This is a genomic window from Aquibium pacificum, from assembly GCF_040839445.1.
Classification (GTDB): domain Bacteria; phylum Pseudomonadota; class Alphaproteobacteria; order Rhizobiales; family Rhizobiaceae; genus Aquibium; species Aquibium pacificus.
Window position 1 is genome coordinate 393,334 of sequence record NZ_JBDPGJ010000002.1, and the last position, 111,694, is coordinate 505,027.

114 protein-coding genes and 1 pseudogene (2 of these 115 running past the window's edge) are annotated in these 111,694 nt (G+C 65.0%); 70 read left to right on the forward strand and 45 right to left on the reverse strand.

Annotation, left to right across the window (positions count from 1 at the left end; genetic code table 11):
• Both mutM and ABGN05_RS08190 read right to left on the reverse strand, forming a co-directional pair.
• On the reverse strand, window positions 1-116 hold the 5' end (the start) of the coding sequence (mutM, locus tag ABGN05_RS08185) for a bifunctional DNA-formamidopyrimidine glycosylase/DNA-(apurinic or apyrimidinic site) lyase (protein ID WP_367953519.1). The gene continues 778 nt to the left of window position 1, outside the view; the window shows 116 of its 894 coding nt (coding positions 1-116); it begins with the start codon at window positions 114-116; the stop codon falls past the left edge of the window.
• Window positions 109-1,347 carry a phosphopentomutase gene (locus ABGN05_RS08190; RefSeq protein WP_367953520.1) on the reverse strand — a complete coding sequence of 413 codons (1,239 nt, stop codon included), beginning with the start codon at window positions 1,345-1,347 and terminating at the stop codon, window positions 109-111. Before ABGN05_RS08190 ends, mutM begins: the two co-directional genes overlap by 8 nt.
• Before the next feature lie 132 nt (window positions 1,348-1,479).
• Here ABGN05_RS08190 and ABGN05_RS08195 point away from each other — a divergent pair, with 132 nt between their 5' ends.
• Window positions 1,480-2,346 carry a phosphate/phosphite/phosphonate ABC transporter substrate-binding protein gene (locus tag ABGN05_RS08195; RefSeq protein ID WP_367953521.1) on the forward strand — a complete coding sequence of 289 codons (867 nt, stop codon included), beginning with the start codon at window positions 1,480-1,482 and terminating at the stop codon, window positions 2,344-2,346.
• Window positions 2,347-2,353: 7 nt separating this feature from the next.
• Here the strand turns inward: ABGN05_RS08195 and ABGN05_RS08200 are convergent, their stop codons facing one another.
• Window positions 2,354-3,886, reverse strand: coding sequence for a UxaA family hydrolase (locus ABGN05_RS08200; protein ID WP_367953522.1), 1,533 nt, complete (start codon window positions 3,884-3,886; stop codon window positions 2,354-2,356).
• A 193-nt stretch (window positions 3,887-4,079) separates the two neighbouring features.
• On the opposite strand from ABGN05_RS08200, the gene ABGN05_RS08205 reads away from it, so the two are divergent.
• From ABGN05_RS08205 to ABGN05_RS08220, 4 genes are read left to right on the forward strand one after another with little or no spacing between them, the layout of a single operon-like run.
• On the forward strand, window positions 4,080-5,333 hold the full coding sequence (locus ABGN05_RS08205) for a sarcosine oxidase subunit beta family protein (protein WP_367953523.1): 1,254 nt from the start codon (window positions 4,080-4,082) through the stop codon (window positions 5,331-5,333).
• A 10-nt stretch (window positions 5,334-5,343) separates the two neighbouring features.
• Window positions 5,344-5,607, forward strand: a complete 264-nt coding sequence (locus ABGN05_RS08210) for a sarcosine oxidase subunit delta (protein WP_367953524.1) — start codon at window positions 5,344-5,346, stop codon at window positions 5,605-5,607.
• Entirely contained in the window at window positions 5,604-8,447 is a 2,844-nt protein-coding gene (locus ABGN05_RS08215) for a sarcosine oxidase subunit alpha family protein (protein WP_367953525.1), read from the forward strand. The genes ABGN05_RS08210 and ABGN05_RS08215 overlap by 4 nt, the downstream gene beginning before the upstream one ends.
• Window positions 8,440-9,003 (forward strand): hypothetical protein, encoded by a 564-nt coding sequence (locus ABGN05_RS08220; RefSeq protein ID WP_367953526.1) that lies wholly within the window; start codon window positions 8,440-8,442, stop codon window positions 9,001-9,003. The genes ABGN05_RS08215 and ABGN05_RS08220 overlap by 8 nt, the downstream gene beginning before the upstream one ends.
• A 19-nt stretch (window positions 9,004-9,022) precedes the next feature.
• On the opposite strand, the gene ABGN05_RS08225 is transcribed toward ABGN05_RS08220, so the two are convergent.
• Genes ABGN05_RS08225 through ABGN05_RS08235 form a run of 3 tightly spaced genes read right to left on the reverse strand, consistent with a single transcriptional unit; the run spans window position 9,023 to window position 12,117 of the window.
• Window positions 9,023-9,745 (reverse strand): GntR family transcriptional regulator, encoded by a 723-nt coding sequence (locus ABGN05_RS08225; protein WP_367953527.1) that lies wholly within the window; start codon window positions 9,743-9,745, stop codon window positions 9,023-9,025.
• Between the two features lie 19 nt (window positions 9,746-9,764).
• Window positions 9,765-10,925, reverse strand: coding sequence for an acetylornithine deacetylase (gene argE / locus ABGN05_RS08230; RefSeq protein WP_367953528.1), 1,161 nt, complete (start codon window positions 10,923-10,925; stop codon window positions 9,765-9,767).
• 7 nt (window positions 10,926-10,932) lie between these two features.
• Window positions 10,933-12,117 carry a M24 family metallopeptidase gene (locus tag ABGN05_RS08235; RefSeq protein WP_367953529.1) on the reverse strand — a complete coding sequence of 395 codons (1,185 nt, stop codon included), beginning with the start codon at window positions 12,115-12,117 and terminating at the stop codon, window positions 10,933-10,935.
• A gap of 190 nt (window positions 12,118-12,307) precedes the next feature.
• On the opposite strand from ABGN05_RS08235, the gene ehuB reads away from it, so the two are divergent.
• From ehuB to ABGN05_RS08285, 10 genes are all read left to right on the forward strand, one after another.
• Window positions 12,308-13,153: an ectoine/hydroxyectoine ABC transporter substrate-binding protein EhuB gene (gene ehuB / locus ABGN05_RS08240; RefSeq protein ID WP_367953530.1), complete on the forward strand. Its 846-nt coding sequence runs from the start codon at window positions 12,308-12,310 to the stop codon at window positions 13,151-13,153.
• 106 nt (window positions 13,154-13,259) lie between these two features.
• A complete protein-coding gene (ehuC, locus tag ABGN05_RS08245) occupies window positions 13,260-13,925 on the forward strand; it encodes an ectoine/hydroxyectoine ABC transporter permease subunit EhuC (protein WP_367953531.1) in 666 nt (221 codons plus the stop codon).
• A 3-nt stretch (window positions 13,926-13,928) separates the two neighbouring features.
• On the forward strand, window positions 13,929-14,597 hold the full coding sequence (ehuD, locus tag ABGN05_RS08250) for an ectoine/hydroxyectoine ABC transporter permease subunit EhuD (protein WP_367953532.1): 669 nt from the start codon (window positions 13,929-13,931) through the stop codon (window positions 14,595-14,597).
• Window positions 14,597-15,418 (forward strand): ectoine/hydroxyectoine ABC transporter ATP-binding protein EhuA, encoded by an 822-nt coding sequence (gene ehuA / locus ABGN05_RS08255; protein ID WP_367953533.1) that lies wholly within the window; start codon window positions 14,597-14,599, stop codon window positions 15,416-15,418. The genes ehuD and ehuA overlap by 1 nt, the downstream gene beginning before the upstream one ends.
• Complete coding sequence (gene eutB / locus ABGN05_RS08260) at window positions 15,415-16,422, forward strand: hydroxyectoine utilization dehydratase EutB (protein ID WP_367953534.1); 1,008 nt, start codon at window positions 15,415-15,417, stop codon at window positions 16,420-16,422. The genes ehuA and eutB overlap by 4 nt, the downstream gene beginning before the upstream one ends.
• Window positions 16,412-17,404 carry a cyclodeaminase gene (locus tag ABGN05_RS08265; RefSeq protein WP_367953535.1) on the forward strand — a complete coding sequence of 331 codons (993 nt, stop codon included), beginning with the start codon at window positions 16,412-16,414 and terminating at the stop codon, window positions 17,402-17,404. Before eutB ends, ABGN05_RS08265 begins: the two co-directional genes overlap by 11 nt.
• Before the next feature lie 5 nt (window positions 17,405-17,409).
• On the forward strand, window positions 17,410-17,904 hold the full coding sequence (locus ABGN05_RS08270; RefSeq protein WP_367953536.1) for an Lrp/AsnC family transcriptional regulator: 495 nt from the start codon (window positions 17,410-17,412) through the stop codon (window positions 17,902-17,904).
• 121 nt (window positions 17,905-18,025) lie between these two features.
• Window positions 18,026-19,510 (forward strand): NAD-dependent succinate-semialdehyde dehydrogenase, encoded by a 1,485-nt coding sequence (locus ABGN05_RS08275; RefSeq protein WP_367953537.1) that lies wholly within the window; start codon window positions 18,026-18,028, stop codon window positions 19,508-19,510.
• A gap of 34 nt (window positions 19,511-19,544) precedes the next feature.
• Window positions 19,545-20,915, forward strand: a complete 1,371-nt coding sequence (locus ABGN05_RS08280; RefSeq protein ID WP_367953538.1) for an aspartate aminotransferase family protein — start codon at window positions 19,545-19,547, stop codon at window positions 20,913-20,915.
• A 320-nt stretch (window positions 20,916-21,235) separates the two neighbouring features.
• Window positions 21,236-22,177 (forward strand): acetamidase/formamidase family protein, encoded by a 942-nt coding sequence (locus tag ABGN05_RS08285; protein ID WP_367953539.1) that lies wholly within the window; start codon window positions 21,236-21,238, stop codon window positions 22,175-22,177.
• 20 nt (window positions 22,178-22,197) lie between these two features.
• Here ABGN05_RS08285 and ABGN05_RS08290 read toward each other — a convergent pair whose 3' ends face one another.
• The 4 genes from ABGN05_RS08290 to ABGN05_RS08305 form a co-directional block, all read right to left on the reverse strand.
• Complete coding sequence (locus tag ABGN05_RS08290) at window positions 22,198-23,160, reverse strand: NAD(P)-dependent oxidoreductase (RefSeq protein ID WP_367953540.1); 963 nt, start codon at window positions 23,158-23,160, stop codon at window positions 22,198-22,200.
• Window positions 23,161-23,199: 39 nt separating this feature from the next.
• Complete coding sequence (locus tag ABGN05_RS08295; RefSeq protein ID WP_367953541.1) at window positions 23,200-23,814, reverse strand: nucleoside/nucleotide kinase family protein; 615 nt, start codon at window positions 23,812-23,814, stop codon at window positions 23,200-23,202.
• A gap of 30 nt (window positions 23,815-23,844) precedes the next feature.
• The gene (locus ABGN05_RS08300) at window positions 23,845-24,531 is read right to left on the reverse strand and encodes a D-lyxose/D-mannose family sugar isomerase (RefSeq protein ID WP_367953542.1); all 687 of its coding nucleotides are present in this window, start codon (window positions 24,529-24,531) and stop codon (window positions 23,845-23,847) included.
• A 123-nt stretch (window positions 24,532-24,654) separates the two neighbouring features.
• The gene (locus ABGN05_RS08305) at window positions 24,655-25,686 is read right to left on the reverse strand and encodes a TRAP transporter substrate-binding protein (protein WP_367953543.1); all 1,032 of its coding nucleotides are present in this window, start codon (window positions 25,684-25,686) and stop codon (window positions 24,655-24,657) included.
• Window positions 25,687-25,882: 196 nt separating this feature from the next.
• Between ABGN05_RS08305 and ABGN05_RS08310 the strand changes: the two genes are divergently transcribed.
• Together ABGN05_RS08310 and ABGN05_RS08315 are read left to right on the forward strand one after the other, a co-directional pair.
• On the forward strand, window positions 25,883-27,016 hold the full coding sequence (locus ABGN05_RS08310) for a 5-methyltetrahydropteroyltriglutamate--homocysteine S-methyltransferase (RefSeq protein WP_367953544.1): 1,134 nt from the start codon (window positions 25,883-25,885) through the stop codon (window positions 27,014-27,016).
• A 297-nt stretch (window positions 27,017-27,313) separates the two neighbouring features.
• A complete protein-coding gene (locus ABGN05_RS08315) occupies window positions 27,314-27,892 on the forward strand; it encodes a sce7726 family protein (RefSeq protein ID WP_367953545.1) in 579 nt (192 codons plus the stop codon).
• Here ABGN05_RS08315 and ABGN05_RS08320 read toward each other — a convergent pair.
• The gene (locus ABGN05_RS08320; protein WP_367953546.1) at window positions 27,869-28,858 is read right to left on the reverse strand and encodes a beta family protein; all 990 of its coding nucleotides are present in this window, start codon (window positions 28,856-28,858) and stop codon (window positions 27,869-27,871) included. The genes ABGN05_RS08315 and ABGN05_RS08320 overlap by 24 nt on opposite strands.
• Before the next feature lie 152 nt (window positions 28,859-29,010).
• Between ABGN05_RS08320 and ABGN05_RS08325 the strand changes: the two genes are divergently transcribed.
• Together ABGN05_RS08325 and ABGN05_RS08330 are read left to right on the forward strand one after the other, a co-directional pair.
• Window positions 29,011-29,631 carry an alpha-ketoglutarate-dependent dioxygenase AlkB family protein gene (locus ABGN05_RS08325; RefSeq protein ID WP_367953547.1) on the forward strand — a complete coding sequence of 207 codons (621 nt, stop codon included), beginning with the start codon at window positions 29,011-29,013 and terminating at the stop codon, window positions 29,629-29,631.
• A gap of 142 nt (window positions 29,632-29,773) precedes the next feature.
• On the forward strand, window positions 29,774-30,166 hold the full coding sequence (locus ABGN05_RS08330; protein ID WP_367953548.1) for a hypothetical protein: 393 nt from the start codon (window positions 29,774-29,776) through the stop codon (window positions 30,164-30,166).
• A 219-nt stretch (window positions 30,167-30,385) separates the two neighbouring features.
• Here ABGN05_RS08330 and coaA read toward each other — a convergent pair whose 3' ends face one another.
• The 8 genes from coaA to hisB are packed head-to-tail and all read right to left on the reverse strand — an operon-like array spanning window position 30,386 to window position 35,597.
• Window positions 30,386-31,345 carry a type I pantothenate kinase gene (gene coaA / locus ABGN05_RS08335; protein ID WP_367954343.1) on the reverse strand — a complete coding sequence of 320 codons (960 nt, stop codon included), beginning with the start codon at window positions 31,343-31,345 and terminating at the stop codon, window positions 30,386-30,388.
• Between the two features lie 38 nt (window positions 31,346-31,383).
• On the reverse strand, window positions 31,384-31,713 hold the full coding sequence (locus ABGN05_RS08340) for a phosphoribosyl-ATP diphosphatase (RefSeq protein WP_367953549.1): 330 nt from the start codon (window positions 31,711-31,713) through the stop codon (window positions 31,384-31,386).
• Between the two features lie 9 nt (window positions 31,714-31,722).
• Entirely contained in the window at window positions 31,723-32,517 is a 795-nt protein-coding gene (gene hisF / locus ABGN05_RS08345) for an imidazole glycerol phosphate synthase subunit HisF (protein ID WP_367953550.1), read from the reverse strand.
• Window positions 32,518-32,524: 7 nt separating this feature from the next.
• Window positions 32,525-33,088, reverse strand: coding sequence for a Uma2 family endonuclease (locus tag ABGN05_RS08350; protein ID WP_367953551.1), 564 nt, complete (start codon window positions 33,086-33,088; stop codon window positions 32,525-32,527).
• A 4-nt stretch (window positions 33,089-33,092) separates the two neighbouring features.
• Window positions 33,093-33,848 carry a 1-(5-phosphoribosyl)-5-[(5-phosphoribosylamino)methylideneamino]imidazole-4-carboxamide isomerase gene (gene hisA / locus ABGN05_RS08355; RefSeq protein WP_367953552.1) on the reverse strand — a complete coding sequence of 252 codons (756 nt, stop codon included), beginning with the start codon at window positions 33,846-33,848 and terminating at the stop codon, window positions 33,093-33,095.
• Window positions 33,845-34,495 (reverse strand): imidazole glycerol phosphate synthase subunit HisH, encoded by a 651-nt coding sequence (gene hisH / locus ABGN05_RS08360; RefSeq protein WP_367953553.1) that lies wholly within the window; start codon window positions 34,493-34,495, stop codon window positions 33,845-33,847. Before hisH ends, hisA begins: the two co-directional genes overlap by 4 nt.
• A gap of 2 nt (window positions 34,496-34,497) precedes the next feature.
• Window positions 34,498-34,977 (reverse strand): DUF2628 domain-containing protein, encoded by a 480-nt coding sequence (locus ABGN05_RS08365; protein WP_367953554.1) that lies wholly within the window; start codon window positions 34,975-34,977, stop codon window positions 34,498-34,500.
• Window positions 34,978-34,985: 8 nt separating this feature from the next.
• Window positions 34,986-35,597, reverse strand: a complete 612-nt coding sequence (gene hisB / locus ABGN05_RS08370; protein ID WP_367953555.1) for an imidazoleglycerol-phosphate dehydratase HisB — start codon at window positions 35,595-35,597, stop codon at window positions 34,986-34,988.
• A 186-nt stretch (window positions 35,598-35,783) separates the two neighbouring features.
• On the opposite strand from hisB, the gene hslV reads away from it, so the two are divergent.
• The 5 genes from hslV to ABGN05_RS08395 all read left to right on the forward strand — a co-directional run bounded on the left by hslV (window position 35,784) and on the right by ABGN05_RS08395 (window position 40,546).
• Complete coding sequence (hslV, locus tag ABGN05_RS08375) at window positions 35,784-36,332, forward strand: ATP-dependent protease subunit HslV (RefSeq protein ID WP_367953556.1); 549 nt, start codon at window positions 35,784-35,786, stop codon at window positions 36,330-36,332.
• A gap of 6 nt (window positions 36,333-36,338) precedes the next feature.
• Entirely contained in the window at window positions 36,339-36,857 is a 519-nt protein-coding gene (locus tag ABGN05_RS08380) for a GNAT family N-acetyltransferase (RefSeq protein ID WP_367953557.1), read from the forward strand.
• Window positions 36,854-38,020 (forward strand): hypothetical protein, encoded by a 1,167-nt coding sequence (locus tag ABGN05_RS08385; protein ID WP_367953558.1) that lies wholly within the window; start codon window positions 36,854-36,856, stop codon window positions 38,018-38,020. The genes ABGN05_RS08380 and ABGN05_RS08385 overlap by 4 nt, the downstream gene beginning before the upstream one ends.
• On the forward strand, window positions 38,017-39,318 hold the full coding sequence (gene hslU, locus ABGN05_RS08390) for an ATP-dependent protease ATPase subunit HslU (RefSeq protein WP_367953559.1): 1,302 nt from the start codon (window positions 38,017-38,019) through the stop codon (window positions 39,316-39,318). Before ABGN05_RS08385 ends, hslU begins: the two co-directional genes overlap by 4 nt.
• Before the next feature lie 214 nt (window positions 39,319-39,532).
• Window positions 39,533-40,546 carry a DUF1402 family protein gene (locus ABGN05_RS08395; protein ID WP_367953560.1) on the forward strand — a complete coding sequence of 338 codons (1,014 nt, stop codon included), beginning with the start codon at window positions 39,533-39,535 and terminating at the stop codon, window positions 40,544-40,546.
• Here the strand turns inward: ABGN05_RS08395 and ABGN05_RS08400 are convergent.
• Genes ABGN05_RS08400 through ABGN05_RS08415 form a run of 4 tightly spaced genes read right to left on the reverse strand, consistent with a single transcriptional unit; the run spans window position 40,512 to window position 43,255 of the window.
• Window positions 40,512-40,874 (reverse strand): helix-turn-helix domain-containing protein, encoded by a 363-nt coding sequence (locus ABGN05_RS08400; protein WP_367953561.1) that lies wholly within the window; start codon window positions 40,872-40,874, stop codon window positions 40,512-40,514. The two genes, ABGN05_RS08395 and ABGN05_RS08400, sit on opposite strands and share 35 nt — an antisense overlap.
• Window positions 40,871-41,437: a Smr/MutS family protein gene (locus ABGN05_RS08405; RefSeq protein ID WP_367953562.1), complete on the reverse strand. Its 567-nt coding sequence runs from the start codon at window positions 41,435-41,437 to the stop codon at window positions 40,871-40,873. The genes ABGN05_RS08400 and ABGN05_RS08405 overlap by 4 nt, the downstream gene beginning before the upstream one ends.
• Window positions 41,434-42,534 carry a murein transglycosylase A gene (gene mltA / locus ABGN05_RS08410; RefSeq protein ID WP_367953563.1) on the reverse strand — a complete coding sequence of 367 codons (1,101 nt, stop codon included), beginning with the start codon at window positions 42,532-42,534 and terminating at the stop codon, window positions 41,434-41,436. The genes ABGN05_RS08405 and mltA overlap by 4 nt, the downstream gene beginning before the upstream one ends.
• Before the next feature lie 16 nt (window positions 42,535-42,550).
• Window positions 42,551-43,255 carry a Tim44/TimA family putative adaptor protein gene (locus ABGN05_RS08415; protein ID WP_367953564.1) on the reverse strand — a complete coding sequence of 235 codons (705 nt, stop codon included), beginning with the start codon at window positions 43,253-43,255 and terminating at the stop codon, window positions 42,551-42,553.
• A 186-nt stretch (window positions 43,256-43,441) separates the two neighbouring features.
• Between ABGN05_RS08415 and ABGN05_RS08420 the strand changes: the two genes are divergently transcribed.
• Window positions 43,442-43,921 (forward strand): FxsA family protein, encoded by a 480-nt coding sequence (locus ABGN05_RS08420; RefSeq protein ID WP_367953565.1) that lies wholly within the window; start codon window positions 43,442-43,444, stop codon window positions 43,919-43,921.
• Window positions 43,922-44,036: 115 nt separating this feature from the next.
• Window positions 44,037-44,540, forward strand: coding sequence for a protein-export chaperone SecB (secB, locus tag ABGN05_RS08425; protein ID WP_367953566.1), 504 nt, complete (start codon window positions 44,037-44,039; stop codon window positions 44,538-44,540).
• Window positions 44,541-44,555: 15 nt separating this feature from the next.
• Here secB and dnaQ read toward each other — a convergent pair whose 3' ends face one another.
• The 5 genes from dnaQ to ABGN05_RS08450 form a co-directional block, all read right to left on the reverse strand.
• A complete protein-coding gene (gene dnaQ / locus ABGN05_RS08430; protein WP_367953567.1) occupies window positions 44,556-45,302 on the reverse strand; it encodes a DNA polymerase III subunit epsilon in 747 nt (248 codons plus the stop codon).
• A gap of 62 nt (window positions 45,303-45,364) precedes the next feature.
• Entirely contained in the window at window positions 45,365-45,958 is a 594-nt protein-coding gene (coaE, locus tag ABGN05_RS08435; protein ID WP_367953568.1) for a dephospho-CoA kinase, read from the reverse strand.
• Window positions 45,955-46,797 (reverse strand): shikimate dehydrogenase, encoded by an 843-nt coding sequence (locus tag ABGN05_RS08440; RefSeq protein WP_367953569.1) that lies wholly within the window; start codon window positions 46,795-46,797, stop codon window positions 45,955-45,957. Before ABGN05_RS08440 ends, coaE begins: the two co-directional genes overlap by 4 nt.
• A complete protein-coding gene (locus tag ABGN05_RS08445; RefSeq protein WP_367953570.1) occupies window positions 46,790-47,389 on the reverse strand; it encodes a Maf-like protein in 600 nt (199 codons plus the stop codon). The genes ABGN05_RS08440 and ABGN05_RS08445 overlap by 8 nt, the downstream gene beginning before the upstream one ends.
• A gap of 26 nt (window positions 47,390-47,415) precedes the next feature.
• Window positions 47,416-48,237 carry a pyruvate, water dikinase regulatory protein gene (locus ABGN05_RS08450; protein WP_367953571.1) on the reverse strand — a complete coding sequence of 274 codons (822 nt, stop codon included), beginning with the start codon at window positions 48,235-48,237 and terminating at the stop codon, window positions 47,416-47,418.
• A 402-nt stretch (window positions 48,238-48,639) separates the two neighbouring features.
• Here ABGN05_RS08450 and hemE point away from each other — a divergent pair, with 402 nt between their 5' ends.
• The 8 genes from hemE (at window position 48,640) to ABGN05_RS08490 (ending at window position 57,359) form a co-directional block, all read left to right on the forward strand.
• Entirely contained in the window at window positions 48,640-49,665 is a 1,026-nt protein-coding gene (gene hemE / locus ABGN05_RS08455; RefSeq protein WP_367953572.1) for a uroporphyrinogen decarboxylase, read from the forward strand.
• 5 nt (window positions 49,666-49,670) lie between these two features.
• Window positions 49,671-50,201, forward strand: coding sequence for a protoporphyrinogen oxidase HemJ (gene hemJ, locus ABGN05_RS08460; RefSeq protein WP_367953573.1), 531 nt, complete (start codon window positions 49,671-49,673; stop codon window positions 50,199-50,201).
• Between the two features lie 146 nt (window positions 50,202-50,347).
• Complete coding sequence (rho, locus tag ABGN05_RS08465; RefSeq protein WP_367953574.1) at window positions 50,348-51,613, forward strand: transcription termination factor Rho; 1,266 nt, start codon at window positions 50,348-50,350, stop codon at window positions 51,611-51,613.
• A gap of 90 nt (window positions 51,614-51,703) precedes the next feature.
• On the forward strand, window positions 51,704-53,035 hold the full coding sequence (gene mnmE, locus ABGN05_RS08470) for a tRNA uridine-5-carboxymethylaminomethyl(34) synthesis GTPase MnmE (protein ID WP_367953575.1): 1,332 nt from the start codon (window positions 51,704-51,706) through the stop codon (window positions 53,033-53,035).
• Between the two features lie 70 nt (window positions 53,036-53,105).
• Window positions 53,106-54,995, forward strand: a complete 1,890-nt coding sequence (gene mnmG / locus ABGN05_RS08475; protein WP_367953576.1) for a tRNA uridine-5-carboxymethylaminomethyl(34) synthesis enzyme MnmG — start codon at window positions 53,106-53,108, stop codon at window positions 54,993-54,995.
• Window positions 54,992-55,633, forward strand: a complete 642-nt coding sequence (rsmG, locus tag ABGN05_RS08480; protein WP_367953577.1) for a 16S rRNA (guanine(527)-N(7))-methyltransferase RsmG — start codon at window positions 54,992-54,994, stop codon at window positions 55,631-55,633. Before mnmG ends, rsmG begins: the two co-directional genes overlap by 4 nt.
• Before the next feature lie 21 nt (window positions 55,634-55,654).
• Window positions 55,655-56,452 carry a ParA family protein gene (locus tag ABGN05_RS08485; RefSeq protein ID WP_367953578.1) on the forward strand — a complete coding sequence of 266 codons (798 nt, stop codon included), beginning with the start codon at window positions 55,655-55,657 and terminating at the stop codon, window positions 56,450-56,452.
• A gap of 31 nt (window positions 56,453-56,483) precedes the next feature.
• Window positions 56,484-57,359: a ParB/RepB/Spo0J family partition protein gene (locus tag ABGN05_RS08490; protein WP_367954344.1), complete on the forward strand. Its 876-nt coding sequence runs from the start codon at window positions 56,484-56,486 to the stop codon at window positions 57,357-57,359.
• 31 nt (window positions 57,360-57,390) lie between these two features.
• Here the strand turns inward: ABGN05_RS08490 and holA are convergent, their stop codons facing one another.
• Window positions 57,391-58,431 (reverse strand): DNA polymerase III subunit delta, encoded by a 1,041-nt coding sequence (gene holA, locus ABGN05_RS08495; RefSeq protein ID WP_367953579.1) that lies wholly within the window; start codon window positions 58,429-58,431, stop codon window positions 57,391-57,393.
• A gap of 128 nt (window positions 58,432-58,559) precedes the next feature.
• On the opposite strand from holA, the gene ABGN05_RS08500 reads away from it, so the two are divergent.
• The 9 genes from ABGN05_RS08500 to ABGN05_RS08540 all read left to right on the forward strand — a co-directional run bounded on the left by ABGN05_RS08500 (window position 58,560) and on the right by ABGN05_RS08540 (window position 65,792).
• The gene (locus ABGN05_RS08500; protein ID WP_367953580.1) at window positions 58,560-58,949 is read left to right on the forward strand and encodes a 5-carboxymethyl-2-hydroxymuconate Delta-isomerase; all 390 of its coding nucleotides are present in this window, start codon (window positions 58,560-58,562) and stop codon (window positions 58,947-58,949) included.
• Window positions 58,950-58,959: 10 nt separating this feature from the next.
• Window positions 58,960-60,486 (forward strand): 5-carboxymethyl-2-hydroxymuconate semialdehyde dehydrogenase, encoded by a 1,527-nt coding sequence (hpaE, locus tag ABGN05_RS08505; RefSeq protein ID WP_367953581.1) that lies wholly within the window; start codon window positions 58,960-58,962, stop codon window positions 60,484-60,486.
• 1 nt (window position 60,487) lies between these two features.
• The gene (hpaD, locus tag ABGN05_RS08510; RefSeq protein ID WP_367953582.1) at window positions 60,488-61,468 is read left to right on the forward strand and encodes a 3,4-dihydroxyphenylacetate 2,3-dioxygenase; all 981 of its coding nucleotides are present in this window, start codon (window positions 60,488-60,490) and stop codon (window positions 61,466-61,468) included.
• A 22-nt stretch (window positions 61,469-61,490) separates the two neighbouring features.
• A complete protein-coding gene (locus tag ABGN05_RS08515; protein ID WP_367953583.1) occupies window positions 61,491-62,372 on the forward strand; it encodes a fumarylacetoacetate hydrolase family protein in 882 nt (293 codons plus the stop codon).
• On the forward strand, window positions 62,365-63,168 hold the full coding sequence (hpaH, locus tag ABGN05_RS08520; RefSeq protein ID WP_367953584.1) for a 2-oxo-hept-4-ene-1,7-dioate hydratase: 804 nt from the start codon (window positions 62,365-62,367) through the stop codon (window positions 63,166-63,168). The genes ABGN05_RS08515 and hpaH overlap by 8 nt, the downstream gene beginning before the upstream one ends.
• 102 nt (window positions 63,169-63,270) lie before the next feature.
• Window positions 63,271-63,780: a prolyl-tRNA synthetase associated domain-containing protein gene (locus ABGN05_RS08525; RefSeq protein WP_367953585.1), complete on the forward strand. Its 510-nt coding sequence runs from the start codon at window positions 63,271-63,273 to the stop codon at window positions 63,778-63,780.
• Between the two features lie 34 nt (window positions 63,781-63,814).
• Window positions 63,815-64,795: a thioredoxin gene (gene trxA / locus ABGN05_RS08530; protein WP_367953586.1), complete on the forward strand. Its 981-nt coding sequence runs from the start codon at window positions 63,815-63,817 to the stop codon at window positions 64,793-64,795.
• Window positions 64,796-64,881: 86 nt separating this feature from the next.
• Window positions 64,882-65,553 (forward strand): LON peptidase substrate-binding domain-containing protein, encoded by a 672-nt coding sequence (locus ABGN05_RS08535; RefSeq protein WP_367953587.1) that lies wholly within the window; start codon window positions 64,882-64,884, stop codon window positions 65,551-65,553.
• A gap of 14 nt (window positions 65,554-65,567) precedes the next feature.
• On the forward strand, window positions 65,568-65,792 hold the full coding sequence (locus ABGN05_RS08540) for a Trm112 family protein (protein WP_367953588.1): 225 nt from the start codon (window positions 65,568-65,570) through the stop codon (window positions 65,790-65,792).
• Between the two features lie 49 nt (window positions 65,793-65,841).
• On the opposite strand, the gene ABGN05_RS08545 is transcribed toward ABGN05_RS08540, so the two are convergent.
• From ABGN05_RS08545 to ABGN05_RS08555, 3 genes are read right to left on the reverse strand one after another with little or no spacing between them, the layout of a single operon-like run.
• Complete coding sequence (locus tag ABGN05_RS08545; RefSeq protein ID WP_367953589.1) at window positions 65,842-69,210, reverse strand: error-prone DNA polymerase; 3,369 nt, start codon at window positions 69,208-69,210, stop codon at window positions 65,842-65,844.
• Window positions 69,207-70,661: a Y-family DNA polymerase gene (locus tag ABGN05_RS08550; RefSeq protein ID WP_367954345.1), complete on the reverse strand. Its 1,455-nt coding sequence runs from the start codon at window positions 70,659-70,661 to the stop codon at window positions 69,207-69,209. Before ABGN05_RS08550 ends, ABGN05_RS08545 begins: the two co-directional genes overlap by 4 nt.
• Window positions 70,603-71,601 (reverse strand): ImuA family protein, encoded by a 999-nt coding sequence (locus ABGN05_RS08555; RefSeq protein ID WP_367953590.1) that lies wholly within the window; start codon window positions 71,599-71,601, stop codon window positions 70,603-70,605. The genes ABGN05_RS08550 and ABGN05_RS08555 overlap by 59 nt, the downstream gene beginning before the upstream one ends.
• 179 nt (window positions 71,602-71,780) lie before the next feature.
• On the opposite strand from ABGN05_RS08555, the gene ABGN05_RS08560 reads away from it, so the two are divergent.
• On the forward strand, window positions 71,781-72,203 hold the full coding sequence (locus tag ABGN05_RS08560) for a metallopeptidase family protein (protein ID WP_367953591.1): 423 nt from the start codon (window positions 71,781-71,783) through the stop codon (window positions 72,201-72,203).
• 22 nt (window positions 72,204-72,225) lie between these two features.
• Here the strand turns inward: ABGN05_RS08560 and ABGN05_RS08565 are convergent, their stop codons facing one another.
• Entirely contained in the window at window positions 72,226-72,432 is a 207-nt protein-coding gene (locus ABGN05_RS08565; protein WP_367953592.1) for a DUF1737 domain-containing protein, read from the reverse strand.
• 1 nt (window position 72,433) lies between these two features.
• The gene (locus tag ABGN05_RS08570; RefSeq protein ID WP_367953593.1) at window positions 72,434-73,315 is read right to left on the reverse strand and encodes an HpcH/HpaI aldolase/citrate lyase family protein; all 882 of its coding nucleotides are present in this window, start codon (window positions 73,313-73,315) and stop codon (window positions 72,434-72,436) included.
• Between the two features lie 97 nt (window positions 73,316-73,412).
• Here ABGN05_RS08570 and ABGN05_RS08575 point away from each other — a divergent pair, with 97 nt between their 5' ends.
• The 9 genes from ABGN05_RS08575 (at window position 73,413) to leuB (ending at window position 80,363) form a co-directional block, all read left to right on the forward strand.
• A complete protein-coding gene (locus tag ABGN05_RS08575) occupies window positions 73,413-74,582 on the forward strand; it encodes an NAD(P)/FAD-dependent oxidoreductase (RefSeq protein ID WP_367953594.1) in 1,170 nt (389 codons plus the stop codon).
• 52 nt (window positions 74,583-74,634) lie between these two features.
• Window positions 74,635-74,961: a helix-turn-helix domain-containing protein gene (locus ABGN05_RS08580; RefSeq protein ID WP_367953595.1), complete on the forward strand. Its 327-nt coding sequence runs from the start codon at window positions 74,635-74,637 to the stop codon at window positions 74,959-74,961.
• Between the two features lie 54 nt (window positions 74,962-75,015).
• Window positions 75,016-75,294: a hypothetical protein gene (locus ABGN05_RS08585; RefSeq protein ID WP_367953596.1), complete on the forward strand. Its 279-nt coding sequence runs from the start codon at window positions 75,016-75,018 to the stop codon at window positions 75,292-75,294.
• Between the two features lie 208 nt (window positions 75,295-75,502).
• The gene (locus ABGN05_RS08590) at window positions 75,503-75,970 is read left to right on the forward strand and encodes a glyoxalase superfamily protein (protein WP_367953597.1); all 468 of its coding nucleotides are present in this window, start codon (window positions 75,503-75,505) and stop codon (window positions 75,968-75,970) included.
• A 113-nt stretch (window positions 75,971-76,083) separates the two neighbouring features.
• Window positions 76,084-76,689 (forward strand): 3-isopropylmalate dehydratase small subunit, encoded by a 606-nt coding sequence (gene leuD, locus ABGN05_RS08595; RefSeq protein WP_367953598.1) that lies wholly within the window; start codon window positions 76,084-76,086, stop codon window positions 76,687-76,689.
• A gap of 13 nt (window positions 76,690-76,702) precedes the next feature.
• Window positions 76,703-76,939 (forward strand): DUF2798 domain-containing protein, encoded by a 237-nt coding sequence (locus ABGN05_RS08600; RefSeq protein ID WP_367953599.1) that lies wholly within the window; start codon window positions 76,703-76,705, stop codon window positions 76,937-76,939.
• A gap of 69 nt (window positions 76,940-77,008) precedes the next feature.
• A complete protein-coding gene (locus ABGN05_RS08605) occupies window positions 77,009-77,827 on the forward strand; it encodes an Ivy family c-type lysozyme inhibitor (protein ID WP_367953600.1) in 819 nt (272 codons plus the stop codon).
• Between the two features lie 36 nt (window positions 77,828-77,863).
• Window positions 77,864-79,168, forward strand: a complete 1,305-nt coding sequence (locus ABGN05_RS08610) for an NAD(P)H-dependent oxidoreductase (protein ID WP_367953601.1) — start codon at window positions 77,864-77,866, stop codon at window positions 79,166-79,168.
• Between the two features lie 82 nt (window positions 79,169-79,250).
• Window positions 79,251-80,363 (forward strand): 3-isopropylmalate dehydrogenase, encoded by a 1,113-nt coding sequence (leuB, locus tag ABGN05_RS08615; RefSeq protein WP_367953602.1) that lies wholly within the window; start codon window positions 79,251-79,253, stop codon window positions 80,361-80,363.
• 13 nt (window positions 80,364-80,376) lie between these two features.
• Here the strand turns inward: leuB and ABGN05_RS08620 are convergent, their stop codons facing one another.
• From ABGN05_RS08620 to ABGN05_RS08630, 3 genes are all read right to left on the reverse strand, one after another.
• Window positions 80,377-81,069, reverse strand: a complete 693-nt coding sequence (locus tag ABGN05_RS08620) for a DUF805 domain-containing protein (protein WP_367953603.1) — start codon at window positions 81,067-81,069, stop codon at window positions 80,377-80,379.
• Between the two features lie 79 nt (window positions 81,070-81,148).
• A complete protein-coding gene (locus ABGN05_RS08625) occupies window positions 81,149-81,634 on the reverse strand; it encodes a hypothetical protein (RefSeq protein ID WP_367953604.1) in 486 nt (161 codons plus the stop codon).
• 5 nt (window positions 81,635-81,639) lie between these two features.
• Window positions 81,640-82,029 carry a DUF6152 family protein gene (locus ABGN05_RS08630; RefSeq protein ID WP_373695909.1) on the reverse strand — a complete coding sequence of 130 codons (390 nt, stop codon included), beginning with the start codon at window positions 82,027-82,029 and terminating at the stop codon, window positions 81,640-81,642.
• Window positions 82,030-82,214: 185 nt separating this feature from the next.
• Between ABGN05_RS08630 and ABGN05_RS08635 the strand changes: the two genes are divergently transcribed.
• From ABGN05_RS08635 to ABGN05_RS08650, 4 genes and pseudogenes are all read left to right on the forward strand, one after another.
• Window positions 82,215-82,463 (forward strand): hypothetical protein, encoded by a 249-nt coding sequence (locus ABGN05_RS08635; protein WP_367953605.1) that lies wholly within the window; start codon window positions 82,215-82,217, stop codon window positions 82,461-82,463.
• A gap of 1 nt (window position 82,464) precedes the next feature.
• Window positions 82,465-83,334, forward strand: a pseudogene (gene pdxY / locus ABGN05_RS08640) (pyridoxal kinase PdxY); the annotation flags it as partial.
• Between the two features lie 42 nt (window positions 83,335-83,376).
• Window positions 83,377-84,117, forward strand: coding sequence for a DUF429 domain-containing protein (locus ABGN05_RS08645; protein WP_367954347.1), 741 nt, complete (start codon window positions 83,377-83,379; stop codon window positions 84,115-84,117).
• Window positions 84,118-84,169: 52 nt separating this feature from the next.
• Window positions 84,170-84,814 carry a carbonic anhydrase gene (locus tag ABGN05_RS08650; protein WP_367953606.1) on the forward strand — a complete coding sequence of 215 codons (645 nt, stop codon included), beginning with the start codon at window positions 84,170-84,172 and terminating at the stop codon, window positions 84,812-84,814.
• Between the two features lie 11 nt (window positions 84,815-84,825).
• Here the strand turns inward: ABGN05_RS08650 and ABGN05_RS08655 are convergent, their stop codons facing one another.
• Window positions 84,826-86,058, reverse strand: a complete 1,233-nt coding sequence (locus ABGN05_RS08655; protein ID WP_367953607.1) for a multidrug effflux MFS transporter — start codon at window positions 86,056-86,058, stop codon at window positions 84,826-84,828.
• Window positions 86,055-86,531, reverse strand: coding sequence for a MarR family winged helix-turn-helix transcriptional regulator (locus ABGN05_RS08660; RefSeq protein ID WP_367953608.1), 477 nt, complete (start codon window positions 86,529-86,531; stop codon window positions 86,055-86,057). The genes ABGN05_RS08655 and ABGN05_RS08660 overlap by 4 nt, the downstream gene beginning before the upstream one ends.
• A 122-nt stretch (window positions 86,532-86,653) precedes the next feature.
• Between ABGN05_RS08660 and ABGN05_RS08665 the strand changes: the two genes are divergently transcribed.
• The 3 genes from ABGN05_RS08665 to ABGN05_RS08675 all read left to right on the forward strand — a co-directional run bounded on the left by ABGN05_RS08665 (window position 86,654) and on the right by ABGN05_RS08675 (window position 91,691).
• Window positions 86,654-88,705 carry a M3 family metallopeptidase gene (locus tag ABGN05_RS08665; RefSeq protein ID WP_367953609.1) on the forward strand — a complete coding sequence of 684 codons (2,052 nt, stop codon included), beginning with the start codon at window positions 86,654-86,656 and terminating at the stop codon, window positions 88,703-88,705.
• Window positions 88,706-88,828: 123 nt separating this feature from the next.
• Entirely contained in the window at window positions 88,829-90,394 is a 1,566-nt protein-coding gene (locus tag ABGN05_RS08670; RefSeq protein ID WP_367953610.1) for an alkaline phosphatase D family protein, read from the forward strand.
• 214 nt (window positions 90,395-90,608) lie between these two features.
• Complete coding sequence (locus ABGN05_RS08675) at window positions 90,609-91,691, forward strand: site-2 protease family protein (RefSeq protein WP_367953611.1); 1,083 nt, start codon at window positions 90,609-90,611, stop codon at window positions 91,689-91,691.
• Between the two features lie 7 nt (window positions 91,692-91,698).
• Here ABGN05_RS08675 and ABGN05_RS08680 read toward each other — a convergent pair whose 3' ends face one another.
• The gene (locus ABGN05_RS08680) at window positions 91,699-91,953 is read right to left on the reverse strand and encodes a hypothetical protein (RefSeq protein WP_367953612.1); all 255 of its coding nucleotides are present in this window, start codon (window positions 91,951-91,953) and stop codon (window positions 91,699-91,701) included.
• A 207-nt stretch (window positions 91,954-92,160) separates the two neighbouring features.
• Here ABGN05_RS08680 and typA point away from each other — a divergent pair, with 207 nt between their 5' ends.
• From typA to cysG, 9 genes are all read left to right on the forward strand, one after another.
• Window positions 92,161-93,996, forward strand: a complete 1,836-nt coding sequence (gene typA / locus ABGN05_RS08685) for a translational GTPase TypA (RefSeq protein WP_367953613.1) — start codon at window positions 92,161-92,163, stop codon at window positions 93,994-93,996.
• A 146-nt stretch (window positions 93,997-94,142) separates the two neighbouring features.
• Entirely contained in the window at window positions 94,143-94,745 is a 603-nt protein-coding gene (locus tag ABGN05_RS08690) for an ANTAR domain-containing response regulator (RefSeq protein ID WP_367953614.1), read from the forward strand.
• Between the two features lie 2 nt (window positions 94,746-94,747).
• On the forward strand, window positions 94,748-95,986 hold the full coding sequence (locus ABGN05_RS08695) for a CmpA/NrtA family ABC transporter substrate-binding protein (RefSeq protein WP_367953615.1): 1,239 nt from the start codon (window positions 94,748-94,750) through the stop codon (window positions 95,984-95,986).
• A gap of 414 nt (window positions 95,987-96,400) precedes the next feature.
• Window positions 96,401-98,851, forward strand: a complete 2,451-nt coding sequence (gene nirB, locus ABGN05_RS08700) for a nitrite reductase large subunit NirB (protein ID WP_367953616.1) — start codon at window positions 96,401-96,403, stop codon at window positions 98,849-98,851.
• The gene (gene nirD / locus ABGN05_RS08705; RefSeq protein ID WP_373695910.1) at window positions 98,848-99,189 is read left to right on the forward strand and encodes a nitrite reductase small subunit NirD; all 342 of its coding nucleotides are present in this window, start codon (window positions 98,848-98,850) and stop codon (window positions 99,187-99,189) included. Before nirB ends, nirD begins: the two co-directional genes overlap by 4 nt.
• Before the next feature lie 26 nt (window positions 99,190-99,215).
• Window positions 99,216-100,064: a formate/nitrite transporter family protein gene (locus tag ABGN05_RS08710; RefSeq protein ID WP_367953617.1), complete on the forward strand. Its 849-nt coding sequence runs from the start codon at window positions 99,216-99,218 to the stop codon at window positions 100,062-100,064.
• 54 nt (window positions 100,065-100,118) lie between these two features.
• Complete coding sequence (locus ABGN05_RS08715; RefSeq protein ID WP_367953618.1) at window positions 100,119-101,855, forward strand: bifunctional protein-serine/threonine kinase/phosphatase; 1,737 nt, start codon at window positions 100,119-100,121, stop codon at window positions 101,853-101,855.
• Window positions 101,856-101,880: 25 nt separating this feature from the next.
• A complete protein-coding gene (gene cynS / locus ABGN05_RS08720; RefSeq protein WP_444876171.1) occupies window positions 101,881-102,321 on the forward strand; it encodes a cyanase in 441 nt (146 codons plus the stop codon).
• A gap of 49 nt (window positions 102,322-102,370) precedes the next feature.
• Entirely contained in the window at window positions 102,371-103,837 is a 1,467-nt protein-coding gene (gene cysG, locus ABGN05_RS08725) for a siroheme synthase CysG (RefSeq protein ID WP_367954349.1), read from the forward strand.
• Between the two features lie 307 nt (window positions 103,838-104,144).
• Here cysG and ABGN05_RS08730 read toward each other — a convergent pair whose 3' ends face one another.
• From ABGN05_RS08730 to ABGN05_RS08750, 5 genes are all read right to left on the reverse strand, one after another.
• Window positions 104,145-105,401 carry a serine hydrolase domain-containing protein gene (locus ABGN05_RS08730; protein WP_367953620.1) on the reverse strand — a complete coding sequence of 419 codons (1,257 nt, stop codon included), beginning with the start codon at window positions 105,399-105,401 and terminating at the stop codon, window positions 104,145-104,147.
• Between the two features lie 84 nt (window positions 105,402-105,485).
• A complete protein-coding gene (locus ABGN05_RS08735) occupies window positions 105,486-107,492 on the reverse strand; it encodes a TRAP transporter permease (RefSeq protein ID WP_367953621.1) in 2,007 nt (668 codons plus the stop codon).
• A 45-nt stretch (window positions 107,493-107,537) separates the two neighbouring features.
• Complete coding sequence (locus ABGN05_RS08740; protein ID WP_367953622.1) at window positions 107,538-108,695, reverse strand: TAXI family TRAP transporter solute-binding subunit; 1,158 nt, start codon at window positions 108,693-108,695, stop codon at window positions 107,538-107,540.
• Window positions 108,696-109,004: 309 nt separating this feature from the next.
• Window positions 109,005-109,841, reverse strand: coding sequence for an IclR family transcriptional regulator (locus tag ABGN05_RS08745; protein ID WP_367953623.1), 837 nt, complete (start codon window positions 109,839-109,841; stop codon window positions 109,005-109,007).
• Window positions 109,838-111,049, reverse strand: a complete 1,212-nt coding sequence (locus ABGN05_RS08750; RefSeq protein ID WP_367953624.1) for a CaiB/BaiF CoA transferase family protein — start codon at window positions 111,047-111,049, stop codon at window positions 109,838-109,840. Before ABGN05_RS08750 ends, ABGN05_RS08745 begins: the two co-directional genes overlap by 4 nt.
• Before the next feature lie 228 nt (window positions 111,050-111,277).
• Between ABGN05_RS08750 and ABGN05_RS08755 the strand changes: the two genes are divergently transcribed.
• Window positions 111,278-111,694, forward strand: partial view of an oxepin-CoA hydrolase, alternative type gene (locus ABGN05_RS08755; protein WP_367953625.1) — the 5' portion only. Its footprint extends 399 nt past the window's final position; only the first 417 of its 816 coding nucleotides appear in the window; it begins with the start codon at window positions 111,278-111,280; its stop codon lies off the right edge, out of view.

Below are 111,694 nucleotides of genomic sequence, written 5' to 3' on the forward strand. Positions count from 1 at the left end.
GGCGGAAAGGGGAACCGCAGGTCCGGCCGGCGCTGCTCGACGGCCAGGATACGCGCGCCTTCCAGCGTCGGGGCAAGCCCGCGCCGGACGGTCTCGACCTCGGGAAGCTCAGGCATGCAGCAGGTTTTCGGGCAGGAACGACGTGCCGTGCCTGCCCGGCGCCAGCCCGAGGTGCTCGGCAACGGTTTCGCCGATGTCCGCGAAGGTCTGGCGCACGCCGATCGGACCGTCCGCGTAGCCCGGCCCGAAGCAGAGCACGGGCACGCGCTCGCGGGTGTGGTCGGTGCCCTTCCAGGTTGGATCGCAGCCGTGATCGGCCGTCAGCACGAGCAGGTCGCCGTCCTCCAACTTCGCCAGCGCCTCGGGAAGCCGCCGGTCGAAATCCTCCAGCGCCGCCGCGTAACCTGCGACGTCGCGCCGATGGCCGAAGAGGGAATCGAAATCGACGAAATTGGCGAAGACCAGGTCGCCGTCGCGCGCGTCGTCCATGGCGCCGAGCGCCTTGTCGAACAGCGCCATGTTGCCCGCGGCCTTGCGCACCTCCGAAATCCCCTGATGGGCGAAGATGTCGCCGATCTTGCCGACCGCGATCACCTTTTGCCCGGCACCGGTGACGCGGTCGAGCAGCGTCGGTTCGGCCGGCGGCACGGCATAGTCGCGCCGGTTGGCGGTGCGCTCGAAATCGGCCGCCGTCTCGCCGAGGAACGGTCGTGCGATCACGCGTCCGATGTTGAGCGGGTCGACGAGCTTTCGCACGATTTCACAGAGATCGTAGAGCCGTTCGAGCCCGAAATGGTCCTCGTGCGCGGCGATCTGGAACACTGAATCCGCCGAGGTGTAGCAGATCGGCTTTCCGGTACGGACGTGCTCCTCGCCGAGCCGGGCGATGATTTCCGTCCCCGAGGCATGGCAGTTGCCGAGAATGCCCGGGAGTTTCGCCTGCGCGATGATCGCGTCGGTCAGGGCCTTCGGAAAGGACGGCGTCTCGTTGGGGAAATAGCCCCAGTCGAAGGGCACGGGCACGCCGGCGATCTCCCAGTGCCCGGAGGGGGTGTCCTTGCCGCTGGAGACTTCCTCCGCCGCACCGAAAAACCCCTTCGGTTGTGTCGTGGCGAGGCCCTCCGGATAGGAGCCGGATGCCAGGGCGGCGGCTTCGCCCAGGCCCAGCGCCAGCATGTTCGGGACGTTCAGCGGCCCGCTGCGCAGGCCCGGCCGGTCCGCTTCGCCCCGCGCAGTAGCTCGTGCGATATGGCCGAGCGTGTCGGAACCGAGATCGCCGAATGCCTCCGCATCGGCGGCGCCGCCGATGCCGAAGGAATCGAGCACGAAGAGAAAGGCGCGGGCCATCAGGAAAAATCCGCCTCCGGAGGGAAAAACGACTGCACAGATAGGAATGAAGCCGGCAATTGGCAATTCGTAAACCAAACGGCAAGCCCGCGACGTCATAGTGCGACCAAACCAGACGAGTCGAGATCGACTATGATTCGCATGATGTTCACGGTCCTGGCTGGCGCGCTTGCTGTCGCGGTCGGCACGTGGCCGGAGGCTTCCGCGCAGGAAGTAGCCCGGGGGGATGGCTTACGGATCGGGATGCTCGGCTCCGGCTCGGCCGTCGATGGCGCGTCGGCGATCGAGCGGGCCTATTCGCAGGCGCTCGGCATGCCGGTCACCGTCTTCGCGGCCCCCGACTTCCCGACGCTGATCGAGGCGCAGGTCCGATCCGACATCGACTACGCGATCTATACCGCGGGCGCCTATGCGGTCGCGTGGAAGCTATGCGGATGCATCGATCCGCTGGTGGCGCCGTCGGCGCGCGACGGCGCGAACGGGGCGAAGGCGGTCCTGATCAGGCGGAAGGGCGCAACGGCGCCCGACGCGCCGGACATGGCGGCCGGGCCGCGCGGCGCGGTCGGCGTCCTTGCCATCGCGGACAAGAGGGGCGGCGCGAACAACAAGCCCCTGGAGACCGCAACCGCATCGGAAGCCGAGAGGTCATTCGTCGCGGGCGAAACACAGGAATTGCTAGGCTGGGTGCTTGACCGCCCGATTGGCGGCCCGGACCTATCCAGCGGGACGCTCGGCCGTCTAGCGGCGGCGGGAGTGGATGCCCAACAATTCGAAATCGTCTGGACGTCCGAGACCCTCCGCTTTGGCCCCCACGCGGTCCGCAACGACCTGCCGGACGACCTCAAGGCCAGGTTGCGCGACTTCCTGGTCAACCTCAAGCTCACGGAGCCCGATCTCTACGAGTACCTGGAAACGGAACGGCAAGGCGGTTTCGTGCGGGTGTCACCCGACGATTATGCCCCCGCCGTAGCGCTGGTCGAAGCTATCCTGAAACAATAGCCGGCGACTACATCACCGCGCCGATCTGCCAGGGCACGAACTCGGAATCGCCGTAGCCGAGGTCTTCGGACTTCGTCCGCTTGCCCGAAGCGACGGCGAGGATTTCGGCGAATATCGCCTCGCCCTTCTCTCGCACCGATACACCTTCGAGGATGTCGCCGCAGTTGATGTCCATGTCGTCGACCATGCGCTCGTACATCGGAGTGTTGGTGGCGAGCTTGATCGAGGGCACCGGCTTGCAGCCATAGGCGGAGCCGCGTCCCGTCGTGAAGCAGAGCACGTTCGCCCCACCCGCGACCTGGCCGGTCACCGAGACCGGATCGTAGCCGGGCGTGTCCATGAAGACGAAACCCTTCTCCGTCACGGGCTCGGCATATTCGTAGACGGCATTCAGCGTGGTCGAGCCGCCCTTGGCCGCCGCGCCGAGCGATTTTTCGAGGATGGTCGTCAGCCCGCCGGCCTTGTTGCCCGGAGACGGGTTGTTGTTCATCTCGCCGCCGTTGCGCGCGGTGTAGTCCTCCCACCACTTTATGCGCTCGACCAGCTTCTCCCCCACCTCTCGGTTTTTCGCGCGCCGGGTCAACAGGTGCTCGGCGCCGTAGATCTCCGGCGTCTCGGAGAGGATGGCCGTCCCTCCATTGTGCACCAGGATGTCGGCTGCGACTCCCAGCGCGGGGTTGGCCGTGATGCCGGAATAGCCGTCAGACCCGCCGCATTGCAGCGCCAGCGTCAGTTCCGATGCGGGAATCGTCTCCCGCGTCGCCGCGTTTGCGGCGGCGACCATTCCGCGGATGCGCTCCAGCCCCTGCTCGATGGTCTTCTTGGTCCCCCCGCTCTCCTGGATGGTCATGGTGCGGAAGGTTTCGCTCTCCTCGATGCCGTAAAGCTGCTTCATGCGGCCGATCTGGAACACCTCGCAGCCGAGCCCGACGAGCAGCACACCGCCGAAGTTCGGGTTTGCCGAATAGCCCCATTGCGTACGCTTGAGCAGTTCGAAGCCCTCGCCGGAGCCCGCCATGCCGCAGCCGGTGCCATGGGTGAAGGAGACGACGCCGTCGACGTTCTCGAATTCGTCCAGCATGCCCGACCGCGTCGCCGCCTCGGCCATGAAGCGGGCGACGGAGGCCGAGCAGTTCACGGACGTCAGGATGCCGACATAGTTGCGCGTCCCAGCCTTGCCGTTGGCGCGTCGAAAGCCTTCGAACGTCGCCTGTTCCTCGACCGGCAGGATGTTCTCCGGCCGCGCGGCATCGGCGAAGCGGTAGTCGCGGGCGAAATCGTGCATCTCGACATTGTGCTCGTGCACCCAGTCGCCCGGTTCGATCTGCTTGGAGGCGAAGCCGATGATCTGCCCGAACTTCATCACCGGTTCGCCGAGGGCGATCGGCCGCGCGGCGATCTTGTGGCCGAAGGGAATGCGCTGGCGCGTGACGATCCCCGGCGCGATGCCGGCGCCCGGCTCGATCCTACCGGCCGCGACGACGATGTTGTCGTCGTCGGCGAGACGCAAGGTGCGTGCGAGGGTGTGCGTGGCGTCCATCGGTTTCGTTCCTCCCTGACCGGCGACCTTGCGTCCGCCATCCGGTCCTGCGGCTGTTTCCTCCCGTCTACAGCTTTTGCCGCGCGCATGCCATGTCGTTCCAGCGGCAGGACGCGGCGCCGGCCTGCTTGCCCCGGTCCGCAGGCCGTGTAGACAGGAAGGACTGTTCGAAGTCGCCGACGGGAGACATTGCTTGACGCGCCGCTACTCGGCTTTCAGCCTGTTCCGGGAAGGACTGCGCGGCCACACGGGGTGGCAGCCGGCCTGGCGCTCGCCCGACCCGAAGCCGGCCTACGACGCCGTCATCATCGGCGGGGGCGGGCACGGACTGGCGACGGCTTATTACCTCGCGAAGAACCACGGCATGCGCAACGTCGCGGTCATCGAGAAGGGGTGGCTCGGCGGCGGCAACACCGGGCGCAACACGACCACGATCCGCTCGAACTACTTCTATCCCGAGAGCGTCGCGCTCTACGACTTCGCGCTGAAGCTCTACGAGGGGCTGGGGCGGGAGCTGAACTACAACATCATGTTCTCGCAGCGCGGCGTGGTCACCGTGGCGCATTCGGAAGCCGAGATGGAGATCGCCGCGCGCATCGTCAACGCCATGCAGATCAACGGCACGGACGCCGAACTGCTCGGCCCCGACGCCGTGTTCGACAAGGCGCCGCTGCTGAACCGCGGGCCGAAGGCGCGCTATCCCGTCTTCGGCGGGGTGTGGCAGGGGCGCGCCGGGGTCGCCCGCCACGACGCCGTCGCCTGGGGCTATGCGCGCGCCGCCGACGGTTTTGGCGTCGACATCATCCAGAACTGCGAGGTGACCGGCTTCATCGTCGAGAACGGCCGCTGCGCCGGCGTCGAGACGAGCCGGGGATCGATCCGCGCCGGCGCGGTCGGGCTGGCGGTCGCAGGCCATTCCGGCGTGCTGGCGGAAAAGGCCGGCTTCGCGCTGCCGATCCAGTCCTATTCGCTGCAGGCGATGGTGTCGGAACCGGTGAAGCCCTGCCTCGATACCGTGGTGCTCTACCTCGGCACCGGCACCTATCTCTTCCAGTCCGACAAGGGCGAGATCGTGGTCGGCGGCGGTCTCGACCGCGTGCCCTCCTACGCCCAGCGGGGCAATCCGCCGATGCAGCGCACCGTGCTGTCGGGCATGCTGGAGATGTTCCCCTCCTTCGGGCAATTGAAGATGCTCAGGCAATGGGCCGGAAACGTCGACGTAGTGCCGGACTCCTCGCCGATCATCGGGCCCTCCCCGCTGCCCGGGCTCTTTCTCAACTGCGGCTGGGGCACCGGCGGCTTCAAGTCCATCACCGCCGGCGGGTGGCTGATGGCTCACCTGATCGCCACCGGCTCGCATCACGAGATCAGCCGCCCCTTCGACCTCGACCGCTTCGCCACGGGGCGCCTGGTCGACGAGGCGGCCGGCTCCGGCATCGCGCACTGAGGGGCGGGTCATGCAACGTTTTCCCTGTCCTTTCTGCGGCCCGCGCGACGAGACGGAGTTCCACTTCGCCGCCGAGGCCGGCAAGACGCGGCCCGAGCCGGCGGGCGAGGTCGGCGCGGAACGCTGGGCCGAATATCTTCACCTGAAGAAGAACCCGAAGGGCCCAACGCGCGAAATCTGGGTGCACACGACCTGCGGCGAGTTCTTCCTCATGGAGCGGGACACGCTCACGCATCAGGTGGCCGGCTCGTCGGCGCTGGGGGTCCAATCGTGACCAGCCGCCGCATCGAGGGTCCCAGCACCTCGCCGCGCGAACTGCGGTTCAGTTTCGACGGCAAGGCCCTGACCGGCCGCGAGGGCGACACGGTCGCCTCGGCGCTGCTGGCCAACGGAGTGCGGATCGTCGGGCGAAGCTTCAAGTATCACCGCCCGCGCGGCATTTTTGGTGCCTGGACCGAGGAGCCCAATGCCGTCGTCGACGTCGCGCTGGACGGGGTGCATACGCCCAACGTGCGCGCCACGACGCAAAGCCTCGCCGAGGGAATGGAGGTCCGTTCCGTCAACACCGGAGCGGGTGCAGAGAAGGACCGCAACGCGCTGATCGACCGGTTCGGACAATTCCTGCCTGCCGGCTTCTACTACAAGACCTTCCTGTGGCCCGACTGGCACATGTTCGAGCCGCGCATCCGCGCGATGGCGGGGCTCGGCCGGCTCGATCCCGCGACGGAGCCGCCGGCCGACTGTCCCCTGATCAGCGCCCATTGCGATCTGCTAGTTGTTGGCGCCGGCCCGGCCGGCCTGGCGGCGGCGCGCTCGGGCGTTGCGGGCGGGAAGCGCGTGATGCTTGTGGACGACCAGGACCGGCCCGGCGGATCGCTGCTCCACCGCGAGGCGGCGATCGACGGACGGCACGGCACGGAATGGGCAGAGACGATGACCCGGGATCTGGCCAGTGCCGGCCACACCATCATCGCAAATACGACCGCGTTCGGCATCTACGACCACAATCTCGTCGCGCTGTGGCAGCGCCGGCCCGAAGCGCCCGACGCGCTGTGGCACGTTCGAGCGAAACAGGTCGTGCTCGCCACTGGCGCCATCGAGCGGCCGCTGGTGTTTCCCGACAACGACCGTCCCGGCGTCATGTCGGCGGAAGCCGCCCTGGTCTATCTGAGGCGCCACGGCATACTCGTCGGCGAGCGCATCGTGCTCGCGACGAACAACGACAAGGCACATGCGGTCGCCGTGGCCCTGCGCGAAGCCGGCGCATCGGTGGTCGTGGCCGACACCCGGCAGTCGGCGCAGACCGGAGCGGATGTCCGGTCGGGCGCGAGGATCGAATCGGTGCACGGGACCGGCGGCGTGAAAGCCGTGATCGTTGGCGGCGAGCGCATCGAGGCCGACTGCCTCCTCGTCTCGGGCGGCCTCACGCCCACCGTGCATCTCTTCTGCCAGGCCGGCGGGAAACTGCGGTTCGACGAGAGCATCGCCGCCTTCGTTCCCCGCGACCCGCTTCCCGGCATCGTGGTCGCCGGCGCCGCGAACGGCCGCTTCGCCCTGTCGGAGGTGCTCGCCGAAGGACACCGGGCGGGTGGCGGAGGCGGCGAAGTGCCGAAGGCTGATGCGCAGGACGAATCCTACGGGATCGAAGCCGCGTGGCCGGCGCCCGCCGGCAAGGCGCGGCAATGGGTCGACTTCCAGAACGACGTCACCGTCAAGGACATCGAACTCGCCGCGCGCGAGAATTTCCGCTCCGTCGAGCATCTGAAGCGCTACACGACGCTCGGCATGGCGACCGACCAGGGCAAGACGTCCAACATGAACGGGCTCGCCGCCATGGCCGCCATCACCGGCCGCACGATCGCCGAGACGGGAACCACGACCTATCGCCCGCCCTTCGTGCCGGTGCCCTTCACGGTGGTGGCCGGGCGCCGGCGCGGCGAGTTCTTTAATCCCGTGCGACGGCTGGCGCTGGAAAACGAGCATCGCGCGAGCGGCGCGGTGTTCCGCGAATATGGCGGCTGGCTGAGACCGGCATGGTACGGCAGCGGGCCCGGGGCCGATGAGGTCGCACGCGAAGCGCGGCAGGCGCGCGAGACGGCCGGCATCCTCGACGGCTCGCCGCTCGGAAAGATCGAGGTGATCGGGCCGGACGCCGGCGCGCTGGTCGACTACAATTCCTATCAGACGATCTCGACGCTGAAGCCCGGCCGCATCCGCTACGGCTTTATGCTGACCGAAAGTGGCGTGATCTACGACGACGGCGTGGTCTCCAAGGTCTCGGACGAGCACTACGTCGTCTCCTGCTCCTCGGGACACGTGCCGGGCGTAGTCGCGCGGCTCGAGGAATGGCGGCAGGACCGGTTCGACCGCAGCCGCGTCTTCATCCACAACTCCACCCCGCAATGGGCGACGCTCACGGCCACCGGCCCGCGCTCGCGCGACCTCGTCGCGGCGCTGTCGCTCGGCATCGATCTGTCGGACGAGGCACTCCCCCACATGGGTTTCGCCGATGGAAGCTTCGCCGGCGGTCCGGCGCGCGTGGCGCGCGTCTCCTTCACCGGCGACCGCTCCTACGAGGTCTCCGTGCCGTCGTCCCGCGCGAAGGCGCTCAACGATGCGATTCAGGAGGCGGGGCGGACGCTGGAGGCGGTCGCGCTCGGGTCGGAGGCGCTGCTCATGCTGCGCGCCGAAAAGGGTTACATCATCGCCGGCAAGGACACCGACGGCACGACCATGCCGCACGACCTCGGGATCACGGGTCCGCGCGACAAGCGCAAGGGAGAGTTCGTCGGCAAGCGCTCGCTGTTCACGGAGAATGCGGTGCGCGAGGACCGGCCGCAGGGCGTCGGGCTGACGGCGCCCGATGGCGCGCCGCCGCTGCCGACCGGCACCCATGCCATCGAGACCGCCGGCGGCCGGCGCCGCTCGATTGGCTTCGTCACCTCGAGCTACATCAGCCCTTCGCTCGGCCGGCCGATCGCGCTCGCACTCGTCGAACGGGGGTTGTCTCGCATGGGCGAGGAGATCGAGTTCTTCCATCTCGGCCGTACGATGAGAGCGACCATCGCGCCGGTCTGCGCCTTCGATCCCGAAGGAGCGCGCATCAATGGCTAGACGAGCGACGAGCGCGCCGGCTCCTCAGGGTTTCAGCGCCGGCTACGACGCAGCGGAAAAATGGACGCCCTATCCGGACTGGAGCAAGGCCGGCATCGCGAGGGAAGGGTGGTCGGCGCGGCCTGTACCGATGATTTCGCAGGTGCTGGTGAGCGGCGATCTTGCGGAAGCGCGCCGAATCCACGCCCCGCAAACGGCCAAAGCCGGCCTGTGGAGCATTGCGACGGGCGATCCGTATCTCGTCCGCCTCGCGCGCGACCGCGCCCTTTTGGTCTCCAGCGAGCCCCTCGCCATTCCCCTCGGCTGGAACGAGGGCTGGGCCGCCAGTGCTGCGGGCGACGCCTTTTTCGTGGTGGACATCGAAGGACCGTCGATGCGGGCGGTGGTCGCGGAGGCGACAGGCGCCGATCTCGTTGCCGGAAGCCCGTCGGCAGCCCTGCTCTTCGCCGGCATTAATGCGATCCTTTACCGCATGGCCGAGGATCGCGCCCGCATCCACGTCGAGGCCGGCTTCGGTCCCTATCTATGGCGGTGGCTGGAAGAGCGGCGCGACTGAGGCCGCACCCCTCACGGGACTATTCGTTAGCCGGCGCAACGCCGCTCGCATGCTTGCGCAGGCGCGCGAAACTCATGGCGATGTGAGAGCGCCGGATGTGGCCGACCACCTCCAGATCCCCGATCTCGATCGCGGCGACGATATCGGCGACCTCGCGCTGGAAAATGCGGATCTCGTCCTCGATCATTTCCGTGAACCGGCTGAACCTCGACGCGGTCTTCAGCCAGATGCGGCTGGTCTGGTAGTAGAGACGCTCGCTGATCTCCCGCAGCGGCTCGTTGGCAGTCAGTCCGTTGAGCAGGTGGAAGAAATCCATGTTGGTGCGGGCGAACTCGCGCGGATCGGGCTGGCGGACGAGGTCGTCGCAACGCGCGAGCAGGGCGCGGAAATCGGCCATCCGCGCCTCTCCGGGCATGATCGGAGAGAGCTTGCCGATCAGTTCCGCCAGTTCCACCCGGAGCTGGTAGACCTGCTCCAGGCTGTCGATCTCGATGTCCGTGACGATGGTGCCGACGCCGTGCACGGAGCGCAGCAGGCCTTCCGCCTCCAGCTTCACCAGGACGCGGCGGATCGGCGTGCGGCTGACGTTGAACTCGGCCGCCAGGTCCTCCTCGCGCAGCCGCTCCAGCGGCGGATGGTCGAGCATGCATATGCGCGTCCGGAGCGTCCGGTAGATCCGGTCGAAGCGTTCGCGCGCGCCCTTCTCCGATGTTTCACCGTCAAGGCGGTGGGCGATCTCCATCTGCTTCGACCTTTCCCCCTCAAGCCGCCATCTTGACGCACAGTCTATCCAGCATGTCGAGGCAGGCCGAAAGCTGGTCGAGCGCGATGTACTCGTCCGGCTTGTGCGCCTGCGCGATCGAGCCCGGACCGCAGACGACGACCGACATGCCGAGCGCCTGAAACAGCCCCGCCTCGGTGCCGAAGGCGACAACGTCCGCCTCGGTCGTGCCGGTGAGCTCGAAGACGATGTCGCGCGCTTCGGATACGTCGACCACCTCGAGGCCCGCCACCTCGCCGATCGTGCGGGTGACGATGTCTGCCTGCGGCCAGACCGAATGCATGGCGGGCTTCAGGACCGTGTCGACATAGTCCGCGATGTCGCGCTTGACGAAATCAGCGTCGCCGGCCTGGACCGGCCGCACCTCCCACTCCACGCTGCACTGTCCGGCGATGACGTTGTGCGCGACGCCGCCGGCGATGCGTCCGACCTGCAGGGTCGTCCATGGCGGGGTGAAGCGGCTTGCGGCCGGCGCGCGCGCCTTCAGCGCCTCGCGCAGGTCGAGCAGGCGGGTGATGTAGCGCGTCGCGTACTCCACGGCGTTCACACCGAGTTCCGGACGCGAGGCATGGCCTTCGAGCCCGGTGAACTCGGTGGTGTATTCGTAGCAGCCCTTGTGTCCCTCGATGACGCGCATGGAGGTCGGCTCACCGATGATGGCGACCGACGGCTTCACGCCCATGCGCTCGATCTCGCCCACCAGCGTGCGCGCACCCATGCAGCCCACCTCCTCGTCGTAGGTGAAGGCGAAATGCAGCGGGCGCTTCAGCTCCACCGCGGCGAACCGCGGTGCCATGGCGAGCGCGGCGGCGATGAAGCCCTTCATGTCACATGTGCCGCGGCCGAAGAGCAGGCCGTCGCGCTCGTCCATGACAAAGGGATCGCTCGTCCAGTCCTGGCCCGTCACCGGAACGACGTCGGTGTGGCCGGAGAGGATCACGCCGCCGTCGCCCGCGGGTCCGAGGGTGGCGAAGAGATTGGCCTTGGTGCCGCTTTCGTCGCGCGAGAGCGACAGCGTGGCGCCGGCGCTGCTCAACAGGTCGGCGGCATAGGTGATCAGTTCCAGGTTGCTGTCCGACGAGACGGTCGGAAAGGCGATGAGGTCGGAAAGGATAGCGCGGGTTTGCGCCAGCGTGGTCATGCCGGGTTCAATTCTTCACGAACAGCTTGCGGGGACGGTTGCACAGGCATTCTGCGGCGCCGGTGTCGCGGATCAGGATGCTTTCGGTGATCTCCAGCCCCCAGTCGCTCATCCAGAGGCCCGGCATGAAATGAAAGGTCATCCCCGGCTCCAGGATCGTGTCGTCCTCGGTGCGGAACGAGATCGTCCGTTCGCCCCAGTCCGGCGGGTAGGAGATGCCGATCGGATAGCCGCAGCGTCCTTCGCGCTTGATGCCGGCCTTCTCCAGCGATTTGTACAGCGCATCCGCGACCTGCCCGGCACGGTTGCCGGCGCGGGCGGCTTCGAGCCCAGCCTCCAGTCCCTCGGCAAGCGCCTTCTCGGCGTCGAGCAGATACTGCGGCGGCGTTCCGAGGAAGACCGTGCGGCAGAAGGGCACGTGATAGCGGCGGTAGCAGCCCGCGATCTCGAAGAAGGTCGCGGTGCCTTCGTCGAACCGCCTGCCATCCCACGTCAGGTGAGGTGCGGCTGCGTCGGAGCCGCTCGGGAGCAGCGGGACGATGGCGGGATACTCGCCCCAGTCGTCGTCCACGCCACGGATGGCGTCCCCATAAATTTCGGCGACGAGGTCGTTCTTCTTCATACCCGGCTCGACGCGCTCCATGATGCCGTCGACGATCTTTTCCGAGATGCGCGCGGCGCGGCGCATGAAGACGATCTCCTCGTCCGACTTCACCGTGCGCTGCCAGTTCACCAGCGCGGTCGCGTCGATGAGGGTCGCATCGGGCAATTCTTCCCGCAGCACGAGATAGGCCTTCGCCGAGAAATAGTAGTTCTCCAGTTCCAGGCCGATGCGCTTGCGACCGTAACCGCGCTCGCGCATCAGCGCGGCGAGCGTCTCCATGGGATGCAGCTTCGGCGACTGGATGTAGTTGTCCGCATAGCTCGCCACGCGCTCGTCGGCCATCCAGACGGTGCGGACGGCGCCGTTGGCGTCCTGCCCCCGGCCCCACCAGATCGGGTCCTCGTCGTGGAAGACGATCACCCCCTGGTGCACGTAGAAGGACCATCCGTCGTAGCCGGTCAGCCAGGCCATGTTGGACGGGTCCTCGACGAAGAGGACGTCGATCTCCTTCGCCGCCATGGCGGCGCGGACCTTGGCGAGCCGGCGCTCGTACTCGGCCGGGCTGAAGGGCAGTTGTATGGCGGGCATGCTTCCTCCTGGCGCCGCGCGGAGCTGGCTCCCGCAACGAGCATCATCTTGTGTACATCTACTTCACGGACCACACGGCACGAAAGAGGCTTCCGTAGGGCTCATACGGAAAAATCCGTTGACAGCATGGTCATGGGGAATGATGTTGTGCACAACAAGCCAATAATGACAACGGGAACAGGAGTGCGCGATGAACAATGCCTTGTTGAAGACCATTCTGGCAGGTGTCGCTGCCATCACCATGGGCGCTGCCGTGGCGAATGCGGGTCCGTTGATGGACCGGATCGAGGCCGGCGAGCCGATCCGCATCGGCTTCGCCAACGAGATTCCGTTCGCCTATCCGGGGGATGACGGCAGCCCCAAGGGCTTCGTCAACGCCCACGCGCTGGGCGTGCTCGCAAAGATGGGCTACGACAACATCGAACCCGTGCAGACGGAATGGGGCGGGCTCATTCCCGGCCTGAACGCCGGCCGCTTCGACATCGTCACCGGCGGGATGAACATCCTGGCGAGCCGCTGCGAGAACATTGCCTTCTCCGAGCCCATGGCCAAGGTCGGCGACGCGTTCATCGTTGCCCCCGGGAACCCGAAGAAGATCGGCAACTACGAGAGCCTCGCCGAGAACGATGCCATCATGGTGACCGGCGCCGGCTATTCGAACATCGAGGCGGCGAAGGCCGCTGGCGTTGCGGAAGACAAGATCATGCAGGTTCCCGGTCCGACCGAAATCCTCGCGGCGGTCAGGGCAGGGCGCGCGGATGCCGGCGCGGGTACCTATTTCACGGTCAAGCAACTGGCCGACAGCTCCGGTGGCGCCGTCGAAGTCACCGATCCGAGCGCGATGCCCGAGGACGCGGTCAATTGGGCCGGCATCGGCTTCCGCAAGGACGACCAGGATTTCCTCGCCAAATTCAACGCGGCACAGAAGGAATATCTCGGCTCCGAAGAAATGATGAAGGCGGTCGCCGAATACGGCTATGGCGAGGGATCGCTGCCGGGCGACAAGACCACCGAATGGGTCTGCGCCAACCGCTAGACTGACGACCGGCGGACCGGGCAAGCCGGTCCGCCGCCCTTTCGCAGGTGGCCGCCCGGTCGCCCGCATCCCGCCTTCCCGGCCTTGATGGAAAGGTCTGCGCGGCATGTCCTATTTCGAATTCCTCGGACAGTACGGCGACCGCATCCTGAGCGGGACGCTGATCACCATCGTGCTCACCGTCCTCGCCGCATGCCTGGCGGTAGCGATCGCGCTGGCCGCCGGGCTGATGCGGATGGCGCCGAACCCGCTCGTGCGCGGCACCGCGACCGTCTACATCGAGATCTTCCGCGGCACCTCACTGCTGGTCCAGCTCTACTGGATCTTCTTCGTGCTGCCGCTCTTCGGCATCACGCTGGAGAAGTTCACCGCCGGCTTCGTCGCGGTCGGCATGAACCTGGGAGCGTACGGTGCGGAACTCGTGCGCGGCGCGATCCTTTCGGTCCCGCGGGGCCAGTGGGAGGCCGCGCTGGCGCTCAACATGTCTCCGGCCAAGCGCATGTGGCGGGTGATCCTCCCGCAGGCGCTGGTGATCATGCTGCCGCCCTGGGGCAACCTCATGATCGAACTCTTGAAGGGCACGGCGCTCGTGGCCCTGATCGCCGTCGCCGATCTGATGTTCCAGGCCAAGCAGATCAACGGCACAACGTTCTTGTCGGCCCAGACCTTCGGCACCGCGCTGATCATCTACTACATCCTCGCCCGTTTCCTGGTCACGCCCTTCATGCGCTGGCTGGAACGCTTCATGCTGCGCAAGCTGGGGAGGGCCTGAGCCATGTTCGACTGGCGATGGGATTTCACCTGGGAGATCTTGCCGCGCCTCATCCTGGCGACCGGCAACACGCTGTTGGCGGCGGGGCTGGGTTACGCCATCGCGGTCGTGCTCGGTCTCATCTTCGCGCTCGCCCAGCGGACCCCGTCGAGAGTGCTGACCAGGATTGTGCGCGAGGCGGTCGAGTTCATCCGCTCGACGCCGCTGGTGCTGCAGATCTTCTTCATCTTCTACGTTGGGCCGCAGTTCGGCCTGCGCCTGTCGCCATGGACGGCGGGCATGATCGCGATCGGCCTGCACTACGCGTCCTATCTCTCGGAGGTCTATCGCGGCGGTCTGGAAAGCGTTCCAAAGGGCCAGTGGGAGGCAGCGACCTCGCTCAACCTCTCGATGGCTCGGACCTATTTCCGCATCATCATTCCGCAGGCGCTGCCGCCGTCGCTTGCCGGCATGGGCAACTACCTCGTCGGCATCTTCAAGGATACGCCGATGCTTTCGGTCATCGGCGTCGCCGAATTGATGCACACCGCCACCGCGATCGGTTCGGAGACCTATCGCTATCTCGAGCCCTACACGCTGGTCGGGATCATCTTCCTGATGATCTCGCTGCCCACCGCCGCAGGCATCCGCGTCTTCGAGACCTGGGTACGCCGGAAACTGGGATTGAACTGATGACCGACGAAGACCTCTCCGCCTTCCCGCTCGTCCTCGAAGGCGACGACGTGCCCATGGTGAGCTTCAGGAGGGTCACCAAGCGATACGGCGAACTCGTCGTGCTCGACGCGCTCGACCTCGACGTCGCGGAGGGCGAGATGGTCACCGTCATCGGGCCATCCGGTTCGGGCAAGACCACCGTGCTCAGGATGCTGATGACGCTGGAGACGATCAACGGCGGCGTCATCTACGTGGACGGCAAGCCTTTGACCCACATGCCGGAAAACGGCAGGCTGGTGCGCGCCAACAGCAGGCACCTGCGCCAGATGCGCTCCAACATCGGCATGTGCTTCCAGCACTTCAATCTCTTCCCGCACATGACGGCGCTGGAAAACTGCATGGAGGGACCGGTCCACGTGCTCGGCATCCCGAAGAAGGAAGCGCGCGAGCGCTCCGAGGAGCTGCTCGAGATGGTCGGCATGGCCGAAAAACGCGACCAGCATCCCTCGCGCCTGTCCGGCGGCCAGCAGCAGCGCGTGGCGATCGCACGCGCGCTGGCCATGCGGCCCAAGGTGATGCTGTTCGACGAGGTGACTTCGGCGCTCGATCCCGAAGTCATCGGCGAGGTCACCAACGTGATCCGCCGGCTCGTCGCCGAACACAATCTGACGATGCTCATGGTCACCCACCAGATGGGCTTCGCCAAGGACATCTCGGACCGGGTCTGCTTCTTCTTCGGCGGTCGCATCGAGGAGCAGGGCACCCCGGACGAGCTCTTCGGCAATCCGCAAAAGGAGCGCACGCAGCAATTCCTGAGCGCGGTGAAGGAGGCGGCTTGAGCCTCTCGCTTGCCGATATTCTGGCCGCCGCCCGTACCATCCGCGACGTCGCGGTGCGCGCGCCCCTGGTGCCGTCGCCCTATTTGTCTGCTTTCTGCGGCCAGGACTTCCTGCTGAAACTCGAAAACACCCAGCCGATTGGCGCCTTCAAGCTGCGCGGCGCCGCCAACGCGGTGATGAACCTTCCCACCGACGTGAAGGGCGTGACCTGTTGCTCGACGGGGAACCACGGCCGCGGCGTCGCCTATGCGGCGCGGGCGCGGGGCCTGCGGGCGGTGGTGTGCATGTCATCACTGGTACCGAAGGCGAAGGTCGACGGGATCAGGGCGCTCGGGGCGGAGGTGCGCATCACCGGCAGGAGCCAGGACGAGGCGCTGGCGGAAAGCCAGCGGCTCGCCCGCGACGAAGGTCTTGCCGAGATTTCGCCCTTCGACGATCCGCTGGTCATCGCGGGACAGGGCACGATCGGGCTGGAACTGATGCAGGACCGGCCGGATCTCGACACGGTCCTGGTGCCGCTGTCCGGCGGCGGCCTGGCCGCCGGCGTGGCGCTGGCAGTCAAGGCGATCCGTCCGGATGCGACGGTCATCGGCATCTCGATGGATCGCGGCGCGGCGATGCACGCATCCATCCGCGCCGGACACCCGGTCGAGGTGGAGGAAGTGGCAAGCCTCGCCGATTCGCTCGGCGGCGGCATCGGATCGGACAACAGGCTCTCCTTTCCCCTCTGCCGAGACCTGCTGGACGACGTGGTGCTCGTCACCGAGGAGGAGATCTACCGCGCCATGCAGACGCTGTTTTACGAGGACCGCATGGTGGCGGAGGGCGCCTGCGTCGTCGGCATAGCCGCCCTGCAAGCCGGCAAACTACCCGCGCTGCGTGGACCTGTCGCCACCGTCATAACGGGACGAAACATGGACATGGAAGTCTTCCGGCAGATCGTCTCTGGAGAAGACGTGATACTCGGCGACGTCACACTGAAAGGCCGCCCCTATGCCGCATGACGTGACCGTGCTGACCGAACGCGATCTACGCGGGATCGTCGCGCTCGACCTCGCCACGGTCGCGGTGGTCGGAAAGGCTTTCGCCGCGCTGGCGAGCGGCAAGGTCGTCATGCCGCCGATCCTCTCCATGGCCATCCCGGAGGCCAACGGCGAGGTGGACGTCAAGACCGCCTACATTCCGGGCTTCGAGGGTTTCGCCATCAAGGTCAGTCCCGGATTCTTCGACAACCCGAAGCTCGGCCTGCCGAGTCTCAATGGACTGATGATCCTGTTCTCGGCGAAAACCGGACTGGTGCAGGCGCTGCTGCTCGACAACGGATACCTCACCGACATCCGCACCGCGGCGGCGGGCGGGGTGGCGGCTAAGCATCTCGCGCCGCAACGGGTCGAGACAGCGGGCGTGATCGGCACCGGCGCGCAGGCGCGACTGCAGATCGCTGCCGCGTTGCTGATGCGGCCGATCAAACGCGTTCTCGTCTGGGGCAGGGACGCCGGCAAGTCGGCGGCCTGCGCGCTCGATCTCGCCTCGCAACACGGCATCGACGCCGAGCCGGTCGACGATCCGGCGCGGCTGGTGGCCGAAAGCCAACTCGTCATCACAACCACGCCCGCCGAGCAGCCGGTGCTCAAGGCCGAATGGCTGCATCCGGGGCTGCACGTCACCGCCATGGGCTCCGACCAGGCCGGCAAGAACGAGATCGATCCGAAGGCGCTCGCCGCCGCCGACCTCTACGCCTGCGACCGGGTCAGCCAGTGCGAAAAGCTGGGCGAACTGCGCAGCGCCATCGAAGCCGGCCTGTGGAACAAGGGCACGCCGCCAGAACTCGGCGACATCGTCGCCGGCAAGAAACCCGGCCGCACCTCCGAGGACCAGGTGACGATCTGCGACCTCACCGGCACCGGCGCCCAGGACACAGCCATCGCCACCTTCGCCATGCAACGCGCGCGGACGGCCGGAGCGGGGTCGGTGATCTCGACCTGAAATCCATGCTGAAGCTCGACGAGCGCGACCTGAAGATCCTTTCCATCCTGCGCGAGGAGGGCCGCATCTCGAAGGCCGATCTGGCGCGGCGGGTGAACCTCTCGGCGGCACCCTGCTGGGAACGGCTGCAGCGGCTGGAAAAGGCCGGCATCATCAAGGGCTATCACGCCGACGTAGCGCTGAAGAAGCTCGGCGCCCATATCGTGGTCTTCATGGCGGCCGAACTGGAGCAGCACCGGGCGGAGGATTTCCAGATCTTCGAGCGCGCCATGGAGCGTCATGACGAGATCGTTGCCTGCTGGGCCGTCGGCGGAGGCTTCGACTACATCCTGCAGATCGTCACGCGGGACATCGACAGCTACCAGCGCCTCGTGGACGACCTCCTGCAGGCGCGTGTCGGGCTTGCCCGCTATTTCACCTATGTTGTCACCAAGCCTGTAAAACAGTCGGCGCGGCTGCCGCTCGACCTGATCGCGAAAGGCGGATCGCCAAAGGAATAGCGGGTGCCAACGCCGAAATCCGGAAGGATCGTTGGCGAAGCTCGCCGGGGACAAAGGTTCCTTCGGGCGATTCCGGACCAGAATCCCGGCATCAGAAGACTTGCCCCGGGAGCCGATCGCAATGCCGAACGTCGCATTCCTTCAGAAGACGTCCCTTTCCAGCCTGCGCGACCCGCGGCTGTTCCGCGAATACGCCTATGTGAACGGCGCCTGGACCGCCGGGTCGGCGCGCGACTTCATCGACGTCACCAATCCCGCCGACGGCAGCAGGATCGGCGCGGTGCCGGCGATGACGACCGCCGACACGGACGAGGCCATCCAGGCCGCGCACGTCGCCTTCGCCGCCTGGTCCGCCGAATTGCCACAGAAGCGGGCGCAGCTGCTGCGCCGCTGGTTCGACCTCATCGTCGCGGCGCGCCAGGATCTCGCGCATCTGATGGTGGAGGAGCAGGGCAAGCCGCTCTCGGAAGCGCTGGGCGAGATCGACTACGCCGCCTCGTTCGTGGAATACTACGCCGAGGAGGCAAAACGCCTGAACGTCGAGGGCGTGACCTCCCATCTCGCGGGCGCGGACATGTCCCTCGTGCGCCAGCCCTGCGGCGTGGCGGCGCTCGTCACGCCGTGGAACTTTCCCTCCGCCATGCTGACGCGCAAGGCCGCCGCCGCGCTCGCCGCCGGCTGCACCGTCGTCGCCCACCCTTCCTCCGAAACGCCGTTCTCGGCGCTGGCACTGGCCGAACTCGCCGAGCGCGCCGGTTTCCCGGCGGGCGTCTTCAACGTGGTGACCGGTCATGCGCCAGAGGTGGTCGGCGCGCTGACGGCCTCGCGGCTGGTGCGGGTCGTTTCCTTCACCGGCTCGACCGAAATCGGTCGGCTGCTCTATCGCCAGTCGGCATCCACTGTGAAGCGGCTGGTGATGGAACTCGGCGGCCATGCGCCCTTCGTCGCCTTCGCCGACTGCGACCTCGACCGCGCGGTGGAACGGGCGATCGGCGCCAAGTTCGCGACGTCCGGGCAGGACTGCCTGGCCGCAAACCGCTTCTACGTCGAGCGCCCGATCTACGAGCGCTTCGTCGAGGCCTTCGCCGCGAAGACGCGAGCGCTGACGGTGGCCCCCGGCCTGTCCAATCCGGACATCGGGCCGCTGATGAACGAACGTGCGGTCGAAAAGCAGGAAGCGCACGTCGCCGACGCGCTCGCCAGAGGCGCGCGGCTCGTCTGCGGTGGGAAGAGGCATGCGGCCGGCCCACTGTTCTTCCAGCCGACCGTGCTGGCCGACGTGCCCGAAGATGCGGCGATCTTCCGCGAGGAGACCTTCGGCCCGGTTGCGGCCTTCGCGCCCTTCGACCGCGAGGACGAGGTGCTGGCGCGGGCGAACGGCACCGAGACTGGCCTCGTTGCCTATCTCCATACCTCCGACCCGGCGCGCATCGCCCGCATGTCGCGGCTGCTGGAGTTCGGCATGGTTGCAGTGAACCGCACCAAGATCACCGGCGCGCCGGTGCCCTTCGGCGGCGTGAAGCAGGCCGGGCTCGGGCGCGAGGGGTCGCGCCACGGCATGGAAGCCTATACGGACATCAAATACATCTGCCGCGACGCCGCCTGAGCGCACCGGCCATCGCACGAACAGGAGAGAAAACATGCTGAAGAACGACCTGATCGACCAGTGGGACCGGGACCATTTCTTCCACCCCTCCACGCACCTTGCCCAGCATGCGCGGGGCGAGACGCCGAACCGCATCGTCACCGGCGGCAAGGGCGTGTTCATCGAGGACCGCGACGGCAACCGCCTGCTGGACGCCTTCGCGGGGCTCTACTGCGTCAACGTCGGCTACGGCCGCCCCGAGATCGCCGAGGCGATCGCCGCGCAGGCCAAGGAACTCGCCTACTACCATGCCTATGTCGGCCACGGCACGGAAGCCTCTGTGACGCTGGCGAAAATGGTGCTGGAACGCGCGCCGAAGAACATGTCCAAGGTTTATTTCGGCCTCGGCGGATCCGACGCCAACGAGACCAACGTCAAGCTCGTCTGGTACTACAACAACATCCTCGAGCGTCCGGAGAAGAAGAAGATCGTCTCGCGCTGGCGCGGCTATCACGGCTCCGGCCTGGTGACGGGTTCCCTGACGGGGCTGAAGCTCTTCCACGACAAGTTCGACCTGCCGCTCGACCGCATCCTGCACACGGAAGCGCCGTACTTCTACCGCCGGCCGGACCTCGCCATGAGCGAGGCGGATTTCGTCGCACATTGCGTCACGGAACTCGAAACGCTGATCGAGCGCGAGGGCGCCGACACGATCGCCGCCTTCATCGGTGAGCCGGTGCTCGGCACGGGCGGCATCGTTCCGCCGCCGACAGGCTACTGGGAAGCCATCCAGACCGTGCTGAGGAAGCACGACATCCTGCTCATCGCCGACGAGGTCGTGACAGGCTTCGGCCGGCTCGGCACCATGTTCGGGTCCGACCATTTCGGCATCGAGGCCGACATCATCACCATCGCCAAGGGGCTGACTTCCGCCTACGCGCCGCTGTCCGGCTCGATCATCTCGAAAAAGGTCTGGGAAGTGCTGGAGCGCGGCACCGACGAAAACGGCCCGATCGGCCACGGCTGGACCTATTCGGCTCATCCGATCGGCGCCGCGGCCGGCGTCGCCAATCTGAAGCTCATCGACAGCCTCGGCCTCGTAAAAAACGCCGGCGAGACCGGCGCCTACCTGAACAGCGCGATGAAGGACGCACTCGGCCGCCATGTCCATGTCGGCGACGTGCGCGGCGAGGGCATGCTGTGCGCCGTCGAGTTCGTCGAGGACAGGGAGAAGCGGACCTTCTTCGATCCGGCAAAAAAAGTCGGGCCGGCGGTCGCGGCGGCGCTCCTGAAGAAGGGCATCATCGCGCGCGCCATGCCGCAGGGCGACATCCTCGGTTTCGCCCCTCCGCTCTGCCTCACCCGCGCCGAAGCAGACGAGATCGTCGGCAAGGCGGCGGAAGCGGTGAAGGACGTGCTCGGCTGAGACTTCGGCAAATCTCCACTTGAAAGGCTTGCCGCAGAGCGCCGCGCCGTCGTCCCCTCCCCCTTGAGGGGAGGGTCAGGGTGGGGGTCCGCGCGTAGCGCGAGAAGGACCCATTTCCTTCGATCTATCGAAAATCTCTCCAACACTTGGCCCTATTGCGCCCTTCGGGCGGCCCCCCACCCCCAACCCCTCCCCTCACGGGGGAGGGGAGTCGCGGCGGCTCCTGCTGACTCCCGAAATTCGTTCCCTGACCCGCGTGCATTCGCCGTCGCTTGATGGCAACCTGACAGCCGCACCCCGCGACGAGAAGGAACCGCGCCATGGCAATGGGACAAAGGACGATCCATTCGGCGAACTGCCATTGCGGATGGGACAATTCCCTTCCGCCGGCGATGACGATCGCGCCCGGCGAAACGGTGCGCTTCGAGTGCCGTGATGCCGGCTACGGTCATTTCGGACCGGCCTCGGTCGACGCCGACGTGAGGGCGCTCGATTTCGCCCGGGTCAATCCGGTCGCCGGTCCGGTCTTCGTCGATGGAGCCGAGCCCGGCGATTGTCTGAAGGTGACGATCGGGAATTTCGAGCCTTCCGGCTTCGGCTGGACGGCGATCATCCCCGGCTTCGGCCTGCTCGCCGACCAGTTCAGTGAGCCGCGCCTGCATTTGTGGGAATACGACAGTCGGGCCGCCAGGCCCGCGATGTTCGGTCGCCACGCCCGTATTCCGCTGAAGCCGTTTGCCGGTACGATCGGCGTCGCGCCCGCGCAACCCGGACTGCATTCGATCGTTCCGCCGCGCCGGGTCGGCGGCAATCTCGACATACGCGATCTTTCGGCCGGCACCGTGCTTTATCTGCCCGTGGAGGTCCGCGGTGCGCTGTTTTCGGTCGGCGACACGCATGCCGCGCAGGGTGACGGTGAGATCTGCGGAACGGCGATCGAAAGCGCCATGGACGCGACGTTCACCTTCGATCTGATCAAGCGCAAGGCGCCGCCCATGCCGCGCTTCACTACACCCGGCCCGGTGACGCGCCATCTCGACGGCTCGGGCTACGAGGTGACGACGGGCGTCGGGCCCGACCTCATGGAGGCGGCGCGCAATGCCGTCTCCGGCATGATCGATCTTCTGGCTTCCACGCGCGGCATGGCGCCGGAAGAGGCCTACATGCTCTGCTCGGTCTGCGGCGATCTCCGGATCAGCGAGATCGTCGACGCGCCCAACTGGGTCGTGTCCTTCTATTTTCCGCGCATCGTACTGGAGTAGCCGTCCGGCCCTCGATCCGTTCAGGAAGATCGACCGGGCGGAAAGACCTCGTAGCCCGGTTCTTCCGGCTCGTCGTCGACCAGTTCCCGCGGGAAACCTGGCGCCAGGATCGACAGGCCGGTCGCCTCCTCGAGCCGGCGGATGATGTCGTCCGAGTTCGCCCGCTCGCCGTAGCGGCGCTGGCCGTCGCGAAAAATGTCGATCATCAGAGGCGATATCTCCAGCGGAATGCCGTTCCGTTCCGCGATCTTCTGGAAAAGGCCGATGTCCTTCATGACGAGGTCCATCGAGAAGTCGACGTCGCGCGAGCCGGAGAGGATCAGCTGGCTTTCGGTCTCGTGCACGAAGGACGTGCCGGAGGAAATCTTTATCGCCTCGTATGTCGTGGCGAGGTCCATGCCCGCCGCCTTCATGGTCACCAGTGCCTCGCACAGCGTCAGGAGGTTGGCAGTGGCGAGATAGTTGGTCATGACCTTCAGCGTCGAGGCCGTGCCGACCGGTCCGGTGTGCAGGATACGGCGGCCGAGCACCTTCAGGACCGGCAGGACGCGCTCGAACACCGCGCGGTCGCAGCCGGCGAAGATCGAAATGTTGCCGGTCGCCGCGCGGTGCACGCCGCCCGAAACCGGGCAATCGACGGCGGAAGCGCCGAGGGCGGCGACCTTTGCCGCCAGCCGCGTGATCTCGGCCGTGTCGGTGGTCGACATCTCCGACCAGATTTTTCCCTCTCCCAGACCGGCCAGTATGCCGTCGTCGGCTTCGACGACCTGCGCGGACGCGGCCGGCGAGGGCAGACAGGTGATCACCATGTCGCAGGCCTGCGCCATCGCGCGCGGGCTCTCCCCCCATTTCGCGCCGCCGTCCAGGAAACGCGCGGCGGCGCCGCGATCGAGGTCGCGCACCGTCAGGTCGAAGCCATTGCGCAACAGCGACCCGGCAAGCTTGCCGCCGACGTTGCCAAGCCCGATGAAGCCGATTTTCATGTGTTCGTCCCTGCTCCCAATATGCACGATCCGGTGGCACTACACCTTCAATTCCATGTCCGCGGGGCGGCGGCGCGTCAGAACGCGACGCGCATTGGGCAAGTCGTTGGAAAACACGCGGTCTCGCGCCTGCGCCGGCGCATGGCCGTGGGAAAGCCAGCGTTCCGTGAGTCGCCGCTCCAGCTCGGCCTCGGAAACGTCGAGGAACACCGCAAAGTCGAACATCGGTGCCAGTCCCGACCATGGCTCCTCGTCGGACAAGAGGTAATTGCCTTCGGCGAGCACGAACTTCACCTCGCTGCCGACGACCGAGGCGCCGGCACGCGAGAAATCCTCCGCCCGGTCGAAGAGCGGAATGACGACGTCGCTTTCGCGCGTCCGAATCCGCTGCAGGGTGGCGCGCAGGCCTCCGAAGTCGAACGTCTCCGGCGCCCCCTTGCGCGCCATCAGGCCGCGCGCCTCGAGAATCCGGTTGTCGAGGTGGAAGGCGTCCATCGGCAGGACGAATGCCGAACCTTCCGGCAGAAGGGGAACCAGCGCTTCGGCGAGCGTCGACTTTCCCGCAGCCGGCGGGCCGGCGATGGCGACGAGGACGCGCTCGCGGCCCGCGCCCTTGCGAAAGATGGCAGCGGCGAGATGGGCGATATCGGACATGCTCTTACCTCCCTTACATCCTCCTCGGTATCAGCCGAGCCACGTCCCGTAGTCGGACACGAGCAGATGGAGCGGCTCGACATCTTCCTCGATTCCGGAGAAGCGCTCGAGCGGCTCGGCGAAGACATTGTCGGTCAGGTCGTCGTTCACTGTCGAGACCTCGCCGACCAGAACGTCCTTTTCCTCCGCCCAGAAGGCATGCCACACGCCCGGCAGCAGCGTGACGCTCTCGCCGGGTGCGAGTCTTAAGATCCCGCCGGGCGGGAGCGTCCGCATCGCGCCGTCCGTCGGCACCGACACGGCGGCAGCCCGGCCGATCGAACCGTCCGGGGCCGAGGCGAAAAGCTCGATCGCCAGCGTTCCGCCTCCGCGGTTGACGATGTCCTCGGCCTTGATGACGTGGCTGTGCATCGGCGAGAGCTGGTCGCGCCGCGAGATCATGATCTTTTCCGCATAGAGCTTGCCGCGACCGCGCTTCAGATCGGCCGCCGTGCCGTTGCGCACTGTGAAGAGGAACAGGCCGAGCCGCTCGAAATCGCCCTTGCCGTAGTCGGTGATGTCCCAGCCAAGCCGCGCGTCGACGATTCCTGCGATGTCGTTGCGGCGCTCCGTCATCTCGGCAGGCGACCAGTAGGCGAACGGCGGCAGGCGGTATCCGAAGGAACGGATGAACTCGTCCGCTTCGGCAAGAATGCGATTGACGGTCGAACGCTTCATGCTCACTCCCGCAGTCCGTTCAGGGTGAGATTATCACCGAGCGAGGCGGCGGGAGAAGGACCCGCGAAAGGAAACGGCCGCGGTTTCCCGCGGCCGTCGATGTCCAGAGCGTGGTTTCGCGGCTTACATATTGCCGGAATACTTGTCGACCAGCGAGCGGGCTTCCTCGACGAGCGCCTTGCCGTCCTTGCCCTTGCCGTCCATCTCGGCTTCCCAGCCCTCGATAAGCGGCTCGGCGGCATCCTTCCAGCGCTGCGTCTCGGCTTCGTCGAGCACGATGATGTTGTTGCCGAGCTTTTCGGCGATCGCCTTGCCGGCGGCATCGCCCTCGTCCATGACGCGGCCGAAGAAGGCCGCGGTCTCCATGCCGGAATTCGCGTCGATGACCTTCTTCAGGTCATCGGGCAGAGCGTCGTAGGAGGCCTTGTTCATGGCGACGACGAAGGTCTGGGTGTAGAGCCCGTTCTTGCCGGAGAAGGTCGTATGGTTCTTCACCAGTTCGCTGACCTTCAGGGCCGGCGTGACCTCCCACGGGATCGTCGTGGCGGTGATGACGCCCTTGGAGAGCGCTTCCGAGACGGCGGGAACCGGCATGCCGACGGGCGTAGCGCCCAGCTTCTCGAGCATCTGGTTGATGACGCGCGAACCGCCGCGGATCTTGAGGCCGTTCATGTCCTCGAGCTTGTTGACCGGATCCTTGGAGTGGATCAGGCCGGGTCCGTGGGCGTGCCAGGCGATCACCTTCACGTCCGAGAACTCGTCCATGCAGTTCTTTTCGCAATATTCCTGGAACGCGCGCGACGTGGCCTCGCCCGTGGTCATCATGAACGGAAGCTCGAAGGCTTCAGTTGTCGGGAAACGGCCCGGCGTGTAGCCGATCACGGTCCAGATCAGGTCGACGGCACCGTCCTTGGCCTGGTCATAGAGTTCCGGCGGCTTGCCGCCGAGGGACATGGCGTCGAACTGTTCGACCTTGATGCGGCCGCCCGACTCGCTCATCACCTTTTCCGCCCAGGGCTTGATCGCTTTGGCGGGGATCGTCGCCTGCGGCGGCAGCATCTGGTGGAAGCGCAAGGTGACGTCCTGCGCGAAGGTCGATACGGTCATCGCGCCGAACGCGACGGCAGCGGCTATGGAGCATTTCAGCATTTTCATTGGAATTCCTCCCTTGGTCCTGCATTGTTATACGATAAAACCATTTGCGTTGCCAGTGGGCATCTTGGCATGACGATGTCCGACCGCGCATATGGTTGACGCTGGCCGGCATTCGCGGCGATCCGGCTCTTGAGTCGGAGCCGGCCCGGGCCTATGCGGTAGACTAAATCAGCCTTTCCATCAGGAGAAGAATGCATTGCCTTCCACAAGCGTTTCCAAGCCACCCTACCGCGCCGACCATGTGGGGAGCCTCCTGCGGCCCCAGTCCGTCAAGGACGCCCGCAAGAAGTTCTACGAAGACCATTCCATCGATGCCGCCGGGCTGAAGTCCATCGAGGACGAGGCCATCCGCGACGCGATCAAGCTGCAGGAGGACGTCGGGCTGCTCGCGGTGACCGACGGCGAGATCCGCCGCTCGTTCTGGCACTACGACTTCATGGGCGGCCTGACCGGGCTCGACCTCGAGGAGCGTGAGGAAGGCGTCCAGTTCCACGGCGTCAAGCTGCGCCCGGTCTATCCGACCATCACGGGCAAGCTCGACTTTCCGGACGACCATCCGATGATCGAGCACTTCAAGTTCGTCGCGGCGAACACCAACGTGACGCCGAAGATCTCCATTCCGGGCCCTAGCTGCTGCCACTTCCGCACCGCCAAGGCGGACATCCACCCGAAGGAATACCAGGAGGATGTGGAAGTCCTGTTCGCCGATCTGGCGAAGACCTACGCCAAGGCCGTGAAGGTGTTCTACGACGCCGGATGCCGCTATCTCCAGATGGACGACATCTTCTTTGCCTACCTTTGCGACCCCAAGCACCGCGAGGCCAAGAAGACCGAGGGCCTCGATCCCGACTGGCTGATCGACCGCTACGCCTTCATGATGCACGAGGCGATCAAGGACCGCCCGGACGACATGGTCATCGGCATGCACATGTGCCGCGGCAATTTCGTCTCGACCTATGCCGCCGAGGGCGCCTACGACCCCGCCGCCGACGCGATCTTCAACAAGACCGGCGTCGACATCTACTTCATGGAGTACGATAGCGAGCGCGCCGGCGGGCTGGAGCCGCTGCGCCTGCTGCCGAAGGGCAACAAGCGCGTCCTGCCCGGCTTCATCACCACCAAGACCGGCGAGCTCGAGGACATCGAGGACCTTAAGCGCAAGTTCGAGGCGGCCTCTCAATATGCCGACCTCGACCAGCTCGGCATCGCCCCGCAATGCGGCTTCGCCTCCACCGAGGAAGGCAACAAGGTCACGGCGGACGACCAGAAGCGCAAGCTGGAGCTGGTGGTGAAGACCGCCGAGGCTATCTGGGGCGGCGTGGACAAGTAGGTTCTGCGTTCCGCGCGATCATGAGCCGGCGGGCAACCGCCGGCTTTCCATTGCGTGGGGCCCCATCGGCAATGAAATTCTTACAAACCAGACTGCTGCTCGCATGGGACGTAACAAGGGAATAAAATACGGCCATTTTGCCTCACATTTTGCTTTCCAATCGTCCGACATACTACTGATACTCTTACACTAGGTACAATGTCCTCGTGTAAATAGGTAAGGCTCATTGACCTAAATATTTGTTTACTATACTGTGGGCGTGATACGTCGCCAACCGAAGCGACAGCAGGGGCAGGAATGCGTGACAAGGACGTAAGAGCCGCAGTGATGCGGCATTTGTTGATTCTACATTGCGATGATCCTTCGACAAGGATCGTCGAGGAAATGGGGCTTTGGTCGGGCAGTGTGCGAGTTGATGTAGCCGTCATCAACGGAGAACTATCTGGTATTGAGATAAAAAGTGATAGAGACACGCTAGATAGACTTCCGTTGCAAGAGCGGACCTACTCTCGCATCTTTGACCAGGTGACTCTTGTAGTAGGTACGAAACATGTTGATCGCGCGTACGATATGATCCCCAAGTGGTGGGGCGTCACTACTGCTAGGTTTGTACATGATCACGTGGAACTTACGCCGTGCCGACCAGCGCAGCGGAATCCCGCGCCTGATCCTATACTTGTAGCCGGGCTATTGTGGAAAGAAGAGGCTCTTTCCGCGCTTGAGGAACGCGGGCTTGCGAGAGGGGTGAGGAGTAAACCGGTTTCTGCGGTACATGAGCGACTTGCGACTGAACTGCCTTTTCACGAATTGTCGGCATGCGTCCGCGAAAGGTTGAAGCGTCGTTCAGCGTGGCTAGGGCAGGCGGTGAGTCACTAGTGAAAGATGACGGTTCATGCCGATGGTGACCCACTGCTGCCTCCCTCCAGCGTTCCCCGGTCCTGCGGCGTAGTTTGCAATCTGACCATCAGCCCAGCAATTTGGTACGGCGTTGAAGCTCGGTTCGACCACTAGGGCTTGGGCGTGCGCTCTGTATTGGGTAGTCATGGGCTGTCCTGTCGGCCCGCTAACCCTTACACCCTTCCGGACTATCCAGAAGTCGTCAATCGCATAGCGTACGCTGACGGTAGCAGAGGCCATAGCCACTCCTGGTGGCTCTTCCATAGACGCGTTTACGTGTCCGCAATCCGAGTAGTCCAAGCCCGCGCGTGATACGCTTACGGCCTGCCAAAGCTGGTAGTCCCGGCGGGGCACAAGATTTCTTCCTTGAGACATACCACTAAGGTCCACCGGAGCGCAGAACGAATGCAGAGAAAGTGATCGCCATGGTGACGGCGTCGGTATGGCAGCCAGCGCATGATTGACGTATCCAGCATACGTTACCGGATCATGTGCCGAAACGTCACCTGCTGAGACCACCAGATCAACGTTACTCACCGCCCATCCATTGCTGGCCACCCAACCCGTGAGAGATGGGATATCTGCGAGCCTAGCAATTACAACTAGACCGGGACCGAAGGCCCCCACAGCGGCTTGAACGGCCGAAACATATCCATGTGGAGAACCGACCGAAATCGCGGGAATAACCGGAACACCAGCTGCTCCAAGCCCTCCGAATATCGCATTGAAAGAAGCAGATGAACCTGTGACGCCGTGATTATATCGGCCATCCAATGCCATCGGTAAACCAGTCCATGCAGAGCCAAGGGTCGCTGCGATGCCAGGGGAAGGACTGGAAACTATGTTTACAATAGGAGTGATCCTGTGACGCGCGGTCATACTCAGCCTACGGAGCGCGTCCGCCTCGCCCTGTTTGGTCCGCACAATTGGAAAATATCGCGCCATGGTAATCGCCCCCCACGGCTTGCAACTTAATTTTGATGGGTGATTCGTTTAATGGCCTTGTGAAATAAAGGGGCTTATACCCACTACGGGTTGCGTCGATGTCTATACCATCACATCTCTACAACAAAAGTAGACCTTCAACGGATCGAGCATTGCATACCCTAGCACCCGGAGCGAACCGCCATCCCGGCTACCTCGACGCATCGGCCCAGAAGGCGCTGCTCGAAGAGATCCGCGCCGTCGTTGCGCAGTCCCCGCTCTACCTCCCCGCGATGCCGCGCACCGGAAAGCCGATGAGCGTGCGCATGACCAATTGCGGGGTGCTCGGCTGGGTCACCGACAAGGAGCGCGGATACCGCTATCAGGCGACGCATCCGGTGACGGGCGAGGCGTGGCCGGCGATCCCGAAGATGCTGCTCGATATCTGGGCCGAGGTCGCCGACTTCCCGCTGCCGCCCGAAGCCTGTCTGGTCAACTTCTATTCGGCCGACGCGAAGATGGGGCTGCACCAGGATCGCGACGAGCAGGAACTTGGCGCCCCCGTCGTGTCGCTGTCCCTCGGCGACGACTGCCTCTTCCGCGTCGGCGGAACTGCGCGGAGCGCGCCGACCACGTCGGTGCGGCTCGGCAGCGGCGATCTGGTGGTGCTGGGCGGCGAAGGGCGCCTCGCCTTCCACGGCGTCGACCGCATCTATCCCGGCACCTCGATGCTCCTGAAGAACGAGGGCCGCATCAACCTCACCCTGCGCCGCGTCACGCGGGGACAGATTTAGACCGTCCCCGCACTCCCCCCCGCCGCATCGCGGCCGCGATGCCGCCCTGCCTCGCGCCGGATCGACCGCCACCGAAATTTTTTCATCCACGCCCTTCTCGGACTTGCGACAATCCCTGCGCGAACACCGGAGGACGGGACGGATGGACTGGAGAAGGGAGGGCGATGTTCTGGAGCAGATCCTGGCGCTGCTCGTCTCCTTCGCCGGTCTCGCCGACCGCGCGGCCGGTCTGCCCCTGTGTCTCCAGCTGCCCGCCCTCGTCTTCCTGACTCAGGGCGAAGCCGTCGCACGATCCTTCGTCATCGGCCTTCCGGCCGGCGCCCCGGCGGCCATCGCGGGGTCGCACGCGGGAGACCGCGCCGAGCGGCTCGCCGCCGATTTCCGGGCACTGGCGCGGATGCTTCGTTCCCTGCTGGCGCGGGCCCGGCGTCGAGCGGGTTTCGCCACCCCCGAGACCCGTCCGGCGCCGCTGCCGCGCGCCCCTGCGCGGTCCAGACGCCCGGTGCCGGCGCTGCCCGCGCCCGACACGTCGTGACAGCCAGACGCCTCGACGAAACAGACCCGTATCGCTCGCCTCTCCGCACTGTCATGCGGACGGAGGTCGCAGGCGCTGGGATTGGGTGGGCAGGGGTCCAGGGACGGACCCGTCACGTCATGCCGACCCGGCTCCCGGTCCGTCCCGGATCACCCTTGAGCCGGTTCCGGGGGCCGAAACAAGCGAAAGCCCCGCATGTGCGTTCCGCCCCTCGTCGCCTCAGAGCTTGCGCAGCGCCACTTCCTCGACCCGGTGGTTGGCGCCCTTGCGCAGGATCAGGTCGGCGCGCGGGCGGGTCGGCAGGATGTTCTCGCGCAGGTTCTTCAGGTTGATGTTGTTCCACAGCCCTTCGGCGATCGCCCGGGCGGAATCGGCCGAGAGCGTCGAATAGCGGTGGAAGAAGGAGTCCGGATTGCGGAAGGCCGTCTCCCTCAGCCGCATGAAGCGGTCGATGTACCATTTGTGGATCAGGTTCTCGTCCGCATCGAGGAAGATGGAGAAATCGAAGAAATCCGACACCACGGGAACCGCGCGGCCGTCCTTCGGGAGTTCGCGCGTCTGGAGGACATTGATTCCCTCGAAGATCAGGATGTCGGGCCGGTCGATCAGCGCATATTCGCCGGGCAGCACGTCGTAGGTGAGGTGCGAATAGAGCGGAGCGGGAACGTTTCGCTCGCCGGACTTGATGCCGGACAAGAACCGCAGCAGCGCGCCGACATCGTAGCTGTCGGGAAACCCCTTGCGTTCCATCAGGTTCTCGCGGCGCAGCACCTCGTTGGGATAGAGGAAGCCGTCCGTCGTCACCAAATCCACCTTCGGGCTCGACGGCCAGCGGGCGAGCAGTTCTTTCAGGATGCGCGCGGTGGCCGACTTTCCGACGGCGACCGACCCGGCGATGCCGATGATGAACGGCGTCTTCACCGCGTCGTCGGCGTTGAAGAACACCTGGCGCTGGCGAAACAGGAGCTGCGAGGCCTCGACATGCGCCGAAAGCAGGCGCGACATGGAGAGATAGACCCGCGCCACTTCATCGAGATCGATGGGATCGTTGAGCGAACTCAGGCGCTGAACCTCGTCCTCGCTGAGCGTCAGCGGCGTGTCGGCCCGGAACCCGGCCCATCTCTCCGCCGTGAAAAAGCGATAGGGCGAATATCTCAAATTCGGTGCAAGTTGATCCATCGCCGCCGCCGCTTCATCGAGAGCCAACCGCCCCATCCTCATGCCCGGCCAGGCGACCGCGCGGCCTTTTCGGCCACTCCCGACTGTCCTGTCCGGCGCTCGAGTTCATCCAGCACGCGCGACAACGGAACCTCGGCGATCGCGAGCACCACAAGCCAATGATAGAGGAGATCGGCACTTTCCGAAACGAGGCCGTCGCGGTCGCGGCCGACGGCGGAAATTACCGTCTCCACCGCCTCTTCGCCCAACTTCTTGGCGGCCTTCTCCATCCCGGATGCAAAAAGTCTCGCGGTCCATGAGTCCGGATCGCCCGAACGGGCGCGTTCCCGGATGATCCGTTCGAGGTCGGCGAGCGAAAAATCGGCCATGGCGGGCGTTTAGTGCGGATGGGCAGGCGAGTCGAGTCGCATGGCGAGCCCGGCCGCCGCCATATGCGCCTTCGCCGCGGCGATGGTGTAGGTGCCGAAATGGAAGATCGAGGCGGCGAGCACCGCCGTCGCGTGGCCATCTCGGATGCCTTCGACGAGATGATCGAGCGTTCCCACCCCGCCCGAGGCGATCACCGGCACGCGGACCGCATCGGCCACCGCGCGGGTGAGCGGCAGGTCGTAGCCCGCCTTGGTTCCGTCGCGGTCCATCGAGGTCAGCAGAATCTCGCCGGCGCCGAGATCAACGACCCTCCGCGCGAACTCGATCGCATCGATGCCCGTCGGTGTGCGCCCGCCATGGGTGAAGATCTCCCACCGGTTCCGCTCACCCGGCCGGGAGACCTTCTTGGCGTCGATGGCGACGACGATGCACTGGTTGCCGAACTTGTCGGCGGCCGCGGCGACGAAATCCGGGTCGTTGACCGCCGCCGTGTTGATCGACACCTTGTCGGCGCCGGCGAGTAGCAGCTTGCGGACGTCGGCGATCTGGCGGACGCCCCCGCCGACCGTCAGCGGCATGAAGCACTGTTCGGCCGTGCGGGCGACGACGTCGAAGATCGTCTCGCGGTTGTCGGAGGAAGCGGTGATGTCCAGGAAGCAGAGTTCGTCTGCACCTGCCGCATCATAGGCCTTGGCCGCCTCGACCGGATCGCCGGCATCGACGAGGTCGACGAAGTTGACGCCCTTGACGACACGGCCGTCCTTGACGTCCAGGCAGGGTATGACGCGGGATTTGAGTGTCATGAGGTGATCACTGCCCGATCCCGGCATAGAGTTCCGACAGTTCGACCCTGGCGCCCAGGTCCGGAAGCTCGATGCACTTATCGCGACCCGCGAGTTCCGCAGGCCCCACCCATCCTCCACCTGTCCGAGACCACTGCCATACGCGCGGATCGTCCTGTGAAACGATCAGGTAGTACAGCAGCGTCTCCACGCCCGTGTAATCCGACAGCTTCTCGACAAAATCCCGATCGTGTGACGACGACGACAGCACTTCGGCGAGAAGGATTGGGCACGAGGCTGCCAGATCGCTGTCCAAGCTTTCCGGTGTCGCCCGATCGACGAAGATATCCGGATAGCGGATTCCCGCGGGCGTCCTCACGCCAAAGTCTGCAGAGCCGACCGCGAATTCCGGATAGGGGAATTGACGAAGCAGAATTGCCGCAAGCCTGGTCGCGAGTACGGCATGGCGCTTCGTGACGTTGATCATCATCTCGACCACCCTTCCCCGCACGAACTCGCGCTTGCCCTCGCGCCCCTCGTTCCAGCGAAGGAACTCGTCCGGTGTGGTCGGCAGTTTCGACTGGATGTTCATTGCATCAGTCTAGCATGCCGCGCGGCGGCTTTGAATTGCCGGACAGGATCGACAGCGCTTCGGCCGGATCGATCCGCCCGTCGTAGAGCGCCCGGCCGGAGATGGCGCCTTCGAGTTTGGCGGCGTCCGGCATGGTCATGCGCACGATGTCGGCGATCGACGCCAGCCCACCCGAGGCAATGACGGGGATCGAGACGGAGTCGGCCAGCTCGATAGTGGATTCCCAGTTGATGCCGGTCAGGACCCCGTCGCGGTCGATGTCGGTGTAGACGATGGCGGCCACCCCGGCTCCCTCGAACTTCTTCGCCAGTTCGATCACGCCAAGCGACGAGGCCTCGGCCCAACCCTCGACCGCCACCTTGCCGCCCTTGGCGTCGATGCCGACGGCCACCTTGCCTGGAAAGCGTTTGCAGGCCTCTCTTACGAGGTCGGGATCGCGCACGGCGATCGTGCCCAGGATCACCCGGGCGAGGCCCTTTTTCAGCCAGTCTTCGATGTGGGCGAGGGTGCGGATGCCGCCGCCGAGCTGCACCGGGTTCCTGGTCGCTTTCAAGATCGCCTCGACCGCCGCGCCGTTGACGCTCTGGCCTTCGAAAGCGCCGTTGAGATCGACGACGTGCAGCCATTCGAACCCCTGCTCCTCGAAGGCTTTCGCCTGCGCCGCAGGGTTGGAATTGTAAACGGTTGCCGTTGCCATGTCCCCGAGCTTCAGGCGCACGCACTGGCCGTCCTTCAGGTCGATCGCCGGAAAGAGAATCAAGGCTTCCACCTCAGAAAATTCGCGATCAGGGCCAGGCCGAGCGTCTGGCTCTTTTCAGGATGGAACTGCGTGCCCGCGCGGTTGTCGTGCGCAACGGCTGCCGTGACCTCGCCGCCGTAGTCGGTCACGGCCAAGACATCCTCCGGGCGCTTCGCTGCAAGGTGGTAGGAGTGAACGAAATAGGCGTGCAGGCCGTCCGCTCCCGTCGGGATGCCATCGAACAGCGGATGGGGATGTTTCACGTGAATCGTGTTCCAGCCGATCTGCGGGATCTTGAGCGACGGATCGGTCGGCTCGATCTCCTTCACGTCGCCTGCGATCCAGCCGAAACCACGACTGACGGTCTTCTCCAGCCCGCGTTCCGACATCAGCTGCATGCCGACGCAGATCCCGAGAAAGGGCTTTCCTCCGTTTCCGGTCGCCTCCTCGATCGCTTCCCACATGCCTGTCACGGCGCGAAGTCCTGCCACGCAGTCGGCGTAGGCGCCGACGCCCGGCAACACGATGCGATCGGCGCGGCGAACCCGCTCCGCATCGTCGGTCAGGTCGATCTCGGCCGCAATCCCCGCCTCGCGCGCAGCCCGCTCGAAGGCCTTGGTCGCGGATCGGAGGTTGCCCGAACCGTAGTCGATGATGGCGACGCGCACCGTCAGGTCCTTCCCGGATAGCCAAACAGTCCGAGTTCGGGCGCGCCGTTGTCGGTTCCGCGCGTCTGCGGCGTCCCTGGCCGTATCGGGAGAGCAACTATGGCCGGCTCCGGCGCCGCCAGGCTCTCGCTGATGTAGCGAGCCTCGGCATCTTCGCGATCCTCGGCCTCTACCACGCCCCATTCCGTCCAGCCGCGCCGGCGCAACGCCCACACCCGGAACACGGAACCTTCGATGCCGATGTAGATCGCGAGCAGGACCGAGATACCCGCCACCGCGAACTCCGCCGCACCCGCCCGTTCACCGAGGAGCCCAAGGGCCAACGTGACCGCGAGGAAGACGAGCGTCTCGATCCAGAGCCTGTTCCAGAGCAGCCAGACGAGCGGCAGAAGGAAACCGAGCAAAGAGAACCCGTCCCGCACGTAGACCGGATCGGAATCGGGCCGGCTGCGCGGCGGCTCCATGACGATGTAGATTGCCATCTGTCGTCCTATCCGTTCAGCGTTCCCTTGGTCGACGGCACCGCTCCCGCCTGGCGCGGATCGGCTTCGAGCGCAGAGCGCAGAGCGCGCGCGACCGACTTGAAGCAGGTTTCGGCGATGTGGTGGTTGTTGGCCCCGTAATGGTTGGTCACATGCAGGGTGATGCCCGCATTCTGCGCCAGCGCCTGGAAGAACTCCCGCACCAGTTCGGTGTCGAACGTACCGATCTTCGGCGACGAAAAACATACGTTCCAGACTAGGAAGGGCCGTCCGGAGACATCGACCGCAGCCCTGGTCAGCGTCTCGTCCATGGCGAGGTCGATCGAGGCATAGCGGGTAATGCCCTTCCGGTCGCGGAGCGCCTTCGAGATCGCCTGTCCGAGCGCAATGCCGGTGTCCTCGACCGTGTGGTGATCGTCGATGTGCAGGTCGCCCCTGGCCTTGGCCGTCATGTCGATCAGGGAATGGCGGGAGAGCTGCTCGAGCATATGATCAAAGAAGCCGACGCCGGTGGCGACGTCATATTTCCCGGATCCGTCGAGATCGACGGTCACGTCGATCGACGTCTCTTTCGTCTTGCGGCTCACCGACGCCTTGCGTCCGGTCGCGACTGCATCCATCTCCTGATCCTCTCGAGCGGCTGGCGGCTGCCTTCTAACAGCATGGCCGGGCTAATGCCAGTTCGGACGGCGGAATGGAACTCGCTCGCCGCCGCGTTTGCAATCGGCAAAGCCGCGCATAAATAAGGCCTCATCAGTGCAATCCTTCCCCAGCACGCGGAGCTCAACCGCGTTCCCGGAGTGACAATGGCAAACGAGAATTCGATGCACGCCACGACGATCGTGACGGTGCGCAAGGGCGGCAAGGTCGTGATCGCCGGCGACGGACAGGTCAGCCTCGGCCAGACGATTATGAAGGGCAACGCCCGCAAGGTGCGCCGGCTCGGCAAGGGCAACGTGATCGCCGGCTTCGCGGGCGCGACCGCCGACGCCTTCACCCTGCTCGAGCGACTGGAAACCAAGCTGGAACAGTATCCCGACCAGCTGACGCGGGCCTGCGTGGAACTCGCCAAGGACTGGCGGACCGACCGCTATCTTCGCCGGCTCGAAGCGATGATGCTCGTGGCCGACAAGAACGTGACGCTGGCGCTTACCGGCACTGGCGACGTGCTGGAGCCGGAGCACGGCGTGATGGCGATCGGTTCTGGCGGCAACTACGCGCTCGCCGCCGCACGTGCTTTGATGGACACTGACAAGGACGCCGAAGAGATCGCGCGCAAGGCGATGCAGATCGCGTCCGAAATCTGCGTCTACACCAATTCGAGCGTTGTCGTCGAAGCACTGGATGCGGCCTGAACGCTGATGATTTCCTTCCGGCCCGTAGCGTCGGTCGATCTCCCGCTTCTGGGACGATGGATGCGCAAACCGCACTGGCGTGAATGGTGGGGCGATCCGGAAATCGAACTCGGCTACATTCAGGATATGGTGGAAGGGCGCGACACCACGAGGCCTTTCATCTTCTGCAAGAACGACGGCGACATCGGCTATATCCAGTACTGGTTCGTCGGCCACCACCAGAACGGGACCTGGCTCGCGGAAAATCCCTGGCTCGGCGACCTGCCGGCCGAGACGATCGGCGTCGATCTATCAATTGGCAGCGCCAGCGACCTTTCCATGGGTCTCGGGACCGAGGCTCTGGTCGCTTTCGTCGCGAGATTGCGGGACACCGGCTTCAGCCAGATCATCATCGATCCAGACCCGAACAACATCCGCGCGGTTCGCGCCTACGAGAAAGCCGGCTTCCGACCGATTGCCGAACTCGCCGGCAAGACCGGCGACAGCCTGATCATGCGTCATGTCGCGAGCAGCGTGTCCGGATGATAAGCCCCGAGACACTCGATCGCGCGGTGGCCGGCGGGATCATCACCAGCGAGCAGCGCGACACGCTCCTGACCATGGAACTCCCCCGGTTCCATGCGGGAGAAGATGACGAGGCCAACCCCGAAGAGAATTTGCGCCTGATCGGCGGCGGCAACGATCTGTTCGTCACCGTCGGTATCGTCCTTCTGTCCGCCGGGTTCTATTTCGTGCTGTCGACGCTGTTGGCAGGCCGTACCTTTTGGATAGCCGCGCTGGCGGCCGCATTTGCCTGGGCAATAGCCGAGATCGTGACGCGGCAGCACCGCATGAAGCTGTCGTCCACGGTGCTCAGCCTCGCCTTCATGGCCGCCGTGACTGTTCTGCTCTGGCTCGCGGTCCAGGAACGCTATCCGATCAGCCGGCCGGAATCGGTCTGGCAGGTGCTCGCGTTGCGCCAGACGGCTGCCCCGGCGGGTTATCTTCTGTTCGGCGGCATCATCGCCGCGGCAACCGGTTACTTCTGGCGGTTTCGGGTCCCGATGCTCGCCGGCGTGGTCGCGGTGTCCGCAACGCTGCTCGCCTTCCTGCAGACGGCGGTACTGCTTTATGACGGCGTGACCGTCGGGACGGTGGCAGTCCCGCAGATCGAAGACGTTCCCGAACTCGTCCGCGCCTCGCTCTACATGCCGCTCGTGTGCGGCCTCGTCGTTTTCGGTATCGCTGTGGCGCTCGACCTCCATGACCGGGAGCGACGGACCACCTGGTCGGACTGCGCATTCTGGCTTCACGTCGTTTCGGCGCCGATGCTGGTCCACCCTCTCTTCATCCTCGCTACCGGCCACGACGTCGCGTTCGGTCAGGCCGAACCGGATGAGAGTGCTACGGTAATGCTGACGCTGCTCATCATCGGCTTCGTCTATGTCGCCCTGGCGATCGATCGCCGGTCGCTGCTCGTTCCCACACTCGCCTATTTCGGATCGCTCGGGATCTATTATCTGGTGAACTCGACAGCCAACACCACAGGAATTCCGCCCTTCGCTCTCATCCTGCTGGTCATCGGCGCCCTCATCATCACGTTCGGAGCGGGATGGCAGCACATACGCCGCTTGATCGTCCGCCCTACTCTCCCCACATCGGTTTTCAACCGTCTCCCTCCCCTCAAGGTTCGATCGTACAGTAGATGACCCATTTTTCCCCCCGTGAAATCGTGTCCGAACTCGACCGCTACATCATCGGTCAGAAGGACGCCAAGCGCGCCGTGGCAATTGCCTTGCGCAACCGCTGGCGCCGCCAGCAGCTCGAAGGCAACATGCGCGAAGAGGTGATGCCGAAGAACATCCTGATGATCGGGCCGACGGGCGTGGGCAAGACCGAGATCTCGCGCCGTCTCGCCCGCCTCGCGGGGGCACCGTTCACCAAGGTCGAGGCGACGAAATTCACCGAGGTCGGCTATGTCGGCCGCGACGTCGAGCAGATCATCCGCGACCTCGTCGAAGTCGCCATCGGGCTCGTGAAGGAGAAGATGCGCGAGGACGTCAAGGCGCGGGCGCATGTCAACGCGGAGGAGCGCGTCCTCGAAGCGCTCGTCGGCAAGACCGCAAGCCCGGCGACCAAGGACAGTTTCCGCAAGAAGCTGCGCAGCGGCGAAATGGACGACAAGGAAATCGAGATCGAGGTCGCGGACACCTCGCCGGGCGGCTTCGAGATTCCGGGCATGCCCGGCGCCAATATCGGCGTGCTGAACATCAACGACATGCTGTCGAAGGCGATGGGCGGACGCACGAAGACCCGCAAGACGACCGTGAAGGACTCCTACGGCCATCTGATCAACGACGAGTCTGACAAGCTCCTCGATCAGGACGAGGTGGTCCAGCGCGCCCTTGAATCGACGCAGAACGACGGGATCGTCTTCCTCGACGAGATCGACAAGATCGCCACGCGGGAGGGCGGGGTCGGCGCCGGCGTGTCGCGCGAAGGCGTGCAACGAGACCTGCTGCCGCTGGTCGAGGGGACCACGGTCGCGACGAAGTACGGGCCGGTCAAGACCGACCACATCCTATTCATCGCCTCCGGTGCCTTCCACGTGGCCAAGCCGTCGGACCTGCTGCCCGAACTCCAAGGCCGCCTGCCAATTCGCGTCGAACTCCGCGCGCTCGAAAAGGAGGACTTCGTCCGCATCCTGACCGAAACGGAGGCGAGCCTGATCAAGCAGTACATCGCTCTGATGAAGACCGAAGGCGTCGACCTCGAATTCACGGAGGATGCGATCGACCGGCTCGCGCAGATCGCTGTCGACCTCAACGCCAGTGTGGAGAACATCGGCGCGCGCAGGCTTCAGACCGTGATGGAGCGGGTACTCGACGACATTTCCTTCGATGCCCCGGACCGCTCGGGCTCAAAGGTCCTGATCGATGCTGAATACGTCGACAGGAATGTCGGCGATCTGGCGAAGAACACAGATTTGTCCCGTTTCATCCTGTAATGCCCGCGGCGGGAATCCCGGCAGGGCGACGCGCACGGCGCCTTGCCGAAACAGGTTTCCGCCCGGACGACATTCGTCGGATGCAATCCATCACGCAGGATTGATGACGCGTTTAGGGGCAAATCGCCATCGAATTTGCGGCGCGCTCGACACTCGGGGCCGGTTTTAATACGGTCCCGGAAGTTTTTTTCGGCAGGTACGCGGACTTGGGTGCATGGGGAAATTACTGAATGTCTCCATCGGTTTGGTGCTGGCGTGGGCCGTCGTCCCCGCGCAGGCGCTGACGCCCGTACCACCGGGCAACCGGCATGCCGAACAGCCGCCGGTCCCCGCCGGCTCGGCATCCCGCACCGACGCGCTGAAGACGACATACGAGCGGAAGTACCAGAAGGTCCTGCGCCTTCTCGAGAGCGACGGATCGCTTCGCCGGAAGATCGAGGATGCAGCCGCGCATTTCGACATCGATCCGCTCCACGTCGCGGCAGCGATTGTCGGCGAGCACACCTACAACGTCGACGCCTACGACCGGCTGCAGACCTACTACGTCAAGGCGGTCTCCTACCTCAATTCGGACTTCAGCTTCTCCTACGACGGAGAGAGCATCGACAGTTTCATCGCCCGGCCCGAGTTCGGCGTCTGCGCCGGCGCGGTTGGAAGCTATGATGTGTGGACGTGCCGCGAACGCGTCTGGACGTCGGTCTTCCGGGGCAAGACCGTCGGCGGCAAGTCCTTTCCGGCCGACCGCCTCAGCGCCGTCTTCTTCCAGCCATTCTATGCCGGCCAGACATTCGGGATCGGCCAGCTCAATCCCCTCACCGCGCTGACGATGACCGACGTGGTCCACGAAGCGACGCGACTTCCGAGGCTCGACCATCGCAATCCGCAGGAAGTCTACCGGACCATCATGGATCCGGACCTGACGCTCACTTACGTCGCGGCGACGATCCGCAAGGCGATCGACGCCTACGCGTCCATCGCCGATTACGACATCTCAAGCAATCCGGGCATCACCGCCACCCTCTACAATGTCGGCGACCCGGAAGGCCGCGCCCGCGCGCTGAAGGCGGAAAACCGGGCACGCACGGCGGACGGACAGCAACCGCGACTGCCGGAGGAAAACTACTACGGCTGGATGGTGAACGAGAAACTGCCGGACCTGCGCGCGCTGTTTCCCGAGACCGACCGGGCGCCGTCTATCGCCGGCGTGCCGAACGCACCAGACCGATGAGTTCGGCCAGATCCTTTTCGTCCAGCAGACCGATCTCCGCAGCCAGGAGGTTTGCCAGTTCCGTCGCGGCAGGAGACAGGCCGGCCGTATCTATCACCACGCGCGGATGCGATTGCTCCGCCAGCCGCACGAGTTCTTCCGCGTCGTCCCAGATGATGTTGAAGTAGCCGATGATCTTCTGCATCAGCATCCAGTTGGGGCGCCCCCTGTGGCCGCGTTCCAGGGCCGAAAGATAGGCGGCGCTGACACCGAGCGAATCGGCCATCTCTTTCTGCGTGACCTTTCTTTCGCGCCGCATTTCGCGCATCCGAAGCCCGAAAGGCGTCATCGCGACGGCAGTTCCGACTGCCGGCGCAGGCGCACATAGAGCGCGCCGGCGCCGCCATGATGGCGTGCGGCGAACTCGTAGCCACCGACCAGCGGTCTGAACGACGGGGTCGCGAACCAGGCAGGCACGGCCTTGCGCAGGACGCCTTCGCTGCCCAGCGACGCTCCCTTGCCGGTGATGACCAGGACATGACGAATACCCATGGCGTGAGCGCGGTGAAGGAACCCGAGCAGCAGCGCATGCGCCTCGCCCTGCGTCATGCCATGCAGGTCCACCCGCGCCTCAAGTGCCAGCCGCCCCTTCGCCAGCTTCTGCCGCGTCGGCTGATCGATGGTCCGGGGTGTATGCGAATGCTCCTGCGCCTTTCGTGGCCGCTGTGGGAGCGGGGCGGCATCTGCCGCCGACAGCACGTCGTGAAACGATGCATCTGCATCGATCTCCGGATTGACCATCTCTTCCGGCAGGGCTTTCCCCTTCAGCGGGATCGCAGTGCGCGCGACCTGGTTCCACAGGATGCGGTCATCCTCGCTGAGGTCGCGACGGGAGCCAGTCCTGCGGCTCATGCCGAACTGCCCGTCAGCGCCTTCGGGATCAGCGCGAAGAAATCCGCATCGCTGCGCACGACGCCGGCGATCTCGCCGGCCTCGTCGCCCGATCCGGCGAAAAGATCGCCGCGGGCGGGACCGACGATCGCCGAACCCGTGTCCTGCGCGATCATCAACCTTCGGAATGGAGCCTCGCCAAAAGCCGCCAGGGCCGGAGCATGGATGAACAGAGGCGTTCCGAACGTGTGGAGCAGCCGGTCGACCGCGATCGAACGACCCGAGGTGAGCGGAACCTTCGCGGCCGCCACGGGCCCCAGCCGCGGATCAGCGACGTCCGCCTCGCGGAAGAAGATGAAGGAGCGGTTGCGCCAGAGGATTTCGTCGATGCGGCCCGGGTGGTCCCGGAACCATTGCCGGATCGACTGCATGGTGATGTCTTCCCGCCGCAGTTCGCCGATGTCGGCAAGTACGCCGCCCGGTCCCGTGAACCGCTGGCCTGATTTCGCCGCATAGGTGATCCGCTTGACGCCGCCCGGCATCTTCAGGCGCGCCGCGCCCTGGACGTGGATGAAGAAGACGTCGACCGCGTCTTCCAGCCAGGCGATCTCGAGACCCCTGCCTGCGAGGGCTCCCTCTTCAATCGCCCTGCGATCATGATATTCCGCGACTTTGCCGCCGACCGACCTGCCAAAGGCGAGGTAAGGATCCAGTTCGGGCGGCCGGTTGCTCTCGTCCAGATCGATGAGATCCGGCGGGCGCGAATAGATCGGGTGACGAAAATGCGCGGTACGCGTCGGCGAGGCCGTCGCCTCCGGCTCGTAGAAGCCGGTCACGAAACCGCGATCGGCGTTTTCGGGTCGAAGTGAACAGGGGACGAACCAGCGTTCGAAGAATGCGGTCGAGGCATGGTAGTCCAGCCGCTCGCTCGCGACGGCCGCCTCGTAGGCGGGGATGAATGCGCCTGCCTCGACGCCGAGCGAACCGGTCTTGTAGGGTTTTACGAGGGCGTGCCGGGCAGACCGCTGGAACGCTTCGAAGGCCGCCGCCATGCGGTCCCGGTACCACCCGGGGATATCCGCGAACTCCACGGGCCGGAAAAGCGAGGACAGGGCCACCTCATCCCCTCGCCTGTCAGTCTTCGGCTTCGGTGGCCACGAGCTTCCAGTTGGGATCGCGCGAGCGGGTGTCGCGCGCGAAGGTCCAGACGTCCTTGACTTCGGCGACCGTCTCGGGATCCCCGTCGATGACCGAGCCGGCGCTGTCGCGAGTCGCCGAGATGAGTTCGCTCACGATGCGCAAGGTGACATGCGCTTCGGTGCCCTTCATTTCGGCCGATACGATGTCGGCCTTCTCGATGCCGACGAACGAGGACTGGATCTTCTCGGAACGGTTCTCACGCTCGGCGATTGCCTGCACGAAACCCTCGTAGACTTCGCGGGACAGGAGATTCTTCAACGTCTTCCGGTCGCCGTCGGCATAGGCCATGACGATCATCTCGTAGGCCATCTTGGCGCCGTCCAGGAAGACCTTGGGATCGAAACTGGCGTCCGCGTCGCGAATAGCCCGCAGTCCCTTGTTCAGGTCGGTTCCGGGCGCGGCGACCTTGTCGATGTCGGCATAGGCCGTTTCGGCGTCGCCCGTCGACTTGCGCCGCGGCAGGGAAACGACGTTGTCCTGGGGAGACGGATCATCGGCCCCGCGGGTGCGGTTCGCGGTATAGGGATCGAAAGGCGGCTTTTCGCTGCCGGTGCGCCGGCCGAGCACATTCCGCAGCTGCAGGAATATCACGACCGCAGCCACGATGAAGAAAAGCGTCCCGAAGTCCAAGAATTCCATTTCGTCCGCCAACAATCCCGGTCGGGCCGCGCCACGGCCGGTTAAACCCGTATCCTGCTCAGGCGCCGCGTGAACTCATTACGCCCATATAGAACGCGCCGGTCTATCATTCAAATCCAATGCGGCGCTAACTACCTAAAGGAATGCAGCCATTTTTCGACACCTGAACCCCGGAAAGATTCCGACGTGCGATTTCCCTTTCTCTTTATCCTTTTCCTCGCGGTCCCGCTCATGGAGATCGCAGCATTCGTTCTGGTTGGCAGCCGGATCGGGATCATCCCCACACTGGTGATGGTGCTGGTCACCGCGCTCGTGGGTTCGATCCTGCTTCGCGTGCAGGGTTTCGGCCTGCTGCGCCGCATCCGCGAGGAGGTCGATGCCGGGCGCGTACCACAGCGCGAACTCGTCCACGGCGTGATGATCTTGCTCGCGGGGTTCCTTCTGCTGCTTCCGGGCTTCGTGACCGACGCAGTTGGTTTCCTGCTCTTCGTGCCGGCTTTCCGTGACGCCGCCTGGCGCTTCCTCAGCTCACGGATCGCTGCCCGGGTCGACATCCGCGGCGTCGATCTCGGCCGCGCGCGGCAAAGGGATACCAGGACCATCGATCTCGACGAGGAGGAGTATTCGCGCTCGCCCGATCCCGACTCGCCGTGGAAGCGAGACTGACTGGTACCGACGGGCCACTTATCGCCCGTACAGCCTTGTATCGCCAGAATGTGCGTGATAGCCAACCGCCCAAATTGCGCCGCCCGGGCGGCTGTATCGGAGAAGGAACGACCGCATGGCGAACGAGAACAACGAGAATGGCGCGGCGGGCGCGGTGAATGCCGGCAACGGCGCTCAGCCGGCGCTGAACGTGCTCGCACAGTACGTCAAGGACCTTTCCTTCGAGAGCCCCGGCGCGCCGAACACGTTGCGCAGTCGCGACAAGGCGCCGAACATCGCGATCAACGTCAACGTGAACGCCAACCCGATGTCGGGCACCGAATACGACGTTACGCTGACGCTGAACGCCAAGGCGACGGTGGACGAGAGTGTCCTGTTCAACGTCGAACTCATCTATGGCGGCGTTTTCCGGGTCGCGAACTTCCCGAAGGAACACGTCCTGCCGGTGCTCTTCATCGAGTGCCCGCGGCTTCTCTTCCCGTTCGCGCGCCAGATCATCGCCGACTCGACGCGCAATGGCGGCTTCCCGCCGCTGATGCTCGACCCGATCGATTTCGCGCAGATGTTCCAGCAGAAGATCGCCGAGGACCAGGCGCGGTCCAAGGTCCAGGTCAGCTGACGGCCGGCGCCGTCGTCATTCCGCAGCCTGCGTGAAGCCCGAGGCCGGTTCCCGGCCCTCCGGCATCGCGATCCGCTTCCAGATCGCGGATTCCCCGAGCCCCTCGACCATCGCCGCATGCGCGGCACGTTCAGTAGGGAGAAGACGCGGCGCGAGAGGGATCCGGCGCCGCGCGACCGCCGCAACCACGCTCATGCCCCCGGCATCGACCTCTACCGCCGCCTCGACGACTTCCAGCCCGAGCGCGGCCTGCTTGCCGCCGACGAGTTCGATGTAGACTTCCGCCAGCAGTTCGGAATCGAGCAGCGCTCCGTGCTTTGTGCGGCGACTGTTGTCGATCGCATACCGCTTGCACAGCGCGTCCAGCGAATTCGGACCCATCGGATGCTTGCGGCGGGCCATCGCCAGCGTGTCGACCACGCGATCCGGAAGCAGCGGCTCGATGCCGACCCGCTTCAGTTCCTGGTTCAGGAAGTTCATGTCGAACGTCGCATTGTGGGCGACGAGCTTCGCACCGTCGATGAAAGCCAGGAACTCCTCCACGATCTCGGCGAAACGGGGCTTTCCGGCGAGATCCGTCAGGCTGATGCCGTGCACCGCCTGGGCTTCCGGGTGAATCTGCCGATCTCCCGGGTGGATGTAGAAATGGATGGAACGGCCGGAGGGGAAGCGGTTTACGAGCTCCACGCCGCCGATCTCGATGACGCGGTCCTCCAGCGGGTCGAGACCCGTGGTTTCGGTGTCGAAGATGATTTCGCGCAAGCGTCAGGCTCCGATTCGTGATCGCGCCAACTTTAGCCTATTTCGATGGGAATTGTACCCGCTCAACCTGGCGGCTTGCCCGTCAGTTCACCGATTATTCCGGCGACGGCTTCGCGGGCATGCTCCATGCCCAGCCCCGTGTCGATGACGAAATCGGCACGTGCGCGCTTTTCCGCGTCGGGTAGCTGCCTGGTGAGGATGGCCTCGAACTTCTGCTCCGTCATGCCCGGCCGCTTGAGCACGCGCTCCCGCTGCACCTGGGGAGACGCCGTGACGACGACGATCCGGTCGACGCGGTCCGCACCGCCGGCCTCAAAGAGCAGCGGGATGTCCAGTACGATGAGCGCGGCGCCTCGCTGCTCGTGCAGGCGCACGAATTCTGCTTCGGCCTTCCGGACGAGAGGATGGACGATCGCCTCCAGCTTCCTGATGGCCTCGCCGTCTCTCAGCACCGACTGGGCGAGCCGGGTGCGATCGACCACCCCGTCCTTGACCGCCTCGGGAAAGGCCTCGGCGATGGGCGGTACGGCCTCGCCGCGATAGAGTTCATGCACGGTGACGTCCGCATCGTGCACGGGCACGCCGAAATCGGCGAACATCTTTGCGGTGGTCGACTTGCCCATTCCGATCGAGCCGGTCAGTCCGAGGATGATCACTTGCGCAGGTCCATGTCGGCGACGACGAGCGCCCGCAGCTCGTCCGTCACGCAGGGCCGGGTGCCGAACCAGCGCTCGAAGCCGGGCACGGCCTGGTGAAGAAGCATTCCGAGGCCGTCGACAACGGCCAATCCCCGTGCGCGGGCGTCGGCGAGCAGCGGCGTGATGAGCGGAACGTAGACGATGTCGGTGACGACTGCATGATCGGGCAGTGGTGCGAGGTCGATCGCCTCGCCCGCGTCTCCCGCCATGCCGAGCGGCGTGGTGTTTACGAGCAGGTCGGCATCGGCGAGAAGTTCGGGCGCGGCGGCCCAGCCGTGCGCGGTGACTTTCGGACCGAAGCGGTCGGCGAGCTCGCTCGCCCGCGCGAGGCTGCGGTTTACGACCCTTATGTCCCGGTAACCGTTCGCCGCTAGCGCATGGACGATCGCGCGCGCGCTTCCGCCCGCGCCGAGCACAACCGCCGTGCCGCCAGCGCTCCATTGGGGTGCACGGGCATCGAGATTGGCGGAGAAGCCTGACCAGTCCGTGTTCGTGCCGCAAAGCCGGCCATCCTCCAGCCATACCGTGTTGATCGCGCCGATGATCTCTCCGGCCTCGTCGACGACGTCCGTCAGCACGAAGGCTGCCTCCTTGTGCGGAATGGTGACGTTGCCGCCGACATAACCTTCAGCTTCCAAGCCCAGGATGAATGTCTCAAATACCGCTGGCGCGACATCGACCGCCACGTAGTCGCCGGCCAGACCGAGCGTCTTCAGCCAATAGCCGTGGATCAGCGGCGATCGCGAATGCGCCACCGGATGTCCGCAGACGAATGCCCGCTTCCGGCCGTCAGCCATCGATGGCGCCCAGCGACCTTAGTTCGGACAGCAGAGGAAGAAGCGGCAGGCCGACGATGGTAAAATAGTCGCCCTCTATCTTTTGGAAGAGCTGGATGCCGCGACCCTCGACCTGATAGGCGCCAACGCTGGATAGCGCATCGTTGCCTACGGCCGAGAGATAGCGTCCGACGAAACCCGGATCGAGGTCGCGCATGGTCATGGCTGCCACCGCAACATGACGCCAGATCGTCTCGCCGTTCCGGACGATGACCACTGCGCTGTTCAGGTGGTGCGTCCTGCCAGACAGGCGCAGAAGATGCCGACGCGCGCCTTCCATGTCCTTCGGCTTGTGGAAGACCTCGTCCGCGAGCGACAGCGTCTGGTCCGAGCCGATGACGAATGCGCCGGGATGCGCCTCGCTCACAGCGACCGCTTTCGCCTCGGCAAGGACGGCGGCGATGTCCTCCGGGCCTGCGCCCGAGTTCGCCAAGGGAGCTTCGAGAGCCCTTTCGTCGAGCTCCGGCCGGACGACCTGGAACGTCACGCCGGCATCCTCAAGCAGCTTGCGCCTGAACGGGCTGCCCGATGCGAGGATGATCTGGTCGCGCATGTCGGCTCTCCTTCGTCGTGGTCCCGCTACCGGTTACGACCGCGCAACGCAAGAATGGCGGCGGCGGTTTCCTCGATGGAGCGGCGGCTGACGTCGATCATAGGCCAGCCGTAACGATTGCAGATCTGTCTGGCATACGTCAGTTCCTCGGAGATGACGGAACGATCGGCATAGCGCTCGGCGTCATATCCGGCACCGGTGCCCAGAATACGGTTCTGTCGCACGTGCGAGATGCGTTCGGCGGAAGCGATGAGCCCGACGATCAGCGTGCGCTTCGCCTGTTTCAGGCTGTCGGGGATGTCGACGCCCAGCACGATCGGCAGGTTCGCGGTCTTGATGCCGCGGTTGGCGAGATAGATGCTCGTCGGCGTCTTGGATGTCCGGGAAATGCCGACGAGCACGATGTCGGCCTCGTCTATGTCCGTCGGCAGCTGTCCGTCGTCATGTTCCATGGTGAAGTTCAGCGCGTCGATGCGGCGGAAATATTCGGCATCGAGCACGTGCTGCGCGCCAACGCGACGGCCGGCCGGTTCCCCCAAATAGGACTGGAAGACGGTGAGAACCGGTTCGAGCACCGAGACGCACGGAAGCCCCATGGCCGCGCAACTCTCGTCGATCATCCGGGCGAGCGGCTGGTCCACGATCGTGTAGAGGACGATCCCAGGCTCGCTGTCGATCTCCTGGAGAACCGCCGCAAGCTGCCGTTCCGTACGGATCAGCGGATAGATGTGCTCGATCGCACGCGCGTCCTTGTACTGGGCCGAAGCCGCCCGGCCCGCGGCCAGCAGCGTCTCGCCGGTGGCGTCCGATATGAGGTGGAGATGGAAGAAGTTCCGGGGCTTGTTCACAGGGGAGATGCCTGTCCTGTGGGAAACGGGGGATGGTTCGACGAGTCCGCGTGGCACGGCCGGCGCGACTGTATCAGAAGCGGTTTCATCCACAATTCGGGTGGCTGTGGAATTATCCGGCGGGCTGGGGAGGGAAGGGCTTGGGTTGGTGATTCGTCCCGGCGACGATGGTTTCACCACTACTACCGGGCATAAGCCAACCGATTGTTCCGGCTGTATGATCGCGGCTTATCCCCGCTATCACCAATGCCGCCGCGACACTGTGCACGCTAGGACTTTGCCGCTGCCTCGCTGGCGCCGATGGGGAAAAGCCGATATCCCCGATTCCGACAGAGTCTAAGAACAATCAGATTCCTTAAAAAAGAGATTCTCTTTTTCATTGAGGGCGGAGAGGTGACGCAGATGGCAGTCGAACAACGGATGATGCGCGTCCTGAACAGCGAAGCCGTCTATCCTCCTCCCATCTGGATGATGCGCCAGGCCGGCCGCTATCTGCCCGAGTATCGCGACGTGCGGAAAGAAGCCGGGAACTTCCTCGATCTCTGCTACAACCCCGATCTCGCCGTCGAAGTGACCCTGCAGCCGATCCGGCGCTTCGGCTTCGACGCATCCATCCTTTTCTCCGACATTCTCGTCGTTCCCCATGCGCTGGGCCGAGACCTGCGCTTCGAGGAGGGGCAGGGACCCCTGATGACGCCGATCGACGAGAGTGGCATCGAAAGGCTCGAGACGGATGAACTTCACGCCCGTCTGGCACCCGTCTACGAGACGGTCAGGCGCCTGCGCCGTGAACTGCCGGCCGAGACGACACTCCTCGGGTTCTGTGGGGCACCCTGGACGGTCGCCACGTACATGATCGCTGGGAAAGGGACGCCCGACAAGGCCCCGGCGCGCCTGTTCGCCTACGAGCACCCCGAGGCCTTCGCCAGGCTCCTGGATATCCTCGCCGAGGTCTCCGCGGACTATCTCATCCGCCAGATCGACAATGGTGCCGACGCTGTCCAGATATTCGACAGCTGGTCCGGCGTGCTCGACGAGGCTTCGTTCCGCTCGTTCTGCGAGGCCCCGGTTGCGAAGATGGTGAGGAAGATCAGGGAGGCCCATCCTGCCACCCCCATCATCGGGTTCCCCAAAGGCGCCGGCAGCCTCTACGACGGATACAGGGCGAACACCGGCGTCCAGGCGCTGGGGCTGGACTGGGCCGTGCCGCTCTCGCAGGCGCGCCGGTTACAGGCGCAGGGCGCCGTTCAAGGCAATCTCGATCCCATGCGGCTTGTCGCCGGCGGCAAGGCCCTTTCCGAGGGCGTTACGACCATCCTCGAAGCGCTCGCGGACGGCCCTTTCATCTTCAATCTCGGGCATGGCATAACGCCGGAAACGCCTATCGAGCATGTCGAGGCGATGATCGCCGAAGTGAGAAGGCGCTAGCGGGAATGGAGGACGGCGCTTCTACTGGACGCACCGCCGCTCGTCGGGCAGCGATTGCCATCGCGGTCTTCCTCGCATTGACGGCGGTGCTGTTTGCAATCGACCCGAACAATTTCTATCTCTGGGCGAAGGCGATCCACGTTATCGCGGTTATCTCGTGGATGGCGGGGATGCTCTACCTCCCCCGGCTGTTCATCTACCACTGCGACGCCGAGCCCGGTTCGGTCCAGTCCGAGACATTCAAGACGATGGAGCAAAGGCTCCTGCGGGTCATCATTAATCCGGCGATGACCGTCACCTGGGTTTTCGGGCTCTGGCTTGCCTGGGAAGGCTTCCGGTTCCAGGCCGGATGGCTTCACGCCAAGATCCTGCTTGTGATCCTCTTGTCGGGCCTTCACGGCTATTTCTCGGCCGCCGTCAGGAAGTTCGCGCAGGACCGTAACGACAAGTCCGCGCGGCACTGGCGCCTGATGAACGAAGGCCCTACCGTGCTGATGATCGCGATCGTGATTCTCGTGATCGTCAAACCATTCTGAGACTGCCAAAAAGCCTTCTTGCGCTGGCGTCATGTCGGCTATAAAAGACCGGCTTCCTCCCTGTACAGCGCAGCCGAGCCGCATCCAGTTCGCCGCCGGCAGTTGCCGCACCCCGCTGTATCCCCTCGCACATTCAGAGTTTTTCCATGCAGGAAATGAAACTACAGGAATTCAAGAACAAGAAGCCGACCGATCTCATTGCGTTCGCCGAATCGCTGGAAGTCGAGAACGCCAGCGTCATGCGCAAGCAGGAGCTGATGTTCGCGATCCTGAAGAAGCTTGCGGCACAGGACATCGAAATCATCGGAGACGGCGTTGTCGAAGTCCTACAGGATGGATTCGGCTTTCTTCGATCCGCGAATGCCAACTACCTGCCGGGCCCGGACGACATCTATATTTCGCCTTCGCAGATCCGGAGGTTCTCGCTGAAGACCGGCGATACCGTCGAAGGTCCGATTCGTAGTCCGAAGGAAGGGGAGCGCTACTTCGCGCTGTTGAAGGTCAACACGATCAACTTCGACGATCCGGAGAAGATCAGGCACAAGATCCATTTCGACAATCTGACGCCGCTGTATCCGAACGAGCGGCTGAAGATGGAGCTTGAGAACCCGACGACCAAGGACATCTCTTCGCGCGTCATCGACCTCGTCGCGCCGCTCGGAAAGGGACAGCGCGGACTGATCGTGGCGCCGCCGCGGACCGGCAAGACCGTCCTCCTCCAGAACATCGCCCACTCGATCACCTCCAATCATCCCGAGTGCTTCCTGATCGTGCTCCTGATCGACGAACGGCCCGAAGAAGTGACCGACATGCAGCGCTCGGTACGCGGCGAGGTCGTCTCTTCGACGTTCGACGAACCGGCCGTCCGCCACGTTCAGGTCGCCGAGATCGTCATCGAGAAGGCCAAACGCCTGGTGGAGCACGGCAGGGACGTCGTCATCCTGCTCGATTCGATCACCCGGCTCGGACGCGCCTACAACACCGTGGTGCCCTCGTCCGGCAAGGTGCTGACGGGTGGCGTCGACGCGAACGCGCTGCAGAGACCGAAGCGCTTCTTCGGCGCGGCGCGCAACATCGAGGAAGGCGGGTCCCTGACGATCATCGCGACGGCCCTCATCGACACCGGAAGCCGTATGGACGAGGTCATCTTCGAGGAGTTCAAGGGAACTGGCAATTCGGAAATCGTGCTCGACCGCAAGGTCGCCGACAAGCGCATCTTCCCCGCAATGGACATCCTGAAATCCGGGACGAGAAAGGAAGATCTTCTCGTGCAGAGGCAGGACCTCCAGAAGATATTTGTGCTTCGACGCATCCTCTCGCCGATGGGCACAACCGATGCGATCGAGTTCCTCATCGACAAGTTGAAGCAAACGAAAAGCAACGCGGACTTCTTCGATTCGATGAATACCTGAACTATTAGGGTCAAAAAGGGCGTACTGCTCTAAATTACTGGCTGCTAATTTCGCTCGTATTGAGCGGTGAAGCGATTGCCCGCAGATCACATGATGTTCCGGGAAACAATCTACGCCCTGTCTTCCGGCGCGCTGCCCTCTGCGGTCGCAGTCATAAGGTTGTCGGGTCCCCATGTGCGCGAAGCGTTGACGCGGATCGTCGGCTTCGTACCGGAACCGCGGCAGCTCGTACTGGCGACGATGCGCAACAGCAGCGGCGAGCAGATCGACAGAGGCTTCGTTTCGTACTTCGCCGCGCCGGCCAGTTTCACCGGCGAGGACGCGGCGGAACTCGACAGCCACGGCGGCAAGGCCGTCGTCGCGGCATTGTTAAAAGAACTCTCCTCCATTGCCGGCCTGCGCCCCGCCGATCCCGGTGAGTTCGCGCGGCGGGCCTATCTGAACGGCAAGTTCGACCTTACGGGCGCCGAGGCGCTCGGCGATCTCATTGAAGCCGAGACCGAGGGCCAAAGACGTTTCGCCGTCGCGAATACGGGCGGCAGGACGGCAGCGCTCTACCAAGGCTGGCGGGAGAGGATCATTCACACGCGCGCCATGATCGAGGCGGAACTCGACTTTGCCGACGAGGGGGACATTCCGGAATCGATCGGGTCGACGGTACTATCCTCGGTCACCGAACTGCGTCAGGAGATCCTCAGCCACATCGAGGGCTACAGTACGGCGGAGATCCTCCGCGAAGGTTTCCAGGTCGCTTTGATCGGTCCGCCGAATGCAGGAAAGTCCAGCCTCCTGAATGCGTTGGTTAAGCGGGATGTGGCGATCGTGTCGGACGAGCCCGGAACCACGCGCGATCTCGTCGTGGTCAACCTTGATCTCGGGGGCATGAAGATCGTCCTCACGGATACCGCAGGCATCAGGGAAGGTGCGGGCAAAGTCGAACAACAAGGCGTCGAACGGGCGCGACATGCGGCGGGTTCGGCTCATCTGGTTCTGCGTCTGCAGGATATCACGGCGCCTCCATCTTTCGGACTGAAAGACGAATATACCGACGAAATCGTTGTCTTGACCAAGATTGATCTGGACGAACGCGTCTCGGTTGGGGATCCGCCCGATCCCGGTCACCTGGCCGTCTCGGCGAAAACCGGAGAAGGGTTGGACGCGTTGTTGGCTCTTCTACAAGAACGAGCCACGAAGGCGACGGGCGCGACCGGAGGATTCGTGCCCTTCCGCGAACGGCATCTCGTGCATCTTCGGGAGGCAGAGAGGCTGCTCGGGGAGTTTTCCGCTGCGAGGAACCTTGGTCTTGAACTTCAGGCCGAACTCCTGCGCGGTGCAAGTCTTGCGCTGGGTAGGATCATAGGCGATGTGGATGTGGAAGACCTCCTCGACGTGATATTCTCCCGTTTCTGCGTCGGGAAGTGATTCACGTGAAACATCGGTAGCGTCAACAACGTGACTCACGTGAAACATGCGAGCGCGCCATGGGTCGCTCATGTGTAGAAGGAGTATCCTTGTGCGATATGATGTCCTGATCATCGGCGGCGGCCATGCCGGATGCGAGGCAGCTTCGGCGGCAGCGCGGTACGGTGCCCGGACGGTGCTCGTCACGCTGGATGCAGACAAGATTGGCGTGATGTCGTGCAACCCGGCGATTGGTGGCCTGGGAAAGGGGCACCTTGTTTGCGAGATCGACGCCATGGACGGCTTGATGGGCCGAGTCGCCGATGCCGCCGGGATACAGTTCCGCCTCCTCAACCGGCGTAAGGGGCCGGCGGTCCGCGGGCCACGGACCCAGGCTGATCGGAAACTCTACCGGCAAGCGATGCAATCGGAAATCGAGGCGCAGCCCGGTCTGGACGTCATCGAAGGAGAAGTTGGAGAGATTCTTGTTGCGGGCGGACGCGTCAACGGCGTCGTCCTGGCGAATGGCGAGGAGGTCAGTTGCGGCGCGATCGTGGTGACGACAGGAACCTTCCTCGGTGGACTCATCCACATCGGCGAACGCCAGTTCACGGCCGGCCGAATGAACGAAAAGGCAAGCATCGGCCTAAGTCGTTGGTTTCGTTCACAAGGGGTCAGGATGGGGAGGCTGAAGACCGGCACGCCGCCGCGCCTACAACGCAATTCGATCGACTGGTCGGGCATGGAGATGCAGTCCGCGGATGAGGATCCGGTCGCGTTTTCGTTTATGACCACTCGGATCACGAATCCCCAGATCCAATGCGGGATCGTGCGTTCCACAGTCCGTACTCATGAAATCATAAGGAAGAATATCCACCGCTCCGCAATGTATTCCGGGACGATCAAGGGCGTAGGACCCAGATATTGCCCATCGATCGAAGACAAGATCGTCAAGTTCTCCGACCGCGACGCGCACCAGATCTTCCTGGAACCGGAGGGGCTGGACGATGATACGATCTATCCGAATGGTCTTTCGACGTCGCTCCCGGAAGATGTTCAACTGGAACTGGTCAGGTCTATACCGGGGTTGGAGCGGAGCGAGTTTCTCCAACCGGGCTATGCCATCGAGTACGACCATATCGATCCCCGCGAGTTGAACCATACGCTCGAGATGCACTCGGTAGAGGGTCTTTTCCTTGCCGGCCAGATTAACGGCACGACCGGCTACGAGGAGGCGGCGGCCCAGGGGTTGGTGGCCGGAATCAATGGCGCCCGACGGGCGGCTGGCGAGGACGGCATAGTGTTCAGCCGGAGCGAGTCCTACATTGGCGTGTTGCTGGATGACCTCGTGACGCGGGGTGTTTCCGAACCTTATCGGATGTTCACGTCGCGGGCCGAATTCCGGTTGTCGCTGCGAGCGGACAATGCCGACACGCGATTGACGCCAAAGGGCATCGATTTGGGAATCGTGTCCGGCAAGCGAAGAGAGCTGTTTGAGCAGAAGATTCAAGCCTTCGGCCGGGCCATGCAGATGTGCAGGGATTGGAACGTCACGCCGAATCAAGCACGGCGGCATGGGCTCGCGGTGAATGCGGACGGGGTTCGGAGGAGTGCGTATGAGCTCCTGTCCTACGCGGACGTGACGATCGAGCGGCTCTCGGCGATCTGGCCGGAGATGCTCACGATACGCTCCGACATAGCCGAACTGATCGAAACGGATGCACGATATGCCGTTTATCTGGATCGGCAGGAAGCGGACATCCTGCTGATGCGGCGCGAAGAAGCCATGAGCATTCCCGGGAATTTCGATTATGAGCGGCTTTCGGGTCTCTCGACGGAATTGAAGCAGAAGTTGATCGCACGGAAGCCACGCTCTATTGCCGACGCCCAGAAGATCGAGGGGATGACGCCGGCTGCGCTCGCTTTCCTCGTTGCTTCGATTCGCGCGGAAGACCGTGCACACCGGCGACTCGCGTCGTGAGCCAGGACCGATTCGCCGCGCTTTGCGCGGTTGCTGGCACTGTTTCACGTGAAACTTTCGAACGGCTAGAGGCATTCGAGCGGATTTTTCTTCGCTGGGCCGACCGGATGAATCTGGCTGCGCCGTCGACGCTGACTGATGTCTGGTCCCGGCACATCCTCGACAGCGCCCAACTGGCCGGCCTCACGAAGGCAATGGAGATAGAAAGGTGGGTGGATATCGGGTCTGGCGGCGGCTTTCCGGGCGCAATCCTCGGCATCCTTGCCGAAGGACACCAAGCGCGATCCGTAACCCTGGTGGAATCGAACGCAAAAAAGGCCTCCTTTCTCCGGAATGCGCTGGCGGAACTCGCCCCCAGCGCCCAGATCATCTGCGACCGCGCGGAGAACTACATCGCGACACATGCGCCGCCGGATGCAGTCAGTGCCCGGGCTGTGGCAAGCTTATCGGCGTTGGTGAGCCTTTGCGAATCTTGGCTGGGGAGCCGGACGATCGGATTTTTCCATAAAGGTCGGGATTACCGTGCAGAATTGAAACTAGCCACTGACACGTGGAATCTCGATCTGGTAGAACACAAGAGCGCCGTCGACGCCGGAAGCGTCATCCTGGAAATTCGAAGCGTCCGGCGCAGGGTCTAACGAGCGAGAGCAGGAAGACAGATGCTGGGCGGCGCACGCATCATCACGATCGCAAATCAGAAGGGGGGAGTGGGCAAGACCACAACCGCCATCAACCTTGCTACAGCGCTCGCGGCGATCGGCGAGCGCGTCCTCATCATCGATCTCGATCCCCAAGGCAATGCAAGCACAGGCCTCGGCATCGACCGCAAGGACCGCGACCTTTCCTCCTACGACGTGCTCGTCGGTAACGTGTCAGTCGTGGAAGCGGCGATGAAGACTGCCGTACCTCAGCTGTCCGTCGTGGCTTCGACCATGGACCTCCTCGGTGTCGAAATGGAAATCGCCGGTGCGCCGGACCGCGCCCTGCGCCTGCGAAAGGCATTGCACGGCCCGAAGTCGATCTCTGGCGACTATTCCTATGTCCTGATCGACTGCCCGCCGTCGCTCAACCTTCTCACGGTGAATGCTATGGCCGCGGCCGATTCGGTGCTCGTGCCGCTCCAGTGCGAGTTCTTCGCCCTGGAAGGGCTCAGCCAGCTTCTCGAAACGATCAGCGAAGTCCAGGCGAGCATCAATCCGGATCTGGAAATCCAGGGAATCGTGCTGACCATGTATGACGGTCGGAACAATCTCGCCAATCAGGTCGTCGAAGACGTCCGGCTCCATATGGGAGAGAAAGTCTACCAGACTGTCATTCCCCGGAATGTCCGGGTCTCGGAGGCACCCTCCTATGGCAAGCCGGCGATCCTCTACGATTTGAAGTGCAGCGGCAGCCAAGCCTATCTTCAACTTGCTTCCGAGGTCATCAGGAGAGAGCGGCAGCTGCGCGCCGCCTGATATTTTCAACCTTCGACCGGAATTACCTGCGATGAGCGAAGATCTATCGAGAAAGCGGCTGGGGCGCGGACTTGCAGCGCTGATCGGCGAAATGGACAAGCCAGCCGATCCGCAACGCGAGATGGCGCAGCCGGACAGGAAGGTTCCGATCGAGTTCCTCTCCCCGAATCCACGAAATCCCCGTCGGCGATTTCCGGAGGCGGAACTCTCGGATCTCGCGCAGTCGATCAGGGAGCACGGCTTGGTGCAGCCGATCGTCGTGCGTCCGAGCGGGTCGGGCCGCTTCGAGATCATCGCTGGCGAACGTCGCTGGCGCGCGGCGCAACAAGCCGGGCTCACCCGTGTTCCCGTCATCGTCCGCGAAGTGGACGACCGCGTGGCGCTCGAACTGGCCATCATCGAGAATGTCCAGCGCAGTGACCTCAACCCACTGGAAGAGGCCGGTGGCTACCAGAGCCTCATCGAGGAACATCAGTATACGCAGGCCGACCTGGCCCAGGTGATTGGCAAGAGCCGCAGCCATGTAGCCAATACCCTCCGGCTGCTCCGGCTGCCGGACGAGGTGCGACAGATGCTGGCGGACGGCGCCCTGTCCGCCGGCCATGCGCGGACGCTCGTGACGGCGGAGAATCCCCGGGCCCTGGCGGAGAGGATCGTCAATGAGGGGTTGTCGGTGAGACAAGCCGAGGCGCTCGCGCAGGTGCCCGTCGGCGCGGCGCCCGAGACGAAGAGCAGGGCCGTATCCAGAGAGAAGGATGCAGACACCGTCGCTCTGGAGAAGCTGCTTTCCGATAAGATGGGGCTCGGTGTTTCCATCCGCCATCGGGAGAAAGGCGGTGAGGTCCGCATCAGTTACGCCACGCTCGAACAACTCGACGATCTCTGCCGCCGTCTTCAGGCAGGCTGAAAAGCGTTTCTGGCAAGAGGACTGGACGTTTTCAGGCGCGTGCCCGCGCGGCGGTCACGGTCAAGGCCAGAAGGGTTTGCCGGACGATTTCGGGCGCAAGTTCGGGTCTGCGGCGCGTCGCGAGGACCGTTTGCTGCAACCGGTCCAGCGCGGAAGTCAGTGTTTCCGTAGACCACCGCAACAACGCGTTCTCGATGATCGTCTTTCTCGCGAAGAACACCGGCGGCCGCGCAGAGGCGACGACGCTGGCCGCCGTCTTTCCGCTCCGGTCCATCTCGGCCCGCATCAACGACAGCGCCTGCAACTGGCGCATCGCGGCCGTGAGCAGCGCGAACGGCGCCGTGCCCGACGCGAATGCGCGCTGCAGGCGGCTGTCCATCTCCGCGTGTTCACCCTGAAGCATAGCATCCACAACCTGATCGCCCGTGACCGCGGAAACATCTCCCGTGGAGGCGATCACATCCTGGACACCGATATGCCGCTGGCCTGCGCAATAGAGAAGCAGCTTCTCGATCTCGCCACGCGTCGCGAGCCTGTCGCCGCCCAGATGAGACTTGAGGAGTTGCCGCGCGTCGAGCGAGATCGTCGCGCCCGTCTCCTGCAACTGGTTGTCCAGCAATTGGTCGAGGCTGCGGCCTTCGTCGGCATAACATGGCAGGGCGATCGCAGCGGGTGCCGCTTCGACCGAGGAGCGAAGCGGACTTCCCTTCTTCAATTCACCCGCTTCGATTAGGATGACAGCATCCTGCGGCGGGGCTTCGAGAAGCGCTTTGACCGCGCCGGCGAGGCCCTTTTGCGCGCCGGCGTTCCTGATCCAGATCAGGCGCCTGCCGCCGAACATCGAAACGGTGTTGGCCTCGTCCGCGAGCCGTCCCGGATCTCCGTCGATCTCTGTCGCGTCGATCTTCACGACCGAGAAGGGGTCATCCGGATCGAGGCCGGTGCTGGTGCTGAAGCGCTTGGCTCGTTCGGAAACGAGACCGCGATCGCTGCCGTAGATCAGGACGACCGCGATCCTGGAATCCGGCCGCGACAGCCAGCCGTCGACCTCATGGGACTTTCGTTGCGCCATCCACGCCATCTAGCATGGTGTCCGGCGGATCGCATCTCCCTATGGTCCGAAGCGAGGCGGTTTCCCTGCCGCTGTTGACAAGCAAGGGGCCCATCACTTAACACGTTAATGAGTTGAAGGCGAACCAAATGCCGCATTTCACGATCGAGTACTCGGCGAACCTGGACGAGGAGGTGGACATCGGCGGCCTTTGCCAGCTGATCCATGGCAAGATGCTGGAGACCGGCCTCTTCGAAGAAGGCGCGATCCGCGTTCGCGCAATCCGCTGCGACGCCTATGCGATAGCCGACAAGCTCCCAGAGAACGCTTTCATCGACATGAGCCTGCGGATCGGCGTCGGCCGCGGTCAAGCCGAAAAGAAGGGCGCCGGGGAGACGATCTTCGAGGCAGCCTCGGCATATCTGAGCGATCTTCTCGAACGGCCGCATTTCGCCTTGTCGCTCGAAATTCGCGAGATCGCCAAGGACCTGAGCTGGAAGCGAAACGCAATGCACCCCAGACTCCGGAAACAGGTGTGAAGGCACGATAATGGCGACATTCGAAGAGAACCTGTCGAAGGCAAACCGCTTTCTCGCGCGCTTCGTGAGCGACGGCGTGCTCAACCAGATCGGGGGAGAGGCGGTTCCGGCGCAGGACGGTGCGACCTTCGAATCGATATCGCCAGTCGACCTGAAGCCGCTTGCCAAGGTCGCTCGTTCGACGGCGCCAGATGTCGATCTGGCCGCGGAGGCGGCGAAGGCCGCGTTTCCCGCCTGGGCGGCAATGCCGGGCGAGGCACGCAAGAAGCTGCTCCACAGGATCGCCGATGCGATCGAGAGCCGTGCCGAGGAGATCGCGCTCGTCGAGTGCATGGACACCGGCCAGGCCCTGCGGTTCATGTCCAAGGCCGCGCTCAGGGGGGCCGAGAACTTCCGCTTCTTCGCCGACCGGGCACCTGCCTCACGCGACGGCCAGTCGCTCAGGACACCCGGGCAGGTCAACATGACGACGCGCGTGCCGATCGGGCCGGTGGGCGTGATAACGCCTTGGAACACGCCCTTCATGCTTTCAACCTGGAAGATCGCCCCAGCGCTCGCCGCCGGCTGCACCGTGGTGCACAAGCCGGCCGAGTTCTCGCCCCTGACGGCGCGCCTGCTCGTCGAAATCGCGGAAGAGGCAGGCCTTCCGAAGGGCGTCTGGAACCTGGTGAACGGCTTTGGTGAAGACGCGGGAAAGGCCCTGACCGAGCACCCCGACATCAAGGCGATCGGCTTCGTGGGCGAGAGCCGGACCGGAACGCAGATCATGAAACAGGGCGCCGATACCCTGAAGCGCGTCCACTTCGAGCTCGGGGGAAAGAACCCGGTCATCGTGTTTGCCGACGCGGATCTGGAGCGCGCCGCCGACGCGGCTGTGTTCATGATCTACTCGCTGAACGGCGAGCGGTGCACATCCTCCTCGCGGCTTCTCGTCGAGGAGAGCATCTATGAGCGGTTCACGGCGATGGTCGCCGAGCGCGCCAGCCGCATCAAGGTCGGACATCCGCTCGACCCCGCGACAGTGGTCGGACCGCTGATCCATCCGGTCCACCGCAAGAAGGTCACTGACTATCTCGCGCTCGGGCAGGCGGAAGGGGCTACGCTCGCCGTCGGCGACGCGGGTTTCGAGGGACCGGACGGTGGTTGCTATGTCCGTCCGGCGCTGTTCACCGGCGTCGATAACCGCATGCGGATCGCGCAGGAGGAAATCTTCGGCCCCGTGCTGGTGGCGATCCCGTTCAGGAACGAAGCGGAGGCCGCGGCGCTCGCCAACGACGTGCGATACGGTCTAACCGGTTATCTATGGACATCCGACGTAACGCGAGCCTTCCGCTTCACCGACCAGCTCGAGGCGGGCATGATCTGGGTGAACTCGGAAAACATACGGCACCTCCCCACGCCGTTCGGCGGCGTCAAAAGTTCCGGCATCGGGCGGGACGGCGGCGATTGGTCCTTTGAATTCTACATGGAAACCAAGAATATTGCCTTCGCCACGTCCGCTCACAAGATTCCGAAGCTGGACGGCCACGGAGGATAAGATGCCGGTTCCCAGTCCAAACCTCTATCCGGATTTCAACATCGTTCGCCTGAGCCATGTGGAGTTTGTCGTGAAAGACATCGCGGCGAGCCGGGCGTTCTACGCGGACCTGCTTGGACTCCAGATCACGCACGAGGACGAGAACGAGATTTTCCTGAGAGCGCTCGAGGAGCGCGGGCATCACTGCGTCATTCTCAGGAAGGGCGAGCTTGCCGAGGCCAACGTGCTCGGCTTCAAGGTCTATTCGGAAGAGGATCTCGACCGCGCGCAGGCCTGGTTCGCCCGCCGCGACCTCCCGACGTCCTGGATCGAGCGTCCGTTCCAGGGGCGGACCTTGCGCACCCGCGACAATTTCGGCGTTCCACTAGAATTCTATCACAAGATGGATCGTCTTCCGTCGATCCATCAGAAGTATCGGCTCTACCACGGTGTGAAGCCGCTGAGGATCGACCATTTCAACTGTTTTTCGCCCAACGTCGACGCTTCGGTCGCCTTCTACAACGAGATGGGATTCCGCGTCACCGAATACACGGAAGACGAGGACAGCCGCATGCTGTGGGCCGCCTGGATGCATCGAAAGGGCGGCGTCCACGACATGGCTTTCACGAACGGTCGCGGGCCGCGACTGCACCACACGGCATTCTGGGTCCCTACGCCGCTGAACATCATCGATCTGCTCGATCTCATGTCCACGACGGGATACCTCGCCAACATCGAGCGCGGCCCGGGTCGGCATGGCATCTCGAACGCCTTTTTCCTCTACATCCGAGATCCCGACGGCCATCGGATCGAGATCTACTGCTCGGACTACCAGACGGTCGATCCGGACCACGAACCGATCAGATGGGACCTGAAGGATCCTCAGCGCCAGACGCTGTGGGGCGCGCCCGCGCCGCGCTCATGGTTCGAGGAAGGCAGCGCCTTTGCCGGCGCCGGCGCCGTCGAGTCGATCCTGAAGGCGCAACCGATCGTCGCGCCGTGATGGGGCGAGGCGGAAGCAGATCATGACGGAACCCGCACGCTTCTTGAGCTTCGTCAGGGACGGGTCTGCCGGTTACGGGATCGAGACACCGGCCGGTATCGTCGATCTTTCGGCGCGCCACGGCGACCGGTGGCCGAGCCTGCGTGAGGTCATCGCCGACGGCGCGCTCGACACACTCTCGTCGGAGGCTTCGCGCCTCTCTTCGGATTTCTCGGCCGAGGGAATCACCTACGGCAGTCCCGTCCCCGCACCTGAAAAGATCATTTGCGTCGGGGTGAACTATCCCGATCGCAACGAGGAATACCGCGACGGCCAGGCGGCGCAGGCGAATCCGTCGCTCTTCGTGCGGTTTGCCCGTTCGTTTGTGGGTCACGATGTTCCGCTCAACCGGCCGCCGGAATCGGTACAGCTGGACTACGAGGGTGAGATCGTGCTGATCGTGGGCAAGGCCGGCCGGCGGATCGCGGAAAAAGACGCGCTCTCGCACGTGGCGGGCATCAGCCTTGCCAACGAGGGAACGATCCGCGATTGGGTGCGGCATGCGAAGTTCAACGTCACGCAGGGCAAGAATTTCGACGGAACTGGATCGATCGGTCCCTGGCTCACTCCTTTCGTCGACGAGAGCCAGATCGCTGACATCGCGCTGGAGACGCGGGTGAACGGGGAGGTGCGCCAGCGTGACCGCACGCGCCGCATGATCTTTTCCTTCCGCAAGATCGTCAGCTACATTTCAACGTTTACGACGCTCGTACCCGGAGACATGATCCTCACCGGAACGCCGACAGGCGCGGGCGCCCGGCTGGACCCCCCGGTTTGGCTGAGACCGGGCGACGTGGTGGAAGTCTCCGCCGAAGGACTTGGCATCTTGCGCAATGGCATCCGCGATGAGATTGCCAATGCTTAGCCGGCTGAAAATCGATGCGGCTTCGCGAGCGCTTGAAGAGGCGGAGCGCACGCGAGTGCAGATGGGCCTGCTTTCGCTGGCGCATCCCGGCATGTCGCTCGACGACGCATACGCGGTTCAGGCTGCCTTCGTGGAACGCAAGATCGCCGCCGGCCGAAGACGGGTCGGCTGGAAGATCGGGCTGACGTCGAAGGCAATGCAGCAGGCGCTGAGCATCGACACGCCGGACTCCGGAGTGCTGCTGGACGACATGATGTTCGACGATGGCGCGACCATCCCTGCCGGGCGGTTCATCCAGCCGCGGATCGAGGCGGAACTCGCCTTCGTCATGAAGGCGCCGCTGAAAGGGAACGGCACGAGCGTGTTCGACGTGATGAATGCCACCGACTACGTGACACCCGCGCTGGAGATCCTCGATACACGGATCGTGCGGAGCGACCCCGTCACCGGCAAGGCGCGAACCATCGTCGACACCGTTTCGGACAACGCAGCCAATGCGGGCGTCGTCCTCGGTGGACGCGCCATGCGGCCCGATGCGGTGGACATGCGCTGGATGGGAGCGATCGTCTCGCGCAACGCACAGGTGGAGGAGACGGGGCTCGGCGCCGGCGTGCTGAACCACCCGGCGCGGGGCATCGCCTGGCTGGCCGACAGGCTGGCCGCGTACGGATCGTCGATCGAAGCGGGGCAGATCGTGCTGGCCGGTTCCTTCATCCGGCCGATCGAGGCGCGCGGCGGCGATACGATCTTCGCGGACTTCGGTCCCCATGGTTCGGTGAGCTGCCACTTCGCCTGATGGGCACGCCCGGTCGATCGCCTCGCCGCACGCGGCCGAGCTTGCACTGCCCGAGCCGTATGTCCTAGACGGGGCGAACCGAACCGACGCGGAAACGCCGACATGCCGAAGACCCCGGCCGAACTCCTCGCCTATCTGGACGAAATCGGCATTTCGACCACCACCGTGGAGCATCCGCCGCTGTTCACGGTCGCCCAGTCGCAGGCCCTGCGCGGGCAGATCGCCGGCGCGCACACCAAGAACCTGTTCCTGAAGGACAAGAAGGGGCGCTACTTCCTGCTCGCGGTCGGCGAGGAGGCCGAGGTCGACCTCAAGACCATCCACCAGATCATCGGCGCGAGCGGCCGGGTTTCTTTCGGCAAGCCTGACGCGCTTCTGGACCTGCTGGGCGTACAGCCGGGTGCCGTCACCGCATTCGGCGTGATCAACGATACCGAAGGGCGGGTTACGCTGGTGCTTGACCGGGAGCTGATGCAGAATGCGATCGTGAACTGCCATCCGTTGACAAACGAAGCGACGACGTCGATCGCGAGCGGCGATCTTCTTCGTTTTGCCGAGGCGACGGGACATGAGCCGCTCGTCTTGAACGTGACCGACGCGATGCCACATTGAAGGCGATTTTCGAGTTAACCGGAAAGCCAGACCTATGAACAGCAGGGACAATCCGTTCGCCGGGCAGAGCGGCGGCTACGACATCAGTTTCGGAACGCAGCCTCCCGCGGCCCGGCAGCCGGCTCCGCCGTCCCCCGCGAATGGAGCTTCGGAGCTGATCAAGGACACGACGACCGCCGGGTTCACCGCCGACGTGATCCAGGAATCGCGGAATCAGACCGTTCTCGTCGATTTCTGGGCTCCGTGGTGCGGTCCATGCAAGCAGCTGACGCCAGTGCTCGAAAAAGTGGTCCGGGAGGCGCGCGGCGCCGTAAAGCTGGTCAAGATGAACATCGACGACCATCCTTCCATCGCCGGCCAACTCGGGATCCAGTCCATCCCGGCGGTGATCGCGTTCCGCGACGGACGCCCCCTGGATGGATTCATGGGCGCGTTGCCGGAGAGCCAGGTGCGCGAATTCGTTAGGAAGGTCGGCGGCAAGGCGCCCGATCCGCTGGCGGAGGCACTGGAGCAGGCTTCCGCGGCTCTTTCAGCCGGCGATCGCGACACGGCGGCGGCGATCTACGGCAGCGTGCTGGAAGCCGTGCCCGGCAATCCGGTCGCGGTCGGCGGGCTGGCGGGGATATTGCTGGATGCCGGCGACGTCGACGCGGCGAAGGGGCTTCTCGCCGAGGTGCCGGCCGAGGAGAAGGAGCCGCCGGAATTGGCGAGCGTTCGGGCGCGCATCGCGCTGGCGGAGGAGGTCAGCGCCATCGGCGATCCGCACCGGCTCGTCCAACGGCTGGAAGCGGACCCGCAGGACCACGATGCCCGCTTCGATCTCGCATTGATCCAGAACGCGCAGGGAGACCGAATGGAAGCGGCCGAAAATCTGCTTTCCATCGTTCGCGCCGACCGGGGCTGGCGCGACGATGGCGCGCGCGCGCAGCTTTTGAAGTTTTTCGAGGCATGGGGCATGACCGACCCCGCGACGCTGTCGGCGCGGCGCCGGCTTTCTTCCCTTCTCTTTTCGTGAGGGCGGGGTTGCTTCCGATATGTCCGTTGCGCTTTGCGCGAACGGTTCCATATCGGTAGGTGCGAGAGCGAAGAGGAAGAACAGGCGTGCAGGCGGGTAATGCCCATTACAGGAAGATCGGCGATCTGCCCGAGGTCGTGCCCGTCTTTCCGTTGTCGGCGGCCCTCCTGCTGCCGAGCGGACGGATGCCCCTCAACGTCTTCGAGCCGCGCTACATCGAGATGATCGACGATGTGATCGCCGGCAGTCGCCTTATCGGCATGATCCAGCCGCGGCTGGATGGAGGCATGAGGCCCGACGGCGAGCCCGAACTCTGCGAAGTCGGATGTCTGGGCCGCCTGACCTCCTTTGCCGAGACCGGCGACGGGCGCTATCTCGTCGCACTTCAGGGCGTGTGCCGTTTCCGGGTGGTCGAGGAGATCGCCTCTCGGGCGCCTTTCCGGAAATGCCGGATCATGGTGTTCGCAGGTGATCTCGATCTCGAAAAGGAAGCTGCCGACGTCGACCGCGAGGCCCTGTTGAAGGCATTCCGAGCCTATCTCGCGGCGAACGACCTCGAGGCGGACTGGAACAGCATCAGCCGGGCGGAGAACGCGACGCTCGTCAACGCGCTCTCGATGATGGCGCCATACGGCGCCAGCGAGAAGCAGGCGTTGCTGGAGGCGCCGGACCTCAGGACGCGTGCCGAGACCCTGATCGCCATCACCGAGATGGCGATGGCGCGGGAAGGCGACGGCTCGGGCGCAAGCCTGCAATAGCCGAGGAAGTGAACATGGCCGCGAGCGAGAGAACCGCCAGGATCGATCCGAAGCTCCTCGAACTTATGGCGTGTCCGATGACCAAGGGGCTGCTGACCTACGACGCGGAAAAATCGGAGCTGGTATCGAAGTCGGCCATGCTCGCCTACCCGGTGCGCGACGGTATCCCGATCATGCTGGCTTCGGAGGCGCGTTCGCTGAGAACGGATCAACCCGGCCCGACACCAAAGAAGAGTTGAGCGGGAAAAGCCCTTCCCGGCCACCGCATTCTGCGCGATGGGGGGGAGCTCAATGGAAGTTCCGGCCCTTGGGCATCGCCGAGCCGGAGCGTTTCGCCAGATCCTGATAGTCCTGGCGCAGGCCCGGAACCTCGTGGATGAGCTGCGCCAGCCGCGATCCCTGTGGCATCTTTTCCCGCAGTTCCACCACGGGCCGCTTGACCTCGTCAGCGTTGGCAAGGCCGTCGATGAGATGCGCCTCCTCCGAAAGCGTGCCGAGCCAGGCGGAAATGTCCTCGACGTGATCGGCCACGACATGGATGACGCCGGATTCGGATTGCACCTTTCCTCGGACCCTGACCAGCCGCGCTCCCAGAACCACCGAACGGAAGCGCTCGAAGACCTTCGGCCAGACGATGATGTTGGCCACCCCCGTCTCGTCCTCGATGGTCATGAAGATGACGCCCTTGGCTGAGCCGGGACGCTGGCGGACGAGCACGAGGCCCGAAACGTCCGCTCTCGTGCCGCTGCGAATGGTTTCGAGCCTGGAATTCGGCACCACCCGCTGCCCATGGAGCCGGTCGCGCAGGAAGGCGACCGGGTGGGCCTTCAGCGACAGGGTCAGCGTGCGGTAGTCGTGGATGACGTGTTCGCCGAGCGGCATCGGCGGCAGGCGCATCTCCGGCTCGTGATCGGCGAGCGCGACGTCGGGATTGTCGAGCAGGGGCAGGAAGCCGCTGGCGCTGGTGTCGTCCAGCGCCTGCACGGCCCAGAGCGCCTCGCGGCGGTCGAGGCCGAGCGAGCGGAAGGCGTCCGCCCTGGCGAGCCTGGCGATCGTGGCTTTCGCGAGTCCCGAGCGCAGCCACAGATCGCGCACCGAATCATAGCCGCAGCCTCGCCGCCCAACGAGCAGATCCATCTCGTCCTGCCGCAAGCCCTTGATCTGGCGCAGGCCCAGGCGCACGGCGTGGCAGGTCTGGATGACGCCGCGCATTTCGGCATGCCGGCCGGCGATGCGTGCGGGCTCGAACGCAGCCTTCTCGAGCGTGCAGTCCCAGAAGGAATGGTTGATGTCGGGCTCGCGGAGCTCCACGCCATGCTCGCGTGCATCGCGCACCAATTGCGAAGGCGCATAGAAGCCCATGGGTTGCGAATTGAGGATCGCCGCACAGAAGACGTCCGGATAGCGCGCCTTGAACCAGCACGAGGCATAGACGAGCAGCGCGAAGGACGCGGCGTGGCTTTCGGGAAAGCCGTATTCCCCAAAACCCTCGATCTGCTTGAAGCAGCGCTCGGCGAAATCCCGCTCGTAGCCCCTGGCGATCATGCCGTCGATCATCTTCTGCCGCAGCGTGCCGATCGTGCCGACGCGGCGGAACGTCGCCATGGCGCGGCGCAGCTGGTCGGCCTCGCCCGGCGTGAAACCGCCGGCGACGATCGCGATCTTCATCGCCTGTTCCTGGAACAGCGGCACGCCGAGCGTGCGTTCCAGCACCTCCTTCAGTTCGGGCCTCGGATACTCCGGCTCTTCCAGGCCCTGGCGGCGGCGCAGATAGGGATGGACCATGTCGCCCTGGATCGGACCGGGCCGCACGATCGCCACCTCGATGACGAGATCGTAGAATTTTCTGGGCCTGAGCCGCGGCAGCATGGTCATCTGCGCCCGACTTTCGATCTGGAAGACACCGATCGTGTCGGCCCGGCAGATCATGTCGTAGACCTCCGGTTCCTCCTTGGGCAGCGTCGCCAGCGTCAGGTCCCGGCCGTAATGCTCCTTGAGAAGCCCGAAGGCGCGCCGCAGGCAGGACAGCATGCCGAGTGCCAGGATGTCGACCTTGAGGATGCCGACCGCGTCGAGATCGTCCTTATCCCACTCGACCATCTTGCGCTCTTCCATCGCCGTCTTGACGATGGGCACCACCTCGTCGAGCCGGTCGCGGGTGATGACGAAACCGCCGACATGCTGGGATAGATGACGCGGAAAGCCCATGATCTCATTGGAGCGCGCGATGACGTGCCGCGTCGCCGGGTCGGCCATGTCGAGACCCGCGGCCTTCACCTCGCTGTCGCCGAGCCCGGCGGTGGACCAGCCCCAGATCGTGCCGGAAAGCGCCGACATGACGTCTTCCGAAAGGCCGAGCGCCTTGGCCGTCTCGCGCATGGTGGAGCGGCCGCGATAGGTGACCACCGAGGCGGCGAGCGCGGTCCGCTTGGCGCTGTACTTCTCGTAGATGTAGGCGATCACCTCGTCGCGCCGGTCGTGCTCGAAATCCACGTCGATGTCGGGCGGCTCATTGCGCTCCTCCGATATGAAGCGCTCGAACAGGAGGTCCATGATGTCTGGGCCGACATCGGTGATGCCGATGCAGTAGCAGATCACCGAATTGGCAGCCGATCCGCGCCCCTGACACAGGATGCCCTTCGAACGGGCGTGCTGAACGATGTCGTGGACGGTCAGGAAATAGCGGGCGTATTGCAGCTTCTCGACCACGGCGAGTTCGTGGCGGATGAGCGCCGCGATCCTTTCGGGCGCGCCGTCGGAATAGCGCCAGGCCGCACCCTCCCAGGTGAGGCGGGCGAGTTCCTCCTGGGGCGAGGCGCCGTCGCGGGTCGGCTCGTCGGGATAGTTGTATCGCAGGTCGTTCAGCGAGAAGTCGAGTTCCCAGGCGAAGCGCAGCGTTTCCGCCAGCGCCTCGGGACGCCGCCGGAACAGGCGCGCCATCTCCCATGGCGGCTTGAAGTGCCGTTCCGCGTGGGCGCGCAGTTCGAAGCCGGCATCGGCCACCGGCGTGTTGAGGCGGATGGCCGTGACGAGATCCTGCAAGGGCCGCCGGCCCGGCTCGTGATAGAGCACGTCGTTGCAGGCCATCAGCGGCAGGCCGGCGGCATCCGCCAGGGCCGCGGCTTGTTCGAGGCGCCAGCGGTCCCTGCCGGCATAGGCGGGCGCGACCGCCACCCGCATGGCCCGGCCGAAGCGGTCGCCGAGGCCGCGCAGAAGCGAAAGTTCCGCCGCTCCCTCCGCCTCCAGGCGAGGCAGGACGGCGAGCGACATGTCGTTGCCCCACTCCATCAGGCCGGGCAGCCGCAGGTCGGGGTTGCCCTTTTCGCCGAGCGCGTTGGCCTCGGTCAGCATACGGCAAAGATGCCCCCAGCCCTGCCTGTTGCGGGGATAGGCGAGCACGTCCGGCGTGCCGTCGGAAAAGACGAGGCGGCAGCCGGGATGATAGGCGAGGCCCTCCTTCTCCGCCATCTTCCAGGCCCGCACGACGCCCGCGACGGTGTTGCGGTCGGCGAGCCCCAAAGCGGCGATGCCGAGGCGCTTGGCCGTCACCGCCATCTCCTCGGGGCCGGAGGCGCCGCGCAGGAAGGAGAAGTTCGACTGCACCGCGAATTCGGCATAGGCCGGCGCATCGGGCCGGGGGGAGGCCGTGACGGTCATGCGAACAGGCCGTGCACGTACCAGCGCGGCATGACCGGCGAGCCGTCGTAGAGACCTTCGCGGCACAGCCAGAACCGCCGGCCTCTCGTGTCCTCGACGCGGTAGTAGTCCCGGGTCCGCTCCTCCGCCGGGGCACGCCACCATTCCGGCGCGATGCGCTCGGGACCCTCGGCGCGGGCGACGCGGTAGAGCGTGCGCCGCCAGCGGAAGGAAAAGGGCGGCCCTTCCGGCACCTCGGCCGAGGCCTCGATCGGCTCGGGCCGTCCGAAGAGCCGGATCGGCCGCTCGACCGCCTCCGGAACCTGCCGTTCCCCGAGGTCGAGGGAGGGTGCCGCGTGTTCCACCGCCGGGGCGTCGGCGAAGGCGACGGTCGTCATGGCGCGCTCCGGCACATGGCTCTCGGCCAGAACCGGCCGCCTGATCGTCTGCCGGCCGAGGCGGGCGCCGACGCGGTCGGCGAAAAGGGCAAGTCCCTCTTCGTCTCCCGTACGGGTAGCCACGAGATCGCCCTGGCGGGCGTCGAAGCGGGCGCTCTCGCGCACCGAAAGCCGGACGAGGTCGAAGCCGTAACCGGGGTCGATCTCGGTCGCGGAGAGTTTCTCGTGAAACAGTCTCCGGATCAGGTGTGGTTCGCGCATCGGCCGCGACGTACCGACGGCGACGCGGCTGACGACCCCGTCGACCCGGAACAGCGCCAGTTCCAGGAGCCGCGCTCCCTCGCCGCGCGTCTCGAGGCTGCCCCTGGCGGTCACGGCCAGCATGAAGACGAGTTCCTCGATGTCTTCCATACGGTTTATGGGTTCGGCGAGGTTGCGCTCGACGGAGAGGGCGGCGACCGGCAGGCGCGGCGAGACCGCCTCCTCCACCCGGCCGAGCGCCTGGTCGAGGCGGGTCACCGGCATGCGGCCGAAGCGGCGCGCCAGAGGCGCGCGCGGCGCTTCGAGGATGGCGCCGACGCTGCGCAGCCCGACGCTCTCCAGCGCTGCGCAGACCGTCCCGTCGAGGCGCAAGGCGGCGAGCGGCAGGCCGGCCAGGAAGACCGCTTCCTCCCCCGGCGCGATGATCGCCGCGCCGGAGAACCGGGCGGCGGCCCAGGCCGTCCCGGCCGTCGAGGCGATGCCGGCGCGGGTACGAAAACCCTGTTCGGAAAGCCGCGCCAGGAGATCGTCCAGCATCTTTTCCTCGCCGCCGAAAAGATGGCTGCAGCCGGAAATGTCGAGATAGAGCCCGTCCTCGCCGTCGATCGCCACCAGCGGCGTATAGCGGTCGCACCAGTCGGCGAGACCTTCGAGCAGGCGGCGGTCGGCCGCCGGATCGGCCTCGACGATCTCGATCGCCGGATGCATGGCGCGGGCATCGGCTATCCCCATGCCGCGCTTCAGCCGGAGCGCCTCAGCCTGCTCGTCGAGGGCGGCGATCCGCTGTGCGTTCTTCTCGCGCCGGCTGACGATCAGCGGCGCCCGCTGCGAAGGAGGTGTCCCCCGCCAGGAGCGGCCGAGACGCCGGCGCCAGATGCCTTCGGTGGACAGGTACGGGAACCACAGAGCCAGGTATCTCTGGCCCTCTTTTCCGGAAAGAGCGTTCATGGGAGTTCCATTCCAGTTCGAAGCTGCCGGACCGTGCCGTCCGGCTCTTGCCGATCTCGACCATGAAGGCCGGAGGACCGATCGAGCCGGAAAGCGGGCCAGCCACCGTGCGGCGCATCCCCGCCGGAGCCGGGGATATGGAAAGCCGCAGCGGAGCGGCGGTCGGTTCCGCCCGAGCCGACTGGCGCAACAGGAAAACCGGCCGGCCGGCATCGCGGGCGCGGAAATGCAGGCGGCGGGTGGCGGTGAGATCGACCCTTTGCGGGTTGCCGCGCAGTTCCAGAAGCACGGCACCGAGCGCCGACAGACGTGCCGCCTCCTCCGCCACCCAGAGCGCGTCGGCGAGTTTCGGCGTCTCGCACGTCAGGAGGCTTCCAGGGGAAATCCCGAACAGCTCCAGCAGGCCCGGAGCATAGGGGAAACCTGCTTCGCGGTTATTCTCCGCCGGTGCGATCCAGAGAAGCGGCAGGCTTTGGGGAACCGCTTTCATGGCGGCCGCGCAAAGCCCCAGCGCAAAACCGGTGACGACACCGGCGTCGCGCATTTCGGCACCGTGGATCTCCGTCAGCGCCGCGCGCGGAACGCCTCCGCCGAGCGCGGCATCGAAATCCGCGTCGCCGGTCGCGATCAGACTTTCGGTCAGGGCCGGATGGCGAAGCGGGCTTCCGCCTTCCCGCAGCACGATGCCGTCGGATGCCATGCCGACCTCGTCCGGCGACAGGGTGTCGGCGGGGGTACCCTCGATCTTGGCGATTTTCCGGCGCAAGGCAAAAAGGGTACCCCGCGCCGCGGCGGAGGTCGCCATGGCCCTGCTTCCTGCATTTGTGTTCCTATTATGTTCCTATGGATTCCAGAGGCCCGCGGGAGAGTCAAGCGGAGTCTCGAAGAATTTATTCCTCTTGTCCGTCGCGCGGAACGCCATCGGCTCCCCGCCCTCTCGCAAGCGGGATCGCAAAAGGCTATATGGCCGCAAAAGGACGACAAATGGCACGCATCTACCAGACCAGGGACTGGCACGAGCAACTCTCCCCCTCCCTCGAGGAGCTGGAACTGCTGGCCCTGGAAGCCTATGCCCACCTGCCGGACGAGTTCCGCAAGCTCACCGGCGAGATCGTCATCCAGATGGCGGAGTTCCCGGAGGAGGAGATCATGGATGATCTCTCGCTGGAGACCCCTTTCGATCTGCTCGGCCTCTTCGAGGGCCGCGGCATCGCCGAGCGCTGGAATCCGGCGACCGGCGAGGGCCCGAACCGCGTGACGCTCTACCGCCGAGCGATCCTCGACTACTGGGCCGAGAACGAGGAGACGCTGGGCGACATCATCACCCATGTGCTGATCCACGAGATCGGACACCATTTCGGGCTTTCCGACGACGACATGCAGAAGATCGAGGAAGCCGCCCCCTGACGACGGTGGCTCGTTGGGCCGGCTATTGCTCGGAAAGCTTCATGCCCGGCTCGTAGTCCACCCCGTCGACCTCCTTCACCACCGCCTGCCCGCAACGCATGGTCTTCGTCTCCGCGTCGAAGGCGTAGGTGGGGGAGCCGTGGAGATGCCAGCCCTTGTTCAGGGCAGCCGTGACCTTGTGGCAGAAACTCGAATCGTCGGGTCCGGAAAGAAAACGGTAGAGCTTCACGTCAGGATCCTCGTTGCGTCGCAGCCTTGGCAAGAAGCCGCCTGGCCTGCTCCAGGTGCAGGCGTTCGACCATGCGGCCGTCGATCGAGATGACGCCCTTGCCGGCGTTTTCGGGCTCTTCGAAAGCGTCGGCGATGCGGCGGGCATCCGAAAGTTCCGCCTGGGACGGCGAGAAGGCTCGATCGGCCGGGTCGATCTGCGCAGGATGGATCAGGGTCTTGCCATCGAACCCCATGGCGCGGCCCTGGTCGCACTCCTGTGCGAAGGCCTCCAGATTGCGAAAGTCGTTGCTGACGCCGTCGAGCGCGTCGAGCCCGCCGGCGCGCGCGGCGAGCACGATCTGCATCAGCCAGGGAACGAGAAAGCGCCGGTCCGGCGTGGCGCGCACGCCGGTCTCCTTGACGAGATCGTTGGTGCCGGCAACCAGGCAGGCAAGGCGTGCGCCGCGGTCGCGGCCGAGTCCTGCGATGGCACCGAGGTTCAGCATGCCGCGCGGCGTTTCCACCATCGCCCAGAGAGACATGTCGGGCGAAGCGTCCATCGCGTCGAGCCGGTCGTTGGCGTCCAGCAGATCGCGCGGTCCGTCCACCTTGGGCAGGAGGATCGCGGCGGGCCTGCAGGCGCAGGCGGCCTCGAGATCCGCGGCGCCCCATTCGCTGGCAAGCGCATTGATTCGCACCACCAGTTCCGGACCGCCGGCCTTGCGGGATGAGAAAAAGCCTTCGAGACGGGCGCGGGCCTCTCCCTTTGCGTCCGGCGCCACGGCGTCCTCCAGGTCGACGACGACGGCATCACAGGCGAGCGACGCCGCCTTGGCGAGGGCCTTCTCGTTCGAGGCCGGCACGTAGAGCACCGAGCGGCGGGGGCGGTATCCGGTCTGCATGGCCCTACATCGCGCGCCGCGATTTGCCTTGCAAGTCCCGCCGCGATGCGGCACCTGCGCCGCTGGTCGCAGTTCCCTTGCCGCAACGGAGATCAGCTTGGCCGGCTACGACATCGTCATCATCGGCGGAGCCATCATCGGCAGCTCCATCGCCTGGCATCTGCGCGAGGAAGGTTTTGCGGGCACCATCGCGCTCATCGAACGCGATCCGCAGTTCGCGCGGGCGGCGACGACGCTCTCCTGCGCCTCGATCCGCCAGCAGTTCTCGATCGCGGAGAACATAAGGCTCTCGCAATACACGCTCGCCCTGTTCCGGCGCCTGACGCAGGAATTCGGCGCGGAGGCCGATATCGCCTTCCGCGAAAAGGGCTATCTCATCCTGGCCTCCGAAGAAGGCCTGCCGGTGCTGAAGGCGAACCACGCAGTGCAGACTGCTCAAGGCGCCGACATCCTCCTGGAGGACGCGGCGGCGCTGTCGCGCCGCTTCGGCTGGCTCTCGACCGAAGGGATCGCCGGCGGCGCCTGGGGCCGCTCCGGCGAAGGCTGGTTCGATGCGCACGCGCTACTCATGCTGTTCCGCAGGGCGCTGAGGGACCGAAAGATCGACATGATCCGGGCGTCTGTGACCGGACTGAGACGGGAGGGAAACCGCATCACCGGCGTTGAGCTCGACGACGGCGAACGCCTCGATGCCGGGACAGTCATTGACGCGGCCGGACCCAACGCGGGCAAGGTGGCGGCGATGGCCGGCATTGCGCTGCCGGTCGAGCCTCGAAAACGATCGGTCTTCGTCTTCGAGGCGCGCCAGCGCTTCGACGACATGCCGCTCCTGGTCGACCCCTCGGGCATCTACGTGCGTCCGGAGGGCTCGGTCTACATCACCGGCGGCGCCGAACCGCACGTGACGGACGGACCGGCCGATCCCGGCGATTTCGAGCCGGACTGGCCGCTCTTCGAGGAAACCATCTGGCCGGTGCTCGCCGCCCGCATCCCCGCCTTCGAGGCGATCAAGGTCGGGCGCGCCTGGGCCGGGCACTATGACTACAACACGCTCGACCAGAACGCGGTGATCGGCCCGCATCCGGAAGTGGAAAACTTCGTTTTCGCCAACGGCTTCTCCGGCCACGGGCTGCAGCAGGCACCGGCGGTCGGCAGGGCTCTGGCTGAACTGATCGTGCATGGCGGCTACCGGACGATCGACTGTTCAGTCTTCGGCTACGAGCGGGTGCTCCGGGGGCGGCCGTATCGCGAGTTGAACGTGATCTAGGCGCGAAATTCTATCTCTTGCTCGACAAAGCTCATTGCAAGATATTGTCGCCGTGAAGACGATCCCCCTCACGCGAGCGATTGCCGGCTGTCTCGACGAAGATGCCGCCGACATCGCCATGTACGACGCCCGCAAGGCCGAACTGACCGGTAGGGACGATGCATTGCCGCGCGAGGTGGGCGATCTCGTTTTGCGCGGACACACGCGCCTCAAGGCAATCCGGACATGGTGCGGTCTGGTCCAGCGCGATGTGGCCGCCGAAGCCGGCATCGCGCAGGGCTATCTCTCCGATCTCGAAAGCGGCCGAAAGACGGGATCGATGGAGACGATCGAGAAGCTAGCGCGCATTCTCGACGTCCCGATCAAGTGGTTTCGATAAACGGAAGTACTCCGTCACGCGCTGCCGGTGCGACGTCAATTTCGGGGTACGAGGATGGCCGAAGTCAGAATAGATAATTTGGACGGCGTAACCCTCTACTGCGTAAAACTCCGCCAACTGCCGGCCGCGATCGAGCATTCCGGTTTGCAGTTCCAGCTTCTGGAAGCCTTGTCGCCTTCGGTGTTCGACCAAACGGACGTAGGCCTGCTGCTTGACGAACTTCAGCGCTTGTATGCCGTAGCCTCGACGCCTGTTCGTCGCGAGATTGGAGACGTCACGCTGGCTCTTACGGCGGTGGAAGCTCCGTGTCGTATCGTACTCAACCCGTACTAGGATCAGCCTTCGAAAGCATGGCGCCATTGACGCGGCGACATGCCACACCTATCTGTGCGCTCCGGGGCCGGAAGCCCCCGCCGTCCGCGGGCGCGAGCCAAGGTGAAGCTTCCGATATCACATCGTTTCCCTGTCATGCGACGGCTGGAACGGCAAGGCGGACTCCCGTCATCCCGATGCCGGTCGCAAGATCGATAGGAGAACAACGATGACCATCGTCCAGACATTCGAAAATCCGGTGGAGACCTACAAAGCCCAGGCGCGACGCCTGCGCGAGGCGCTTTCCGCCGACGGGGTCGCCGTCAGCCACGGCCGCGCGCTGGAACTCGTCGCGAGGCAGAACGGCGTGCGCGACTGGAACACGCTTTCGGCGCAGGCGGCTGTGGCGAGCGCGCCGGAAAAAGCCGACGGGCCCGCCGCCCCCTTCGCGGTCGGGGATCGTGTCGAGGGCACCTTCAACGGCAAGCCGGTACAGGGCCACGTCTTCGGCCTGGAGGAGACGATCAAGCCACATCTGTGGCGCGCCACGATCGCCTTCGATCCTCCGGTCGACGTGGTCACCTCGGAACTGTTCTCGTCCACGCGGCGCCGGATCACCATGGTCGTGGGCGCGGACGGCCGTTCGCGGCGGCTGACCGGCACCGAGACCGGCGTGATGGCAGTGCGGCGCGTCTAGAACTGGATGAATCGGAAGGGGTGGCGACGAACCGCCGCCCCTTTGATTTGAAGGCGCAAGCTGTGTAAAGCGATGTCGGAAGAAACTCAGCCGAAAGCGCGTGCGGGCCGAAGATGGAAAAATTCACCAAGCTGACCGGGGTCGCAGCCCCCCTGCCGATCGTCAACGTCGACACCGACATGATCATCCCCAAGGATTATCTCAAAACGATCAAGCGGACCGGGCTCGGCAAGGGTCTGTTCGCCGAGATGCGCTACAACGAGGACGGCACGGAGAATCCCGACTTCGTGCTCAACAAGCCGGCGTACCGCAACGCGCAGATCCTTGTGGCGGGTGACAATTTCGGCTGCGGGTCCTCGCGCGAGCACGCGCCGTGGGCGCTTCTCGACTTCGGCATCCGCTGCGTGATCTCCACCTCGTTCGCCGACATTTTCTACAACAACTGCTTCAAGAACGGCATCCTGCCGATCCAGGTCAGCCCGGAAGACCTCGAGAAGCTCATGGACGACGCCTCGCGCGGCTCGAACGCCACGATCTCGATCGATCTCGAAGCAATGGAAATCAGGGGTCCGGATGGCGGCATGATCCATTTCGACCTGGACGGGTTCCGCCGCCACTGCATGCTGAACGGCCTGGACGACATCGGGCTGACCCTGGAGAAGGCGCCCTCGATCGCCAGTTACGAGAAGAAGCTCGCGGAGACGCGGCCCTGGGCCTGAACGCCAATCTGCGATGAAGCCGTTTCTTCCCCGGCGGTTCGAGCCGATCGCCTTCGGGCTGCTCCTGTCGGGCATGATGTCGTGCATCGTGTCCGGCCTTTCCACCGCCATCGCATCGGGCGTCGCTGGCGACTTCTTCGACCGATGGATGGCAGCGTGGTTCCCGTCATGGGCCGTCGCCTTTCCCGCGGTCCTCGTCGTCGCGCCGCTGGTGCGCCGGATCCTTCACCGCATCGTCGTCCAAGGATAGGCAACCTATGACGGTTCCTGTTGGCAGGTTCGTGGGCTAGATTGCCGGCGATCCATCTGGAGTCGTCCGGTGTCCCTACTCCCTCGCATGCTATCGGCCGTTCTCGTCTCGCTCCCGCTCGTGCTGCCCGTGGCCGCGCAGGACCAGGAGCCGGAGCGCATTCCGTTCGCGGATGGCGAACTGACGATCACCGAGACGCCGGACTTCGAAAAGGTGCTCGCCTTCGACGGACGCGAACTCGCCCGCGACTATTTCGCGTTCTTCGACAGGATCGCCGATGTCGGCGGCACCGACGTCGCGTTTTTCTATATCGGGCCGGGCGGCAATGCCTGCGCACCATCCGTTGCCATGGTGTGGAAGCCCGAAGAAGGCCCTGTCACCCTCGAAATGACGGAAGCCGACTGTACGACGCCTCCCCCCGCCATCTCGGAATCGGCGGTGTTCTTCATCCCCTATCTGCTGCCGGGCGAACCGGTCGACGTGACCAGCTGGGCGCCTGGCCAGGGTTTCAGCCTGCACGGTCGCATCGCCTATGCCCCGCAGCCCGGCACGTCATGGGCGACGTTCGATGCGGCCGCGATCGGCCATCCGCTGGATCTTTTCCGGAATGCCGACGTGCATGCGGCCGCCCTGGAACTGCTCGGAGACCAGCTGGGAACGTTTGCAGCAGGCCTCGGCACCGCCGGGGAGCCCGATATCGCGCCCGACGGCATGCTCGTGGCGAGAGGCTGCGTGCCGCACGCCTGCGGCATGTCCGACAGCTTCGTCGTCGTGGATCCGATGGAACAAGCGATCTATTTCGCGCAGAAAGGCGATCGGACGCGCTTCTGGCCGGCGCGGGAGGAATGGCCCTCGGACGTCTCCGCCCTCGTCCCGAATGATTTCTGAGGCAAAGGCGGAAATGACATCCTGCAAGGCTCGCGCATGAACCTGTTTTCGCTGCTCCAGGCCCAATCGGCTTCCGGCAGGCCGGTCCGCACCGGTCTGATCGGCGCCGGTAAGTTCGGCTCCATGTTCCTGAGCCAGGTCCCTTTCACCCCTGGCCTCGAGGTAACGGTAGTCGCCGACCTGTCGCCCGAGCGGGCGAGGGCTGCTTGCCGCGCAGTCGGCTGGCAGGAAGAGCGCATCGCGGCTACCGCCTTCATTGAGGATGGACGGGCGCTTGCCGCTTCCGATGGGGTCGACGTCGTCATCGACGCGACCGGTTCGCCGGCCGCGGGGATCGCGCATGCGCTGGCGGCAATCGACAACGGCAAGCACGTCGTCATGGTCAATGTCGAGGCCGACGTTCTTGCCGGACCCGCGTTGGCGAAACGCGCACGCTCGGCGGGCGTGGTCTACTCCATGGCCTATGGAGATCAGCCTGCCCTCGTCGCCGAGATGGTGGACTGGGCACGTGCAACGGGTTTCCGTGTGCAGGCCGCAGGAAAGGGTACCAAATACCTGCCCTCCTATCATCGGATCACCCCGGACGAGGTGTGGTCGCACTACGGGCTGACTCCTGAAGCAGCGCGGGCGGCCGGCATGAATTCCCAGATGTTCAACTCCTTCCTGGACGGCACCAAGTCGGCCATCGAGATGGCAGCGATCGCCAATGCCTGCGACCTTGCTGTTCCCTCGGACGGGCTCGCTTTCCCACCCTGCGGCGTCGACGACCTGTGCCATGTGCTGCGACCGCGCAATGTGGGCGGCGCCATGGAGGCAGGCGGCATGGTCGAGGTGGTCTCCTCGCTGGAGCGCGACGGCCGTCCCGTTTTCCGCGACCTGCGGTGGGGCGTCTACGTCGTGCTCGAAGCGCCCAACGACTATGCCGCCGGCTGTTTCCGCCAATACGGCCTGCCGGTTGATTCCACCGGGCGTTTCGCCGCGATGTACAAGCCGTTCCACCTTATCGGGCTGGAACTCGGGATCTCGGTGCTTTCGGCCGCTCTTCGGGGTGAACCGACCGGCCAGGCTCGCGTCTTCCGGGGCGACGCGGTGGCGGTGGCGAAGCGCGACCTCGTGCCCGGCGACATGCTCGATGGCGAGGGCGGCTATACCGTCTGGGGCAAGCTCGTTCCATCCTCCGTGTCGCTCGCTGCGAGAGCCCTGCCGATCGGGCTGGCGCACGGCGTAAAGGTCGTGCGACCGGTCAGGGCCGGCGAGCTGGTCGGCCGGCAAGACGTCGAGGAACCCGCCGACGGGCAGGCGACGAGACTGCGCCGCGAGGCCGAAGCACTCGTGGGCTGAGTCGATCGCCAGCCCGTGCTTGCGCGCGCCCGGCATCGCCGCTAGCAAGACGCGCAACGTGTTTTCGGAAAAGGCTAAGGTCATGGCATCGCGCAAACTGCTTCTTCTTCCCGGCGACGGCATCGGCCCCGAGGCGATGGCGGAGGTGCGCAAGCTGATCGCGGCGATGAACGAGCGGCTCGGCGCCGGCTTTGAGACGGAGGAAGGCCTGGTCGGGGGCTGCGCCTACGACGCCCACGGACAGGCAATCTCGGAAGAAGACATGGCCAAGGCCATGGCGGCCGACGCTGTTCTGTTCGGCGCAGTCGGCGGGCCGAAATGGGACGCCGTGCCCTATGAGGCGCGGCCCGAGGCGGGCCTGCTGCGGCTCAGGAAGGACATGGAACTGTTTGCCAATCTGCGCCCGGCGATCTGCTATCCGGCGCTGGCCCAGTCGTCGTCGCTCAAGCCCGAAGTGGTCGAGGGTCTCGACATCCTGATCATCCGCGAACTGACCGGTGGCGTCTATTTCGGCGAACCCAAGACGATCACCGATCTCGGCAACGGCCAGAAGCGGGCGATCGACACGCAAGTCTACGACACGTTCGAGATCGAGCGCATCGCCGGTGTCGCCTTCGAGCTGGCGCGCACGCGCCGCAACAAGGTCTGCTCGATGGAAAAACGCAACGTCATGAAGTCCGGCGTGCTGTGGAACGAGGTGGTGACAGCCACCCATAAGGCGAAGTACCCGGACGTCGAGCTTTCCCACATGCTGGCGGACGCCGGCGGCATGCAGCTCGTGCGCTGGCCCAAGCAGTTCGACGTGATCGTCACCGACAATCTGTTCGGCGACATGCTGTCGGACGTGGCGGCGATGCTGACGGGTTCGCTTGGCATGCTGCCGTCAGCCTCGCTCGGCGCGCCGGACGCAAAGACCGGCGCGCGCAAGGCGCTTTACGAGCCGGTGCACGGCTCGGCCCCCGACATCGCGGGCAAGGGAATCGCCAATCCGATCGCCATGATCGCCTCCTTCGCCATGTGCCTGCGCTATTCCTTCGGCTTGGTGGCCGAGGCGGACCGGCTGGAGAAGGCGATCGCCGCCGTGCTCGACGACGGTTTGCGCACCCGCGACATCCTCTCGGACGGCATGACGGAAGTTGGCACCGGCGCCATGGGCGACGCGATCGTGGAGAAGTTCCTGGCGTTGTCGGCCTGACGCGCGGCTGCCTTCAGAGGATCCCGTCAGGTACCTCACCCCACCTGTTCTCCCGCTTCTGCGACGGGATCATCGCGAAGACCAGGATGATCAGGTTGCCGAAGGTCGGGATCAGGCCGAGCAGGATGAACCATCCCGACAGGCCGATGTCGTGGATCCGGCGGACCGTCACCGCGAGCGACGGGACCAACATGGAAAGAACCACGAGACCGGCGAAGATCGACGTGAAGACGGGTTCCTCTCGGTCGAGATTGCCCAGCGCAGCGTCGATCACCACGCCGGCGACGGTCACGAAGATCACCGTCAGCGCGAAGAAGAGTACGAAACCCCAGTACTCCTTCCGCCGCGCCCTGCCGCGGAAATTCGCGTAGTTGCCCGCGATGCAGCTGCGAAAATAGCCGAACAGCGACTGGCTGGGCGGAGGCGATGATGCCGCCGCCGGCCCCGTCGTGGGGACGCTGGTCCCGATGGTCGGTCTCCTGGGTAAGATCTCGGGTGCATCGCCGGGCGCAGCATTCGGCCGGGCATCGAGCGACACCACATTCTGCGCGCGGTTTCCGGCAGTCAGGAACTCGACGCGTTCTCCCTTGTGCAGCCCGGTCCGGCCCGAAAGATCGCTCCGGTCGAAATGATAGCGATTGCCATCGCTGCCGCCGATGAAACCGACGCCGCGTTCCGCATCGAAATAGAGAACTTCCCCCTGCACGTTCCGCTCGCTCCCCGTCTCGCCGCGCGAGGTTCCAGCGATCGCGCCCTCGTGTCAACGGCGAGAGGGTTGCCGCCGCTCAGATGAAGCCGATGAAGCGGCCACACAGCAGGATCGCCGGCCAGAGCGCCATCGACAGGATCGCGCAGGCTTTCGCGGCGGCCTGGTAACCCCCCTCGATGCGCGCCTTGCGGTCTAGAAGCGCGAAGATTGCCAGATTGATCCCCGTGAGGAGCAGGAGGAGCATTTTCAGGCGGAAGGCCGGGTTAAACGCATATTCGCTCGCCCGAATGGCGAACATCGGCAGCCCGGTCGCCAGAGCCAGGGCGAACGCGCCCAGCGCGAGCGGGCGGAACGATTCAGCAAACGCCCGATCGCCGCCCGCCGTCGGCAAGCGGCCGAGTACGGCAAGGTCCATGATGAGGACCAGCGTGACGAGAGCGCCGATGGCGAAGATGTGCGCCGCGTTAACCAGCGGATATGCGATGAAGGACGCCTTGAGCGCCTCGACCGGTGCGAGACGCTCGATCCCGGTCAATAGAGCCAGCAGCGGCGAACCGTCCAAGATCGTCAGGACGGGACGCGATAGGGATAGACGTCGTAGGTCTCGTCCCTGACGACGATCCGGACGGCCTTCATGCGGCGCTCGGTGGATTCGCGCGAGCGATTGCCGATCGCGGTGATCTCGTCACCCACCGCGGCGACGTCTTCGGTAAAGCCCGCGGCGATCGTGCGCGAAGGCGGCGCGAGTTCGACGCGCCAGGTCTCTCCCTCCACGTCGACGTCCAGGGTGGCGTGCGGATTGCCGATGTAAATCCCGCTGATGGTGCCTTTGAGCTCGAAGAAGCCATCGTCGGTCCAGGACCAGCCGTGATGTGCGGCGGCGTTCACGGACATGAGTGCGGTCATGGCGATGCCGCCCGCCGTTTTCAGCGCCGCCCGGCGCGAAAAGAGTTCCATCGGTTTCTTCCTTTCGTTCCTGCCTCGTCACGAAACAAGGGCGCGGACACTACGAGGTCAAATCACAGAGCGTTGAGGCCCGTTCCCCGGCACGCCATCACGCGCGCCGCCTGGAGCGCCTCGCACCATTGTCTCGATCCGCCTGAACGGGCTAGAAGCATGCAGCCGGGCAACAAGGGCGCGTCATGGCGGACCGCAGGCGAAGAAGCGACGAGGAATCGCGGCGCATCCTGGATCGCGTCGCCAAGGAATCGGATCCGTCCGGTTCCTTCGCCATGCGCGCCACCCGCAAGGTCCAGAAGCACATGCGGGCGGACGATGCCGACCAGGACGATGCGATCGAAGTCTGGGGAACTCGCATCGGGCGGGTCATCGGGGTCATTCTGCTCGTCGTCCTTGCCGGCTGGCTGATCTCCTTTTTCCTCGGCAACTGAGATGGGCGCTGGGAAGCCGCGGACGCCGCGCTCCGTCATCGTCATCTCCAGCCATGTCGCCCGCGGGTCGGTCGGCAACAGGGCCGCCGTCTTCGCGCTGGAGACGCTGGGACATCCGGTCTGGGCGGTGCCGACCGTGATCCTGCCCTGGCATCCTGGCCACGGGCGGGCGACCCGAATCGTCCCCGACGACCAATCCTTTGCGGCACTGTTGCGCGACCTCGAAACCTCTCGTTGGCTCGATGAGGTTGGCGCCGTGCTGACGGGATATCTCGGAACGCCGGCTCAGGCGAAGAGCGTCGCATCGCTTGTCGATGCGGTGAAGCGGCAAAATCCGTCGGCCGTCTACGTCTGCGATCCGGTCATCGGCGACAAGGCGGGCCTCTACGTGCCGGAAGCGCTGGCGGTTGCCATCCGCGAGCACCTGTTGCCGCGCGCCGACATCGCCACGCCGAACCGCTACGAACTGGAGTGGCTGACGGGTTCCGTTCTCGACACGGCGGAGGCGATCGTCGCTGCGGCGTCATTCGTCGGCCCGGAAAAGTTGCTGGTCACCTCGGCCCCGGCCACGAGCCCGGACGGTATCGCAAACCTGCTGCTGACGCCTTCGCGGGCACTCCTGGCCGAACATCCGCTGGTGGAAAACCCGCCGAACGGCCTGGGCGACCTGACGGCGGCGGTGTTCCTCGCCAGGCTCATGGCGGGCGAAGGGCTCGGCGAAGCCCTGCGGTCGACCACGGCATCGGTATTCGAGATTCTTGCCCGCACCGCCGCGCGCGGCGGGGATGAGCTGCAGATCGAGACCGATACGAAAAGCCTCTCCCGCCCCGTCTCTAGAATCAGTTTGCGCGAACTGTCCCATCCGGCGCGAATAGTCCGGCCCGTGCCCTTGCCCGACATCGAGATCGCGGGGGTGGACGGATGCAAGGCGGGCTGGATCGCGGTCATCTCCCGGCCGGGAAGGCCGCTGGAATCCAGAACCTTCGCCCGGTTCTCTGACCTGGTGGACAGCCTGCCGAACGCGGCGATCATCGCCGTCGACATGCCGATCGGCCTTCCCGACAAGGTCGGTCATGGTGGGCGCGGGCCGGAGCGGCTGGTCAGGGAAAAGCTCGGTCAGAGGCAGTCGAGCGTCTTTTCCATTCCTTCCCGCGCCGCGGTCCATGCCGAGACGGCCGAGTTCATCGATCTGGAAGCCTGGTACGATGCGCACCGGCGGGCGAGCGCAGTCGCGCGCGCCACGTCCGAACCGCCGCGCGCCATCTCGATCCAGGCCTTCGGGATCTTCTCCAAGATCCGCGAGATCGACGCGCTGCTGCGCGAACGCCCGGAACTCGCGGAGCGCGTGATCGAATCCCATCCCGAAGCCGCCTTCTGGCGTCTCAACGGAGAGAGAGAGATGTCCAATCCGAAGAAGGTCAGGGGCCGCGTCCACAAGGCCGGCATAGAGGAGCGGCGCGATCTCCTCGCCAGCTGCGGCATTGCGCGCGATTTCCTCGACGCCACACCCCCGCGTGGCTGCGGCGAAGACGATTTCCTCGACGCCGCGGCCGTGATGCTCGTCGCAGCGCGGCATGCAAGGGGCGAGGCGGTGCCTTTCCCCGATCCTCCGGGCCGCGATTCGCACGGCCTTCCGATCGCCATCTGGACCTGAACCGGGCACCTCGGACATTGACGAACGCCTCGGAGTGCCGCAAACGGAAAGTATGGACCATCTGCCTGCCGAGCTGCTTTCCGGGTATCGCAACTTCATGGGCGGCCGCTATGCGACCGAGACCACCCGCTATCGCGAGCTTGCGCGAAAGGGGCAGCAGCCGCAGACCATGGTGATCGCCTGCTGCGATTCCCGCGCGGCGCCCGAAACCATTTTCGACTCGGGTCCGGGCGAACTCTTCGTGGTCCGCAACGTCGCCAACCTCGTCCCGCCCTACGAGCCGGACGACCGGCATCATTCAACCTCCGCCGCGCTCGAGTTCGCCGTGCAGAGCCTCAAGGTGAAGCACATCGTCGTTCTCGGCCATGGCCGCTGCGGCGGCATCCGCGCCGCCCTCGACCCATCGGCCGAGCCGCTGTCGCCGGGCGATTTTATCGGCAAGTGGATGAGCCTGGTGTCACCTGCGGCAAAGGTGGTCACCGGCAACAGCATGATGACCGTCGGCGAGAGGCAGACCGCGCTGGAGCGGATATCGATCCGCTATTCGATCGCGAACCTTCGGACATTCCCTTGCGTGAAGATCCTGGAAGGGAAGGGCCGCCTGTCGCTGCACGGCGCGTGGTTCGACATCTCCACCGGCGAGCTGTGGATCATGAACCGCGAGACCGGCGATTTCGAACGGCCCGAGCTCGACTGACTAGGCCGGCGTCAGCCGGATCCGATCCGCGTGACGCCCGGTGGCTCCGGAAGCAGGCTCCAGCCGATCCAGGCCGCGATCGCGATGAACCCCATGGCGGGAATGATGGTTGCGGTCGCTACCACCGGATCGCCCATCAGCGCAGCGACGGTCCCGCCGAGCAGTCCTCCGCCCATCTGCATGAAGCCGGACATCGAGGATGCCGAACCGGCGATGCGGGGAAACGGCGCCACGGATGCGACCATCATGGCGGGCATGATGAAGGCGATGCCGAACGCGTAGGAAGCGATCGGTCCCATGACGCTCAGGAACGAAGGCGGTGCGATGCGCAGCAGCACCGCGATGGCGAGAGCGCCGGCCCCGACGAAGGCCAGTCCGACCGGCACGAGGCGTGCCGCCGGTATCGTCCGCAGCAGTCGCCGTACGATCAGCGATCCGACGAAGAAGCTGCCCGATTGCATCAGCATGCCGACACCGAATTCGGTGGCGGTAAGGCCGACGCGGTCGATCAGGATGAAGGGCAGCACCGTGGCGAGAGTGTAAAGCGCGCCGACAGTCCCGGCGACCACGAGGCTCGACAGCATGAAGTAGCTGCTGCCGAGGAGCGCCGAATAGGACTGTATGAGCGCGCGCGGCCTGATCCGCGACAGGTCCCTGGGTACGGTCTCCCGGAGCCCCAGATGCGTCGTCACGATGACGCCGGCTCCCATTGCCACCATGACGAGGAAGATCGCGTGCCAGCCGGCGAGCTCCATGATGATGCCGCCCAGCGTCGGCGACAGCGCCGGACCGACGGCCAGGATGATGGCTTGCAGGTTCATGATGCGCGCGGCGCGGTCATTGTGGAAGAGATCGCGTATCAAGGCGCGCGAAATGGCCACGCCCACCGCCGCGCCGGCCCCCTGGAAGAAGCGGGCCGCGATCAGGACCTCGACGGATGGCGCAAAGAGTGCGACCACGCTTGCGGCGAGATAGAGGGTCATGAAGGCGATGATAATCGGCTTGCGCCCGAACCCGTCCGACATGGGTCCGCAGATCAGTTGCGAGAAGGCGAAGCCGGCAAAATACAGCGACAGGGTCAGCTTGACCGCCGATTCGGTCGTGCCGAACGCGTCGACGATCTCGGGCATGGCGGGGGTGTAAAGCGCCATCGACACGGGGCCGACCGCTACCATGAAGGCGCCGATCAGCCCGACGCGGCGTTCCGTCATGAAGGCCCGGTTCTCGGGCGGCAGCGCATTCATTCGCCGGTCTCCACGACAGCCGGGGCCTTGCACTTCATTCCGGCAAGGTCCTCGCGGATGCGCCTGAGGTTCGACATCAGCGCATCCCATTCGTCGGAGCGCATGGTCCGGCTCAGATCCGCGCGCAGCGAGTCTCCGAGCGCGCGCAGTTCCTCGACCACGCCTTCCGCCTCGGAGGTCAGGGACACGAGCTTGGCGCGCCGGTCGGCCGGATCGACCGCGCGGCTGACCAGGCACCGCTGCTCCAGCCGGTCGACATAGCCGGATAGCGTCATCGCCTCGACGCCCATGCGCTCGGCCAGCACGTTCTGGCGCACGGTTCCGATACGCGCGATGTTCAGGAGGGTCCTGCCTTCGCCCGGCGTGACCGACAGGCCGGCAGCGGCAATGCGGCGCTCCATCTCCGCGCGGATGAGGCGGGAGATATCGCCGACGATGAAGCCGAAGCTGTCGCTGTCTTGTCTGGTGGGCATCTTTGTAAGGGGTACTTATTATCAGTTTCACTTATAGAACCGGGCCCTCTTCGGTCAAGTCCGTTGCGCACGGGCCGAACGCGACCTACATCCGCGTCGAACGATTCAGAAGGTCCCACGCTTTGCACACACACGGTTCAGAACTCCTCGCTGGTCCGCTCGTTGAATGGACCGGACCGCTCGGCCTGCCCGACTTCACTAGGATCAGGGACGAGGATTTTTCATCTGCCTTCGAAACGGCGTTCGAGGCGCACGAGGCAGAGATCGAGGCGATCGCTGCGCGTGCCGATCTGCCAACGATCGACAACACCCTTGCCGCGCTGGAACTCGCCGGGCGTCCACTCGGGCGCATCTCGGCGATCTTCTGGTGCAAGGCCGGCGCGAACACCAATGACGCGATCCAGGCGCTGGAGCGCGAGATTTCGCCGAAGATGGCCAGGCACTACTCCGCCATCGCGATGAACGAAAGGCTCTTCGCCCGGATCGACGACCTTTACTCGCGTCGGGATTCGCTCGGACTGGATCCCGAAACCGCGCGTGTGCTCGAACTCACCTGGAAGAGTTTCGTCCGTTCCGGGGCGAAGCTCGCGCCCGACGAGAAGGAGCGGCTCGCGGCGATCAACCAGGAACTGGCATCGCTCGGCGCCCGTTTCGGTCAGAACGTCCTTGCCGACGAGCGCGGTTGGGCCTTGTTCCTCAACGAAGCCGATCTCGACGGCCTGCCCGGTTTCCTCAGGCGCTGCATGGCGGAGGCAGCCTCCTCCCGCGACCAGGAAGGTCGCTTCGCGGTGACCTTGTCGCGCTCGATCATGGAGCCGTTCCTGACGTTCTCGAAGCGCCGGGACTTGCGGGAGACGGCTTTCCGCGCCTTCGTCTCGCGGGGCGACAACCGCGGGGATACCGACAACCGCGACATCGTGAAACAGATGCTCGGCCTGCGCTCGGAGAAGGCGAAGCTCCTGGGCTATGGCTCCTATGCCGCCCTCAAGCTCGACAATACGATGGCGAAATCGCCGGAAGCGGTTGCACAGCTGCTCGATCCGGTCTGGGAGAAGGCGCTGGAAAAGGTCGCCGCCGACCAGGCGGAACTGACCCGCATCGCGGCCGCGGACGGCCTGAACGATGCCTTGGCGCCCTGGGACTGGCGCTACTTCCAGGAAAAGCTCAGGGCCGAGCGCTACGCCTTCGACGAGCTTCAACTGAAGCCCTACCTGCGGCTGGAAAATGTCATCGCGGCCTGCTTCGACGTCGCCAACCGGCTGTTCGGCCTCTATTTCGAGGAAAAGCACGAGGTGCCGGCATGGCATGCCGACGTGCGCGCCTTCGAAGTGAGGAACTCTGACGGCTCGCACCGCGCGGTCTTCCTGGCCGACTACTTCAACCGCCCCTCCAAGCGCTCCGGCGCCTGGATGAGTTCGCTGCGCACCGGCTATTCGCTGGGCGAGGGCGCCACGCCGATCATCTACAACGTCATGAATTTCGCCAAGCCGCCGAAGGGGCAGCCGGCGCTGCTCTCGCTCGATGAGGCGCGAACGCTGTTCCACGAGTTCGGCCATGCGCTGCACGGCATGCTGAGCGAAGTCATGTGGCCGTCGGTCTCCGGCACCGGCGTCAGCCGCGATTTCGTCGAACTGCCCTCGCAGCTCTACGAGCACTGGCTGACGGTGCCCGAGATCCTGCAGAAGCATGCGCGCCACAGCGAGACCGGCGAAGCCATGCCGCAGGACCTGATGGAGCGCATGGAAGCGGCGCGGAGCTTCGATGCGGGCTTCGCAACGGTCGAGTTCGCCGCGTCCGCGCTGATCGACATGGCCTATCACTCGCGCGCCGAGGCGCCGGAGGATCCGATCGCCTTCGAACTGGAGATGTTGAGCAAGCTCAAGATGCCGGACGCCATCGCCATGCGCCACCGCACGCCGCACTTCGCCCACGTCTTCTCCGGCGACGGCTACTCGGCGGGCTACTATTCCTACATGTGGTCGGAAGTGCTGGACGCCGACGCCTTCTCCGCTTTCGAGGAGACGGGCGACCCGTTCGACCCGGAACTGGCACGCAAGCTGCGCAAGCACATCTATTCGGCCGGCGGTTCCCGCGATCCAGAGGAACTCTACACCGCCTTCCGCGGTAAGATGCCGTCACCCGAGGCGATGATGGCCAAGCGCGGGCTGGTGTAGATCGGGCAGCTCGCTCTCGGGCGATGTCACAGAAATTTCAGGAAAAATTCACGCACCTTAGACGCGCCTGATACAATTGGATCGGATGTTCGCTCCCGTCACAGCCATCAGGGGAAGACAGCCATGAACCGATCCGTACACGTCTCGCGCCGCACCCTTCTCGCGGGTGCCGGCGCCACCGGCCTCGTCGCCGCCTCGGGGCTCGCGATGCCCTTCTATTCGCGCGCGAACACCCGTCCCGCCTTCACGCATGGTGTCCAGTCCGGCGATGTCGACATGTCGTCCGGCATGATCTGGACGCGCACCGATCGTCCCGCCCGCGTCATGTTCGAAGTCTCGACCACCGAGGATTTCGCCAATGCCCGCAGGCTCGCCTCGCTCGATGCGCTGCCGGAGAGCGATCTTGCCGTCAAGCGTCTGCTTGAGGAACTGCCGTCCGACCAGGATGTGTTCTACCGCATGACGGCCGCCGACCTTGCCGACATCAACTCGGTGTCGGAGCCGATCGTCGGCCGCTTCCGTACCGCGCCGGCCTCGAAGCGCAATATCCGCTTCGCGTGGTCGGGTGATACCGCCGGCCAAGGCTGGGGCATCGACGACACGGGCATGCTCACCTACGCAACCATGGCGAAGCACACGCCTGACTTCTTCCTGCATTCGGGCGACACAATCTATGCCGACGGCCCGATGAAGGACGAGGTGGAACTGAAGGACGGCACCAAGTGGGTCAACACGGTGCTGATCGACGAGAAGCGCAAGGTCGCCGAGACGCTGGACGAGTACCGCGGCCAGTGGAAGTACAACATGATGGACGAGCACTGCCGCGCGCTGAACGCAATCTGTCCGACCTTCTTCCAGTGGGACGACCACGAGGTGGTCAACAACTGGTCGTCCTCGAAGGACCTGACCGCCGACGACCGCTATACGGAAAAGTCGGTCGCGATGCTGTCGGCCCGCGCAGCCCGCGCCTTCCACGAGATGACGCCGATCCGCTACACGCCGGCCGAACCCGGCCGCGTCTACCGCAAGATCGCCTACGGACCGCTGCTCGACGTCTTCTTCCTGGACATGCGTTCCTATCGCGGACCGAACACCGAGAACATGCAGACGGAGGAAAGCGAAACGACCGCGTTCCTCGGCGCGCAGCAGATCGCCTGGCTGAAGCGCGAACTGGCCAATTCCAAGGCGACCTGGAAGGTGATCGCCGCCGACATGCCGATCGGCCTGGTGGTGCGCGACGGGGACACCAAATTCGAGGCCATCGCCAATGCCGAGAACGGCGCCACGAAAGGCCGCGAGTTCGAGATCGCCGATCTGCTCCGCTTCATCAAGAATGCGGGGATCGACAACACCGTGTGGCTCACGGCTGACGTCCACTACACGGCCGCGCACTACTACGACCCGTCGAAGGCGCAGTTCCAGGATTTCGAGCCTTTCTGGGAGTTCGTGTCCGGCCCGATCCACGCCGGCACGTTCGGCCCGAACGACCTCGACATGACCTTCGGTCCGGACCTGAAGTTCGTAGAGGCACCCGAAGCCGGGCAGGTCAATCTGCCGCCATCGGCCGGGCTGCAGTTCTTCGGTCTCGTCGACATCGATGGCCAGACGGAGCAGATGACCGTGCGTCTCATGGATCGCGGCGACGCCGAACTCTACAAGGTCACGCTCGACCCGATCCGCAGCGCCTGATCCTGCATCGATCGAGGGACGGCGGTTGGTTCGCCGTCCCTCGTTGTTCGTTCCCCGCAGAAGCCCGCAAAGCATTCTCATGGTCCCCGCGCGAGGCGGACACCTCATTCGACCTGGCATGACGCGGCACTCCGGCACTCCCGGGCAAATCTACGAACTGGCGGTTCCGCGCCTCAGTCGCTACATCTCGACTGACGCGACAGGAGTTCAGGCCATGCAGTGGTCGTTTCCCATAGCCCGTATCGCCGGCAGCGAGGTGCGCATCCACGTCACCTTCTTCCTTTTGCTGCTGTGGATCGGCATCGCGCATTTTCAGAACGGCGGAGGTGCGGCCGCGGCGGAAGGCGTGGCTTTCATCGTGGCCGTCTTCACCTGTGTCGTCCTGCACGAGTTCGGACACGCGATCGCCGCGCGGCGCTACGGCATCGGGACGCCGCGGATCACGCTCCTGCCGATCGGCGGCGTGGCGGAACTGGAAAGGATGCCGGAAAAGCCGTCGGAGGAGATTGTCGTTGCGCTCGCAGGCCCGGCCGTGAACGTTGTGATCGCTGCCGTGCTGATCCTCGTCATCGGCGCCCAGGTCGACGGCCAGACTCTGTCGGCCATGGAAAACCCGGCGCAGGGTTTTTGGGCGCGCCTCGCGGCGGTCAACGTCGTGCTGGTTCTTTTCAACCTCATCCCGGCCTTCCCGATGGATGGCGGGCGGGTGCTGCGCGCGCTGCTCGCTACGCGCTACCCCCGCGTGCGGGCGACGGAAATCGCGGGCACGGTAGGCCAGATCGCCGCCTTCCTGTTCGGTTTCCTCGGCCTCATCGGCGGCAACCCGCTGCTGATCTTCGTCGCGATCTTCGTCTATCTCGCCGCGAGCGCGGAGACACAGGCGATCGGCCTGCAGGACGCAGCGCGCGCATTCTCGGTCGAAGAAACCATGATCGTCAGATACGAGACGCTGGGTCCGGCTTCCACGCTGACGGACGCGGGGGATGCGCTGCTGCGGACGACTCAGCACGAGTTTCCGGTGGTCGACGGCGCCGGACGCCTCAGAGGGTTCCTCACCCGCGGCGCGCTCGTCGAAGGGATGAAGCATGGCGGCGCGTCGACGCCGGTGATCAACGTCATGACGCAGGAGATTCCGCATGTAAGGCGCGACGAGCGGCTGACCGCCGCGCTCGACGCGCTGCAGAAGAGCAGGGCGCCAGCCGTCGCCGTGCTGGATGCCCAGGAGCGTCTCGTCGGCTACGTCACGATCGAAAATATCGGTGAGTTGATGATGCTGCGCTCGGCAAGTGCCGGATAGCGGAGACTTAGTCCGGGAAGCAGACCGTCGGGATATCCGGCCACTTCGCCTCGTCGCATCCGGCCTTGTCGCGAATGCGCTGAAATTCCTTCGAAACCGGTCCGGTGATGACGGGATCGACCCATGCCAGGTCGGGTTTCCACTCGCCGCTGCTTTCCGCCTGCGGGGGCACTGCTTTTTCGGCATCCTTAATATCAGCTTCGCCGAAGGACGAGAGGGCCAGCGCAGACGCGACGAGAATGGTAGGGAGGACGAAGTTCATAACCGAATCTGCCCGCAATGGGTGGTTTGCAATCGCCATTAACGGCCCGGCAAGGTAAAGGTTCCGTCAACGGGTGGCGAAATGTGCCCGGAAGCACTACCTGCTTTCGGAAGGCACCTCTTTCGCAATTGCGAAAAACGCTGTATGTGCCGCCCAACCGTAATGCGGAGCGCTCCAGCGCCCGCCACGCACCCCCGAGTGAAACTTATGAATCTTCGCAACATCGCGATCATCGCGCACGTCGACCATGGCAAGACCACGCTGGTGGACAATCTCCTGAAACAGTCCGGCTCGTTCCGCGAGAACCAGCGCGTCGCCGAGCGCGCGATGGATTCCAACGACCTCGAGAAAGAGCGTGGCATCACCATTCTCGCCAAGGCGACCTCGGTCGACTGGAAGGACTATCGCATCAACATCGTCGACACGCCCGGCCACGCCGATTTCGGCGGCGAGGTGGAACGCATCCTTTCGATGGTGGATTCGGCCATCGTGCTGGTCGATGCGGCCGAAGGCCCGATGCCGCAGACCAAATTCGTCGTCGGCAAGGCGCTGAAGGTCGGCCTCAAGCCCATCGTGGTGATCAACAAGATCGACCGGCCCGACGCCCGCCACGTCGAAGTCGTTAACGAGGTGTTCGATCTCTTCGCGGCGCTCGACGCGACAGACGAGCAGCTCGACTTCCCGATCCTTTACGGCTCGGGCCGTGACGGCTGGGTGGCCGAAAACCCGGAAGGCCCCAAGGACCAGGGGCTCGCCCCGCTGTTCGACCTCGTGGTCAGGCACGTTCCGGCGCCGACGGTCCATCCCGGCCCCTTCCGCATGATCGGTACGCTGCTGGAGGCCAACCCGTTCCTCGGCCGCATCATCACGGGCCGCATCGAGTCCGGCTCTCTGAAATCCAACCAGTCGGTCAAGGTGCTGGCCAATGACGGGTCGCTGGTCGAGACCGGCCGCGTCTCCAAGATCCTCGCCTTCCGCGGTCTCGAGCGCCAGCCCATCGACGAGGCGCAGGCGGGCGACATCATCGCCATCGCCGGGCTCTCCAAAGGCACCGTCGCCGACACGTTCTGCGATCCGGCTGTCACCGAGCCGCTGCATGCGCAGCCGATCGATCCGCCGACCGTCACCATGTCCTTCATCGTCAACGACAGCCCGCTGGCGGGCACGGAGGGCGACAAGGTCACCAGTCGCGTCATCCGCGACCGGCTGCTGCGTGAGGCCGAAGGCAACGTCGCGCTGAAGATCGAGGAATCGACCGAGAAGGATTCCTTCTATGTCTCCGGCCGCGGCGAGCTTCAGCTCGCGGTGCTGATCGAGACCATGCGACGCGAGGGCTTCGAACTCGCCGTATCACGTCCGCGCGTCGTCATGCAGAAGGGAGAGGACGGCCAGCTCCTGGAGCCGGTCGAGGAAGTCGTCATCGACGTCGACGAGGAGCATTCCGGCGTGGTCGTGCAGAAGATGAGCGAGCGCAAGGCCGAGATGGTCGAGCTGCGCCCGTCGGGCGGCAACCGTCAGCGCCTGGTCTTCCACGCCCCGACGCGAGGCCTGATCGGCTATCAGTCCGAGCTACTGACCGACACGCGGGGCACTGCGGTGATGAACCGCCTGTTCCATTCCTACCAGCCCTACAAGGGCGAACTGGCCGGCCGGTCCAATGGCGTGCTGATCTCCAACGATCAGGGCGAATCGGTGGCGTTCGCGATGTGGAACCTGGAGGATCGCGGCCCGATGGTCATCGATCCGGGGGTCAAGGTCTACCAAGGCATGATCATCGGCATCCACTCCAGAGACAATGATCTCGAAGTGAACGTGCTCAAGGGCAAGAAGCTGACCAACATCCGCGCCGCCGGCAAGGACGAGGCGGTCAAGCTTACCCCGCCGATCCGCATGACGCTGGAGCGCGCGCTGGCCTGGATCCAGGACGACGAACTCGTCGAGGTCACGCCGAAGTCGATCCGCCTGCGCAAGCTCTATCTCGACCCCAACGAGCGCAAGCGCTTCGAGAAATCGATGGCAAACTATACGTCGATCTCCGCATAAGGCGCGCCAGCCGCTGTCCTTCGGCAGCAGCAGCACACCACCGGCCCGGTGTCCGGGCCGTTGACGGATTTTGGAAGAGACGGATGCCTTCGGCTTGCCGTTTTGCCGCATTGCGCAATCCGGCGGTTGCGGCAGGATTGGACGACATGTCGACAGGCCCAGCCCTCAAGATACTCGTCATCGACGAGAACAGGATACGCGCGTCGATCATCGAGGCGGGGCTGCGCGACGCGGGGCACCACGACGTTACACTCCTTCCCGACGTGAGCGGCATCGCCGCGCGGATCGAGACGCTGCAGCCCGACGTCATCGTGGTCGATCTGGAAAACCCCAATCGCGACATGCTGGAGAGCATGTTCCAGCTGACCCGCGCGGTAAAGCGGCCGATCGCGATGTTCGTGGACCGGTCAGACAGCGCGTCCATCGAAGCAGCCATCGAGGCAGGCGTTTCCGCCTACGTCGTGGACGGCCTGCGCAAGGAGCGCGTAAAGCCGGTGATCGAGATGGCGATCATCCGCTTCAACGCCTATTCGCGGATGGCGCGCGAGCTCGAGGAGGCACGCGGCGAACTCGAGAGCCGCAAGGTCGTCGATCGGGCCAAGGGCATCCTGATGACGTCGCGCGGCATGTCGGAATCCGAAGCCTACCAGCTCCTGCGCAAGACAGCGATGAACCAGAACCGCAAACTCGTGGACGTGGCGCAGGGGCTCGTCACGGCGGCCGACCTGCTCGGCAAAGGAGGCATCTGACCATGAGCGATCATCAGATCAATGCCGGGTTCATGCCGCTGTTCGACAGCGCCGTGCTGATCGTCGCCGGCGAACTGGGACTCGCCCGCGCCGAGGGCGTCGACCTCCGGCTCCACCGCGAGACTTCGTGGGCCAACATCCGCGACCGCATCGCCATCGGGCATTTCGACGTTGCGCACATGCTTGGGCCCATGCCGGTGGCCTGCAATCTCGGCCTGTCGCCGATCTCGTCCGACACCATCGTGCCGTTCTCGATGGGGCTGGGCGGCAACTGCGTCAGCGTTTCCAACGCGGTCTGGACGGGCATGGTCGCGCATGGCGCTCCTGGAGGCGTCGATCCGATGGCCGCGGGCAAGGCGCTGAAGCGCTTCATCGACGAGCGCGCGGCGAAGGGCCTGCCGCCACTGCGCTTCGCCGTCACCCATCCGCATTCCGGTCACAACTACGAACTGCGATACTGGCTGCGCGGCAGCGGCACGGATCCCCGTCGCGATGTCGAGATCGTCATCGTGCCGCCGCCCTTCATGGCCGACGCGCTGGCGGCCGGCCGCATCGACGGCTACTGCGTGGGCGAGCCTTGGAACAGCGTCACGGTGGTCAAGGGCACCGGCCGCATCGCCACCGTCAAGGCTGCGATCTGGAAGAACAGCCCGGAAAAGGTGCTCGGGGTGCGCAAGGCGTTTGCCGAGCGCGAGGGCGCGGCGCTGTCGGCGCTGCTGCGCGCGCTGCATCGCGCGGCGCGCTGGTGCCAGGAGCCGGCCAATCGGAACGACCTCGCCGAGTTGATGGCGCTGCCCGGGTATCTCGCCATGCCCGCCGCGCTGCAGATGCCGATGCTGACCGGCCATCTGGACCTGGGCGGCGAGATCGTCGACGTCGACGACTTCTACCTGCCTTTCGACAAGGCGGCGAACTTTCCCTGGAAGAGCCATGCGCTCTGGTTCTACAGCCAGATGGTCCGCTGGGGCGACGTCGCTCACAGCCGGGGCAATGCCGAGATCGCGCTCGGCACCTACCGACCCGACCTCTACCGGGAGGCGCTCAAACCCCTCGGCACCGCCCTGCCTGGGGCCAATTCCAAGGTCGAGGGGGCGCTGACCCAAGCGACGCCGGTGGGCTCCACCGGGGCGAGCCTCGTGCTCGGACCGGACGGATTCTTCGACGGCAAGGTCTTCGATCCGGACGCGCTGGAGGCCTATTTGGCCGACTCTGCCGTGGATGATGAAATCTCGCGCTTCTGAGTGCGACGCACAAGTATTGTGCACCGCAATGCACGATTTGCGAGCGCCTCTCCATTGGCCTGCGATGGTTACCACCCGCAGAACCGTTGATCTTGCTCGATAAATCCTTCTCCTGCGAGGTTGGCACGTTTCCTGCTTGATATCTCGCAGGTCCATTGCAGGGCCACATGTTTCGCGTCCAATGTCGGGCGCATCAGGCAAAGCCGCCGTTCAGGTTCTTCTCGCGACTCCGCATTGGGAGCGCAGAAGACCTGACCGGCGGCTTTTTTCGTTTCAGCCAGCGGCTGTGCCACGCCGCGAACGGAGCAAGAGATGACCAACCCCACGACAGCCGCGCGCCTGGCCCTTGCCGTCGTCACGTTGGCCGGCGAGGCCACGCTCCGGCCGGCCGAATAGCCGGCGGGAGATCGATCGATGTCGGAGAAGCTCGTCATCATAGGCAACGGCATGGCGCCGGGCAGGATGCTGGAGCACCTGCTGGACGCCGCGCCGGATCGCTACCGGATCACCATCTTCAACGCCGAGCCGCGCGTGAACTACGATCGTATCATGCTCTCCCCGGTCCTATCGGGCGAGAAGCAGTTCGACGAGATCGTCATCCATGGCGATGGCTGGTACGTCGACCACGGCATCACGCTGTACAAGGGCCATCGGATCGTGACGCTCGACCGCGCGGCCAAGACGGTAACATCGGATCGCGGCGTGACCGAAGGCTACGACAGGTTGGTCGTTGCCACCGGCTCGGTGCCCTTCATCATCCCCGTGCCGGGCAACGATCTGCCCGGCGTGCTCAGCTACCGCGACCTGGACGACGTCAGCGCGATGCTCTTGGCGGCGCAATCGCGGGACAAGGCCGTGGTAATCGGCGGCGGGCTGCTCGGGCTCGAGGCGGCCGCCGGTCTCAGGGAACGCGGCATGGACGTGACCGTGCTCCATGTCATGCCGACGCTGATGGAGCGTCAACTCGATCCGGCCGCCGGCTATCTGCTCCAGAAGGCCGTCGAGACGCGCGGCATCAAGGTGCGCACCAAGGCGAACACCAGACGAATCGTCGGCGACGGGAGGGTCGAGGGTGTCGAACTCGACTCCGGCGAGATCATACCGGCAACACTGGTGGTGATGGCGGTCGGCATCCGGCCGAACGTCGGCCTCGCCAGGGAGGCGGGGCTGGAGGTCAGGCGCGGCATCGTCGCCGACGACCGCATGATCACCTCCGATCCCGACATCCTCTCCATCGGCGAATGCACCGAGGTCGGTGGCCACGTCTACGGGCTCGTCGCGCCACTTTACGAAATGGCCAGAGTGGCGGCGGCCACGCTGGCGGACGGCGAGGACAGGCGCTTCGTCCATTCCGACACGCCGACCAAGCTCAAGGTCACGGGAATCGACCTCTACTCGATCGGCGACTTCGCCGATGGCGACGACCGCGAAGAGATCGTCCTGCGCGATGCCTCGGCCGGCATCTACAAGCGCGTCGTCCTCCGCGACAACAGGATCATCGGCACTGTCCTGTTTGGCGAGACCGCGGACGGCGCGTGGTTCAACGACCTGAAGAAGAAAGCCACCGACATTTCGGAAATGCGCGACACGCTCATCTTCGGCCAGGCGTTCCAGGGAGGCGTATCGGCAGACCCTCTCGGCGCCGTCGCCGCGCTGGCCGATGACGCTGAAATCTGCGGGTGCAACGGCGTCTGCAAGGGAAAGATCACGTCGACCATCCTTGCCAAGGGGCTGACATCGCTCAATGGCGTGCGCGCGCACACGAAGGCCTCGGCGTCGTGCGGGTCATGCACCGGGCTGGTCGAGAAGCTCATGACGCTGACATTGGGCGACAGCTACAATCCCGCCGCCGTCCAGCCGATGTGTGGTTGCACCGATCTCGGCCACGATGACGTTCGCCGGCTGATCAAGGCGAAGGGGCTGAAGACCATCCCGGCCGTGATGCAGGAGCTCGAATGGAAGACCTCCTGCGGCTGCGCCAAATGCCGGCCAGCACTCAACTACTACCTCGTCTGCGACTGGCCGGGCGAATACGCCGACGACTACCAGTCGCGCTTCATCAACGAGCGCGTCCACGCCAACATTCAGAAGGACGGCACCTATTCGGTGGTGCCGCGCATGTGGGGCGGCGTGACGTCGGCCACTGAACTGCGCGCCATTGCCGACGTCGTCGACAAGTTCGCCATCCCCACGGTCAAGGTCACCGGCGGCCAGCGCATCGACATGCTTGGCGTGCGCAAAGAGGACCTGCCTGCGGTGTGGTCCGATCTCGGCAAGGCCGGCTTTGTCTCCGGCCATGCCTATGCCAAGGGCTTGCGCACGGTGAAGACCTGTGTCGGCACCGACTGGTGCCGCTTCGGCACGCAGGACTCCACCGGACTCGGCATCCGCATCGAGAAGTTCATGTGGGGGTCCTGGACGCCGGCCAAGGTCAAGATGGGCGTCTCCGGTTGCCCTCGCAACTGCGCCGAGGCGACCTGCAAGGACGTCGGCGTGATCTGCGTGGACTCCGGCTACGAGATCCATTTCGCGGGCGCGGCCGGCCTCGACATCAAGGGCACCGAGGTGCTCGGGCTGGTCCGAACCGAGGACGAGGCGCTCGAGGCCATCGTCGCGCTGACCCAGATGTACCGCGAGCAGGGCCGGTACCTGGAGCGCATCTACAAATGGGCCAAGCGCATCGGGCTCGACGAGATCCGCCGCCAGATCATGGCCGAGCCTGACCGCCGGAAAGCCTACTACGACCGCTTCGTCTTCAGCCAGACATTCGCGCAGGTCGATCCTTGGTCGGAGCGCGTCGCCGGCAAGGACAAACACGAGTTCCGCCCGATGGCGGCGGTCAAGTTCGAGGAGGCCGCTGAATGAATGCGATGACCGGACGATGGGTCGCCGTGGGGTCGATAGACGACATCCCGCGGCGCGGGGCGCGCTGCGTGATGAACGGGGACATGGCCGTCGCCGTCTTTCGCACGGCGGACGACCGCATCTTCGCGCTCGAGGACCGATGTCCCCACCGGGGTGGCCCGCTGAGCCAAGGCATCGTCCATGACGGCTGCGTCACCTGTCCCCTCCACAACTGGGTGATCTCGCTGGAGAGCGGCCGTGCGCAAGGCGCCGACGAAGGCGCCACGCCCGCCTTTCCGGTCCGCCTGCAGGACCGCGTGATCTACCTCGATCTGACACCAGACCTCGCCACCGCCTGAATCAACAGACAGAGAAAGGACCATCCATGTCTTACATCGTGCCTCAGGAATTCGCGTCGAAGATGATCGACGCGGGAGAATCGAAGGTCTTCATGTCCACCAAGGACACGTTGATCCGGGCCTACATGGCCGGCGCCATCCTGGCGCTCGCCGCCGCATTTGCCGTCACCATCACCGTCAATACCGGGCAGCCCCTGATCGGCGCCCTGTTGTTCCCGGTCGGCTTCTGCATGCTCTACCTGCTGGGGTTCGATCTGCTCACAGGCGTCTTCACTCTGGTGCCGCTGGCGCTGATCGCCAAGCGCCCTGGCGTCACCCTCGGCGGTGTGCTGCGCAACTGGGGCCTGGTCTTCATCGGCAACTTCGCTGGCGCCATGACCACCGCCGTCTTCATGGCGATCATCTTCACGATGGGTTTCAGCCATGCGCCCGACGCGGTGGGGGAGAAGATCGGCCACATCGGCGAGGCGCGTACGCTCGGTTACGCCGCCGCCGGAGCCTCGGGCATGCTCACCCTCTTCATCCGCGCCGTGATGTGCAACTGGATGGTCTCGACGGGGGTCGTCGCGGCAATGATGTCGACGTCGGTTTCCGGCAAGGTGATCGGAATGTGGATGCCGATCCTGATATTCTTCTATCTCGGTTTCGAGCACTCCATCGTGAACATGTTCCTGTTCCCCTCCGGCATCATGCTCGGTGGCCAGTTCACCTGGGCCGACTATTTCCTCTGGAACGAGATCCCCACCGTGATCGGCAATCTCGTCGGCGGCGTCACCTTCGTCGGCGCCATGATCTATGCCACCCACTACAAGACCTCGCCGCAGCGGGCACGCCCATCCGACCTGCGTGGCGGCATCCCGGTCGCCGCCGAGTAAGCCGGGAGCGCGGTCCCGCCTTCTGAGCGGGACCGCATCCTGCCGGAGAAGCCGATGCTCCAGGACCTTAACCGTCAAAAACTCGCAGTTACGATCGGCCAGCATTCCGCCGCCGGGCGAAAGACGCTGAACCAGGATTTTCACGGCGCGCTGGTTCCGGTCGGCGCGGCACTCGCCCTGAAAGGCGTGGCGCTCGCGCTGGCCGATGGGATCTCATCGAGCCCCGTCGCCCATGTGGCCGCCGAAACGGCGGTCAAGAGCTTCCTGGACGACTATTACTGCACGTCCGATACGTGGACGGTGAAGATCGCCGCAAGCCGTGTGATCGAAGCCGTGAATTCATGGTTGAACGCCCAGAACGGCGGGACATCCGATCGCAATCGCGGCTATCTCACGACCTTCAGCGCGCTCGTCCTGAAGGGCCGCCAGGCGCATGTGTTTCACATCGGCGATAGCCGCGTGTGGCGGTTCGGCGGCGGTGGCCTCGAGCAGATTACGAACGATCACCGCGTCGAAATCTCCGCGGAGGAAAGCTATCTCGCCCGTGCGCTCGGCGCAGCCGCTTCCGTCGAGATCGACTACAGCCGGTTCGACATCGAGGCCGGCGACGTCTTCGTGCTGACGACGGACGGTGTTCACGACCATGTCCCGCCGCGCGCGATCGCGGCACGCATCGCCGAAGCCTCCGACCTCGACGAGGCGGCCCGCGACCTCGTCGCGCTTGCCCTGTCCCACGGCAGTGCCGACAACCTCACCATCCAGATCGTGCGCATCGACGCCCTGCCGCCGGCCGATGCGGCTACGGCGCTCGGCGAAAGCGAAACGCTGCCACCGGCGGCCCTGCCGCAGCCGCCTTGCGATTTCGAAGGCTATCGCATCGTTCGCGCGCTCCACGCGAGCAGCCGCAGCCATATCTTTCTCGCGACCGACCTGAGGAACGGAGATCGTGTCGCTCTCAAGGTTCCCTCGATCGACCTGCGGGACGACCCGGACTACCTGCGCCGCTTCGCCATGGAGGAATGGATCGCCCGCCGCATCTCCTCGCCGCATGTCGTCAGTCCGGCGCCGGCGCCCCATGAGCGGAAAAGCCTCTACATCGTTACCGAATTCATCGAGGGACAGACCCTCCGTCAGTGGATGGCCGACAATCCTTCGCCCGGCCTCGAGGCGGTGCGCGGTGTCGTCGAGCAGATCGCGCGGGGCCTGCGCGCGTTTCACCGCAAGGAAATGCTGCATCAGGACCTGCGACCCGAGAACGTGATGATCGACGGCGAGGGCACGGTGAAGATCATCGACCTCGGGTCGGTGCGTGTCGCGGGCGTCCTGGAAGCGATGCCGGACCTCGACGACGGAGAGATGCTCGGTACCGTCCAGTATTCCGCGCCCGAATATTTTCTCGGCCAGGGCGGCAGCGAGCGCTCCGATCTCTTCTCGCTCGGCGTGATCGCCTATGAAATGCTGACGGGACGGCTGCCCTACGGCGCCCGCGTGGCGCGCGCGCGTACCGCCCGCGCCCAAGCGAAGCTCTCATACGTCCCGGCTGCCTCGTTCGATCCGCGCGTACCGGACTGGGTCGACGGGGCGCTGCGCAAGGCCGTGCATCCGTCGCCGCTGCGCCGTCACGAAGCGCTGAGCGAATTTCTCGCCGACCTGCGTACGCCCAACCCGGCCTTCCGGACCCGTTCGGTACCGCTCGCCGAGCGGGACCCCGTCGCCTTCTGGAAAGGGGTCTCGGCGTTGCTCACGCTCGTGATCCTCCTACTCGCCTACCTGCTGCTCGAACCCCGCTGAACCGATGGAGACACCTTTGGAAATGATGACCCGCGAAGATGTGACTGCCATGATCCTGTCGGCCAAGCGGCAGGCCGGGCTGACTTGGGAGGGGATTGCGGCGTCGATCGGCATGTCGCCGGTCTGGACCCATTCGGCCGCGATGGGCATGAACGCCATGCCCGCCGAAAAGGCGGTCGCGATGGTGGATGCGCTCGGCCTGCCCCAGGAGGCGGCGCTGGTGCTTCAGGAAAGCCCGACCAAGGTGTGGCAGCAGGCCGTTCCGACAGATCCCTGCATCTACCGTCTCTACGAAATCGTCGGCGTCTACGGCCCGACCATCAAGGCGCTGATCCACGAGAAGTTCGGCGACGGAATCATGTCGGCGATCGATTTCGACATGTCTGTGACGCGCGTCGCTCATCCCAAGGGCGACCGCGTCAAGGTCGAGATGTCCGGCAAGTACCTCGCCTACAACGCCTGGTGAGGCGGGCGTTCCGATGAACACGGGTCCTCAGGAATCGGGAGCATCGTCGATGCAGGTCGTGTCGAGACTCCCGAGTGAAACTGCACCGGCGCGCATTCGGCCGCTCGCCGTACTCCCCGTCTTTCTCGATCTGGCGGGCAAGCGCGCGATCGTGGCCGGCGGGTCGGAGGGCGCCGCCTGGAAGGCCGAATTGCTCGCCGCGGCAGGCGCCCGCGTAGAGATATTTGCGTCGACGCCGGACCTGTCGGACGAAATGCGGCGCATCGTGGGCCGCGAGAGCGCGGTCGTCCTGCGCGAACGGAAGTGGCGCCCGGCCGACCTGACCGGTGCGGCGGTCGCCCTCGCAGATGCTGGCGACGAGGCCGAAGCCGCAGCCTTCGAGGCCGCAGCGCGCACTGCCGGAGCTGCCTGCAACGTCATCGACAGGCCTGCTTTCTGCCATTTCCAGTTCGGTTGCATCGTCAACCGCTCTCCGGTCGTGGTCGGCATTTCGACGACGGGCGCCGCACCGATCCTCGGCCAAGCGATCCGCCGTCGCATCGAAACCCTGCTGCCGCCGGCACTGGCGCAATGGGCCGCGCTGGCGCGCGATCTGCGGGCTCAAGTCGCCGAAACGCTCACCGCCGGAGCGCGGCGCCGCGCGTTCTGGGAAAGCCTGGCCGACCGCGCCTTCGGACCGGCCCCGACCGACGCCGCGGAGGCCGAACTGCGCGAGGCGGCGGTGGTCGGGCCAAGCGGAGGGCCGCGCGGACATGTCACCTTCGTCGGGGCAGGCCCGGGAGACGGCGAACTCCTGACGCTGAAGGCGGTGCGCGCCCTGCAGGCCGCCGACGTGATCCTGTTCGACGATCTGGTTTCCGACGACGTGCTCGAACTGGCGCGACGCGAGGCCAAGCGCATCCTGGTCGGCAAGCGCGCTGGGCGGCCGAGCTGCAAACAGGACGAGATCAACCACATGATGGTGAGTCTGGCAAAGGCCGGCCGCCGTGTCGTGCGGCTCAAGTCCGGCGACCCGATGATCTTCGGCCGAGCGGGCGAGGAGATCGAGGCTCTGTTGCGCGAAGATATCAGCTACGATGTCGTTCCGGGCATCACGGCCGGCCTCGCCATGGCCGCGGCGCTGGGCGTTTCGCTGACGCATCGCGACGGAGCCAGGTCGGTGCGTTTCGTCACCGGTCACTCGAAACGCGGCGGCCTTCCGGAGGATCTGGACTGGCGGTCCATTGCGGACCCGAGCGCGACGACGATCTTCTACATGGGAGGGCGCACGGCCGGCGAGATCGCGGCTCGCCTCATCGCGCACGGCATGGCGCGAAGCACACCGGTCGTCATTGCCGCGGATGTCGGCCGCGCCGGTCAGGAACTGCTCACCGGCTGCCTTTCGATGCTGGCGGATCTTCCTGCGGGGCCCGCCAGTTCGAACCCGGTCCTGATCGGGATCGGTAACGTGTTTGGCGCATGCATCAAGGGTGTGCCTCTGCACCAAGCCGCAGGACGCTCGACCGGGTCGACTTGAACGGGCCGGCATCTGGCGCCTTGCTCCCGTTCGACGAGCGACCAAAGAACGGTCGATGAGCCCACCCCGCACGTTGCGAATTGTCTTCCCGCAATGCCGACAACCCTCGGCATGCGAACGGGGTGCCGCTTTTCGTTCATCGGGACTATGGGCACGGTTCCCCGAGGCAGATCGACGAGCGTCGGGGAGTTCAAGCGTCTCTTGCCTGTCGAATGCAGAGTTGACGCGACATTGATCGTCACCAAGAACCTGGCCGATGGCGCACCCCACGGCAGGAATGCGCCATCAGGACCCGGGTCCTTGCGCCTTAGTCGTTTCGTTCCTCGATCGAGCCATAGACCATGTTGCGGATGATCCCCCGCAGGAGCATGGCGTTCTTCGGGGACTGAACCATGTACACGAGGAACATGTCTTCGTGCGGATCGCCGACCATGTACGTTCCGGCCGCTCCGCCCCAGAAGAAGTCGCCGACGTTGCCCATCAGTCCCGAGGCACCGTCCCGGGTTCGGACCGCGACGCCGAGCCCGAAGCCGTAGCCGTCGCCCGGAAGGTAGTACTTCCCTCGACCAATCTCACCGAGTTGGTCGGTCAGCATGTAGTCGACGGTCATCGGCGAAAGGATGCGGACGCCGTCGAGCTCGCCCCGGTTCATCAGCATCTGCATGAACCGCGCGTAGTCGCGCACGTTCGATACGAGGCCGCCTCCGCCGGTCTCGAACTTGCGCGTTTCCCGCGGATCGAAGACCGGGATGTTGCCGATCATGCGATCATCGTCCTTCGGCTCGGCGATGAGCGCATGGTCCTGCGGATCGGCGACATGGAAGCCGGTGTGGGTCATGCCGAGCGGTTCGAACACGCGGGCCTTCATGGCTTCGCCGAGCGACCTGCCGTCGATCACTTCGATCAGGGCGCCGAGCACGTCCGTCGCGCGGCTATACTCCCAGGCGGTACCGGGCTGATGTTCGAGCGGCAGGGTACCCAGGATCTCGGAGAGTTCGCGGTTGGTGTATCGGCCGTCACCCGGGTTCTTCTCCTTGAGGACCTCGCGCGCGGGGCCGGTGCCGAAGAAGCCGTAGGTCAGGCCCGCCGTATGGCGCATCAGGTCGAGCACTGTGATGGGCCGCTTGGCCGGCTCGGTCTGCACCGTTCCGTCCGCCGCACGTCCGGTGGCGACAGCCATCTCCTTGAACTCGGGCAGGTACTTGTGCAGCGGCGCGGCAAGGTCCAGCTTGCCTTCCTCCACCAGGGCGAGTGCGACCACCGACGTGATCGGCTTGGTCATCGAATAGATGCGGAATATCGTGTCCTCGGTCATCGGTTCGCCGCCGGAGCTGCGTTTGCCGAGCGCCGAGAGATGCGCGATCTGGCCGTGGCGCGCGACCAGCACCACCGCGCCGGGAAAATCGCCGGCGCCGATCCTCTCCTGGAACACGGCGTCGACGCGGTCCAGGTGTTCGGCGGAAAGCCCTACGCTTGCGGGGTCCGCGCGTGGCAGTTCCTCGGTGAACGCAGGCGGCGCCATGATCATGGCAGCGCCCAGCGCGAGATATCGTATCATTTTCATGCTAGTTCCTCCCTCTGTGAATTGGATTCCGGTCGGGCCGTCCTCGACCGCGTCATGGCTCCCAATCGCGTCGTGCCACCACGGTCATCTGACCCTGGCTGCGATGCCTGCCTGCCTGACGGGCCGGTTCTGCCACCACGTGACGGCAATCGGCGGCAGCGCGAGCACGACCCCCACCAGCGAAAGTTCGATAGTGCCGAGGCCGTAGGGGCCGGGAACCGGGGCGGCGACGATGAAGCCGGCGGCTGCGAGCAACACGCGGGTCAGTATCGCGGCGGGACCGGAGCCCATCGGCCCGACGAAGGCCAGATAGCTCTGCATCGCCGAGCCCACGAACCAGATGCCCAGCACGGCCGACGCGACCGCGACCGCCACCTCCTGCGGCGCGCCCTGACCGATCAGGGCCGGGTTGAGCACGAAGAAGAACGGCACGACATAGATCACCACGCCGAGCCGGGTGGCTTCCCATCCTGTCTGGATGGGCGATGCGCGAGCCAGTGTCGCCGCGGCGAAGGCGCCCAGCGCCACCGGCGGCGTGATGAAGCTGACCATGCCCCAGTAGAGGATGAACAGGTGGACGGCGAGCTGATTGAGGCCGGCCTGGACGAGGGCGGGGGCCAGCACGATCGCCAGGAAGATGTAGCAGGCGGTTACCGTCATCCCCATGCCGAAGATGAAGGAGGTGATCGCTCCCATGATCAGGAGCGCCGGAATGGAGTTGCCGGCCAGATGCACGAGTTCGGTCGCGAGTGGCCCGGTGAGGCCGGTGGCCTGGAACGCTCCCACGATCATCCCGATTCCGAGCAGGATCGCGACGATTTCGGCAAGTGTCCGCCCCACCGACGCAATCATGTCAATGAAACGGCCTGCGGTGAACCTGTCGCCTCTCCTGAGCTGGTTGACTGCGAGCAACAGGGCGACGGCGTAGAACGGGGCGGTCGTTTCCCACCGGAACGCCATCATCAGGAAGATGAGCAGCGCGAAGACGAAGACGTAGATCCATCCATCGCGCATCGTGGCGCGGAAGCTCGGCATCTCCTCCTTCGGAAGTCCTGCAAGGCCGCGGCGGGCGGCATAGGCGTCGATCTGCACGAAGAGACCGAAATAGTAGAGCGCTGAGGGAATGACGGCGGCCAGAACGATCTCGGAATAGGGAACGCCCAGCCAGGAGGCCATGACGAAGGCGGTGGCTCCCATGATCGGCGGCATCAGCACGGCGCCCGTCGATGCGCAGGCTTCCGTGGCCGCGGCGTAGCGCGGCGAGAACCCGCTCTTTTTCATCGCCGGGATGGAAACGGCGCCCGTGGTCAGCACGTTCGAGATCACGGATCCCGACATCGATCCCATGAAGCCGGAGGCGAAGATCGACATCTTTGCCGCCCCGCCGCGATATTGCCCGACCAGCGCCATCGCCAAGTCGTTGAAGAAGCGCCCGCCGCCGGTGTGCTGGAGCACGGCTCCGAAAAGGATGAAGCCGATGACGAGGTTGCCGAAGGCCTGCATCGGAATGCCGAAAGATGCCTCGGCGGAGATCATGAAGAAGGGGATGACGTCGCTGAAGGGCTGCGTGAATCCGCTCAGGGGATCAGGCACCTTCTCCGCGAAGGTCGGATACAAGGAGAATGCGAGCACGATCAGGAAAAGCGTCAGTCCGCCGGCCCGTCGCGTGGCCTCCAGGATGAGCAGGTAGAACGCGATCGAGACCCAGACCGCCGTCTGCGGCGGCGCATACTCCCAGCCGTAGTCGAGGCTAACGCTCGACGTTGCCGCGAAGTAGCCCGCCACGGCGAGAGAGGCGCCCGCGAGCGCCCAGTCGTACCAGGGTACGTGTGGCGACGCGCCGGCGCGGATTCTGAACGACAGGAACGCGATCGCCAGGAAGATGCCGGCGAGGACGTAGAGATACATCCCCTCCAGCATGGTATAGCCGCCCACCCGGAGGTTGAAGAGCTGGTGGATGGCGACGGCGATGGCGATGGCCGTCGCGGCCGCAACGAACCAGCGTGCGGTGCCCGTGGAGATCGTACCTTCGGCCTCCGTTCCGGTCGCGGTGCTGGCGTCGCGGTCCGGGAGGCTCCGCCCCTCGTTCATCTTCGACCTCCCGGGACCGTTGGGCGCCATCCCCGGCCATCGGCCTCAGAAGGCGACCTCGAACCCGCCCGCCTTGAGCGCCTCGCGCCGCCTTGCCGGCCAGGCTTCGCCCCAGTCTGCCGGCTTTTCGTTCTTCAACTCGTCCCACGCTTTCGCAAGCGTCTCCTGGCGCGCGAGCAGGCTGTCGTTGTGCGCCTGCGCCGCGTCGGTCCACACGCCGGCCTCCTTGTAGTAGCGGATGGCACCCTCGTGGAACGGGATCACCCAGTCGAATTTCTGGTACTCGAGGGCCCACCCGTCGATGCCGGGCGCCTTGCCCGAATAGTCGGGAAGCAGTTCGAACATCGCCTTCGTCATGTTGTACATGAGATCGGGATCGCCGCTGTCGAGGCCGACGAGGATGGGGTAAGCGAACGCCGCCATGTCGCGGCCCTCGGTGCCGTCAAGCAGGCCGCCCACCGTTGCGTGAACCTGGATGTAGTAAGGCGCGACCGACAGGAGCCTCTCGAAGGCCGCATCGTCGGCGGGGTCGAACTGCGGCCAGGCCAGCCCGCGCGGGCTCGCGGCGGCCTCGTAGACCTGGCCTGCATTGGTGGCCGAGAAGGCGGCGTCCACCGTTCCCTCGACCATTCCTTTCCACGCTTGGCCGAACCCGCCGAACTCGACCATCTCGACGTCGTCCCAGGTCAGCCCTCCATAGGCCAGCCAGGCGGCGGTGTTGGTGTTGAGGGCAGGCGCGCCCTTGATCGAGGCGACCCGAAGCCCCTTCAGGTCGCCGAAGGTGAAGCCCTCGCAATCCGCCTTGCCGATCCTGTCGCACGCCTCGCGTGCCACGCCGACCGACATGGCGACGCCGCCGCCGGTATTGGCGGCAAGGACGCGGATCTTCTGCGGCCCCCAATCCTCGCGTCCGAACGCGAGAACGCCTTCCTGTGCCAGGTAGACGCCGATGCCGTTCGCCGAAAGCTGGACCTTGCCCTGCCGCAGCGGCTCCATCCGGGCGACATCGTTGTCCGCCGGCAGGATACGAAGATCCACTCCGGCTCTCTCCTTGAGCGCTGCGCCGATCGCGACGGCCTGGTTGTAGCCGGCGGAACCGGTTCCGTAGGCAGTCCATACGAGCTGGTCAGGTAGTTTGAAATCAGCAGCGGCGGCCGCAGACGTGGCGAGGCCCGCCATGACAGCGAGTGTTGCGATACGCATGTCCATTTCCTCCCGTGGACGACCGATTGTTCGGCCACCCGAGGACGATTGCACAACGCAACGTCAGCTTCAAGGACTATTTCATAATCCATATGTAATGCATGATATGCGTTCAAAATAATGAAACACTCACGAGAGGCGGCGAATCACAACCCGGCGCGCGCCCCTGGCTTCGGTGCCGAACGAGGCAAGGTCGCACATGAGTGTGGCTCGACTGGCGAGCTGGCGGGGGTGGTGATCGTCGGCCGGTGCTCGGGCGGCCGTGTCCGGCATCGGCAGCTGGATCGTTGTGTTCCGTCGCCTCGAAGCCTACCGCCGCAGAACGAAGACGCCGGAATGCCGAATGGAATCCGCCGCCTGGGCCAGGCGGGGGCCGAGATCGTTTTCGAAGTAGTCTGAGACGGCCCTGTAGAGCGGCAGGGCACACGCGATCGCTACCGAAAGTCCGTCCTCTGTCCGTCCCAGCGGGGCAGCGGCGGCGACGATGCTCGACCGCCAGTCGCCATAGGAAACGCAGAAGCCGTCGCGACGGCAGCGTTCGATCGCCGCTTGGCATTTCTCCTCGAAGGTCGAGTACTCCTCGAAATGGAGATCCTTCAGTTCGGTCAGCTTGTCGGCCAGTTCCCGGTCCGAAAGCGTGGAGAGCAGGGCCCAGCCCAGCCCCGACCGGTGGAGTGGGCCGGTCTGGCCGATATCGGGGATGTAGGGCCATCCCGGCGGACTTCCGGCGGTCTGTATGTGCACGAAGGAATCTCCCGACATCACACCGAGGGAGGCATTTCCGGAACACATCTCCGCCAGTTCCCGCATCGGCAGGATGACGTCGTGCCGCCAGGGCATCGCCGAGAGAACGGGATAGTTGAGTGCCAGGAGCTTCGGCGCCAGGCGGAATGCCCCCTTCGCATCGCGCCGGAGGTAGCCCAGATGGACCAGCGTCTTGCACAGCCGCGAGACGGTCGGCCGGTTGAGCCCCACGCGCCGCGCGATCTCGGAATTGCCGAGCGCGGGGTTGCTGGCGTCGAAGCACTGCAGGATCTCGATGCCGCGGATCAGAGTCGAGGACAGTGAGGGGTCCTGTGCATCGCCGCTCTCCTCTCGGACCAGCACGTTTGCCGGCTTCCCGGTGATGGCCCCCACCTTCGTCATATGACGCCTTTTGCCTTGTACCCCTCGATTTCATCCGCATCGAGGCCGACGACCTCTCTATAGATATATTCATTGTCGGCAGCCAGACGCTTTGCCGACCATCGTATCTTGCCCGGTTGGCGCTTGAAGCGCGGTACCAGTCCCTGCATGCGCACCTGCCCGAAATCCTCGTCCTCGACCGAAACGATGGCTTCGCGCGCCTTGAACTGTGGGTCCTCGAAAATCTGGTCTATCGAGTAAATCGGCGCAAGCGTGCCGTTGGTGGCGCGGAAGGCGTCCACCGCTTCCTCCTGTGTGTGGCTGGCGATCCAGCCTCCGAAGATGCGGTCGAGATCATCGGCGTGCGCGACGCGCGAAGCGTTGTCGCAGAAGCGGGGGTCGTCGATGAGATCCGGTCGGCCGATGGCCCTGGCGTTGTTGGCAAAGGTCCGCGCGGTGCTGCCTGCGATCGTGACGTAGCGCTTGTCGGCCGTCAGGAACACGTCGGAGGGCGCGGAATAGAGGTTGCGGTTTCCGCTGCGCGTGCGGACGTAGCCCAGCTGGTCGTACTCGATCGCGAGCACCTCGATGATCCGGAAGAGCGCTTCCGTCAGGGCAAGATCGATCTCCTCGCCGCGTTCGCGCTCGCTCTGCGCCACCCGCCACAGCGCCGCCATTATGGCGAAGGCGCCGAACAGTCCTCCGATCGGATCGCCGATGGGGTAGCCGGTGTGCATCGGCGGGCGATCCTCGCTGCCCGAGATCGCGGTGAGGCCGCCCATCGCTTCGAAGATGCGGGCCAGTCCCGACATCTCCCGGGATGGTCCGTCCTGGCCGAAACCGCTCAGGCGCAGCACCACGAGGCGCGGATTGGCCGCCCAGAGCGTTTCGACGTCGAGCCCCCAGCGCTCCAGCGTACCGGGCCGGAAATTCTCGATGACGACGTCGCTCCTGGCAACCATGCGCAGGAAGAGCTCCTTGCCTTCGGCTTTGCGCAGATCGAGGGTACCGAAGTACTTGCCCCTGTTCGTCACCTTCCACCAAAGGGACTTGCCGTCGCGAAACGGAGGAAAGCCGCGCAGTCCGTCACCGACGCCGGGGAGTTCGAGCTTGACGACATGAGCCCCGAAATCCGCAAGCAGGGTCGCCGCAAGGGGACCGGCGATGATCGTGGCGATGTCCAGCACGCGCAGCCCCTTCAACGGGCCGGCTCCGCTCGTCTCGTTCATGGCCTCTCCTCCAGTCCGAAATTCCTATACCATCGAGTTTCATTATTTCAAACTATCAATCATTTATGTGCTGTTTTTCGACACTCGATCGTGGGAGGATGCGGCAACGATGAAAATCCTCCCTCAACGGGAGATCAGATGTGAGATTGGGGAGTTGAAGGATGGTACACGGCACCGCGCGTCGAACCAGTCGGACCAGGCCGGTGCGCCGCTTGTCGGGAGGATCGAATGTCCAGGCGTGATGTCGGCGAAACGAGGATCCTGGCGGAACGGCGCGGCGCGGTCCTGGTGCTCACGCTCGACGGTCCCGGCAGCCGGAACTCGATCGGACCGGACGTCTACGATGCGGTACAGGCGCAGGTCATCAAGGCCGGAGCTGATCCGCATACCCGTGCCGTCGTCCTGACGGGCAGCGGCGGCTTTTTTTCGGCCGGCGGCAACGTCAATGCGCTGAAGGAGAGCGCGAGCGGCACCCTGGCCGACGCAACCGCCAGGACCGACAGACTGAACGCGATGATCATGGCCGTCGTGAAATGCCCGGTGCCGGTACTCGCGGCCGTCGAGGGAGGAGCGGCGGGAGCGGGTCTTTCGCTGGCGCTTGCTTGCGACATGATCGTCGCCTCCGCTAATGCCCGGTTCGCCGTG

Bases quoted from the DNA above. Each gene is read 5' to 3' on its own strand.
- ABGN05_RS08190 (WP_367953520.1), bottom strand. From the start codon at position 1,347: ATGGCCCGCGCCTTTCTCTTCGTGCTCGATTCCTTCGGCATCGGCGGC.
- ABGN05_RS08195 (WP_367953521.1), top strand. From the start codon at position 1,480: ATGATTCGCATGATGTTCACGGTCCTGGCTGGCGCGCTTGCTGTCGCG.
- ABGN05_RS08200 (WP_367953522.1), bottom strand. From the start codon at position 3,886: ATGGACGCCACGCACACCCTCGCACGCACCTTGCGTCTCGCCGACGAC.
- ABGN05_RS08210 (WP_367953524.1), top strand. From the start codon at position 5,344: ATGCAACGTTTTCCCTGTCCTTTCTGCGGCCCGCGCGACGAGACGGAG.
- ABGN05_RS08220 (WP_367953526.1), top strand. From the start codon at position 8,440: ATGGCTAGACGAGCGACGAGCGCGCCGGCTCCTCAGGGTTTCAGCGCC.
- ABGN05_RS08225 (WP_367953527.1), bottom strand. From the start codon at position 9,745: ATGGAGATCGCCCACCGCCTTGACGGTGAAACATCGGAGAAGGGCGCG.
- argE (WP_367953528.1), bottom strand. From the start codon at position 10,925: ATGACCACGCTGGCGCAAACCCGCGCTATCCTTTCCGACCTCATCGCC.
- ABGN05_RS08235 (WP_367953529.1), bottom strand. From the start codon at position 12,117: ATGCCCGCCATACAACTGCCCTTCAGCCCGGCCGAGTACGAGCGCCGG.
- ehuB (WP_367953530.1), top strand. From the start codon at position 12,308: ATGAACAATGCCTTGTTGAAGACCATTCTGGCAGGTGTCGCTGCCATC.
- ehuC (WP_367953531.1), top strand. From the start codon at position 13,260: ATGTCCTATTTCGAATTCCTCGGACAGTACGGCGACCGCATCCTGAGC.
- ehuD (WP_367953532.1), top strand. From the start codon at position 13,929: ATGTTCGACTGGCGATGGGATTTCACCTGGGAGATCTTGCCGCGCCTC.
- ehuA (WP_367953533.1), top strand. From the start codon at position 14,597: ATGACCGACGAAGACCTCTCCGCCTTCCCGCTCGTCCTCGAAGGCGAC.
- ABGN05_RS08265 (WP_367953535.1), top strand. From the start codon at position 16,412: ATGCCGCATGACGTGACCGTGCTGACCGAACGCGATCTACGCGGGATC.
- ABGN05_RS08270 (WP_367953536.1), top strand. From the start codon at position 17,410: ATGCTGAAGCTCGACGAGCGCGACCTGAAGATCCTTTCCATCCTGCGC.
- ABGN05_RS08275 (WP_367953537.1), top strand. From the start codon at position 18,026: ATGCCGAACGTCGCATTCCTTCAGAAGACGTCCCTTTCCAGCCTGCGC.
- ABGN05_RS08280 (WP_367953538.1), top strand. From the start codon at position 19,545: ATGCTGAAGAACGACCTGATCGACCAGTGGGACCGGGACCATTTCTTC.
- ABGN05_RS08285 (WP_367953539.1), top strand. From the start codon at position 21,236: ATGGCAATGGGACAAAGGACGATCCATTCGGCGAACTGCCATTGCGGA.
- ABGN05_RS08290 (WP_367953540.1), bottom strand. From the start codon at position 23,160: ATGAAAATCGGCTTCATCGGGCTTGGCAACGTCGGCGGCAAGCTTGCC.
- ABGN05_RS08295 (WP_367953541.1), bottom strand. From the start codon at position 23,814: ATGTCCGATATCGCCCATCTCGCCGCTGCCATCTTTCGCAAGGGCGCG.
- ABGN05_RS08300 (WP_367953542.1), bottom strand. From the start codon at position 24,531: ATGAAGCGTTCGACCGTCAATCGCATTCTTGCCGAAGCGGACGAGTTC.
- ABGN05_RS08305 (WP_367953543.1), bottom strand. From the start codon at position 25,686: ATGAAAATGCTGAAATGCTCCATAGCCGCTGCCGTCGCGTTCGGCGCG.
- ABGN05_RS08315 (WP_367953545.1), top strand. From the start codon at position 27,314: ATGCGTGACAAGGACGTAAGAGCCGCAGTGATGCGGCATTTGTTGATT.
- ABGN05_RS08320 (WP_367953546.1), bottom strand. From the start codon at position 28,858: ATGGCGCGATATTTTCCAATTGTGCGGACCAAACAGGGCGAGGCGGAC.
- ABGN05_RS08330 (WP_367953548.1), top strand. From the start codon at position 29,774: ATGGACTGGAGAAGGGAGGGCGATGTTCTGGAGCAGATCCTGGCGCTG.
- coaA (WP_367954343.1), bottom strand. From the start codon at position 31,345: ATGGATCAACTTGCACCGAATTTGAGATATTCGCCCTATCGCTTTTTC.
- ABGN05_RS08340 (WP_367953549.1), bottom strand. From the start codon at position 31,713: ATGGCCGATTTTTCGCTCGCCGACCTCGAACGGATCATCCGGGAACGC.
- hisF (WP_367953550.1), bottom strand. From the start codon at position 32,517: ATGACACTCAAATCCCGCGTCATACCCTGCCTGGACGTCAAGGACGGC.
- ABGN05_RS08350 (WP_367953551.1), bottom strand. From the start codon at position 33,088: ATGAACATCCAGTCGAAACTGCCGACCACACCGGACGAGTTCCTTCGC.
- ABGN05_RS08365 (WP_367953554.1), bottom strand. From the start codon at position 34,977: ATGGCAATCTACATCGTCATGGAGCCGCCGCGCAGCCGGCCCGATTCC.
- hisB (WP_367953555.1), bottom strand. From the start codon at position 35,597: ATGGATGCAGTCGCGACCGGACGCAAGGCGTCGGTGAGCCGCAAGACG.
- hslV (WP_367953556.1), top strand. From the start codon at position 35,784: ATGGCAAACGAGAATTCGATGCACGCCACGACGATCGTGACGGTGCGC.
- ABGN05_RS08380 (WP_367953557.1), top strand. From the start codon at position 36,339: ATGATTTCCTTCCGGCCCGTAGCGTCGGTCGATCTCCCGCTTCTGGGA.
- ABGN05_RS08385 (WP_367953558.1), top strand. From the start codon at position 36,854: ATGATAAGCCCCGAGACACTCGATCGCGCGGTGGCCGGCGGGATCATC.
- hslU (WP_367953559.1), top strand. From the start codon at position 38,017: ATGACCCATTTTTCCCCCCGTGAAATCGTGTCCGAACTCGACCGCTAC.
- ABGN05_RS08395 (WP_367953560.1), top strand. From the start codon at position 39,533: ATGGGGAAATTACTGAATGTCTCCATCGGTTTGGTGCTGGCGTGGGCC.
- ABGN05_RS08400 (WP_367953561.1), bottom strand. From the start codon at position 40,874: ATGACGCCTTTCGGGCTTCGGATGCGCGAAATGCGGCGCGAAAGAAAG.
- ABGN05_RS08405 (WP_367953562.1), bottom strand. From the start codon at position 41,437: ATGAGCCGCAGGACTGGCTCCCGTCGCGACCTCAGCGAGGATGACCGC.
- ABGN05_RS08415 (WP_367953564.1), bottom strand. From the start codon at position 43,255: ATGGAATTCTTGGACTTCGGGACGCTTTTCTTCATCGTGGCTGCGGTC.
- secB (WP_367953566.1), top strand. From the start codon at position 44,037: ATGGCGAACGAGAACAACGAGAATGGCGCGGCGGGCGCGGTGAATGCC.
- ABGN05_RS08440 (WP_367953569.1), bottom strand. From the start codon at position 46,797: ATGGCTGACGGCCGGAAGCGGGCATTCGTCTGCGGACATCCGGTGGCG.
- ABGN05_RS08445 (WP_367953570.1), bottom strand. From the start codon at position 47,389: ATGCGCGACCAGATCATCCTCGCATCGGGCAGCCCGTTCAGGCGCAAG.
- hemE (WP_367953572.1), top strand. From the start codon at position 48,640: ATGGCAGTCGAACAACGGATGATGCGCGTCCTGAACAGCGAAGCCGTC.
- hemJ (WP_367953573.1), top strand. From the start codon at position 49,671: ATGGAGGACGGCGCTTCTACTGGACGCACCGCCGCTCGTCGGGCAGCG.
- rho (WP_367953574.1), top strand. From the start codon at position 50,348: ATGCAGGAAATGAAACTACAGGAATTCAAGAACAAGAAGCCGACCGAT.
- mnmE (WP_367953575.1), top strand. From the start codon at position 51,704: ATGATGTTCCGGGAAACAATCTACGCCCTGTCTTCCGGCGCGCTGCCC.
- mnmG (WP_367953576.1), top strand. From the start codon at position 53,106: ATGTGTAGAAGGAGTATCCTTGTGCGATATGATGTCCTGATCATCGGC.
- ABGN05_RS08485 (WP_367953578.1), top strand. From the start codon at position 55,655: ATGCTGGGCGGCGCACGCATCATCACGATCGCAAATCAGAAGGGGGGA.
- ABGN05_RS08490 (WP_367954344.1), top strand. From the start codon at position 56,484: ATGAGCGAAGATCTATCGAGAAAGCGGCTGGGGCGCGGACTTGCAGCG.
- holA (WP_367953579.1), bottom strand. From the start codon at position 58,431: ATGGCGCAACGAAAGTCCCATGAGGTCGACGGCTGGCTGTCGCGGCCG.
- ABGN05_RS08500 (WP_367953580.1), top strand. From the start codon at position 58,560: ATGCCGCATTTCACGATCGAGTACTCGGCGAACCTGGACGAGGAGGTG.
- hpaE (WP_367953581.1), top strand. From the start codon at position 58,960: ATGGCGACATTCGAAGAGAACCTGTCGAAGGCAAACCGCTTTCTCGCG.
- hpaD (WP_367953582.1), top strand. From the start codon at position 60,488: ATGCCGGTTCCCAGTCCAAACCTCTATCCGGATTTCAACATCGTTCGC.
- ABGN05_RS08515 (WP_367953583.1), top strand. From the start codon at position 61,491: ATGACGGAACCCGCACGCTTCTTGAGCTTCGTCAGGGACGGGTCTGCC.
- hpaH (WP_367953584.1), top strand. From the start codon at position 62,365: ATGCTTAGCCGGCTGAAAATCGATGCGGCTTCGCGAGCGCTTGAAGAG.
- ABGN05_RS08525 (WP_367953585.1), top strand. From the start codon at position 63,271: ATGCCGAAGACCCCGGCCGAACTCCTCGCCTATCTGGACGAAATCGGC.
- trxA (WP_367953586.1), top strand. From the start codon at position 63,815: ATGAACAGCAGGGACAATCCGTTCGCCGGGCAGAGCGGCGGCTACGAC.
- ABGN05_RS08540 (WP_367953588.1), top strand. From the start codon at position 65,568: ATGGCCGCGAGCGAGAGAACCGCCAGGATCGATCCGAAGCTCCTCGAA.
- ABGN05_RS08545 (WP_367953589.1), bottom strand. From the start codon at position 69,210: ATGACCGTCACGGCCTCCCCCCGGCCCGATGCGCCGGCCTATGCCGAA.
- ABGN05_RS08555 (WP_367953590.1), bottom strand. From the start codon at position 71,601: ATGGCGACCTCCGCCGCGGCGCGGGGTACCCTTTTTGCCTTGCGCCGG.
- ABGN05_RS08560 (WP_367953591.1), top strand. From the start codon at position 71,781: ATGGCACGCATCTACCAGACCAGGGACTGGCACGAGCAACTCTCCCCC.
- ABGN05_RS08570 (WP_367953593.1), bottom strand. From the start codon at position 73,315: ATGCAGACCGGATACCGCCCCCGCCGCTCGGTGCTCTACGTGCCGGCC.
- ABGN05_RS08585 (WP_367953596.1), top strand. From the start codon at position 75,016: ATGGCCGAAGTCAGAATAGATAATTTGGACGGCGTAACCCTCTACTGC.
- ABGN05_RS08590 (WP_367953597.1), top strand. From the start codon at position 75,503: ATGACCATCGTCCAGACATTCGAAAATCCGGTGGAGACCTACAAAGCC.
- leuD (WP_367953598.1), top strand. From the start codon at position 76,084: ATGGAAAAATTCACCAAGCTGACCGGGGTCGCAGCCCCCCTGCCGATC.
- ABGN05_RS08600 (WP_367953599.1), top strand. From the start codon at position 76,703: ATGAAGCCGTTTCTTCCCCGGCGGTTCGAGCCGATCGCCTTCGGGCTG.
- ABGN05_RS08610 (WP_367953601.1), top strand. From the start codon at position 77,864: ATGAACCTGTTTTCGCTGCTCCAGGCCCAATCGGCTTCCGGCAGGCCG.
- leuB (WP_367953602.1), top strand. From the start codon at position 79,251: ATGGCATCGCGCAAACTGCTTCTTCTTCCCGGCGACGGCATCGGCCCC.
- ABGN05_RS08630 (WP_373695909.1), bottom strand. From the start codon at position 82,029: ATGGAACTCTTTTCGCGCCGGGCGGCGCTGAAAACGGCGGGCGGCATC.
- ABGN05_RS08635 (WP_367953605.1), top strand. From the start codon at position 82,215: ATGGCGGACCGCAGGCGAAGAAGCGACGAGGAATCGCGGCGCATCCTG.
- ABGN05_RS08650 (WP_367953606.1), top strand. From the start codon at position 84,170: ATGGACCATCTGCCTGCCGAGCTGCTTTCCGGGTATCGCAACTTCATG.
- ABGN05_RS08655 (WP_367953607.1), bottom strand. From the start codon at position 86,058: ATGAATGCGCTGCCGCCCGAGAACCGGGCCTTCATGACGGAACGCCGC.
- ABGN05_RS08660 (WP_367953608.1), bottom strand. From the start codon at position 86,531: ATGCCCACCAGACAAGACAGCGACAGCTTCGGCTTCATCGTCGGCGAT.
- ABGN05_RS08670 (WP_367953610.1), top strand. From the start codon at position 88,829: ATGAACCGATCCGTACACGTCTCGCGCCGCACCCTTCTCGCGGGTGCC.
- ABGN05_RS08675 (WP_367953611.1), top strand. From the start codon at position 90,609: ATGCAGTGGTCGTTTCCCATAGCCCGTATCGCCGGCAGCGAGGTGCGC.
- ABGN05_RS08680 (WP_367953612.1), bottom strand. From the start codon at position 91,953: ATGAACTTCGTCCTCCCTACCATTCTCGTCGCGTCTGCGCTGGCCCTC.
- typA (WP_367953613.1), top strand. From the start codon at position 92,161: ATGAATCTTCGCAACATCGCGATCATCGCGCACGTCGACCATGGCAAG.
- ABGN05_RS08690 (WP_367953614.1), top strand. From the start codon at position 94,143: ATGTCGACAGGCCCAGCCCTCAAGATACTCGTCATCGACGAGAACAGG.
- ABGN05_RS08695 (WP_367953615.1), top strand. From the start codon at position 94,748: ATGAGCGATCATCAGATCAATGCCGGGTTCATGCCGCTGTTCGACAGC.
- nirB (WP_367953616.1), top strand. From the start codon at position 96,401: ATGTCGGAGAAGCTCGTCATCATAGGCAACGGCATGGCGCCGGGCAGG.
- nirD (WP_373695910.1), top strand. From the start codon at position 98,848: ATGAATGCGATGACCGGACGATGGGTCGCCGTGGGGTCGATAGACGAC.
- ABGN05_RS08710 (WP_367953617.1), top strand. From the start codon at position 99,216: ATGTCTTACATCGTGCCTCAGGAATTCGCGTCGAAGATGATCGACGCG.
- ABGN05_RS08715 (WP_367953618.1), top strand. From the start codon at position 100,119: ATGCTCCAGGACCTTAACCGTCAAAAACTCGCAGTTACGATCGGCCAG.
- cynS (WP_444876171.1), top strand. From the start codon at position 101,881: ATGACCCGCGAAGATGTGACTGCCATGATCCTGTCGGCCAAGCGGCAG.
- cysG (WP_367954349.1), top strand. From the start codon at position 102,371: ATGCAGGTCGTGTCGAGACTCCCGAGTGAAACTGCACCGGCGCGCATT.
- ABGN05_RS08730 (WP_367953620.1), bottom strand. From the start codon at position 105,401: ATGAAAATGATACGATATCTCGCGCTGGGCGCTGCCATGATCATGGCG.
- ABGN05_RS08735 (WP_367953621.1), bottom strand. From the start codon at position 107,492: ATGAACGAGGGGCGGAGCCTCCCGGACCGCGACGCCAGCACCGCGACC.
- ABGN05_RS08740 (WP_367953622.1), bottom strand. From the start codon at position 108,695: ATGCGTATCGCAACACTCGCTGTCATGGCGGGCCTCGCCACGTCTGCG.
- ABGN05_RS08745 (WP_367953623.1), bottom strand. From the start codon at position 109,841: ATGACGAAGGTGGGGGCCATCACCGGGAAGCCGGCAAACGTGCTGGTC.
- ABGN05_RS08750 (WP_367953624.1), bottom strand. From the start codon at position 111,049: ATGAACGAGACGAGCGGAGCCGGCCCGTTGAAGGGGCTGCGCGTGCTG.